The sequence below is a fragment of the Leifsonia poae genome, assembly GCF_020009625.1.
GTDB classification, from domain to species: Bacteria; Actinomycetota; Actinomycetes; order Actinomycetales; family Microbacteriaceae; genus Leifsonia; species Leifsonia poae_A.
Genome location: NZ_JAIHLP010000002.1, coordinates 2,350,257 through 2,461,558 on the forward strand (window position 1 = coordinate 2,350,257; position 111,302 = coordinate 2,461,558).

The following is a 111,302-nucleotide window of genomic DNA, read 5'->3' on the forward strand; positions in this document are numbered from 1 at the left end:
CACACTCAGCAGCGGGACGACGAGCGGCGACGAGGAGACCCGCATCGCGGCGGCGGCCGGCGTGACGAGCAGCGAGAGCACGAGCAGTGCGCCGACGATCTGCACCGAGACGGCGACGGCGAGGCCGAGCAGCACCATGAATGCGAGCGAGATGAATCGCACCGGTACGCCGCGGGAGGCCGCGACATCCGCATCCAGGCTGTCGAAGGCGAGCGGACGCCAGATGAGCAACAGGCCGATGAGCACCACTGCGCCGATCGCCATCAGCCAGCCGAGCTGGGGGTCGTCGACCGAGACGATCTGCCCGGTGAGCAGGCCGAACTTGTTGGCACTGCGGCCCGGGTAGAGGGCGAGGAACAGGATGCCGAGGCCGAGGCCGAACGGCATGAGCACAGCGATGATCGAGTTGCGGTCGCGGGCTTTCGCGCCGAGGAGGCCGATCAGGATGGCGGCGACGAGCGAGCCCGCCAGAGAACCGATCACCACATTCGCCCCGAAGAGCAGCGCCGCCGCCGCACCGGCGAACGAGAGCTCACTGATCCCGTGCACGGCGAACGCCATGTCGCGCTGCATCACGAAGACGCCGATGAGACCGCCGACGATGCCGAGCACGGCCCCGGCGAAGATCGAGTTCTTCACGAGGGCGAGCAGTTCGCCGTAGTTCGCGAAGTTGAACAGCTGCGACCACAGATCGGGGGAGTCGGCGAGGTGCGCGATCATGCGGCGGGCTCCTCGTGGGGGAGTCGGGAGTGGTCGTGGTGGTCGTGCGTCTCAGCATCAGGGATGCCCACCACCACGATGCGGCCACGACTGCGGATGACGTCGACCGGGGTTCCGTACAGATCGGTGAGGACCTCGCTGCGCAGCACCTCATCCGGGGTGCCTTCGCGGAACCGCCCTCCGGCCAGATACAGCACTTTGTCGACCATCCCGAGCACGGGGTTGACGTCGTGCGTGACGAACACCACGGCGCTGTCATGCTCGCGCCGTCGACGGTCGATGAGCTCGCTCACGCCGCGCTGGTGCTGCAGGTCGAGTGAGAGCAGCGGCTCGTCGCAGAGGAGCAGCGCCGGATCTCCGGCGAGGGCCTGGCCGACACGCAGGCGCTGCTGCTCGCCGCCGGAGAGGCTGCCCACAGGCACATCCGCGTAGCGGCGCGCGCCGACGGCGTCGATGAGGTCTTCCACCTGGGCACGGTCGGCGCGGGTGGGGATCGGCAACCCCCAGCGGTGGCCGTTGACGCCCAGCGCCACAAGGTCGCGCGCGCGCATCGGCGTGCCCGGTGCGATCAGCTTCTGCTGCGGGATGTACCCGATGCGTCGGTCGCCTCGGCGCACGGGATGCCCGTCGAACTCGATCGTTCCCGAGTCGAGCTGCTGTTGGCCGAGGATCGTCTTGAGCAGGCTCGTCTTGCCGGACCCGTTCGGGCCGAGCACCGCGACGAACTCGCCGGCGTGCACGTCGATACTGAGACCGCTCCACAGGGTTCGGGAGCCGAATCCGAGGTTCGCCTGGCGCAGGCTGAGCACCACCGGGCGTTCATCCGGTGCGGCGACCCGCTCCAGCGGTTCGGCGTCGTGCCCGTCGGCGGTCGGCGTCATTCGCCGAGTGCCGTGGCCACGGCGTTCAGGTTGTCCGTCATCCAGCTGAGGTAGTCCTTGCCGCTCGGGAGGGTCTCGGTGACCGGCACGATCGCGACACCGGCGCTCTTGGCGGCGGCGAGGACCTTCTCGGTCTCCGGGCCACTGGTCTGCTCATTGTAGGCGAGCAGTTTCACCGAGCCGCTGCTGTAAAGGTCGAGCGTCTGCTGCAGCACGGCGGGGGAGACGTCCGTGCCTTCCTCGATCGCTGCGCTGAACGGGTGCGGGGTCTTGTTGTCGAGACCGATCGCGTCGAGCAGGTAGAGCGGAACGGGTTCCGTGATGGAGGCGCCCTCGCCGGCGTACTTCAGTTTCAGTGCGGCCTCGCGGTTCTCGAGGCCGGTCAGCTTGGCGACGAAGGCGTCGCCGTTCTTCTGGAAGGTGGCCGCCTGGGATGCGTCGGCCTTCGACAGCGCCGCCACGAGTTTCTGCGTCAGCTTCTGCACGGTGGGGAAGTCGTACCAGACATGCTCGTTGAGCTCGCCGCCGACCGCCTTCTTGCCGGAGATGTCGACGGCGTTGAGAACGGTGGCCCTTTCGTTGCCCGACGATGAGAGCATGGTGCCCATGAAGTCGTCGTAGCCGCCGCCGTTCTCGATCACGATGTTCGCTTTCGAGATCTGCAGCTGGTTCTGGGCACTGGCCTCGAAGGAGTGCGGGTCTTGGGCCGGGTTGCTCATGATGGAGGTGACCTGCACGGCGTCGCCGGCGATGGTCTTGGCGATGTCGCCGTAGACGTTGGTGCTGGCGACGATGGAGAGTTCGCCGCTCGTGGCGCTGTCGGAGGCGCCGGCGGTACCGGAGCATCCGGTGAGGGCGAGCGCGGTGATGGCCGCCGCGGCGGGCATGGCCAGGAGGGAGACGATGGTTCGCGTCTTCATGCAGGGGACCTGTCTAAGTCGGGAGAGTCGTGCCCGTGCCGGACACGTTACGACTGTACGGCTTATTGATAATGATTGTCAAAACCACATCGCGGTCAGAACCAGACGCGCGCCTGGACAGCCAGCCAGGCCAAAGCCCGGTCCTCGGCGCTCGACATCGACAACCCCGTCAGCTCCTCGATCTTCTGGATGCGATTGCGCAATGTGTGCCGGTGCACGCCGAGCTGCGACGCCGCCGCCTCCCAGCTGCCGTTCTCAGAGAGGAACACCCGCAGCGACTCGAGCAATTGGCCGTCGGGATCGGCCGCCAGCGGACGCAACGGCTCCACCAAGGCCGCCACCGCGGGCGCCGGGATGGCCCGCAACAGTTCCTCCACACTCGTCATGCGGCCGAACTCCACGACCGGGCGATCGTCGGCGAGCGCGATCCCCACCGCCTGAGCGGCCTGCAGCCGACCGGTCGCGAGCGCGCCGAACGGGGCCGGAGCGCCGAGCCCGCAGCGCACCGGCACACGCTCCACGGTCGCCGCCGTCAGGATGCGCTCGCTCCAGGCGCCGACCGTCTCCGGGCCGAGCACCACCACGACCTCGGCGTCGACGGCGGCGGCCAGCGGCGGCAGCTCCAGCTCGTCGAGCCACTCGAGCGCCCTGCTCTCCAACATCACGGCGCGGGAGCGGGCGCGCACGACACCAACCACCAGCTGGGTGCCGGTGATCCCCCACCGGCCGGCGAGGGAGCGTGCGAGATCGGGGGAGCCGTGCAGCAGCACATCCACCGCATCCTGACGGGCCAGCTCTTCGAGACGACCGTCGCGCCGCGGAAAGAAGGTGAGGTCGAGCAGGGCGGCGGCCTGCGTGGCGAGATCGCGGGTGCGGCTCGTCACGCCACGCCGGGCCGAGACCACCAGCGTGGCCCGGGGATCCTCGGCCCGACCGACGGGGAACACCTGCAGATCGGGGTGCCGGATGCGCCGGGAGCGCTGGGTCGCAGCCGAGATCGCGTCGTCGATGTGGATGCGTCCCGCCCCGACGGCCGCGATCGGCTGCCCGTAGCGGTCCACCAGCACGGCCCAGCCGTTCAGCAGACCGGAGAGCGTCGTGACGATGGCCTCGGTCCCGCCGCGACGGGCCGCGAGAGTGAGGGAGATGATCCCGCCACTGACCAGGCGGGCCTCCGCGGCATCGCGATCGGGCGTCTCGGGCACCGAACCTCCTCACACATCCGGCGAACCGGCCTGCCGAATCGGCGTGCGTGGTCCGCCGGCCTCGACGAAACGTCGGGTTCCCGCCCCTCATCCCGACTCATAGCATTGCGTCAATCGTAACGACGCGGCCCGCTCGCGCCGATCAGCACCGAAGGATCCTCGTGAAAGCAATCGTGTTCGACAGTGTCGACCGCTCCATCCGCCTCGCCGATGTCGACCTCGCCGAGCCCGGACCGGGCGAAGTGCGCGTGCGCATCGCCGCCGCCGGCGTCTGCCACTCCGACCTGCACGTGCGCCGCGGCGAATGGGCCGCGCCCACGCCGCTTGTGATGGGCCACGAGGGTTCCGGTGTCGTGACCGCTGTCGGGCCAGGCGTCTCCACGCTCGCCGAAGGCGACCACGTCGTCCTCTCCTGGGTCGCGCCCTGCAACGAATGCCGGTACTGCCTGGCCGGGCACGAAGCCCGCTGCCAGGTGGCCGCGAACATCGTCGCCCCGAACGGCGTCCTGCAAGACGGCACCTCGCGTCTGTCGCTCGACGGCGAGCGCATCCACCACTATCTCGGAGTCTCGTCGTTCGCCGAAGAAGCCGTCGTCCCCGCCTCCGGCGCCATCAAGGTGCGCGACGATGCCCCGCTCGACGTGATCGCCCTCGTCGGCTGCGCGGTCGCCACCGGCGTCGGGGCGGTCACCAACACGGCCGCCGTCGAACCCGGTTCGCTCGTCGTCGTGATCGGCTGCGGCGGCGTCGGACTCTCCGTCGTGCAGGGCGCCCGGCTCGCCGGGGCGGAACGCATCGTCGCCGTGGATGTGCGCGCGGAGAAGACCGCGCTCGCCCGCCGCCTCGGCGCCACCGACGAGATCGACGCTTCACAGGTGGATGCGGTGGAAGCCCTGCGCGAACTGCTCCCCGACGGTGCCGACTACGCCTTCGATGCCATCGGCAACACCGCGACGACCGAACAGGCCATCCGGATGCTCGGGCTGGGTGGCGCCGCCGTGATCGTCGGGCTCCCCCCGACCGGCGCCCGCGCCTCGTTCGAGCCGCTCGTGCTGGCCGAAGCCGACCAGCGCATCCTCGGCTCCAACTACGGCAGCGTTCGCCCGTCGATCGACATTCCGGCCCTCGTCGACCGTTACATGGACGGAGAGCTGGAGCTCGACCTGCTGGTCAGCGCGCGCCGCCCGCTCGCCGAAGCCGAATCGGCCCTCGATGCCCTGCAGGCCGGCACTGCCCTGCGCACCCTGCTCCTTCCCTGACCCCGTGCCGGGACCCGTCCCGGCACGTGCACCGCACTGCACCCGCACCCGCACCCGCACCACCGCATCCCGAACCCCCGCACCCTGTGCCGCACGTCCGTGCTGCACCCCTCACCCCCAAGGGAGACTCCGTTGTCTGAGACCACCACCACAGCGCCCCCGGCCGACGCCGGCCTGCGCCGCGGCGCGATGGGCGGCGCCGAGCTCGTCGCGCAGGCGATCGCCAACATCGCCCCGTCCGCCGTCATCGCGTTCACCGCCGCCGCGATCTTCGTCACCGCCGGGAACGGCACCTGGGTGTCGTTCGCCCTGGCCACCGTCATCATCCTCGCGGTCGGCTACTGCATCTCCCAGTTCGCGAAACGCCGCGCCTCGGCCGGCTCCCTCTACAACTACGCGGCCGCCGGGCTCGGCCCGTTCGGCGCGTTCCTCACCGGTGTCACGCTCGTCATCGGCTGCTTCGGCATCGCCGCCGGCTCGCTCAGCGGCTCGGTGATCTACCTGGGCACCGTGCTCAACCAGCTGGGTGTCCCGATCAGCGGCGTGTGGGGGCAGATCCTGCTCGCGATCGTGCTCGGCGGCCTGGCCGCCCTGTTCACCATGCGCGGTGTGCGACTCTCGGCCCGGGTGTCGCTCGTTCTCGAGATCGTGTCGGTCACCATCATCACGGTGCTGCTCATCATCGCTCTGGTGCACGCGGGCCCGGCCGCATTCGACCCCGCCCAGTTCGCGCTCACCGGGGCCGCGCCGCAGGGCGTCGCCGTCGGCATGGTGCTCGCCATCCTCGGCTTCGTCGGCTTCTCCAGTGCGGATGCGCTCGGCCGGGAGGCCCGCAACCCGTTCAAGGCCATCCCGCGAGCCATCATGTGGAGCGCTCTCGGCGTCGGCGTCCTCTACGTGTTCGCCGCGTACACCCAGGTCGCGGTCCTCGGCGACAAGCTCGGCACCTCCGCCAGCCCGCTCGACGACATCGCCCACGTCGTCGGCATGCCCGGCTGGTTCAGCCCCGTGCTCAACCTGGGTGTCGCCGCGTCGTTCTTCGCGGTCGTCGTCGCCCCGCTCAACGTCATCGGCCGCATCGTCTACGTGATGGGCAAAGAGGGTGTCGCACCCCGGATGTTCGGCGCCACCCACGAGCGCAACCTCACCCCGCACCGCGCCCTGCTCACCTTCGCGCCCCTGGTCGTCGCCGTTCCGGTCGTGCTCTACCTGTTCGGTGTCGACGCGAACGACGTGCTGGTCTGGGTCGACACGTTCGGAACTTTCGGCTACATGGTCGCTTACGCCGCCGTGGCCATCGCCGCACCGATCTTCCTCCGCCGGCTCGGCGTGAAGAACTGGCTGCTCTGGCCGTGCACGGTACTCGCCGTCGGCGCGATGGCGTACGTGTTCTACGCGAACGTCTTCCCCGTCCCCGCGTTCCCGCTCAACATCATCCCGCTCCTCTTCCTCGCGATCGTCGCGATCGCGATCGCCCGCTATGTCTGGCTGAGGAAGAACCGCCCGGCCGTCATCGCCGCCATCGGCACCACCGAGACGGACGTGCTCGAAGGCATCGGCTAACCCCTTCCCCTCCCACACCATCAGCCGAACATTTGCGACAAATCGCGCGAATGTCGACATTCGGGCGAAGTGTCGGACCGTCGGCGGGAGGGAGAGCGGGCGGGGAGGGCGACTCGGGTCAGTCGAGCAGGAGGGCGGGCTCCTCGATGATGGAGGCGACGTCGGCGAGGAAGCGGGAGGCGACATCCCCGTCCACCACCCGGTGGTCGAAGGAGGCACCGAGCGTCGTGACGAACCGCGGCCGCACCTCTCCGTCGACAACCCACGGTTTCTGTTTGATCGTGCCGAGCGCGACGATGCCCACCTCGCCCGGGTTCAGGATGGGCGTGCCCGTGTCCATCCCGAACACCCCGATGTTGGTGATCGTGATGGTGCCGCCGGCCATATCGGCCGGGGGAGTCTTGCCGTCGCGCGCCGTGAGGGTGAGCTGTTCCAGCGCCCCGGCCAGGTCGAGCAGTGACATGTCCTGCGCTTCCTTCACATTCGGCACGATGAGGCCGCGCGGGGTGGCGGCGGCGATGCCCAGGTTCACGTAGTGGCGCACGATGATCTCCTCATCGGTCCACGACGAGTTCACCATCGGATTGCGCCGCACCGCCCAGATGATCGCCTTCGCCATGATGAGAAGCGGCGACACTTTCACTCCGGCGAAGTCGGGGGAGTTCTTGAGCCGTTTGACGAACTCCATGGTGCGAGTGGCATCCACATCGACGAACAGGCTCACGTGCGGGGCGCTGAACGCACTCGAGGTCATCGCGTTCGCGATCGCCTTGCGCACACCCTTGACCGGAATGCGGTCTTCACGGTCGTTCGGCCACTCCGGCGTCTGGATGTTGCGGAACACGCTCACCTGAGTGGCCTCGCGCAGCACATCGTCGCGGGTGATGTCGCCGATCGGCCCGGTGGCGGTCACCGCGGCGAGGTCGACGCCGAGGTCTTTCGCCAGCTTGCGGATGGGCGGCTTGGCGATCACGGGAACGCTCGGCACCCCGGGCACCTCGTGCCGCACCGCGAGGCCCGCCGTCGGGGCCGCGGCTGTCGCATCCGAAGCCGACGCCACCGATACCGTCGCGTTCGAAACCCCGGCCGGAACTGCCGACGCGACCGGAGCCGACGCCACCGGAGCCGACGCCACCGGGATCGAGCTGGTGCCGGGATGCGTCACCCGGCGGCGACGGCTCGCGCCGTGCGCGCTCGCACCGTAGCCCACCAGAGGTTTCTCGGCTGCGGGTGCCGTCTCCGATTCGTGTGAGACACTCGACGCCGCATCGGCGGCCGCCTCCTGCACCTCGCTCACCGGCTCGGGGGCGGGTTCGTCTCCGCCGGCGCTCGACACCAGGATGATCGGCGTACCCACCTCGACGGTCTGCCCCTCTTCCACGAGCAGCTCGCCGACGACCCCCTCGAACGGTGACGGCAGCTCGACGAGCGACTTGGCCGTCTCGATCTCCACGATCACCTGGTTCACCGCCACCGGGTCACCCGGGGCGACCTTCCACGAGACGATCTCGGCTTCGGTGAGACCCTCGCCGACGTCGGGGAGGAGGAACTTCGAATCGCTCATGCTGCAACTTCTTTCGGTCGGTTCGCCCGGCGCCGGTGGGTGCCGGCAGCGGCTCGCGTCACGCTGTCTGCGTGGCGAGCCGGCCCCGGGTCAATAGGCGAGGCTGCGATCCACGGCTTCGAGCACGCGGTCGGCGTCGGGGAGGTACATCCCCTCCACCTTCGAGGGCGGATAGGGGGTGTCGAATCCCGAGACCCGGATCACAGGGGCTTCGAGCGAGTAGAAGGCGCGTTCGGCGACCGTGGCTGCGATCTCGGATCCGACGCTCGCGTTGCCCGCCGCCTCCTGCACGACGACGAGACGGCCGGTCTTGCGCACGGAATCAATGATCGGTGCGTAGTCGAGCGGCGAGATCGAGCGCAGGTCGATGACCTCCAGGCTGATGCCCTCTTCGGCCGCCAGATCGGCCGCGTGCAGCAGGGTCGAGACCATCGCGCCGTGCGCCACCACTGTCACATCGGTGCCCGGACGCGCCACCCTCGCGGAGTGGAGCGGGGACGCGCTCCCGGTGAGGTCCACCTCGCCTTTGATGAAGTAGCGGCTCTTCGGCTCGAAGAACAGCACCGGGTCGTCGGAAGCGATGGCCTCCTGGATCATCCAGTAGGCGTCGTTGGGGTTGCTCGGGCTGACCACGCGCAGGCCGGGGGTGTGCGCGAAGTAGGCTTCCGGGCTCTCCGAGTGGTGCTCGATCGACCCGATGTGACCGCCGTACGGCACGCGGATGACGATCGGCATCGTCACCCGTCCCTCATGGCGGTTGCGCATCCGCGCCAGCTGGGTGGTGATCTGGTCGAACGCGGGGAAGATGAACCCGTCGAATTGGATCTCGCAGACCGGCCGGTAGCCGCGCATCGCGAGCCCGATCGCCGTGCCGAGGATGCCCGACTCGGCCAGGGGAGTGTCGAGCACCCGCTGCGGTCCGAATTCGGCGTGCAGACCCTCGGTCACCCGGTAGACCCCGCCGAGCGGGCCGATGTCCTCACCCATGAGCAGAACCTTCGGGTCGTTCGCGAGCGCGTCGTGCAGACCCTTGTTGATGGCCTTTCCGAACGGCAGGGAGACGATCGGCTCGAATGGAGCAACGACGGGGCGAGCGACCGCTGCGGTGACGGCCGGCGACGCATCCGCCGCGGCCGTCGAGGGCTCGTCGACATCGGGTTCGACGTCGACATCGACATCGGGCTCGACGTCGCTTTCGACCTCGCGTTCGACCTCGGCTTCAACGACCGTTTCGATATCGGCTTCTGCCGCGGCTTCGTCCTCGAACTCCGATTTCGGCACCCAGGATGCGGCGACGGATGCTTCGACATCCACCTCCACGATCACTGCGTCGTCGGCCGGTTCGGTCGAGTCACTCGGCTCGTCGACGAGCTCGGCCTCATGCACCTCGGCGGCCTCCGCCGCGTCCGACTCGTCGACGATGACAGGGAAGTTCTGGTTCAGGTCGCTCATGCGCGCTCCTCATCGAAGGATGCCTCATACCGCTGCGCCCACTCCTTCTGTTCGGCCACCAGTGGATGAGGTTCCGAATACACATGGTCGAAGATCACGTCCATGGGCGGCGCGGTGACCTCGAGGAGGCGTCGGCGCACATCGGCGGCCAGGTCGGCGGCCTCCTCGTCGACGGAGGCGAAGAACGATTCGCCCACCCCGACGTCGGCCAGATAGGTGCGGTAGCGGGCGATCGGGTCGCGGGCGATCCACGACTGCAGCTCTTCTTCGGTGCGGTACTTGGTGGGGTCGTCCGCCGTGGTGTGCGCGCCGACCCGATAGGTGAGCGCTTCGATCAGTGCGGGTCCGTAGCCGGCGCGGGCGTCATCCATCCATTTGGCGGTCACCGCGAAGCTGGCGAGAACGTCATTGCCGTCCACCCGCGTTCCCGGAATTCCGAACCCGCTCCCGCGCAGATAGAGCGGGGTGCGCGACTGGCGCTCGACCGGCACCGAGATGGCCCATTGGTTGTTCTGCAGGAAGAAGACCTGGGGTGTGCGATAGCTCGCCGCGAACACGAGCGCCTCGCTCACATCGCCCTGCGACGACGCGCCGTCACCGAAGTAGACGATGACCGCTTCATCTTTCTCGGGGTTGCCGGTTCCGGCTTTGCCGTCGAGCTGGATGCCCATGGCGTATCCCGTGGAGTGCAGGCTCTGCGAGCCGAGAACCAGGGAGTAGAGGTGGAAGTTGCCGTTCTCCGCCGGATCCCATCCGCCCAACGTCACACCGCGGAGCATCCGCAGGATGTTGACGGGGTCGAGCCCGCGGATCATGCCGACGACATGCTCCCGGTACGACGGGAACAGGTGGTCCTGCGCGCGGGTGGCGTGGGCGGAGCCCACCTGGGCCGCCTCCTGCCCGTGGCTCGGCACCCAGAGGGCCAGCTGCCCCTGCCGTTGCAGGTTCGCCGACTCGTGGTCGAATTTACGCACGACGACCATGTCCCGGTAGAACCGTCGGTAGTCGCTCTCGGTGAGCCGCTCCAGGTAGGGCACGTACTCCGCTGCGGCGTCGCTCGGCTGGAATCGGCCGTCGGCCGTCAGGAGCTGCACCGTATCGGCCGGGCTCTGATTCTCGTTCGTGGCAGGCACCGTACTAACCTAACCGCTTGGACGCGTGCCCATTTGGTAGGTTCCGCACAATATCGGCGCTGACCTCAAGGAGTTTCTCCACAGATTCCTGCTCGCCGATGCTGATGCGGATGCCCTCAGGAGGGAACGCGCGAACCGTCAGTCCGGCGTCGAAGAAGGCATCGTTCGCGGCCGCTGTCTGCTCGCCGGTCGCCAGCCAGAGGAAGTTGCCCTGGGCTTCGGGAATGTTCCACCCCTGCGACAGAAGTGCACTGCGGAGTTCGTCGCGACGCATGGCGATGCGCGCGACCCGCTCCATCAGCTCCTCCTCCGCTTCGATGGAGGCCAGCGCCGCCACCCTGGCCACGTCGATGACCGAGAGGGGGATGGCCGCCGATCGCGCCGCATCAAGCACGGCTTCGGGCCCGACGGCGAACCCCACTCGCAGGGCAGCGAGACCGTACGCCTTCGAGAACGTGCGCAGCACGACGAGGTTCGGGTGGCGCCCGAGCAGCGGGATGCCGTCCACCGACGTCTCGTCGGTCACGAACTCGTAGTAAGCCTCGTCGAGCAGCACCAGCAGGTCGGCCGGGACCCGTGCCATGAACGCATCGAACTCGGCCGCTGTGACGATCGGCCCGGTCGGGTTGTTGGGCGTGCAGACGATCACCACGCGGGTGCGCTCGGTGATCGCCGCCGCCATCGCGTCGAGGTCGTGGCCCCCGTCGGCACGGTTCGGCACCTGCACACTGGTGGCGCCGGCGACGGTGACAAGTCCGGGGTAGGCCTCGAACGACCGCCAGGAGTAGACGACCTCGTCGCCCACGCCGGCCGCCGCCGAGATGAGCTGCGCGAGCAGCGAGACGGAACCGTTGCCGAGGTGCACTTGTCCGACCGTCACACCGTGCCGCTCTGCCAGCCGCTCCCGCAGGTCGAGGCCGCCCGCGTTCGGGTAGCGGTTGAGGTCGGCGAGCGTGGCGGTCGCGGCCTCGACGACGCCGGGAAGCGGGGGGAAGGGGTTCTCGTTGCTCGACAGCTTGAAGCCGTCGGCGGGTGCGGCCCTGCCCTGCTTGTAGGCGGGAACGGCCACGATCTCCGGGCGCAGTTTCACGCCGGGGGCGTCTTCGGTACTCACAGACCCAACTTACCGGCGAGCGCATTCCGCGGGGGGAATTCTCTCCCCCGGCCAAACACCGACTCACCCTGCCATCATGGACACATGAGATTCCTCGTCAAGCTCATCATCAACGCCCTCGCATTGTGGTTCACCACGTTCATCGTCACGGGGGTCACCGTGAAACCGTTCGCCGAAGGCGAGTTCCCGACGATCCTCACCTATCTGCTGATCGCCCTGATCTTCGGCGTCGTCAACGCCATCGTCGGCACCGCGATCCGTATCGTCGCCTTCCCGCTCTACATCCTGACTCTCGGGCTCATCTCGTTCATCGTCAACGGGCTGCTCCTGCTGCTCGTCGCCTGGATCAGCAGCGGTATGGGCTTCGGGCTGTTCATCGACGGGTTCTGGACGGGCGTGCTCGGCGCCCTCGTGCTCGCCGTGATCGCCTGGCTGATGGGGCTCATCCTGCGCCCGCTGGTGCGCCGACCCTAGCCGCACCGCGTCCCGTGCGGGGCCACGGCCGATCTGCGGAAGAATAGAGGGGTCAACCCCATCTCCAAGGAGCCTCATGACCGCCCTGCCTCCCCAGCCGCTGAGCCCCCTCGACGGCCGCTACCGCTCGGCGGTGCTCGGCCTCGGTGACCACCTGTCTGAGGCAGGCCTCAATCGCGCCCGTGTGAAGGTGGAGGTGGAGTGGCTCCTCTACCTCACCAGCCACCGCATGTTCGGTTCGACACCGCTCACCGAACAGCAGGCACACTCCTTGCGCACGCTCGTGGCTGAGTTCGGACAGCCCGAGATCGACCGCCTGGCCGAGCTGGAGGCCACCACCAAGCACGACGTGAAAGCCGTCGAATATCTGGTGCGGGAGCGGCTGCACGCGCTCGGCCTCGACAGCATCGCCGAGCTCACCCACTTCGCGGCGACGAGCGAAGACATCAACAACCTGTCGTACGCGCTCACCGTGAGCGCCGCCATCCACGACGTGTGGCTCCCGAAGCTGCGCGGTGTCATCGCCGAACTGCGCACCCAGGCCTTCGAGTACCGGGATGACGCGATGCTCGCCCGCACACACGGCCAGCCCGCCACGCCCACCACCATGGGCAAAGAGCTCGCCGTCTTCGTCTACCGGCTGGAGCGCATCGCCAAGCAGATCTCGCACAGCGAGTTCCTCGGCAAGTTCAGCGGCGCCACCGGAACATTCGCCGCCCACCGGGTGGCGGATGCGGAGGCCGACTGGCCCCGGATCTCCCGCGAGTTCGTCACCAGCCTCGGTCTCGACTGGAACCCGCTCACCACGCAGATCGAGTCCCACGACTGGCAGGCCGAGCTGTACAGCCGCGTCTCGCACGTCAACCGCGTGCTCCACAACCTCGCCACCGACGTCTGGACGTACATCTCTCTCGGCTACTTCCGCCAGACGCCGGAGCCCGGGGCGACGGGCTCATCGACCATGCCGCACAAGGTGAACCCGATCCGGTTCGAGAACGCCGAGGCGAACCTCGAGCTCAGTTCGGCGGTGCTCGACTCGCTGGCCGCCACCCTGGTCACCAGCCGCCTGCAGCGCGACCTCACCGATTCGACGACGCAGCGAAACATCGGCGTCGGGCTGGGCCATTCCCTGCTCGCGCTCGACAACATCCAGCGCGGTCTCGGCCAGATCGCTCTCGACCGCGAGCTGCTCGCCGCCGATCTCGATGCCAACTGGGAGATCCTCGGTGAGGCCATCCAGACCGTCATCCGTGCCGAGGTCGTCGCCGGCCGTTCGCAGATCTCCGATCCCTACGCCCTGCTCAAGGCGCTCACGCGCGGCAAGCGTGTGGACCACGCCGCGCTCACCGAGTTCGTGAACGGCCTCGACATCGGCGCCGCCGCGAAACAGCGCCTGCTCGACCTGACCCCGCAGACCTACACCGGCCTCGCCTCAGACCTCCTTGGCTACCTCTGACCCGATCGTCTGGCGGCCGGTGCGGGATGCCGGAGCGTTAGTGCGAGGGGCGCTCGTCTTTTCGAGTCTCGGCATTCTGCTCTTCAAGGTCGTGCACCTCGGCCGCGTTCGGTTTGAAGGCGAGCGCGAACAGTGCCATCAGCACGAGCGCCACGATGAACGCGATACCGAAGCTGACGCCCGCGAGCAGGAGCTCGCGGGTGGCGATGAGGACGATCAGACCGACGAAGACGCCGAGAGCGGCAGAGATCCCGAGCAGTTCGGTGGGCAGGAAACGGTCTTTACGGCTCGGCTGGCTGGTGGAGGTCACTCGGGGGTCTTTCTTGTCTCGCTTTGTCACGATCCGCTCCCCGCCTGCTCAGCGGCACGGCCTCGGGCGGCCGTTCTGAGGGATGCGCCGCCGATCGCCTGGAAGACGCCGACGATCACGGCCCAGGCCCCGAACAGGCCGATGGCGAGCACCGCGTCGGAGGGGATGAGCAGGAACACCACGGCCAGGATGGCGGTGATCGCTCCGACCACGAGCCAGTCGCGGGCCGCGGCGTCCTTGGCCCGGTTGCGCAGGCCGCTGTAGAGCTCGAGGAAGCCGGTGAGGGCCGCCCAGACGCTGACGACGAAGAGGTAGAGACCGAGTCCGCTGGTGGACAGCGCAAGGGCGAGCGCACCGGCGAGGACACCGATCACGCCCTGGACGACGAAGACCGTGCGCGTGGGCGCATCCGTCACCGTGCGCAGGCTCAGCAGGCCGACAGCCAGGCCTTCCACCACCGCGTAGAGGCCGAAGGTCACCAGCCCGAACTGGCTGGTGTGGGTGTCGCGGGTGAAGGTGATGACGGCGGCGACGATGAGTGCGGCAATCGCCCGAACGACGGGGACGACCCAGTACCGATCGGACTTCTGGGGAACAGCGGGTGCCACCGGGCGACCTCTCTCATTCACGGAATCCGTTCCAGTTTAGCCGCGCCGTTGCTGCGCGTTTGCCGCGTGCACGCGCGGACGCTCAGTATGCTCACCGAAGGAACGAAGGAGAACGGATGCGGATCGGTTTCGGCGTCGTACGGGTGCTGATGGCCCTGCTCACCCTGGGGGCCATCATCGCCCAGTTCGCGACGAGCGTCGGGTTCATCTCGGGCAAGGGCGGTGACATCGGCTCCTACGTTGTGAACTTCTTCAGTTTCTTCACGATCGACGCGAACATCGGCTACGTCGTCGTGCTGCTTCTCGGCGCGTTCTTCGCCTTCTCGCGCACCGGCGACGATCCGAGCTGGTTCACCGCGCTGCGCGCCGTCGTCGTCACCTATATGGCGACGACCGGTGTCGTCTACAACCTGTTGCTCCGCAACATCCCGCTGCCGCAGGGGCAGACCGTCGAATGGTCGAACGAGGTGCTTCACGTCGTCGGCCCGATCTATCTGGTGCTCGACTGGTTCTTCGCCCCCGGCCGAGCCGCGCTGCGCAACCGCACGCTGTGGTGGATCGTCGGCTTCCCGATCGTCTGGGCCATCTACACGCTCATCCGCGGGCCGTTCGGCATCGACCCGATCACCCGAAGATCCCCGTGGTACCCGTACCCGTTCCTCAACCCGGAGACCTCGGCCAACGGATATCTTTCGGTCTCGTTCTACGTGATCCTCATCGCCGCCGTGATCCTCGGCGTCGGGTTCGGTGTGGTCTGGGTCTCGCGACGGTGGCCGGGCGGCCGGCGGCCGCCCGCCCCGAGCGAACTCCGGTAGTCGACGCGGGCGCGCCGCGGAGAGCCGTCAGGCCCGGCTCATTCTGGTCGAATCCGACTTCGACCAGAAGACGATGCCGGTCACCGCCGCGAGCCCGAGCAGGAACGCGCCCGTCGGGGTGATCGTGTCGGCGATGCGATGCTGACTGCACACAGCCGAGACGAGGCCGGCGATCAGCCCGCTGCCCGCCACGATCGCGTACGAGGTGGTGATGACGCGGGCGACACCGGTCACCAGCATCGCGCGCACCACAAGGCTAACGGAGGCGATCACCCACGTGGCCGCCACCAACACCAGAAGCGCGAAGCCGAGCTCGTCGCGCAGCAGGATGCCCGGCACAAGGTAGAGCGGAACGCTCGCCAGCACCAGGGCGCCGCCCAGACCGGCGAAGGCCGCCAGGCGCGACCGTTCCGAACGCATCCGCTGGATCGCGGAGGCCAGGACCGGCCAGGTGAAGGCCACCGTGAACGCCACGAGGGCGAGGACCACAGTGCCGACACCGGAGAGCAGGGCGAGAGGACTGACGTACATGTTTCCATCTCAACGCATCCGCCGCCCGCCCGCATCGTGCCGGAGAGCGAGCCGCATCATCCTCTGGAACGATCCTGCGCCGGGTCTCCGGGGGAGGGCCAGTCGAGCAGATAGGCCGACACGTACCGATCCGTGACGACGGTGTGCACCGTTCGGCCGAGCACGCGTCCGGCTGCGCGGGCCTCCGAGCGCCAGAGCCGCATATCCGGAACCTCGTCGAGAGGGGCGCTGATCTCACCGTGACGGCTCAACGCGGATCTCAGTCGCTCGCGGAGACCGGGTTCGTTCGGCGGGTGGCCACTCTGCGTCATACCCCGTCTTCGGAGCCGCCGTTCCGATCGGATGGGCGGGAGGGCCGAGCGCCGCCCGGGTCATGACGGCGCACTCAGCGGAATTCCGCGAGTGCTGCGCGGTAGCGCTGCGGATCGGCACGGGTTTCGGCCGTCACGAGGATGGCGTGCGTTCCGAGGCGTCGCGTGAAGGGGCCGCTGCAGGGAATCTCGACGATGATCGTCAGCCCTGCTCGCCAGGCCTCGATCAACTCTCCGAGCGCAGCATGCTCTGGTTGTTCCTCCGGTGTCGGCGGCGTGCGGTTCATGCGGAGCCCCAGCAGCGTGCTCCTCCACTGTTCCGCGTCTTCGGCCATCGCGTCGGAACCGAACCGCTCCCGCCACGACGGGCCGACGAGTTCGCGCAGAATCCGAGCACGCTCGTCCGAACCGATCGCGGAATTGTTCAGGCGATCGAAGACGTCCAAGCTCTGCGGCGTGCCGGCGTGAAGCAGGGCTGCCTCCCAGATCACCGGCCACTCCTGCTGCCACTCCACAATCGGTGCCGCCGAACGCTGCGGCGCACTCACGAGGGCCGGTCTGTCGGCGAGCGCGGGCGGCAGATCTCTCCCCTTGGGGCGCAGTCGCCACGCCTCGCGGATCCACAGCAGTTCCAGGAGGGCCTGCGAATCGTCCACCACGGTGATCACCATGTTCGGCGGCCAGGGGTTTCCGGGGAGCGGGATGGATGAACGCACGAAACCTCCATGGACTCGACAGGTCACATCCTGACCCCGGCCATCGGCGGGGCGCAAGAACCACCGGTGCGACCTCGCACACCCGACGCTCTCATACGCGTTTCCGCCGTGTCGCGATCAGGGCCGCGACCACGACGATCGCGAGAAGCGCACCGACGATCACTAGCGGCAGCCACCACGGCGTCAGTACGTCTAGGGCGACGGTGTCGTTGCACGACTGACCGCTTGGTGGTGCCGTAGCGCACGAGGCTAGGACGAGAACCGATGTCGAGGTCGGCATGCAGCCAGTCTCCCACCTGCCGCGCGCCCTCGCCGAGATCGCTGCGCCTCGGGCCGGCGATCCCACGGCACGTCGCCGAGTTGGCATTCTTCGTGGCAGGTGGACTATCGCTGTCCGCGGTCGACTGTGCAGGGACTCATCGAGTCTGATCAAGTTGGCCCCAGCCGTTCACTGCACTCTCACCCAGTTGATCGAGAGCTAACGAGTACCCGTATCAGCAACTTGATCAAAGAGGTAGGGTTCGGGGCGCGATTCGTCCGTGCGTGACAGGTGCGACTAACGGCCCACCTCTTGTACCTACAGCCCTGAAGTCACGAAGGTTCTGGCTGTTGCCAGCGTGTCGCGCACCAGACCGGATGCCAATGCCTCCTGGTGGCGAGACGCGGCACACTAGGGGCACGCGGCCGGCAACGATCCCCCTCGAACCGGTCGGCGGCGGCACCACCCCCAAGGTGCCGGACGATGTGGCCGGCGCTTCGGCTTCGCAACCAACGCCGGCCACATCAACGTCTCTCGGCCTTCCCCAATGTCGCCGCTGCGTGTTACGTTCAAAGCGCAAGTCTGGATTCTAGCGAGGGGCTGGAATCGACCTTGGGGGAGTTATGGCGAAGCCGCTGGGCGAGCTGACTGACGCTGATAAGGCGTCGGTTGTGTCCGTTGTTGCGCATCGTCAAGCTGGCGACAGCACCAGCGAGTCGTGGGATGTCTCGCTGTTCTCTTTGGCGTCTGATTCACCGGTTGCGACCGACGTTGTTGGTCTGCTTAACCCGGTTTCATCTGACCAGATCACCGAGCATGTGGTCTTCGTACTCGGCCGCGAAGGTCTGAAACTTGAGCAGCCGTGGCGCAGCCAGCGCGACGGCTATTTCATGTCGGGGGTTGTTTCGCTCGATTCCAATTGACACACCGTCCAACGAAGGAAAACGGAGTAGACAAGTCAATTCGGAAACGCATCATCGGGGCCGCAGTAACCGTGGGGGCCGTGGCTGCCCTCGCGCTAAGCCCCCTGGCCGCGAACGCGGCAGAACCAGCCGCGACGGCCACCATCACGGCATCGGATATGCAGTTCACCGCCCTCACGAGCGCCAACGCGGCACAGTTCGGCTACGAGATCCGCGTCGACGCGCAGGGCTACGAATACGGGGTGCCGATCGGCACCCCGGCCGGTAGCCACGAGCACGCCACCGGGCAGCTCCGCCAGTCCGGCGGCGTATCCACGTTCAACGAGGTCGTGGGCAACTGTGGGAAGTCGAATCTCTGGTTCCGCGGCCAGGGCCAGTACAGCACGTCGTACTACATCTACCCGAGCTGGGGTGCCCCGATCAGTCACGGATGGAGCGTGCAGATCGGATCAGCCTGGGATGCCGGCGCGTATGACCTGAGCGGCTGGAACGCGGGCAACCAGTCCTGGAACGCTTACCGCACCGTCACCCAGATCGCACCTCACGGCGGCGTCCTCAGCGCCAACGGCGGCGGCTACGTCGTCACCACCGGTGGTGTGTGCCAGTCCGGCGCCCTCCACGACTCCATCATCTACAACTAGAACCAACTCACCTGGGCCTCGTAGTCGATCGACTGCGAGGCTCGGGCCATGCCCGGCCTACACTCTCACCCATGGAGTGGTTGTTCGTCCTCGCGGATGGTCGGGAGATCCCGTACCGCGGCGCTGTCGTCGGGGCCTGGATCGATCCCACTCGGAGTCTCGAAACTGAACATAAAGATCACCAGGCGGCATCACGGTGAAAAGGATCGGTTCCGCAACATCCTTCCCATGAATACGGGCCCGGTCAATGACCGCCTGCAGCCGAGCGAACCCGGACGCCACCCCCACATTCTGACCCATCAAACCAGCCTGTAGCGCCATCGAGCGCGCAACAGCCACAGATTCAAGGAACGGCGAACCCACCAATTGTTGAAGCGAAGGCGCCATCGCCGCGCGAGACACCCCTCCCAGCATCGCCAGCGACGCGTTCGATGCCACGACTGCGCCAACTGCACCCGCCGAAGCGAACACAGACTCCGTCCAACGGTCGACGAGGAAGGGCGCGTGATTAGCGTAGGAAGCAGAGTTCACGAGCCGAGAAGACCGCGCCGCCCACTCCGCAACACCAGTCACGGAGGCGAACTCAGACGCCGCAATTGAGGCCGCCGCGACAGCAGGCATGGCCGCAAACGCGGCCACCGTTCGCGCTGCTTCAATGACCTGTCGTGACGACTGCGTCAGCATGCGAGCCGACTCCAGATCCATCGCGAAGCCCGCAGCTCCATCGCGCGGGTCACCGGTACGCCACGAGCTAGCGGCGCCGATCGCACTCTCATTCAACTGCTCAGCCATACCAACCAATCGCCGTCTCCCTCGTCAAACTGATATCCCGCCAGTCTCGAATTTGCGAAATTGATCAAGTACCTCTCAACTACGATGAGAATTGATCATGAACCGTGAGAACCTACAGTTTCCCTAGATGGGCGCCATGTCGGTGAAGCGGGAGAAGTGGCCTTGGAAGGCGACCGTGACGGTGCGGGTGGGGCCGTTGCGGTGCTTGGCGACGATGAGGTCGGCCTCGCCCGCTCGCGGGTTGTCTTTCTCGTAGGCGGACTCGCGGTGGAGCAGGATCACCATGTCGGCATCCTGCTCGATCGAGCCCGACTCGCGCAGATCGCTCAGGGCGGGGAGTTTGTCGGCGCGCTGCTCGGGGCCACGGTTCAGCTGAGAAAGGGCGATCACCGGAACCTGGAGTTCCTTGGCGAGAAGCTTGAGGGCACGCGAGAACTCGCTGACCTCCTGCTGGCGGCTCTCGACGCGCTTTCCGCTCGTCATGAGCTGGAGGTAGTCGATGACCACCATCTTGAGGCCGACGCGCTGCTTGAGTCGACGGCATTTGGCGCGGATCTCGACGAGTGTCATGTTGGGGCTGTCGTCGATGTAGAGCGGGGCATCGTTGATGCGGCCCCGGGTCGAGGCGATCGTGGTCCAGTCGCGGCTCTCCACCTTTCCCTTGCGCATGCTCTGCAGGGGCACGGATGCCTCGGCCGAGAGTAAACGCATCGCGATCTCGCTGCGACCCATTTCGAGGGAGAAGAAGATCGTGGGCATGTCGTGGTGGATGGAGGCGGCGCGCGCGAAGTCGAGGGCGAGCGTCGACTTTCCGAGGGCGGGTCGTGCCGCGACGATGATCATCTGGCCGGGGTGCAGACCGTTCGTGAGCTCGTCCAGTTCGGCGAAGCCAGTGGGAACACCGGTCATCGAACCGTCTTTGTGGCTGGCGGCCTCGATCTCGTCGATCGCCACAGTCACGGCATCGGTGAGCGGGACATAGTCTTCGGTCTCCTGCGACCCGGTGACGGAGTAGATCTCGGCCTGCGCATTGTTGACGAGGTCGAGCACCTCGCCTTCGGCTTTGTAGCCCATCTGAGTGATGCGGGTGCCGGCTTCGACGAGGCGACGCAGGAGCGCCTTCTCGGCGACGATGTTCGCGTAGTAGCCGGCGTTGGCCGCCGTGGGGACGAGGCTGGTGAGCGTGTGCAGGTATTCGGCGCCCCCGGCACGGGAGAGTTCGCCGACTTTTGTGAGTTCGTCGGTGACCGTGATCACATCGGTCGGTTCGCCGTGGGAGTAGAGCGAGAGGATCGAGTCGTAGATGATCTCGTGTTTGGGGATGTAGAAGTCGCCGCCGCGGACGACCTCGACGACGTCGGCCACCGCATCCTTGCTCAGGAGCATGCCGCCCAGGGCGCTCTGCTCGGCGAGAAGGTCGTGGGGGGGCGTTCGCTCGTGGCCCCGCGTTTCGCCCGGTTCGCGTTGGTCTGCGAGACCCAGGTGGGCGATCGACACGGTTTCTCCTCGATGGTGCTTCGGCGGTGCAGGTTGGTTCAGACGTTCGGTTGTCGCGTCGTGCGGTCTCTTCGGCGATACGGGCGCGGGGGAGTGCGCTCGTTCCAGTGAACCGCGCTCGCGCGACTCTGCGCGCAACGGCTCGCTGTCGAGTCCGATCCTTTCGCCGACCACCGACACGGGATGCCCGGGTCCGGCGCTTCACGCCGGGCTTTCATCGACGCCGTTCCACCCTAGGGAGCGCCGACACCGGCCACAACTCGCCCTGTGGATAACGTTGGGGACAAACTGCGCGAAACGCCGGGGCGCATGTGCACAACGTGTGGAGAGATATGTGGACAAGCAAAGAATATCTCTAGTGATAGATAACCTGACCAGGTCTTTTTCTTTACACACCCTGTGTGTAGAAACTTGTCTCAAGGTTGTGTCGAACGTTGCATCCCGGGAGAGTCGCCCTGTGTACAAAGCTGGGGGCAATTTCTTTTCCCGGGCCTGTTAAAAGGTGTAGCGGCGGGCCGGAGCCCGCCGCTACACTAACTGCTTATCCGCGCCTACTTGGCAGCGACCACCTGGAGGGTGATCGTGGCCGAGAGGTCGTCGCGCAGACGAATGGTCGCCTCGTGGTCGCCCACGATTTTGATGGCGTTCGGCAGTTCGATCTTGCGCTTGTCGAGCTCGCCGATGCCGGCGGCCTTGACGGCGGCCGCGACGTCGGAGGTCTTGACCGAGCCGAACAGGCGGCCTTCTTTGCCGGCCTTGACGGTCAGCTTGACCTTGGTGGCCTCGAGCTTCGCTTTGAGGTCCTGCGCTTCTTCGATCGTCGCGAGCTCACGGGCGACACGGGCCGCCTTGATCTGCTCGACCTGCTTCTCGCCTCCGCGGGACCACGCGACGGCGAAGCCCTGGGGGATGAGGTAGTTGCGCGCGTAGCCGTTCTTGACGTCGACGACGTCACCGGCCGAGCCGAGGCCGGTGACCTCGTGCGTCAGAATCAGTTTCGACATGTCCGTATCTCCTAACGGCCCGAGCCGGCGTAGGGGAGCAGAGCCATCTCGCGTGCGTTCTTGACGGCACGGGCGATGAGGCGCTGTTCCTGAACGGAGACACCGGTGATGCGGCGGGCGCGGATCTTTCCACGCTCCGAGATGAACTTCCGCAGGGTCGCGACGTCTTTGTAGTCGATGACGCCTACGCGGATCGACTTCGCCGGGGCGGCGTTCTTGCCGTCCTTGCCCTTGCGGATCGGCTTGCGGCGGTCGCCGCTCGACTTTCCAGCCATGATTTCCTTTGCTTTCTGCCCTCAGCGCCCGAAGGCGGCCGAGAACCGTGAATGTTGGTGACCCTTAGAAGGGAGTCTCGTCGTTGAAGTTGCCCGGCGTGTTCCAGACGTCCGCCCCCGAGGAGGAGGAAGCGTCGGACGGCGCAGAGGCAGCCCACGGCTCTTCGACGGCGCCGCCGGGTGCTCCACCCGGGCCGCGCGACGACTGGGCGCGAGTGATCGAAGCAGTGGCGTAGCGCAGCGACGGGCCGATCTCATCGATCTCGAGCTCCATGCTTGTGCGCTTCTCCCCTTCCTTCGTCTCGTAGGAACGCTGCTTGAGGCGACCCTGGGCGATGACCCGGGACCCCTTGGTCAGCGATCCGGCGACGTGCTCGGCGAATTCACGCCAGACGCTCGCGCGCAGGAAGAGAGCCTCACCGTCCTTCCACTCGTTCGCCTGACGGTCGAACGTGCGGGGGGTGGATGCGATGGTGAAGTTGGCAACCGCGAGCCCGTTCTGCGTGTAGCGCAGCTCGGGGTCGCTGGTGAGGTTGCCCACCACGGTGATGACGGTCTCGCCGGCCATCGGACTAGGCGCTTGCCTTGTCGGCGGCAGCGGCCTTGGCGGGAGCGGCAGCCTTGCGGGCGGCCTTCTCGTCGGCGAGCTTCGCAGCGGCGGCGACCTGTGCGATCGCCTCTTCGGCACGGAGGACCTTGGTGCGCATGACGGCTTCGCTGAGCTTCAGCTGGCGGTCGAGCTCCTTGGTGGTGTCACCGTCGGAGGTCAACTGCACGACGGCGTAGATGCCCTCGGACTTCTTGTTGATCTCGTAGGCGAGACGGCGGCGACCCCAGATGTCGACGTTCTCAACGGTTCCACCGGCGTCGCGAACGACGTTGAGGAACTTGTCAAGGCTGGGAGCAACGGTGCGCTCATCGATCTCTGGATCGAGGATGACCATCAACTCGTACTGATGCATGACTAACCCACCTCCTTTGGACTTGGCGGCTACAGACGGTCTGTAGCAGGAGGGTTCTACATCGGTTGTGCGGGCAGGAATCCGCCCGGGCAACCTACCTAGAGTAGCCGATGCCCCACTCGCACGCCACCCGGCGGCCGGAGGCCTCTGTGTCGCGACACTCATGCGCTCATCACCCACTCGCCGAAGGCATCGGGGGAGAAGGCTGCGCGCCGCACCGGTCGCACCCCGACCGACAGCAGGATCGATCGCAGTCTCGGCGGGTTCCAGGCATCTTCCCACGTCCATCTCGCGACCGCTTTTCCGCGCCCACGCAGACGATCCTCCCGCCGTCGTTCATTCCAGATCACATCGGCGGTCGGTCGCGCACCGTCTGGCAGAGCTCTCGCATAGCGGTCGACGCCGTCGAACTCGCCGTACGCCGTCTGCCATTCGAAGTGGGGATGCTCGGCCGCTCCGCGCTCGTCGTCGACTCGGGGATGCAGCAGCGGCGGCGGGAAGCCGAGTCGGTACGCCTGCACCCGGCTCAGTGATTCGCCGGAGGACGCCGCTGCGGGGTCGGCGAATCCGATGGCCGCCAGAGCGCGCGTTCGTCCCCGATCGTTCCGGCGTCGGCGAAGAAGGTCGATGAGCTCTTCGCGCTCCACGCCGCAGTAGACCCGCCCACCGTCGGCGGTGACGGTCGGCTTCAGCCCGTGGTCGAGCGCAGACACCGCGGCGACGAAGGGTGCCGACACCGCGAGATCGCAGAGCGTTCGGGCAAGCGTGGTGACGAACCAGGGCCCGACCGCTTCGAGGTCGTCATCGCCGATGTCGCTCCGCCGCCAGGAGACGGCACCGTTCTGTCGCGAACGCTCATGGCGCCCGGCGAGCGCTTCGACTGTCGGCGGCCAGGCTCCGAGCATCGGCAGCCCCCACACCGCGGCGGCCGAACCGCCGACGAACACCAGGTCGTCGGATCGCCCGCCCGCGACGGCGCGCATCCGCTGCAGATGTTGGGTGCGCCCGTCAGTGTGGGGGAGCGGTCTCGGAGCGACCTTCTTGAGTCGTGCCCGAAGCCCGGAGTTGGGGGTTGCCCCAGCGATCGTCGCGGCGAGTGGAAAGAGGTGTGCGGCTGAGTTCGTCATGCCACGATGCTCCCGAAACGGCAGGATGGCGCGTCGGTGGCGCAGGTCATCTGTGGAGAAGTGCCGACTCTTCGCCCGTGTGGAGGAAGATCGCCGTCGCAACCGACCGAGACGGTTACAGCTCCGCCTGCGTCACGAGTTCGTGCGCTGCTCCCACCAGGCGAGCAGTCGTCGCGTCGCCTCCTCCTCGCCGAGAGGGCCGTGGTCGAGCCGCAGCTCGAGAAGGAACTTCATCGCCTCGCCGACCTCTCGACTCGGTCGCAGGCCGAGGATGCGCATGACCTGCTCGCCGTCGAGGTCTGGACGCACCGCATCCAGCTCCTCTTTCTGCTGCAACTCGCGGATTCGCGCCTCGAGATCGTCGTACGCGAACCCGAGCCGATCCGCCTTCCGCCGATTCCTCGTGGTGACATCCGCACGAGTGAGCATGTGCAGGCGCTCCAGCTCGCCACCCGCGTCTCGCACATAGCGGCGAACCGCGGAGTCGGTCCAGCTGCTCTCGGTGTACCCGAAGAACCGCAGATGCAGCTCGATGAGGCGGGCGACCGACTCGATCGTCGCCTTGTCGAACCGCAGCGCGGTCAGCCGCTTCTTCGCGAGCTTCGCGCCGACCACGTCATGGTGGTGGAAGCTGACGACCCCGCCCGGCTCGAGCCGACGTGTGGCAGGCTTGCCGATGTCGTGCAGGATCGCGGCGAGCCGCAGCACCAGGTCGGGCTCCGCCCCCTGGTGCCGCTCCTTCTCGTAGCCGATCGCCTGGTCGAGCACGGTGAGGCTGTGCTGGTAGACGTCTTTGTGGTGGTGGTGTTCGTCCACCTCCAACCGCAGCGCAGGGATCTCAGGGATCACGAGCCGCGCGAGGCCGGTGGCGACGAGAAGCTCCATCCCCGGTCGCGGGTCGTCGGTCACAAGAAGCTTCGCCAGTTCGTCGCGCACGCGTTCCGCGCTCACGATCTCGATGCGGTCGGCAAGCTCCACCATCGCCCGTTCGGTGTCCTCGTCCACGGTGAATCCGAGTTGCGAGGTGAACCGGGCGGCCCGCAGCATGCGCAGCGGATCGTCGCCGAACGAGATCTCGGGGCTGCTCGGCGTGGTGAGCGTGCGGCTCAGCAGATGCTCGACACCACCGGAGGGGTCGACGAGCCGAACCTCGGGAACCCGCAGGGCCAGCGCATTGACCGTGAAATCGCGTCGCAGCAGATCGCCTTCGAGCGTGTCCCCGAACTCCACATCCGGTTTGCGGGTCTCCCCGTCGTAGCTATCGGTGCGGTAGGTGGTGATCTCCACGGTGTCGTCACCGAATCGGGCGCCGATCGTTCCGAACTGCCGCCCGATATCCCACACGGCGTCCGCGCGAGGGGCGACGAGCTTCAGAATGTCGTCGGGGCGGGCATTCGTCGTGAAGTCCAGGTCGTGCACAGGTCGGCCCAGGAGGGCATCCCGAACCGGTCCACCGACCAGCGAAAGCTCGTACCCCGCCGCGGCGAAAACGGCGGACACTCGGGCGACCGTCGGCGATGCCGCAAGGTCGCCGAGACGGGCGAGGGATTCCGCGACGCTCTGCATGGTGCCCCAGTTTACGGGCGTGCTCGCCACCGTCTCTCAGGGCCCTCCCCCTAGAATCGTCGTCATGGAGGCCGAACCGGGATGGCGCATCGACGCATGAGGGCACCCGGCCTCTCCCTCTTCAGGGGTGCCCGCGGTGCCGCTGCCCTGCTCGGGCTGAGCCTCGTTTTCGCCGGTCTTCCCGGCGCTGCGGCGAGTGCTTCGACCTTCCCCGCCGCGGGGTCGGGAGTATCGACCGAGGCGACCGTGGCCGACACTCCCGCTCTGACCGTCTCGCTCACGGCGGCCAACGCCGGCGTGCTCGCCCCCGGTCAGGAGCTCACCGTCTCCGTCACGGTGACCAATTCATCGAACGGTACGGTGTCGCCGGGCAACGTCGAGCTCTGGCTCGATCCGTCGCGGCAGAAGTCCCGTTCGGCTTTGACCTCGTGGCTGTCGTCCACCGATGCGGTCGCGAACACCGTCACGATCGGCCGCGCAGCCGTTCCCCTGCTCGAACCCGGAACGAGCACCGTCGTTCAGGTGCAGGTCCCGGCGGCGTCCGTTCCGTTCGCCACGAGCATCACTGAAGCGGTGTACGGCCTGGGTGCGAGCATCGACGCCGGAGACGCTGAAACCGTCTCTGCTCGGGGCAGTGTGGTGTGGAATCCTGGGTCGTCGGCCCCGCCCTCCACCGTCGGGGTCGTCATGCCGGTGATCAGCCCGTCGACATCGGGTGGTCTCCTCTCCGCCGACGATCTGACGACCTTCACCGGACCGAACGGCGTGCTGACCCGCGAGCTCGACGGTTTGGCGAAGCACAGCAGTGTGGCCATCGGCATCGACCCGATGATCATCGCGTCGGTTCGGGCTCTCGGCAACGCGGCGCCGGAGTCGGCGACCGCATGGCTCGATCGCCTGTCACACCTCCCCAACGACATCTTCCCTCTCGCATTCGGTGACGCTGACGTCGCCGGTCAGATCCAGAGCGGGCTTTCGGCACCGCTCGCCCCCACCTCTCTCGCCTACGCGCTCGATCCCAAGAACTTCTCGCCGACGCCGAGCCCGGTGGGCGAGCCGACGGCAACGCCGACTCCGACCGCGACTCCGGGCGCCACACCCAGCCCGACGCCGACGACGGGAACAGGACCTGTTCTGCCGACCCTGGCCGAGCTGGTCTCGTGGAAGTACACGCTCCACGGCATCGCCTGGCCCGGCGACGACACCGTGCGCACGGCCGATCTCGCCCCGCTCGTCGCGGCCGGTCTCACCACGACGATCGTCTCCAGCTCCAACACGTCGGCCAAGCGCCTGAGTGGCACCGCCAACGCAGCACTCCCCTTCAGCCGCGGCAAACTCGCCGTCGCAGATGCGGGTCTCTCCGACGCCATCCGGCAGGCCGCGTCCGCCCCGAGCGCCGTCGCGTGGAACACGGCGATGTCGAAGGTGAACGCTCAGCTCGAACTCACCGCTCAGGAGGGCGGCGACGCGAAACATCTCCTGGTGTCCTTCGACCGGTCCTGGCCCTCGAGCGGCACACAGCTGGGCAACACCCTCGACGCGCTGCTCGGCTCGCCCTGGTCGTCGGCAGCGACCCTGCCCGAGACGTTGGCGGGCGCATCCACAGCAGGGCTCACCCTCACGGACGCGGCGGAGACCGACTCGCGCATCGACACCATCAAGCGGTTGCTCGCGGAGGAGAAGTCCCTGGCCGACTTCTCGACCGTGCTCGATGATCCGACGACGCTGACCGGCAGCACCCGCGCCGAGATCCTGACACTGTTGGCGGTCTCCTGGCAGAACCCCCGCAACGACTGGGATGCGGCGGTCGCGGAGTTCTCAAAGACCACCACCGGCACACTCAGCTCCATCCGCATCGTTCCGACCGAGAACGTCAACCTGGTGAGCGCACAAGGCTCGATCCCGTTCACCGTCGTCAACGACCTCAAGAACGAGGCCGCCAATCTCGTGCTGACCGCCCTGCCCTCCAACAGCCGGCTCGAGATCGATGAAGACGCCACAAAACGTCTCCTCCCCGACTCGCGAGCCACGATGCTCGTGCCGGTGAAGGCCAAACTCGGCAACGGGCAGGTGGTCCTCACCCTGCACCTGTTCAGTCCGACCGGCGTCGAGATCGGCTATCCCAGCACCGTGACCGTGGATGTGCACGCCGATTGGGAGGGCATCGGCGCCCTGATCTTCGGCATCCTGCTCGTGTTGCTGTTCGGCTTCGGCATCGTGCGGAACATCCTCCGCCGCCGCGATCAGCGACGGAACGGAGGAACGGTGGAGTCGGACGACAAGACCGACGCCCCCGCTGAGGCCGACGCCCCCCGTGATACCGATACCGTCGTCGATACTGATGCCGATGCCTCTGCCTCTGCCTCTGCGGGTACCGGGGAGGACGACCCGCGTGGCTAGCGTCGGCCGTGCGAGCGCGATGCTCGCCTCGGGCACGCTCGTCTCGCGCATCCTCGGTTTCGTCAAAGCCTGGTTGCTCCTGCAGGCCATCGGCGCTGTGGCGTTCGCGTCGAACCCGTACGCCACGTCGACCATCGTGCCGAACAGCATCTATGCGCTCATCGCCCAGGGGATCCTCAACGCCATCCTCGTGCCGCAGATCGTGCGCGCCTCCACCAACGCCGATGGCGGCAAGGCCTACATCAACAAACTCGTCACTGTCGGGATCATGGTCTTCGCCGCGGTGGCTCTTGTGGCCACACTGCTGTCGCCGGTTCTGATGCAGCTCTTCGGCCTTCGTGGCAACGCGGCCGCCATCGCCACCGCGTTCGCCTACTGGTCGTTGCCGCAGATCTTCTTCCTCGGCCTCTACACGCTGCTGGGTGAGGTGCTCAACGCACGCAAGTCGTTCGGCCCCTTCACCTGGGCGCCCGTCGTCAACAACATCGTCGCGATCGCCATGCTGCTCGTCTTCATCGGACTCTTCGGTTCCGACCCCGAGAGCGTGCGCTCAGAGACGCAGTGGAACTCGGGGATGGTCGCACTACTCGCGGGCGGCGCGACACTCGGTGTGGCCGTGCAGGCATTCATCCTCTTCTTCTTCTGGCGGCGCGTCGGCCTCCACTTCCGCTTCGACTTCGGGTGGCGGGGAGTGAACCTGGGTCACGCCGGTCGAGCCGCCGCCTGGACCTTCGGAATGCTCATCGCCACCCAGGTCGCCGGCGTGATCGAGACGAACGTGGCGAACTCGAGCGGCACGGGGCATGCCGGTCCGGCCATCATGAACAGCGCGTGGCTCATCTTCATGCTCCCGCACGGGATCATCGCCGTCTCGATCGTCACCGCCTTCTACACCCGGATGGCGGAGCACGCCCATCGCGGCGATGTGAACGCATTCCGCTCCGACTTCTCCAGCGGCGCGCGCTCCATCCTGATGCTGATCGTCTTCTCGTCCGCCGCCCTCATCGTGGTGGCGCTGCCGGTGGCGAGCGTCTTCTCGAGGCCGTTCTACCAGGAGTACGGCCTGGTGCTGGTGGCCTACCTTGTCGGGCTGGTGCCGTTCTCGATCGTTTTCATGGCCCAGCGCGCGTTCTACTCCCTCGGCAACACGCGCACGCCGTTCTTCTTCACCCTCGCGCAGGTCGCCGTGATCGTCGTCGGCGTTCTGCTCTGCTTCCGCGTCGGCCCCGACTACCGCGCCGCCGCGGTCGCTCTCGTTGTCTCGATCGCCGGAACCGTCCAGGCGTTCATCGCTGTCGGCCTGCTGCGCCGCCGCATCGGGGGAGTGGATGGGCGGCGCATCCTGAGCGGTCTCTGGCGTTTCGCCCTCGCGGCGGTCATCGCCATGATCGCCGGTGCCGGCTTCCTCGCCCTGCTGGGGGGTGTCGCGCCGGGCGCGTTCCCGATCGCCTCGTTCGTCGGCGCGATCGTGTCGACCGCCGTCGTCGGCATCGTCATGGTGATCGTCTACTTCGGTGCGCTCATCGTCTTGCGTTCACGCGACCTCGAAGCCGGGATCGCACCGATTCTGAACCGTTTGACCCGCCGCTCCGAACACACAGCAGACGCGGAATAGCATCCGCTTAGGATGTGTTCTACACCTCAGCGATTCCACTCGGAAGCGCTACTGATAGTGCGAGGAGCCCGTTGTGCGGCAGATCATCATCATCGGTTCCGGCCCAGCCGGATACACGGCGGCGATTTACGCTGCCCGAGCCAACCTGCGACCGCTGCTGATCGCTTCGTCCGTCGAAGCGGGCGGCGAGCTCATGAACACGACCGAGGTCGAGAACTTCCCGGGCTTCCCCGACGGCATCACGGGTCCTGACCTGATGATGAAGATGCAGGCGCAGGCCGAGAAGTTCGGCACTGAGGTCGTTCTCGACGACGTCGTGTCGGTCGACCTCGCCGGTGACATCAAATCCGTCACCCTCGGCTCCGGCGCCGTGCACGAAGCTCTGTCCGTGATCTTCGCCACCGGATCCGCCTACCGCAAGCTCGGCCTCGAAGACGAAGAGCGGCTTTCCGGCCACGGCGTCTCCTGGTGCGCGACCTGCGACGGGTTCTTCTTCCGCGAGCGCACCATCGCGGTCGTCGGCGGCGGCGACTCCGCGATGGAGGAGGCGACCTTCCTCACCCGTTTCGCCGACAAGGTCTACGTGATCCACCGCAAAGATTCGCTCCGCGCCTCCAAGATCATGCAAGATCGCGCGTTCGCCAACGACAAGATCGAGTTCGTCTGGAACTCCGAAGTCGTCGGTATCAACGGCGCTGAGACCGTGCAGAGCGTCGCCCTTCGCGACACGGTGACGGGCGAACAGAGCGAACTCGAACTCCAGGGCCTGTTCATCGCGATCGGCAACGACCCGCGCGTGCACCTCGTGCACGGACAGCTCGACCTCACTCCGGAAGGCACCATCGCGGTGGCCGGCCGGAGTTCCAAGACGAAGGTCGCGGGCGTGTTCGCGGCCGGCGATGTGATCGACCCGCACTACCGCCAGGCGGTCACCGCCGCGGCATCGGGCACGGTCGCAGCGCTGGACGCCGAGCAGTACCTCGCGAGCCTCCCCAAAGACCTGTCGGCTGAAGCGGAAGCCGACGATCTCGAACTCACCCCCACCGCATAAGGAGAATCACACAATGTCTGCAGCACGTTCCGTCACAGACGCCACCTTCCAGGATGACGTCCTCAGCAGCGAGAAGACGATTCTCGTCGACTTCTGGGCAGAGTGGTGCGGCCCGTGTCGCGCCGTCGGACCCATCCTCGATCAGATCGCCGCTGAGCACGCGGACAAGATCGAGATCGTCAAGCTGAATGTCGACGAGAACCCGCAGACCGCGGCGAAGTACCAGATCACCTCCATCCCGGCGATGAAGGTGTACCAGGGCGGAGAGGTCGTCAAGACCGTCATCGGCGCCAAGCCGAAGCCTGCCCTCGAAGCCGACCTGGCCGCCTACCTCGCGTAGCCGACCAGTCCTTCCAGACCCGTCCGGCGATAAGCCGGGCGGGTCTTTTTCGTATCGGCGGCATCCCGAACCGTCCACCCACGATTTCGGGGGTGGTGCTCCACACAAATAGCATTGGCAAACGGCGTAAGAACGGAAGAAAAGTGACTGATCAGGGCAGCCCGCTTTCACGCGGAAACAATCTCGACCCGTGGTACCACCACTACGCGCAGCGTACGAGCGGCCTGGCCGCCAGCGAGGTCCGAGCCCTGTTCGCCGTGGCCAGCCGCCCCGAGGTCGTCTCCCTGGCCGGGGGGATGCCGTTCGTCTCCGCCCTTCCCGAAGATCTCGTCGTCGGCGCGATGAACCGTGTGATGCGCGAGCAGGGTCCTGTGGCGCTGCAGTACGGCTCCGGCCAGGGCGTTCCCGCCCTCCGTGAGCAGATCCTCGACGTGATGGCGTTGGAGGGCATCAGCGGCAGTGCCGACGACGTCGTCATCACCACCGGTTCGCAGCACGCGCTCGAGCTCTTCAGCAAGCTCTTCATCGATCCCGGGGATGTGGTGCTCGCCGAAGGTCCGAGCTACGTGACCGCCATGGTCATCTTCCGCTCCTATCAGGCCGAAGTCGATCACGTTCCGATGGACGAGCACGGCCTCATCCCCGAGGCGCTGCGCGAGCACATCGCCCGTTTGAAGGCCGCCGGGCGCACGGTGAAGTTCCTCTACACCGTGCCGACGTTCCACAACCCGGCCGGCGTGACGCTGACCTGGGAACGGCGTCTGGAGATCCTCGAGATCGCCCGCGCCAACGACATCCTCGTGCTCGAGGACAATCCGTACGGGCTGCTCTACTTCGGCGAGAAGCCCCCTGAGGCGATGCGCTCGGTCGAACGTGACGGCGTCGTGTATCTGGGCACCTTTTCGAAGACCCTCGCTCCGGGTTTCCGGGTGGGCTGGGCGCTGGCCCCGCACGCCATCCGCGAGAAGCTCATCCTGGCCAATGAGGCGGCCGTGCTGAGCCCCAGTTCGTTCAGCCAGCTGGTGGTGTCGGAGTACCTCCGCGATGCGGATTGGAAGGCGCAGATCGACACTTTCCGCGGCGTCTACCGGGAACGCAAGGAGACGATGATCTCTGCGTTGGAGGAGCATCTTCCCGAACTCAGCTGGACCAACCCCAACGGCGGCTTCTACGTCTGGTTGACGCTGCCGGACCACCTCGACTCGAAGGCGATGCTCCCGCGTGCCGTGACCGAGCTCGTCGCATACACTCCGGGAACGGCGTTCTACGCCGACGGCTCCGGCCGGCACAATATGCGCCTCTCGTTCTGCTATCCGACACCCGAGAGAATCCGGGTCGGAATCCGACGGCTCGCCACCGTGATCAACGGCGAACAGGATCTGCTCGATACTTTCGCTGGAACCGGCCCGCTGTCATCCATCCGCTCCGATCGCAACAGTGCCAACCCTCCGACCGACCTCCGCTAGCAGACATTCGAAAGAAAAGACCTGATCATGGCTGAATTCTCTGCCCTCGACATCGTGGTTCTCGCCGGCGGTATCTCGCACGAACGCGACATCTCGCTGCGCTCGGGCCGGCGCGTGGCCGATGGACTCAACTCGCTCGGACACAAGGTGACCTTCCGCGATCCGGATGCGTCCCTCCTCGGCTTCCTCGCCGAGAACCAGCCCGACGTGGTCTGGCCGGCGCTGCACGGCGCCAGCGGGGAAGACGGCGCTCTGCGCGCGTTGCTCGAACAGACGGGGATCCCTTTCGTGGGTTCCCGCACCGACGCGGCCAGGCTCGCCTGGTCGAAGCCCACCGCCAAGACGATCGTGGCGCGCGCCGGGGTAGCGACCCCCGCATCCGTGACCCTCCCGAAAGAGACGTTCCGCGAACTCGGGGCCAATAGTGTGCTGGCCACCGTCGTCGCCGGACTGCACATCCCGGTCGTGGTGAAACCGGCGCAGGGCGGCTCCGCTCAGGGTGTCACGATCGTCGAGAGCGCCGAGGAGCTGCCCCGCGCGATGGTAGACGCCTACACCTATTCCGATGTCGCGCTCATCGAGCGCAAGGTCGAGGGCGTCGAGGTCTCCGTGGCCGTGATCGATGCCGGCGAGGGCCCTCGGGCTCTGCCCGCCGTCGAGATCGAGCCTGTCGAGGGTGCATACACCTTCGACGCCCGCTACAACGCGGGGGAGACCCGGTTCTACGTTCCAGCCCGGCTCAGCGCCGACGTCGCGAAAAGCGTCGCGGATGCGGCGACCACCGCCCACACGGCGCTCGGGCTGCGTCACCTCTCACGCATCGACCTCATCGTGGACACTCAGGGCGTGCCATGGTTCCTTGAGGCGAATGTGCTGCCCGGCCTCACCGAGACCTCGATCATGCCGCAGGCGATCGACGCCGCCGGCCTTGTGGTCGGTGACGTCTACGCGGCACTCGCGTACGCGGCGATCGCGGAAGCTGAAGCGGGAGACGTTCAGCTGTAGCTGGGTTGGCCGATCGCATCCAGGATGCGATTGAGGTCCTGAATCGTGGCGAAATCGACCACGATCTGGCCTTTTCTCGCCCCGAGGGTGATCTTCACGCGGGTGTCGAGTCGATCACCGAGGCGTTCTGCAACCTCGTCGAGGTGCCCGCGATGCTTGCCGGGGGTCACCTTGGTGCGGGCGACCTTCGGGGTCTTGCCCGCAACGGCCTCGGCGGCACGCACCGACAGATCTTCGTTCACGATCTTGTCGGCCAGACGGGCCATGCCCTCTTCATCGCCGACCGAGAGGATCGCGCGAGCATGACCGGCGCTGAGCACACCTGCTGCCACCCGCGATTGCACGGCTGACGGCAGCTTCAGGAGGCGAATAGTGTTGGTGATCTGCGGGCGGGATCGGCCGATCCTGGTCGCCAGCTCCTCCTGGGTGATCCCGAAGTCGGCCAATAGCTGCTGGTACGCTGACGCCTCCTCCAGTGGGTTCAGCTGCGAGCGGTGCAGGTTCTCGAGAAGCGCATCCCGCAGCATGTCTTCGTCGGCGGTGTCTTTGATGACCGCGGGGATGGTCTCCAGCCCGACCTGTTTCGTGGCACGAAGCCGCCGCTCACCCATGATGAGCTCGTACTTGTCTTTCTGGCCCACGATCGGACGTACCACGATCGGCTGCAGCACACCCACCTCGCGGATGCTCGCAACGAGCTCCTCGAGCGCCTCCTGGTCGAACTCAGTGCGGGGCTGCACTGCGTTCGGAACGATGTCGGCGGGGGAGAGGTTCGCCAGTCTCGCGCCGGGAACCGCCACGAGCTGCTCAGCCTGCTCGGCAGAGTTCGGGAAGAAGACGTCGACCGGACGCGCGGACTGATCGGTGACCGGGATGAGGGCGCCGATTCCGCGGCCCAGGCCTGTGCGCTTCGCTGCCATTAGCGGGGTACTCCTCTTCGTGCGATCTCCGCAGCCGCCTCCAGGTAGGAGAGCGACCCGGGCGAGTTCGTGTCGTAGCTGATGACGCTCTGGCCGTAGCTCGGGGCTTCCGAGATGCGAACGGAACGCGGGATGATCGTGTTGAGAACTTCTTTGGGGAAGTGTTCACGCACGTCTTCGGCCACCTGGTGGGCGAGATTGGTGCGCGAGTCATACATCGTGAGCAGGATCGTAGAGACTCGAAGCTTGGGGTTGAGGTGTTTCTCGATCAGCTGGATGTTCTTGAGCAGCTGACTCAGACCTTCCAGCGCGTAGTACTCGCACTGGATCGGGATGAGCACCTCGGTCGCCGCGACGAAAGCGTTGATCGTGAGCAACCCCAGTGAGGGCGGGCAATCGATCAGGACATAGTCGAAGTCGTACTCTTCGAGGAAAGTCGCGAGCGAGCGCGAGAGCCGCTGCTCGCGTGCCACCATCGAAACGAGCTCGATCTCGGCGCCGGCGAGATCGATCGTCGCGGGCACGACGAAGAGTCCGTCGAACTCGGGACTCTTCTGAATCACCTCATCCAGTTCCTTGTCGTTCACGATGACGTCGTAGACGCTGGGCGTGCCCTCGCGATGCTCGACGCTGAGCGCGGTGGATGCATTTCCCTGCGGGTCCAGGTCGATCACCAAGACGCGAGCTCCGGACTTCGCCAGTGCGGCGGAGAGATTGACGACCGTCGTCGTCTTGCCCACGCCGCCCTTCTGATTCGAGATCGTGAAAATCCGGGTTCGCGACGGCAGGGGGAGTGTCTGCGAGGCGATCGCCTGCCGTCGCTGAGTCAGTTCCTGAATCTCCCTCGCAAGTGGCGTCGAACCATCGAAGCCAGACGTGGCCTGGTCGACCTGCGCATCCTGATCGGGATGTTTCACGTGAAACCTTGTCGCTCGAGATGGTGTGGGAGCACCGCGTTCATGAGTCGGAAGAGCCCGGCCGACGGCAGCGGGTCATCCATCAACTCTAGCCTGAATGAGTGAGGCGCTTTCGCGATGAACGCTCGTCCTCCGTGAAGATAGCGGACAGAAGTCGACGTTTCACGTGAAACATATCCGGCGCGAGGTGACATTCGGTGGCTGCAAATCGCTCGATCGAGCCCCATGATCGCGGACGCGAGCCGATTCGGCACCTTTTCGTTGAGTGTGAGGCGTCGTGTCCAGGCGTCGGGCATGCGCGGCCGGTGAACCGACGACCCCCCGAAGAACGGCCAACAATCGCAATGGCGGGCCCATCTCTTCTTCGCCGCAGTCGCTACCACCAGCAAACGTGGACCAGTCCGACTTCCACGCGAGTGTCTCGTGGCCACGCGAGTATCTCGTGGCCACTCGTCCCCTTCATAGCGGCCGCTGCACCTTACGGCGCCTGGTCTGCGAACAGCGTGCGTGGTCGGTCCAGCCTGTGTACTCAGTCCAACCGGAGGCACTCGACCGACTCGTCTCAGCTATCGGCCGTGTAGGAATCGGCACGGTCGTGAGCCTCTCGGCAGCTATGGGGGAGCGGAGCACCATAACCGTCCCCTCAAACTCGTCGGGCGGGCTGGCCTGGCTGCCGCTATTCACCCCGTCGATCGACTACCTGAGCAAACCGACGTCGCCCTGCTACCGTGCACTTCTCTGCGTGGCTCGCGCGCCGGTCATCCGGCAGTCGTCGGGTATCGACCAGACGCATGTTTCACGTGAAACACGTCGAATCCCCGCCGCTTACACCCGTCAGAGGCCCGTCAGACGAGCGTCACAGCGAATCCAAGCGAATAGAAGCGCGAAACACGAGCAAGACCCACGATCCGTCAAGAGGGTTTCGCTGCTCCGGCGCCACCAGAGCCATCCTCAGCGACCGTTCGCGTCAGCGAACGCCGGCCCGGATGACCCGAGTCACTTCATCGAGTACACCTTCACCCAGCGTGAGAACCTCCACGTCGTGAAGTCTGTACTTGCGGATCTCCTTCGCCGCTGTATCGACTTCCGCGGCCGCACCGGCCCCCTTCATCAACACGAGCTCACCACCATCCCGAAGCAGGGGAGCAGTCAGGGGAATCAGCTTGCGGAAGGCACTCACCGCACGCGCCGTCACCTGATCCAGTGGAGCATCCAATCGCGCGTCTTCGGCGCGCGCGCGCACAACCTCAACGTTCGTCAGGGCCAGTTCCTCGACCTGCTCAGACAACCATGCGATCCGACGCTCCATGGGTTCGATCAACACGAACTGAGCATCTGGACGCGCGATCGCCAAGACGATCCCCGGAAGGCCGGCCCCGCTCCCGACGTCGCCGACTCGACCGGCGCGAACCAATGGCGCCAGGATCGCGCAGTTCAGGATGTGACGAGACCAGAGGCGGGGCAATTCCAGCGGACCGATCAACCCACGCTCTTCACCCTGCGCGGCAAGGTTCGCCGTGAAGCGTCGGGCGACATCGATCCGATCGCCGAAAAGCTCGACCGCCGTCGATGGCTCACTCTCGAGGAACTCGGTCACTGCCCGGTCGTCTCCTGAAATCCTGAGCGATGTTTCACGTGAAACTAGGCTGCGGTGATCACCGTGTGACGGTCACGGCCCTCACCATGCGAGTTGGAAACGTAGCCGCGCTCTGACACGATGTCGTGAACAAGTTTGCGCTCATAGGACGACATCGGCGGGAGCGCAGCCTCAGCCGCCCCTTCCTCGAGTCGTGCGATCGCCCGCTCCACGAGAGTTCCGAGCTCCGCCTGACGGGCATCACGGGAACCACCGATGTCAAGGATGAGCCGGGAGAAAGCGCCCGTCTTGTTCTGAACGGCAAGACGCGTCAGCTCCTGCAGTGCGCTGACCGTGTCAGGTTTGGACAGCAGGCGAAGATTGGTGTCATCACCCGTATTGACCGAGATGTACGACCGACCATTGCGCGCATCGATGTCGATGTCGCCGTCGATATCCGTGATGTCGAGCAGCTCCTCGATGTAGTCGGCCGCGATGTCACCTTCGGTGTCGAGCTCCGCGGCCGTCGGCTCGGCGTACGACCGCTCCGAGGTGGGCGTCGATGCCGACTCCTCACCATCGACCTGGGGCGTCTCCACAGAGAGCGGAGTCACCTCCGACTCGTCGGGACCTGCGGTGAACTCGGGCTCGGTCTGCTGCACGTCGCTCATTCTGCTACTTTCCGGTCTGCTTCTTGGCGCGGTTCTTGCCCACCGGCTGAACACGCTGCGTTGTCTTCTTCGGTTCCTCTTCCAGAGACAGGACGACGGCACCGTCTTCCTGAATCAGCTTGCCCTTGCGGGCGAGGCGAGCCTCACGAGCCTTAGCCGCATCCGAGCCAGGGGTCGGCAGGTTGCGGATGACCAGGAACTGCTGACCCATGGTCCAGATGTTCGAGGTGAGCCAGTAGAACATGACACCAAGCGGGAAGGCGAAGCCCGAGAACAGGAAGACGAAGGGGAGTAGGTAGAGAAGGATGCGCTGCTGCTTGAACTGGGGGCTCGCCTTCGTCTCCGGCGACATGTTCTTCGACACGATCTGCAGCTGCGTCAGGAACTGCGAACCGGTCATCAGAACGACCATGCAGGCCGCGATGACCATGACGGCAACCTGCTGCGGGTGAGCATTCAGCGCACCCTGGAAGCTCTGGTGAAGCGGCGCGATGCCGAACAGTGAGGAGTTTCCGAACTGCTTGGCGAGCGTGGCATTCAGTGGCCCGACACCGGCATGACCGCCCTGCGCGCCGTTGAGCACCTGGAACAGGCTGAAGAACACCGGCATCTGCAGCAGAAGCGGCAGACACGAGCTCAGCGGGTTGGTCCCGGTCTTCTTATACAGATCCATCGTCTCGCGCGACATCGCCTCACGCGAGAACTGATCCTTCTTGCCCTTGTACTTCTCCTGGATCTTCTTGAGCTGCGGTGCGATCTCCAGCATTCGTCGCTGGTTCTTGATCTGTCGCACGAAGATCGGGATGAGCGCTGCACGCACCACGAGGGTCAGCCCCACGATGGAGAGCACCCACGTCAGCCCGGCAGCCGGATCCATTCCAATGTTCGTCAGCAGCCAGTGCCAGGCGACGAGGATCAGTTCCACGACCCACTTGATGGGCCACAGAATTGTCCCGAAGAAGGCTCCGATGTCCATGTGGTTGCTAGGCCTTTCCCTGGCTTGCGGCGACGACGAAACCGAACGGCGTCACGCGATAGCGATGTTTCTTCTTGAGAGGGACGTCATCGACCCCTCCGGCCGCCCACGGATGGCAGCGCGCGATGCGCCGAACCCCGAGCACCGAACCGATCAGCACCCCGTGCTCTTGAATCGCCTGCAGCGCGTAGGCGGAACACGAGGGGTAATACCGGCAGACGTCTCCGTACAACGGCGAGATCACAGCCCGATACCCGCGAAGCAGCAGTACGGCAGCGTTCCGTGGCGCAAGGAGCACAGCTGCGATCGCGGTGTTCATCGACGGAGGTTGCCTCTACTGGTGATTCGGCTGACGGCTCGGGAGATCTCTTCGTGCAGGGTAGCCCACTCCACTTGAGCAGACGCTGGTAGTGCCCGGATCACGACATCCATTCCCGGTTCCAATCGGGGGAGCATCTCGTATGCCGCGGCTTTCAGCCGGCGACGCACGAGATTTCGTCGAGGGGCCGTGCCGACCGACTTGCCCGCGATAAAACCGAATCGCACCACCTGGGAGTCAGGATTCGAGCGAACGTACGTCACGGTGTTCGCATCGGTGAAGCGAATCCCGCGTCGAACGGTCGCCCGGTAGTCCGCCCCCCGCGTGATGCGATTGGCTTTGGCGAGCACCGGCTCGGCCTCTCTGCGAAAGGGATCTAGGCCGAGAGCTTCGTGCGGCCCTTGCCGCGACGGGCGGCCAGGATCGCACGGCCGGCACGCGTGCGCATGCGCAGACGGAAGCCGTGGGTCTTCGCGCGCTTGCGGTTGTTCGGCTGGAACGTTCTCTTGCTCATAATCAATCTCCGTGTGGTCTCTTAACAGGCCGGTGCTGAATGATGGGCCAGCACGGGGAGGCCGTGAAAAGTTTTTGGGCAGCCTGAACGGCTGAAGTCAACTGGTTAAAGCTACGGCGTTGGCTGCACGAGGTCAAACCAAACGAGCCAAATCCATTGATTATGCACAGTATTGGCAGGATTCCCCGGAGCGACTCGCCGGTGTATTCCCGTTCCCGAATTTGATCCGCGTCCTGTGGACAAGTTACCGTGAGGACGAAAGTTATCCCCAGCCGTATCCAAAAAAGGCCGGAGATCGCTACGGTATTTGGACACACAACGGTGGATAACCCTGTGAATACCTTCCCGGCGGCGCACGCGCTTCCGACCCGACAGTTCGACACACGATGGCGTGGGTTCTGCGTCGGTTGACGGCATCTCAACGAAACGAATACGGGGAACGATGGCAGGCGGCGAACAGTCCATCTCTGCGGCATGGCAGAGTGTGCTCGACACATTGGAGACGGACGACCGCATCACGCCGCAGCTCCACGGCTTCCTGAGCCTGGTCGAGCCCAAGGGCATCATGTCCGGCACCTTCTATCTGGAGGTGCCCAACGAGTTCACGCGGGGCATGATCGAACAGCGCAGCCGCGTTCCGCTCCTCAATGCCATCGGAACGCTAGATGAAGCCCTCTCGGTGAGCACCTTCGCGATCGTCGTGAACCCCGACATCCAGCAAGAGACCATGTCCGGTCCCACCGAGCCTTCGGAAGCCGCGTATATCGAGTCGCCCATGGTCGCGCCGGTCACCGAGATCACGGCGCCGGCCCGCAATAGCGACACCCGGCTCAATCCCAAGTACAGTTTCGACAACTTCGTCATCGGGCAGTCCAACCGTTTCGCACACGCGGCCGCCGTCGCCGTCGCCGAGGCACCGGCCAAGGCATACAACCCACTGTTCATCTACGGCGATTCCGGTCTCGGCAAGACGCACTTGCTTCACGCGATCGGCCATTACGCCATGAGCCTCTACCCCGGCATCCGGGTCCGCTACGTCAGCTCGGAAGAGTTCACCAACGACTTCATCAACTCGATCGCGAACAACCGCGGTTCATCGTTCCAAGCGCGCTACCGCAACATCGACATCCTGCTCATCGACGACATCCAGTTCCTGCAGCGGGCGGTTGAGACGCAGGAGGCGTTCTTCCACACCTTCAACACCCTCCACGATCACAACAAGCAGGTCGTGATCACCAGTGATCTACCTCCGAAGCTCCTCACCGGCTTCGAAGATCGGATGCGTTCCCGCTTCGAGTGGGGCCTGATCACCGATGTGCAGGTTCCCGACCTCGAGACGCGCATCGCCATCCTCCGCAAGAAGGCGCAGAGCGAGAAGATCCAGGTTCCCGACGACATCCTGGAGTTCATGGCGTCGAAGGTGTCGAGCAACATCCGCGAGCTCGAGGGAACTCTGATCCGCGTGACCGCGTTCGCGAGCCTCAACCGCACGCCGGTCGACATGCCGCTCGTGCAGACAGTGCTGAAAGATCTGATCACCCTCGACGACGACAATGTGATCGCGCCGACCGACATCATTTCCAATACGGCCGACTACTTCAAGCTGACGGTCGACGACCTCTACGGTTCGAGCCGGTCCCAGGCCGTCGCCACTGCCCGCCAGATCGCGATGTATCTCTGCCGCGAACTCACCAACCTGTCTCTACCCAAGATCGGCCAGCTCTTCGGCAACCGCGACCACACCACGGTCATGTATGCCAACAAGAAGATCAGCGAGCTCATGAAGGAGCGACGCTCGATCTACAACCAGGTGACCGAGCTCACCAGCCGCATCAAGCAGAACCACCGCTACAGCAAGTAACCGTCACGGACGGTTATCCACAGATCCCTCCCCATGCTGGGGAGGGATCTTTTTCTCACATGTGGATAACTTGTGGACAACTTCCGGAAACAGGGGGCGTTAATGGGGACGAATCATGAATCGTTGTGAATTGCACCCCTAACCGAATCACCTCGATTACCCCCGGTTGACGTGGATTCCCCAACCCATCAACAAGTAACAAGCGTGTAGTTCCCAATCGAATCGCGGGTTCGACAGAGTTATCCACAGTTTCCACAGCGGTTAACACCATTAATCGTTAACTCTTCTTGACGAGGGAGGCCGACAACCTTCGCTGGCGCACCGAATCACAACTTTCCCCGCCAGGGGCACGCGCTAGGATTTGTCACGATCCATTTCCCGCCAATGACAGAGGTGACGCGAGTGAAGTTCCAAGCCAACCGGGACGTCTTCAGCGAAGCCGTCTCGTTCGCCGTCAAGCTCCTGCCCCAGCGGACGACCCTTCCGATCCTGAGCGGCATTCTCATCGAGACCACCGAAACGGGCCTGCAACTGTCGTCATTCGACTACGAAGTCTCGGCTCAGACCGAGATCGCAGCCGAAGTCGAAGAGCCTGGACGAGTCCTCGTCTCCGGACGGCTGCTCGCCGAAATCGCAGCCAAGCTCCCGAACGCCCCGGTGCAGTTCTCGACCGAGGATTCCAAGATCGTCGTTCGCGCCGGATCCGCGAACTTCACGCTGCTCTCCATGCCCGTCGAGGAATATCCGAGCATCCCGCAGGTGGGTGGGCAATCCGGGCTGGTGCCGGCCGAAGAATTCGCCGAAGCGGTCGCCCAGGTCGGCGTCGCCGCATCCCGTGACGATGTCACGCCGGTGATCACGGGCGTTCAGCTCGAAGTCGGCGACAACACGCTCGGACTCGTCGCCACAGACCGCTACCGCGTCGCCGTCCGCGAGATCGAGTGGGACAACGGTACGACTTCCGGAGAACCGGTGACCGCACTCGTGCCCGCGCGAACCCTCACCGAGATCGGAAAGACCCTCGGGCACAGCGGGACCATCGCCGTCTCCATCACCAACCGTGATGACCGCGAGCTCATCGCCTTCACCGCCGACAAGAAGACCGTCACGTCCCTGCTCATCAAGGGCAACTTTCCGCCTGTGCGCCGTCTCTTCCCCGAGACGGTCGACAACTACGCGGTCGTCAACACAGCCGACCTCATCGAGGCGACGCGTCGTGTCTCCCTCGTCCTGGAGCGCGAGGCCGCCCTCCGCTTCACCTTCTCCGCCGACGGGTTGACCCTTGAGGCCATCGGCTCGGAGCAGGCCCAAGCATCCGAGAGCATCGACGCTCTCCTCACTGGCCAGGAGACGGTGGTTTCGTTGAAACCGCAGTTCCTGCTCGATGGTCTCGGTGCGGTGCACTCGGAGTTCGTGCGCATTTCCTTCACCAAGACCGATAACCCCAACAAGCCGGGCCCTGTTCTCATCACGAGTCAGACCTCGAAAGAGCAGGCCGGCGCGGACAACTACAAGTACCTGCTGCAGCCCAACCTGTTGCTGCGATAGGTCTCGTCCGAGAGAACAAAGAAGGACAATCATGCACATCGGCCTCATCGGTCTCGGAAAAATGGGCAACAACATGCGTGCCCGTCTCGAGAAGAACGGCATCGAGGTGACCGGTTACGACACGAACGCCGACCTCTCGGATGTCAAAACCCTTGCCGACCTCGTTGCCGCGCTTCCCGCTCCGCGCACAGTGTGGGTAATGGTCCCGGCCGGGCAGATCACCGATTCCGTGATCTCCGACCTCGCCCCGCTCCTCGAAAAGGGCGACCTCGTCATCGATGGCGGCAACTCGCGTTTCACCGAAGACTTCAAGCACGCGGAACAGCTCGCGCCGAAAGGCATCGACTTCATGGATGCCGGTGTCTCCGGTGGTGTCTGGGGTCTCGACAACGGCTACGGCCTCATGGTCGGTGGCAGTAAAGAGCAGGTCGAGCGCGTGATGCCGGTCTTCGACGCACTGCGCCCGGAGGGCCCGCGAGACGAAGGTTTCGTCCACGTCGGAGAAGTCGGCGCGGGACACTACGCCAAGATGGTTCACAACGGCATCGAGTACGCCTTGATGCAGGCCTACGCCGAAGGCTATGAGTTGCTCGACACCCGCAAGGACATCATCCACGACGTCACCGGCACCTTCAAAGCCTGGCAGCGGGGAACCGTCGTCCGCTCGTGGCTGCTCGACCTGCTGGTCCGTGCGCTCGAGCAGGACCCGGAGTTCGAGCACATCGAAGGGTTCGTCCAGGACTCCGGCGAAGGGCGCTGGACCGTGGAAGAGGCGCTCGCCAACGCGGTGCCGGTTCCCACCATCAGTGCGTCGATCTTCGCGCGGTTCGTCTCCCGCCAGGAGGATTCCCCGGCCATGAAGGCGGTGGCCGCGCTGCGCAATCAGTTCGGCGGCCACGCCGTCAAAGCGGTGGACTAACTCTCTTTGCAGGTTACCCATCTTTCCCTGACCGACTTCCGCAACTATCGCAGTGCGGAGGTGCCGCTTGCGGCCGGCGCGAACCTCTTCGTCGGTCGCAACGGCCAGGGCAAGACGAATCTCGTCGAGTCGCTCGGCTACCTGAGCACTCTCGGATCGCATCGGGTGTCGAACGATCAGGCCATGATCAGAAAGGATGTTGAATCCGCAATCGTGCGGGCTCGCATCCACCATGAGGGTCGCGACCTCCTCGTCGAGGTGCAGCTGAACCGCGGTTCCGCCAACCGCGCCCAGGTGAACCGGTCGGCGATCAAGACGCGTGAGCTGCCGCGGTACTTCTCGAGTGTGCTGTTCGCTCCCGAGGATCTGGCGCTGGTGCGAGGTGAGCCGAGCATCCGTCGTCGTTTCGTGGATCAGCTTCTCGTGCAACGCAATCCGAGGTTCGCCGGTGTTCTCGCCGACTACGATCGTGTGCTCAAGCAGCGGAACACTCTGCTGAAATCGGCGCGCTCCTCCGGAGTGAAGGAAGGTCGGCTCGGCACGCTCGACATCTGGGATGAGCGGCTCATCGCCCTCGGCAGCGAGTTGCTGGATGCGCGGCTCGACCTCGTCGCCCGCCTCTCCGATCCACTCACCGCCGCCTACCGATCCGTGGCCGGCGACGATCACCACCCGAAGCTGCTGCCGCTGCTCACGATCCGGGGTGCGGAGGTCGACGATGCCGACGGCGATCAATCGGCCGATGCTGTAACCGCCTCTTCCGGTGTCACCACGGCCGAGGCGTTCCGGCAGGCGCTGGCGACGGTGCGGCGCAAAGAGTTGGAACGAGGCTTGACCCTGGTCGGTCCGCATCGTGACGACATCCTGTTCGAGCTCAACGACCTGCCGGCCAAAGGATATGCCAGCCATGGCGAGTCCTGGTCGTTCGCATTGGCGCTCAAGCTGGCGTCGGCAGAACTCCTGCGACGCGAGTCGACGACGGGCGACCCGGTGCTCATCCTCGACGATGTCTTCGCGGAACTGGATCAGGCCCGGCGCCGAATGCTTGCAACCGCCGTCGCCGGTTACGAACAGGTGCTGATCACGGCTGCCGTCTTGGACGACGTGCCCGCCGATCTGACCGCGCACACTGTTCGAATCGAAGCCGGAGAGGTCGTCGATCCTGTCGTCGTCGAAGCCGCCGTCATCGGGGGCGACGACGATGCCCGCTGACGATCTCCCCGAAACAAGCGAGGCCTCGGCCGTCTATCTGCGCTTTCGTGAACTCTTCGGCGGTGTTCCCGCGCGAGCGCGCACAGTGAAACGAAAGACGGAACGCGATCCGAGCGCCAGTCAACCGTTTGGAAAGGGCCGCGATCCTCGAGGGCTCGGCGATGTGGTCGATGCCCTGGCGACCCAGCTCGGCTGGACCTCCTCTCTCGCGCAATCCGATCTGCTTTCCGGTTGGCAAGAACTGGCCGGAGAAGAGACGGCGAAACACGCGATCCCGGAGGGCATCACCGACGGGGTTCTGACGGTTCGCTGCGAGTCGACCGCGTGGGCGACCCAATTGCGGATCATGCGATCAGACCTCCTCGCCCGCATCGCGGAAAGGTTCCCGCGGGCCGACATCCAATCCATCCGTTTTCAAGGGCCCGACGCCCCCTCGTGGAAAAGAGGCCCCAGGTCGATTCCAGGGCGCGGTCCGCGCGATACTTACGGTTGACTGCACAAAAGAGGTCATCCGAGGGAAAATAACGCGTCAGGCGAGCGATTTTGGCCGGGATGACACGCCGCTCTTGGTAGACTGGGGAGGTCACACTGAGTGCGGTCAGGAGCCTAATTTCATATGACGACGGAACCAACGAAGGCCGAAGCGGAACACGACTACGGCGCGAATGAGATCCAAGTTCTCGAAGGTCTCGAAGCCGTACGCAAACGACCCGGAATGTACATCGGTTCCACCGGTCCTCGCGGGCTCCACCACTTGGTCTACGAGATCGTCGACAACTCCGTCGACGAGGCTCTCGCTGGTTACGCCGACAACATCGAGGTCACGATCCTCGAAGACGGCGCCGTTCGCGTCGTCGACAATGGCCGTGGCATCCCGGTGGACATCCACCCGGTAGAGAAGAAGTCCACCGTCGAGGTGGTGCTGACCATCCTGCACGCCGGCGGCAAGTTCGGCGGCGGCGGCTACGCGGTCTCCGGTGGTCTGCACGGTGTCGGAAGCTCCGTCGTGAACGCGCTCTCGTCGCGTCTCGATGTCGAGGTGTACCGGCAGGGCAACGTCTACCGGCAGAGCTACCGGCACGGTGTTCCGCAGGCGCCGCTGGAGATGGGGGAGGAATCGGATGCGTCGGGAACGACCATCACGTTCTGGCCGAGCGCCGAGACCTTCGAGACCGTCGAGTTCGAGTACGAGACGCTCCGCACACGGTTCCAGCAGATGGCATTCCTCAACAAGGGTCTGCGCATCGCACTCACTGACGAGCGTCCGCACGACGACGAGGAACCGCGCACCGAGGTCTTCCTGTACGAGCAGGGTTTGATGGACTACGTCGAATACCTCAACTCCGCGAAAAAGGCTGAGGTCGTCAACGATGAGATCATCTCGTTCGAGTCGGAGGACACCGAGCGCAAGATCGCGCTCGAGGTCGCGATGCAATGGACGACGAGCTACAACGAGAGCGTCTTCACCTATGCGAACACGATCAACACGCACGAGGGTGGAACCCACGAAGAGGGTTTCCGTGCTGCCTTGACGACACTCGTCAACAAGTACGCCCGCGAGAAGGGCATCCTCAAAGAGAAGGATGACAACCTCTCGGGCGACGATGTGCGCGAAGGTCTCACCGCCGTCATCTCGGTGAAGCTCTCGGAACCGCAGTTCGAGGGTCAGACCAAGACCAAGCTGGGCAACACGGAGGCCAAGGCGTTCGTGCAGAAGGTCGTCGGCGATCAGCTGGGTGACTGGTTCGACCGCAACCCGAACCAGGCCAAAGAGATCATCCGCAAGGCCCTGCAAGCCGCGACCGCCCGGTTGGCGGCCCGCAAGGCGCGTGAGACCGCGCGTCGCAAGGGTCTGCTCGAGGGTGGCGGCATGCCCGGAAAGCTGAAGGACTGCCAGTCCAAAGACCCGTCGATCTCCGAGATCTTCATCGTGGAGGGCGACTCGGCCGGCGGGTCCGCCGTGCAGGGCCGCAACCCCGAGACCCAGGCGATCCTCCCTCTGCGCGGCAAGATCCTCAACGTGGAGAAGGCGCGGCTCGACCGTGCGCTCGCGAACAACGAAGTGCAGGCCATGATCACGGCGTTCGGCGCCGGCATCGGCGAAGACTTCAACCCCGAGAAAGCGCGCTACCACAAGATCGTGCTCATGGCGGATGCCGACGTCGACGGTCAGCACATCACGACGCTGCTTCTGACGCTGCTGTTCCGCTACATGCGCCCGCTCATCGAACTCGGCTACGTCTACCTGGCTCAGCCGCCGCTCTACCGTCTCAAGTGGTCGAACGCCGAGCACGAATACGTGTACTCGGATCGGGAGCGCGACACGTACCTCGCCGAAGGGCAGGCCGCAGGCAAGCGCATCCCCAAGGACAACGGTGTGCAGCGCTACAAGGGTCTCGGCGAGATGGACTACAAGGAGCTGTGGGAGACCACGATGAGCCCCGAAACCCGAACCCTGCTGCAGGTCACCCTCGACGATGCGGCCGCCGCGGACGAGATCTTCGCCACCCTGATGGGCGAAGACGTCGAATCGCGTCGTAATTTCATCCAGAAGAACGCGAAGGACGTGCGTTTCCTTGACATCTGACAACACCGGCGACATCACGCCAGACGAGAACACCGGCGATAACGCCAGCGAGAGCACCGGTGTGGCCGAAACGGAGGTCGTCATCGCGACCGACCACGGCATCCACGGCAAGATCGACCAGGTCGACCTGCAGTCGGAGATGCAGCGCTCCTACCTCGACTATGCGATGAGCGTCATCATCGGCCGCGCCCTGCCGGAGGTGCGCGACGGTCTCAAGCCCGTTCACCGCCGCGTGATCTACGCGATGTTCGACGGTGGCTACCGGCCCGACAAAGCGTTCTCGAAGTGCGCCCGTGTCGTCGGCGACGTGATGGGGCAGTTCCACCCGCACGGCGACTCGGCGATCTATGACGCCCTCGTGCGCCTCGTGCAGCCGTGGAGTCTGCGGTATCCGCTCGCTCTCGGCCAGGGAAACTTCGGCTCCCCGGGCAACGACGGTGCGGCCGCGCCCCGATACACCGAGACGAAGATGGCCCAGCTCGCGCTCGAGATGGTGCGCGACATCGACGAGGACACCGTCGACTTCCAGGACAACTACGACGGACGCACCCAGGAGCCCGCAGTGCTCCCGGCGCGGTTCCCCAACCTGCTGGTCAACGGCTCGGTCGGCATCGCGGTCGGAATGGCCACGAACATCCCGCCGCACAACCTCCGTGAGGTCGCCGAGGGTGCGCTCTGGCACCTGGCGAACCCCGATGCGCCACGCGAGGAACTGCTCGAGGCTCTGATCCAGCGCATCAAGGGACCAGACTTCCCGACCGGCGCCCAGATCCTCGGGATCAAGGGCATCCAGGACATGTACCGCACCGGGCGCGGATCGATCACCATGCGCTCCGTCGTGACGATCGAGGAGATCCAGGGTCGCGTGTGCCTCGTGGTCACGGAGCTGCCCTACCAGGTCAACCCCGACAACCTCGCGATCAAGATCGCCGAACTGGTCAAAGACGGCAAGATCTCCGGCATCGCCGACATCCGTGACGAGACGAGCGGCCGCACCGGCCAGCGGCTCGTGATCGTGCTCAAGCGTGACGCCGTGGCCAAAGTCGTTCTCAACAACCTGTACAAGCACACACAGTTGCAGGAGAACTTCGGCGCCAACATGCTCGCGATCGTGGACAAGGTTCCGCGGACGCTCGCGCTCGACGGATTCATCACGGCGTGGGTGGCGCACCAGATCGAGGTCATCGTCCGCCGCACGCAGTTCCGTCTGCGCAAGGCGGAGGAGCGCATCCACATCCTGCGCGGCTACCTCAAAGCGCTCGATGCGCTCGACGAGGTCATCGCGCTCATCCGTCGATCGCCGACGGCCGACGACGCCCGCACCGGCTTGATGGAGCTGCTCGAGGTCGACCAGATCCAGGCCGACGCCATCCTCGCGATGCAGCTGCGCAGACTCGCGGCGCTGGAACGCCAGAAGATCGTCGACGACCACGACGCCATCCAGCGCGAGATCGAGGACTTCAAGGCGATTCTGGCCGACCCGGTGCGTCAGCGCACCATCGTGAGCGATGAGCTGAGTGAGATCGTCTCGCGCTTCGGTGATGACCGTCGCACCGAGATCATGTTCGGCTTCGACGGCGACATGAGCATGGAAGACCTCATCCCCGAAGAGGAGATGGTGGTCACCGTGACCCGCGGCGGGTACGTCAAGCGCACCCGCAGCGACAACTACCGCAGTCAGCACCGCGGCGGTAAGGGTGTGAAGGGCGCGCAACTGCGCGGCGAAGACGTCGTCGACCACTTCTTCGTGACCACCACGCACCACTGGCTCCTCTTCTTCACGAACAAGGGCCGCGTCTACCGCGCAAAGGCCTACGAGCTGCAGGAGGCCGGCCGCGACGCCAAGGGGCAGCACGTGGCCAACCTGCTCGCGATGCAGCCGGATGAGGAGATCGCCGAGATCCTCGACATCCCCGACTACGCGGCGGCCAAGTACCTGGTGCTCGCCACGCGAGAGGGCTTGATCAAGAAGACGGCGCTCAGCGAATATGACACCAACCGCTCCGGTGGCATCATCGCCATCAAGCTCCGCGAAGAAGACGAGCTCGTCTCCGCACTGCTGGTGGAGGAAGACTCCGACCTGCTGCTCGTCTCCCGCAAGGGCATGTCCATCCGGTTCACCGCCTCCGACGAGGCGCTCCGCCCGATGGGGCGCTCGACCTCGGGTGTGATCGGGATGCATTTCCGCGGTGACGACCGTCTGCTCGATGCCTCCGTGGTCTCTGACGAAGGATATGTCTTCGTCGTCACCGAAGGCGGCTACGCCAAGCGCACCTCAGTCGATCAGTACCGCCTGCAGAACCGTGGGGGACTGGGCATCAAGGTGGCCAAATTGAGCGACGACCGCGGCGATCTGGTCGGCGCTCTGATCGTGGAAGACGACGACGAGGTCCTTGTGGTTCTTGCCAGCGGCAAGGTGGTACGCTCTGCCGTGGCCGAGGTACCCGCCAAGGGCCGCGACACCATGGGTGTCGTATTCGCACGTTTCGCCGAGTCCGACAAGATCATCGCTCTGGCCAAGAACACCGAACGTAACCTCGATTCTCAGGAAAGTGAAGAAGAATCCGAGGACGCCGGGAAGGAAGAAACCGTAGATGAGCAGTAGTGTCGCCGAAAAGCTCGCCAAGAAGTCGTCCCGCAGGCCCGCGTCTGCCAAGCAGGTTCGGCTGAAGCTCGTCTACATCGACTTCTGGTCGACCGTGAAGCTCTCGTTCCTCGCCGGAATCTGCCTCGCGATCATCGCCATCGTCGGCACGTTCCTCGTGTGGACGGTGCTCGACCGCACCGGGATCTTCGACCAGGTGAACAGCCTCTTCAAAGACATCTCCGGTGCCGGTGGCAGCGACCTCAAGTCGATTCTCGGCCTGGGTCAGGTCATGGGCTTCTCGCTCGTGGTCGGCGTGCTCGACATCATCGTGATCACGGCGCTCGGCGCGGTCTTCGCGCTGCTTTACAACCTGTCGGTGAAGATCACCGGCGGACTGCTCGTCGGTTTCACGAACAACTAAGCGGGATCTCCACTCGGATCGGCGGCGCTCGATTTCGTTTGGACGGGCAGATCAGGTAGTCTCAAATCTGCCCAATCGGGGATATAGCTCAGGCGGTTAGAGCGCTTCGCTGATAACGAAGAGGTCCGAGGTTCAAGTCCTCGTATCCCCACACTGTGTTTGTTTGAACGCATCCCCTCCGGGGCCTTAGCTCAGTTGGTAGAGCGCCTGCTTTGCAAGCAGGATGTCAGGAGTTCGAATCTCCTAGGCTCCACAGGAACACATCTGCTCGGCCGGGGCTACTTGAGCAGCCGCGAGAGAACCCGGTCGGCGAGCGGTTTGCCGCCCGTCTGACAGGTCGGACAGTACTGCAGCGTCGAGTCGGCGAAAATCACCTGACGTACGGTGTCACCGCAGACGGGGCACGGCTCGCCGGTTCGGCCGTGCACCTGCATCCCCAGCTTCTTCTCGCTCTTCAACTCGGAGGCCGCGAGACCGTCGGCCCGGGCGAGTGCGTCTCGCAGTGTGGACTGCATCGCTTCGAACAACCGGGCGATCTGCTCCGGAGGCATGGCCGCGGGTTTGAACGGTGACATTCGGGCGGCGTGAAGGATCTCGTCGGAGTAGGCATTACCGATCCCGGCGATCACCGATTGGCTGCGCAGCACCCCTTTGATCTGTGCCCGACCCTGCCCGCTCAGGATGCCAGCGAACACGTCGAGGGTGAAATCGTCGGCCAGCGGGTCCGGTCCGAGGCGGGCGATTCCGGGGAGCTCCTCCGGATGACGGACGACGGCCAGCGACAGGCTCTTCTTCGTGCCGGCCTCGGTGATGTCGATGCCTGAGCCGTCGTCGAGAACAAGCCGGGCGGCGAGTGGGCCCCGTGCGGGCCGGCCGGTGGGCGGTGGCGGTGCTCCGTCACGCCACCGGATCCAGCCGGCGCGGGCCAGATGGATGATGAGGTGCAGATCGCCCGCTGCGAGGTCGAGGAATTTTCCGTGCCGGGTCACGCCCTCGACGGTCATTCCCGAGAGAGCGCTCACCGGCGGGTCGACGGTTTTGAGCGCGGCGAATGAGAGGACGGCGAACCGATCGATCACGCGCCCCGAGAGACGGGTGTTCAGGTCCGCAGCCAACGCGGTGACCTCAGGCAGCTCCGGCACACCACCAGTCTGCCTGGCGGGCCCGACATCCGCAGTAGGGTGACGGCATGGACATCCGCGTCGCTGCCTACGGTGTAATCGTCGACGACGGCCGTATCCTCCTGGCCCACTGGAACGAGAACGGTCGATCGGGGTGGACGCTGCCCGGCGGCGGAATCGAACCGGGCGAAGATCCGGTGGATGCGGTGGTGCGCGAGATCGCCGAGGAGACCGGGTACACGGCGAAGGCCGGCCCGCTCCTGGGCATCGACTCGCACATCGTGCCTGCCGAACAGCGCTTCGTGGCGGATGCGGGGCCGTTGCACGCCCTGCGCATCCTCTACCGCTCGGAGGTCGTCTCCGGCTCCCTCAGGAACGAGGTGGGCGGCTCGACCGACGAGGCCGTGTGGTTCCGGCTCGAGGCGATCCCGTCGCGGCGGGTGGAGCTGGTGAACATCGGCCTGAGAATGGCAGGATTTCGGCCTTAGGCGATCCGCACGACCGACGGTTCGGCCGGGATGAGGATCCACATCGCGATGTAGGCGATGAACTGCGGGCCGGGCAGCAGGCAGGAGAGCAGGAAGAGCAGGCGAACGGTGGACGGCTTCCAACCGAACCGCTGAGCCACTCCTGCGCAGACGCCGCCGAGGATCCGGCCGGTGAGAGGTCGTTGCAGTGCATTCGTTGTCATATGTCAACGCTCCCACCGCGGGCACGGCGCCGCCATCGGGATATCCCCCCATTCGATTCAGGGGTTCCCCTCGGTGCACGACCCCGCAATGCAGGAAGGGGCGGCGCCAGATCGGCGCCGCCCCTTCCCATCGAAGACCGCTATTCGGCTGCCGGAGCCGTCGGCTCTTCGTCGGCGACCCAGAGCTCGTCGTCGGCGCGGAACGTCTGCCAGACCGCGTAGAGCACGCCGACGGCGGCGATGACGCCGAGACCGACCGCGATGACGGTGCCGATGCCGGGTCCGGACTTCTCGGTCGCGGCCTTCGCCTTCGTCGTGACGGTTCGACCAGCTTGCTTCACCTCGCCGAGGAAGGCGCGCGCGCGGGCGTCGCGGGCGTGGTCGACCACGCTCATGGCGGTTCCGATGGTGGCGCCGACGGCGGGGATCACATCGCTGACGATCCGGTCGCGCGCGGCGCCGGCGGCACGACCGGCGGTCTGAGCGGCGGGGCGCACGTAGTGCTCGTAGCCATCGCGCACGCGAGGCGCCAGCTCTTCGCGTGTGTAGTACGCGGCCTGCCTTCTGGCCTCGGAGGCGACTGCGTTGGCATTCGCCAGAACATCCTGTTGCTGACCCCAGAGTACTTCGGCACTATCGCGCAGGCGCTTGAGCTCCTTCTTACGCTTTCGTGTCAGGCTCATCTGGACCTCCATTGCGTCGTGTAGCGAACAGACTCCATCTTGCCACCGAATGGCCTGTGGATGACCCGAGAGGTGAGAACCCCTGTGCAAGAATTGATGCCATGTCAAAGCACACCGCCGTCGCCACTCTCCACACTAACTACGGGGACATCAAGGTCAACCTCTTCGGCAACCACGCGCCCAAGACGGTGAAGAACTTCGTCGGCCTGGCGAGCGGTGAGATCGAGTGGACGCACCCCGCCACCGGCGCCACGACCACGGACAAGCTGTATGACGGTGTCGTGTTCCACCGCATCATCCCGGGCTTCATGATCCAGGGCGGCGACCCGCTCGGAAACGGAACGGGCGGCCCCGGCTTCCAGTTCGACGACGAGATCAACCCGGAGCTCGACTTCACCGAGCCGTACATCCTCGCGATGGCGAACGCCGGAATCCAGATGGGTCACGGCACCAACGGTTCGCAGTTCTTCATCACGGTCGGTCCGACGACGTGGCTGCAGGGCAAGCACACCATCTTCGGCGCCGTCGAAGACGAGGCCTCGCGCAAGATCGTCGACAAGCTCGCCGACCTTCCGACCGACGCCCGCGACCGTCCCCTGGACGACGTGGTCATCGAGTCGGTCACGGTCGAGCAGGTCTGAGCCCGGTAGATCTCAGGACCGTCGATGTCTCAGCCCGTGGATGCCCGGGCAAGCTATTGCTATCGGCACCCCGACCGCGTCAGCTATGTGCTCTGCCAGCGGTGCGGGCGCACGATCTGCCCTGAGTGCCAGACGCCGGGTGCCGTCGGGGTGATCTGCCCCGACTGCATGGCGCAGCAGCGCGCGACCGCGCCGCGGACCAAGCCGGCCGTCCTCACCCGCATGACGGGTCGGGGTGCGCCGGTCGTCACATATGCGCTCATCGGCATCTGTGTCGTGGTGTTCATCCTGCAGAACCTGCCGGGGATCGGCAACACCGTCTCGAGCGCGCTGCAGTATGCGGGGGTCTACTCCGATCCGCGGCTCTTCCAGCCCTGGCGGATGCTCACCTCGGTGTTCGGGCACGTCAGCATCATCCACATCGCATTGAACATGTACACGCTGTGGATCTTCGGCACCCTGCTCGAGCCGTTGCTCGGGCGCGCGCGATATCTGGCACTGTTCCTCATCAGCGGCTTCGCGGGTTCGCTCGGTGTGCTCCTCCTGGCCGATCCGGGGCAGCCCGTGCTCGGCGCATCCGGGGCGATCTTCGGAATGTTCGGTGCATTCTTCATCATTCAGCGACGGATGGGCGGAAGTGCGACCCAGATCCTCGTTCTGATGGTGATCAACCTCGTCATCGGCTTCCTCCCCGGTTTGAACATCGCCTGGCAGGCGCATGTCGGCGGTCTGGTCGGCGGCCTTCTGGTCGGGCTGATCTATGTGGAGACCCGAAAGCTGTCGCGGCGGCAGTGGCAGGTTCCCTTGCTGGTGCTGCTCTGCGTGATCTTCGTTGCCTTGAGCCTGATTCGCTTCGTCTTCCCGGTCGCCTGAACCCCTCCCCAGATCGTGGATAAGTTATCCACAGCCTTATTAACAATGGGGATAATTACACGGCTGTAACTCTCCACAGGCTTATTAACACTGGGGAGAACGACACCTGTGTAGTTGTCCTCATTGTGGAGGACACCTGTGGATAACCTTCCAGCGGTACGAAAAAGCCCGGGACCGGCCGAACGGCGATCCCGGGCTGAGTAAGAAGAGCGGCGGTCAGCGCCACCGGGTGGTCATGAGGAAGCCGATGAAGGCGATGCCGAAGCCGACGAGGATGTTCCAGGCTCCGAGAGCGGGGATCGGATACAGGTTCTGGCTCACGTAGAACACGATGATCCACACCAAGCCGAGAAGCATGAAGCCGAACATCACCGGCTTGAACCAAACGGGGTTGGGCGAATCCTCGCCGGACTGCGCTTCGCTGCGCTCGGGCTTGGTCTTCGTCTTGGTGCGTGCCATAGCTCCATAGTGTAGCGGGCGGTGCTGAACGGTCTCGATGCTTCCCGTACCCCACCTTCTCGGGGGAGGCAGCGGCGTGCTCGGCCTGCAGAAACTCAGGATGATCCGGGTAGCATTGCCGATGTGACCGAGTCGAACGAGTTCGGGCTTCCGGCTGCGGTCGAAGTCGAGCTGCGGCGACCCCGCACGGGCAAGCGCGGGGGAAAGAAGAAGCGTCCACCCCGCCGCCCGACGTTCTTCGGTGTGCTGGGCGAACTGCTCATCACGGCAGGCGTCCTCGTTCTGCTCTTCCTCGGCTGGCAAGTCTGGTGGAACAGCCTGGTTCTCGCTGGGCAGCAGACGAGCGCGGCGAGCACGCAGAGCCAGAAATGGATCGAGCAGGCCAAGAAGAATCCGCCACCGGCCAATGTGGACCCGGTGAAACCCCCGGTGATGACCGAGCCGGCCGACTACCAGTCGTTCGCCGTCGTCTACATCCCGCGCCTCGGGCAGGACTGGAAGCGGACGATCCGCGAAACGGTGGACACCGAGAAGGTCCTCAACAGCTACGACGCCGGCGTGGGGCACTACAAAGGAACCCAGATGCCCGGCGCGGTCGGCAACTTCGCCGTCGCCGGGCACGACAGCGGCTGGGGCAACACCTTCATCGACCTCTCGAAACTCCACATCGGAGACCACATCTACGTGCAGACGGCCGATGGGTGGTACACCTACACCTTCCGCAACTTCGAATTCGTGCAACCGACCGCGGTCACCGTGATCAATCCGGTCCCGGGTCAGCCCGACGCCACGGCGACAGACCGGCTCATGACCATCACGACGTGCAACCCGCCCTTCCACGCCGGCGAACGACTCATCGCGTACAACGTCTTCACGAACTGGCAGGCCCCGGCGGATGTGCCGAGCGAGATCGCCGCACAAGTCAACGCGAACGGAGGCTGACCGATGTACGGAAGCTTGTGGCGCATTCTGCCCGGCCCGGTGTGGCTGCGCATCCTGATCCTCGTCGTGCTGGTGGCGGCGGTTCTCGTCGCCCTCGTCACCTGGGTGTTCCCGTGGGTGGATTCGCTCTTGGGGCCACAGGAAGGTACCGTGGGCCCGTGACCCGGGTACTCGTCATCGACAACTACGACAGCTTCGTCTACACGCTCAACGGCTATCTGCGAGAGCTCGGCGCGACCACGGATGTCGTGCGCAACGACGACATCCCCGAGTCCGAGCTCGCCGCGCGCCTCGCCGACTACGACGCCGTGCTGATCTCGCCCGGGCCCGGCAAGCCGGCCGACGCGGGCGTGTCCATCGCCGTCGTGAAACTCGCGCTCGAGACCGGCCAGCCGCTGCTCGGCGTTTGCCTGGGGCATCAGGCCATCGCGGAGGCATTCGGGGGAGTGGTGACAAACGCCGAAGAGCTGATGCACGGCAAGACATCGCAGGTGAGTCACGACGGGAGCCCCTTCTACGACGGCGTCGCGCAACCCTTCACCGCCACGCGCTACCACTCCCTCGCGGTCGTCGACGGCACCGTGCCCGACACGCTCGTGGTCACGGCCCGCACGGCCGGTGGCGTGATCATGGGACTGCGGCACCGCGAGGCTCCGATCTACGGCGTGCAGTTCCACCCGGAGTCCGTCCTCACCGAGGGCGGGTACCGGATGCTCGGCAACTGGCTAGAGGTCGCCGGCCTCGCCGGGGCGGCCGAGACGGCTCGCGGGCTCAACCCGCTCGTCAAACTCGTCTAGGACTCACGCCGAAGGCCGCCCCCACGACCGGATCAGCCGGTGCAGTAGGTGAGGTCGACGGTAGAGCCTTGCGGCACATCCCCGACCACGGATTGGGTGTGCACGAGCGGACTGCCCTGAGTGCTGGGACACGTCTTGTCGGGTTGGGGATTCGCGTTGAGGCCCAACTCGCTGAGGATGCCGGTGGCCGCGGGGATCGACTGCCCGGTGAGATCGGTCACGGTGACCTTGCCGCTCGACACCGTGAGTGCGATCGGGTCGCCCTCGTGGGCGAGGCCGGCGCCGGCCGGGTCGGTCTGAATGACGATGTTGGCGCCGATCGTGGCCGAGTTCTGGGTCGTGACCGGGCCCACGGTCAACCCGGCGGCGGTGATCGCCTGCTTGGCCGCATCCAGAGTCATGTTGTGCACATCGGGAACCGCGATCGTCTTCTTGCCGGTGGAGACGTAGACGGTGATCGTGTCACCGGTGGCGACGACCGTGCCCGCGCCAGGATCGGTGCGGATGACCTGTCCCTCGGCGTAGGTCGCGCTCGCCTCGGGGGTCTGAGTCCACTTGAGCTTCATGCCTTGAAGCAGATCGGTCGCCTTGTCGATCGTCTGACCCGAAAGGCTCGGCACCTCGCGGGAGGTCTCCGGCAGCGTGGTGCTCGGCGCGAGGCGCAGAACCCAGGCGAGAACGGCCACGACGACGACGGCCATCACGGCGATGCTCGCCCAGACCCAGATGACAGGTGGGCGGCGCTGCGTGCGGGTCATCGTCTGATCTTCGGCGAGCTGGCGGAACGCGGCCTCGGGGCCGGAAACGGCGGTCGGCGGCGGGCCGAAGAGCGACTCCGACAGCGGATCGGGCGTCTTGTGCAGCGGAACCTTGCCGGCGGCGGCGGTCTCCAGATCTGCACGGAAGTCGGCCACGGACTGGTAGCGCTCGAAGCGATCCTTCGTCATCGCCTGAGCGACCACGACATCCAGGGCCGGGGAGACCTTGGGATTGATGCTGCTCGGCGCGACCGCGGCCTCGCTCACGTGCTGATACGCCACGGCTACCGGGGTGTCGCCACGGAACGGCGGACGACCGGTGAGCATTTCGAAGAGCACGACGCCGGTCGAGTAGAGGTCGGTGCGCGCATCCACCGACTCGCCCTTCGCCTGCTCCGGCGAGAAGTAGCTCGCGGTGCCGAGGATGGCGGTGGTCTGGGCGACGGTGGCCGACGAGTCGCTGATCGCGCGGGCGATGCCGAAATCCATCACCTTGACCTGGCCGGCCTTGGTGATCATCACGTTGCCCGGCTTGATATCGCGGTGCACGACGCCGGCTCGGTGAGAGTATTCGAGGGCGGTGAGGATGCCCTCGGTGATGCGAACGGCCTCGCTGATCTCGAGCGGGCCCTTCTTGATCAGGTCTTTCAGCAGCACGCCGTCCACGTACTCCATCACGATGAACGGGAGTTGTGCCTCACGGCCGTTCGGCTCGCGGACTGTCTCTTCGCCGGCGTCGAAGACGCGCACGATCGTGGGATGCGCCATGCGGGCGGCCGCCTGGGCCTCTTGCCGGAAGCGCGTGCGGAAGGCCGGATCGGTGGCCAGCGATGGCTTCAGCAGCTTGATCGCGACCGTGCGGCCGAGCCGCGAATCGGTGCCGCGATGCACATCGGACATGCCGCCGCGACCGATGAGTTCGCCCACTTGATATCGGCCTGCGAGCAGGCGGCTATCTGGGCTCAAGACGAACTCCTTCTGGTGGGACTGCGGATAGTGTAGCCGGGGCTGACTGAATGTCTCCTTGTGGCCTCGGCGGGCAACGCTAGTTGCCGCCGGTGCCGCCGCCGCTGGACTGGTCTTCGACGACGTAGTCGACCGTGGGCGACTGCGCCGACTCGACAGACTCACCGCAGAAGATCGTGTACGAGAGCTTGTACGTTGCAGCCGTCGTCGGCGACCAGGTGGTCGTCGTCGCGTTGACCGGTGTCTGCTGTGCGCCGTTCACGTAGAGGCTGCGACCGACGAGCTTCTGACCGGCCGGGCAGGTGGCCGACCCGAAGGTGATCGTGACCGGGGTGGCCGGGTTGGTCAGAGGCAGCGGGGTGGTCGGGTTCGCAGCGACGGTGTCGGTCGGGGTGGGAACGGGCGCTACCGGTCCCCAAACCTTCACCGTGATCATCGATCCCTTCGGAACCGGTCCGGTGGGGTTCACGGAGTAGACCGTGTTGACCTGGGCGTTCGTCGTCGCGGCATTGCCGGGCTGCACATTGGCGCTCATGCCGAGATCCTGGAGCTTCTGCCGTGCGGCATCCGCGGTGAGACCGTCGAAGTCGGCCTCGTTGATCGGAACCGTGTTGCTCGTGGGAGTGGGAGCCGGTGAGGACGGCGTCGGACTGGGCGCGCTCGATGAGGCGGGCGGCGACGAAGACGCCGGCGCATTCTTGTTGGGCTGGGCGACGAGCGCGATGATCGTTCCGATCAGCACGAGCGCGAGCAGCGCGATGAGGGCGATGAGCGGCCAGGTCCAGGGGCTGCGCTTCTTCGTCGTTGTCGAGGCCTGGGCTTCTTCGTCTTCGGCGTCGCCGGTGGCGGCGGGGAGGATGGTCGTGGCCTGGGTGGCCCCGCTCGGCGACGACGGCAGGAGCACTGTGGCGGATCCGGTGAGACCCGCCCCGCCGAGAATCGCGGGCACCGAGGCGGCCGCAGCCTGCACATCCCCGCGACGCAACGCCTGAGCGGCGCGGGCGAGGTGCGCGGCCGAAGCCGGCCGGTCGGCCGGGTTCTTCGCGATGCAGGCGAAGACGAGGTTGCGCACCGGCTCGGCCACAGTGGCCGGCAGTTCAGGCGGAGCCTCGTTGATCTGCGCCATGGCGATCGCCACCTGCGACTCGCCGGTGAACGGCCGGCGGCCGGCCAGGCATTCGTACGCCACGATCCCGAGCGAGTAGATGTCGGTGGTCGGCGACGCGGGATGCCCCGACGCCTGTTCGGGCGAGAGGTACTGCACGGTGCCCATGACCTGACCGGTAGCGGTGAGCGGAACCTGGTCGGCGATGCGGGCGATGCCGAAGTCGGTGATCTTGACCCGGCCGTCGGGCGTGATGAGGAGGTTGCCCGGCTTGATGTCGCGGTGCACGAGCCCGGCGGCGTGGGCGGCGTGCAGTGCGGCGGCGGTCTGGGCGACGATGTCGAGCGTCTTGTCGGTGCTGAGGACATGCTCGCGTTCAAGGATGGTGGAGAGAGCCTCGCCGGGGACGAGCTCCATCACGAGGAAGGCGCTGCCCTCCTCCTCGCCGTAGTCGAAGACGTTGGCGATGCCCTCATGGTTGACGAGGGCGGCGTGCCGAGCCTCGGCACGGAAGCGCTCGAGGAACCCGGGGTCGCCCAGGTACTCGTCTTTCAAGATCTTGATCGCGACGGTGCGCCCGATCACGAGGTCGGTGGCCTGCCAGACCTCGCCCATGCCGCCGATCGCGATCCGCGACTGCAGCTCGTAACGTCCCCCGAAGGTGAGCCCTGCTGTGGGTCTCATTTATTCAGCACCGCCTCTAGTACTTTTTTCGCGATCGGAGCGGCGATGGAGTTACCCGTGCCGTTCTGACCTTGTCCACCGCCATTTTCAACAACTACCGCCACAGCGAACTGAGGATCGTTGGCCGGAGCGAAACCCGTGAACCACAGCGTGTAAGGATCGTTCGCGCCGTTCTGCGCGGTTCCCGTCTTTCCGCCGACCGTGACCCCGTCTATTCTTGCATTGCTCGCCACGCCGTGATCGACGCCGTCGACCATCATCTGCTTGATCGTGTCGGCGTTCTGCTGGCTCAGGGCCTGATCGAGTTCTTTGGGCTGGAAACTCTCCAGCGTCTGCAGGTCGGACGAGCGGATCGAGTCGACGAGGTTGGGGTACATCACCTTGCCGCCGTTGGCGATTCCGGCGGAGACCATGGCCATCTGCAGCGGGGTGGCGCGGTCGTCGTACTGTCCGAAGGCGCCCTGCGCACGCTGCGCGTCGTCGGTGTAAAGCGGGTAGACGCTCTTCTCGACCGGGATCGGGATGCTCAGCGACTTGTTGAAGCCGAACTTCTCTGCCTGCGCGTGGATCGTCTCCGGGTCCATCTGGATGCCGAGCTCGGCGAACGGGATGTTGCAGGAGAGGATCTGCGCCGTCGCGATGGAGACGGTCGCTCCCGGGCCGCAGGTGCTGAAGTTGTCGTTCTTCACGACGGTGCTCGAACCCGGCAGCTCCAGCGAGGAGAGGTTCGGCAGCTGGCTGTCTTTCGTGTACTTGCCGCTGCCGAACGCGGCCGCGCTCATCACGGGCTTGAACGTGGAGCCCGGTGGGTTCAGGTTGCCGCCGATCGTGCGGTTGATGAGCGGATCGCCGGAGGCGTCGAGAAGCTCCTGGTAGAGGGCGTTGACCTTCGTCGTGTCATGCGACGCGAGCGCATTGGGATCGAAGTCGGGTTTGGACACCATCGCCAGGATGCGCCCGGTCTTCGGTTCGAGCAGCACCACGGCACCCTGGTAGTCGCCGAGAGCGTCGTATGCCGCCTTCTGAGCCACCGGGTCGATCGTCGTCTCGACGGAGGCCCCCTGCGGATTCTTGCCGGTGAGTATCGCGTTGACGCGGTCGAAGAACTGGGAGTTCGATGACCCGCTGAGTTTGTCGTTGAGGGCGCCCTCCAAGCCGGTCGCTTCGCCGTTGATCGGGAAGAAGCCGGTGACCGAGGAGTAGAGCGGGCCGTTGCTGTAGACGCGCTGGAACTTGTAGACGTCGGTGGTGGGCACCGACTGGGCCACAGGCTGGCCGGCCACCAGGATGGCGCCGCGTTGCTGAGAGTAGCTGTCGTTGCGCGCCCTGCTGTTGCGCGCATCCGCCGTGAGGGAGTCGGCCTGGAAGACCTGCAGGATCGATGTGGAGACGAGCAGCGCCAGGAACATGGCGAGCACGATCGTGCTGACGCGTTTGATCTCGCGATTCACTCAGCTCACCACCAGTCGGGGTTGGTTTCGAACGGTGTCGGACAGGCGCAGCAGGAGCGCCACGATGACCCAGTTGGCCACCAGGGAGGACCCGCCTGCGGCGAGGAACGGGGTGGTGAGCCCGGTGAGCGGGATCACGCGGGTGACCCCGCCGATCACGATGAAGCACTGCAGTGCGACCGTGAATGAGAGCCCGACGGCGAGGAGCTTGCCGAAGTCGTCTTGGCCGGCGAAACCGATCCGCAGACCCCGGGCGACGAACAGCAGGTAGAGCGCGAAGATCGCGAATAGGCCAGCGAGGCCGAGCTCCTCGCCGATGCTCGCGATGATGTAGTCGCTCTGCGACACGGGGGTGATCCATGGCTGCCCCTGCCCGAGACCGGTGCCGATGAGTCCGCCGTGCGCCAGACCGAACAGGCCCTGAACCAGCTGGAAGCTGCCGCCCTGCTCGTCGTAGACGTGCTGGGCGAAAGGGTTGAGCCAATTCTGGAAGCGATCGTTGACGTACGGCAGCACCTGACTGGCCACCACGGCGCCACCGACGATGAGCAGCGAACCGAGGATCACCCAACTGACCCGAGCGGTGGCCACGTAGATCATCACAAGGAACAGTCCGAAGATGAGGAGGCCGGTGCCGAGGTCGCGCTGGAAGACGATGACGGCCATCGACATCAGCCAGATGATGAGGATGGGGCCCAGGTCGCGCACGCGCGGGAACCGCATCCCGAGGAACTTCTTGCCCACCATCGCGAGCGAGTCGCGGCGCTGCACGAGGTACCCGGCGAAGAAGATGGCCAGGCAGAGCTTGGCGATCTCACCCGGCTGGAAGCTGAACGGGCCGATGCCGATCCAGACGCGGGCACCGGAGATGGTCTTGCCGATGCCGGGCAGCATCGGCAGCAGCAGCAGGAGCAGGGCCGCCAGCCCGAAGATGTAGGTGTAGCGCTGCAGCACGCGGTGGTTGCGGATGACCATGATCACGACGATCGCGCAGATGATCGCGATGGCACTCCACACGATCTGGCGCACACCGGCGCTGTCCCAGCCGCTGTAGCCGAAATGGATGTCGATGCGGTAGATCTCGGCGATGCCGATACCGTTCAGCACCGTGGCGATGGGGAGCAGGAACGGGTCGGCCTGGGGGGCGACGAAGCGGAGGGCGACGTGCATCCCGATAACGAGCACCGAGAGCCCGGCCCCGAGGTAGAGCAGCGTGAGGTCGACATGTCCGATGGCCCCGAGCTGCACCAGCACCACGGCGATGGCGTTGATGGCGCAGGCCGCGACGAGGAGGACGAGCTCCAGGTTGCGCTGCTTGGCGGGCAGGCGCAGCCGTTTGACCGTGCCGGTGGCCGGTCGAGTCGAGTCGATCACCGCGTTCTCACTTCTTGCTGGCATCGCTCAGCTGTTCCACGATCGATCGCGCCGATTGCAGCGTGTCGGCGTTGATGGTCTGTTCCACGAGCTGTTTGTCGTACGACGGGAGGTTGTCGAGCCTCACGCTCGACTCCTCATACACATGGGAGAGGCTGATCGGCCCCAGGCTCTGCTGCACACCCTGGAACACGGCGACGTTCCCCGACGGCGAGGCGCCGACGAAGTAGCGCGACTGCGTCCACTCGTACCCGAAGAGGGCGGCGAGGGCGATCGCCACCACGAGAACGATCACCCCGATCAGCCAGGTGAGCTTGCGGCGGCGCACGCGGCGCTGGTCTTCTTCGATGAGCTCGTCGAGGTAGTCCTCCGACTGCGGCTCAAAGTGCGTGGGTCCGGTGGCGGGCCGGATGGGGTGCAGTCGCAGCGAGGGCAGTCGCGTCGTGCGCGACGTGGGTTTGGCCTCGCCGCCGAAAGCCAGCGGTGCCGAGGCCGAGCCGACGGTGATCGGGTCTTTCATGACCTCGCCGGGGGCGACATCCGCGACATCGAGCAGCACGATCGTGACGTTGTCGGGCGCACCGGCGTCGAGGCTGAGCCGGACCATCTTCTCGGCGACCTGGCGGGGGGCGTCGCGGGAGGCGAGTGCGGCCTGAAGCTCGTCGTGTTTGACGACGCCGCTCAGCCCGTCGGAGCAGATGAGCCAACGGTCGCCCGGCCGGGTGTCGAGGGTCCACGTGTCGATCTCGGGGGAGGCGTCGACGTCACCGAGCACGCGCATCAGCACCGAGCGGCGCGGGTGCACCATCGCCTCTTCTTCGGTGATGCGCCCGCTGTCGACCAGGCGCTGCACGAACGTGTGGTCGGTGGAGACCTGCTTCAATGCGCCGTCGCGGAACAGGTAGATGCGGGAGTCGCCGATGTGGGCGAGCGCGATCTGATCGCCGACGCGGATGAGGGCGCTCACGGTCGTCCCCATGCCGGTGAGTTCCGGATGCTCGAACACCGTCTCGGCGAGCAGTGAGTTGGCCGCGATCAGTGCCGACTGCAGGGCGAACTCCGCCTCCGAGGCGGAGGCGTACTCCTTGTCGGCCTCGCGGATGCGGGTGACGGCGATCGCCGACGCGACGTCACCGCCGGCGTGGCCGCCCATCCCGTCGGCGACGACGAACAGGTCGCGCCCGGCATAGCCGGAGTCCTGGTTGTTCGCGCGGATCTTGCCGATGTGTGAGACGGCCGCCGCCCGGTTCGGAGCTGCCACGGCTTACCGTCGCAACTCGAACGTGGTCGTGCCGATCTTGATCGGGGTGTCGAGCGGGATCTGGGTGGGGACGGTCACACGCCGCCCGTCGAGGAAGGTGCCGTTCGTGGAGTCGAGGTCTTGGACCATCCACTCGTCGTTCCAGAGCAGCAGGCGCGCGTGGTGCGTGGAGGTGTAGTCGTCGCGGATCACCAGACCGGACTCGCTGGAGCGCCCGATGGTGATGGGGTCGCGCCCGAGGGGGAGCTCCGTTCCCTGGCGGGGTCCGGAGGTGATGACGAGGCGGCTGGCGGTGAGCACTGTGGCGTTCGGCCGCCCGCCCGAAACGATTGCGGAGTTCGCTCCCGACGGGAGGTTCGACGCGGGCGCGTGCTGCATCGTCGGTGCCGTGGCACCGGAGGTGGGCGCGGCGGGGAACGGTAATGCCGCGGCCGTCTGTTCGGGAAGCTTGCGCACGCGCTGCCCGAACAGGTCGGTGCGCAGCGCATAGACGATGCCGAACACGAACAACCACAGCAGAAGCAGGAAACCGAAACGCAGCACGAGGAGGGTGAGCTCGCTGGGGTTCACGATTCGCTCCAGAACCCGCCGACATCGGTTCGTCGTGTGGTGTCGTCCACCGGTGCCGCGACCGGACGTGTCGCCTGGGGCAGCACACGGAACACGATGCGGGTGCGACCGATCGTGATCACCGACTCGGGTTCGAGGATCGCCTTGCGGACAGGCTGACCGTTGAGGTGGGAACCGTTGGTGGAGCCGAGGTCTTGCACTTGGGCGCGTTGACCGTCCCAGATGATCTGCACATGTCGGCGCGAGATACCGGTGTCGTCGACCGTGATGTCGGCCTCGCTCCCACGGCCGATCACCGTCACGGAGTGGGTGAGCGGGTAGTGCTTGCCGTTGATGTCGAGCACCGGCGTCCAGGCGACGGAGCCTTTCACGTTCTCGGAGTCGACCTGCAGCATCCCCTCGGTTATCGACGCCTCCTCGACGAGGTCGATCGAGAGGCCGCCGGCGAACTGGTAGCCCTGGCTGCTCGCGTGCTTCTGAACGAAGGCGATCAGTTCGTCGGTGAGCGCAGCACCCATGCCGTGCATCCGCTTGTAGTCGCTGGGCGACATGCGCAGCACGAACCTATTCGGCGCCAGGATGCGATCCCGCGAGACGACGGCCGCCTTGGTGTCGAGTTCCCGCCGGAGCGCGCTGGTGAGCTCGACCGGTTGCAGCCCCGACCGAAAGGTCTTGGCGAACGCGCCGTTGACGGCACGTTCGAGACCTCTCTCGAAGTTGTCCAGTATGCCCACAGGTCTCCCGCTCCGGCTCGTCGACTATCAGCATGTTAGTCGGATCGAATGAGAAGCCACCCTAGCGCTCCCCCCGAATGTGCGGAGATCATTCCCGAGATTGAGTAGTCGAGCGGCCTCAGCATCCGCCCTCGAATTCTCGTTGATACCCTCGCCGTGCTATTCTCTCTGAGTTCGCGCGAGTGGCGGAATTGGCAGACGCGCTGGCTTCAGGTGCCAGTGCTCGAAAGGGCGTGGGGGTTCAAGTCCCCCCTCGCGCACAACGGTGTAGTTCAGGATTTCCGGGAGACCGGATCATGAAATGCTCCAAGCGAACGATGAAAGGCCGGTCTGACGGAAACGTCGGGCCGGCCTTTCTGTGTTGATCGCGCCGGAGTGTTCTCAGCGGCTGATCTCGCGTGCCTCTGCGTCGCCGGGGGGATGACGCGTACCGTCGAACATGTGGACAACCAGAGTGACGTTCGTGAGTTCCTCACGTCGAGGCGCATCGAAACCGACAGGAGCATCCAGTGAACATCGAACCCGCATCCTCCACCAGCAAGAACCCGCCCGAGCAGTTCGCCGGAGATGTCTGGCTCGACCCCATCGCGCTCCCACACGATGGTGACCAGCGGATGGTCGTCGCGACCGTCCGTTTCGCGCCCGGCGCCCGCACCGCCTGGCACTCCCACGCCCGTGGTCAGTATCTCCGTGTCACCCAGGGTGTCGCCCGGTTCGGCAGTCGTGACGGAACGATCGTCGACGTCCACGCCGGACAGACCATTTACACCCCGCCCGGCGAGGAGCATTGGCACGCCGCGGCACCCGGATGCTTCATGGAGCACATCGCGATGCTCGAGAACGCCGACGACCCGGCCACAACCACCGTCTGGCTCGAACACATCACCGACGACGAGTTCAACGGCACAGGTCAGGCATGACCCGACCCCTCTCGATGGCGAGCCCCGGGAGCGAGCTCAGCGCTTGCGAATGACGGTGGTGGCCACGGCTCCGAGCAGGGACAGGGCCGCAGCGCCGATGAACAGCCAGGAGAAGCCGTTCGACAGTGCTGTGACGTGGGCGGTGTCCGCGGCGAGTTCGGCGGCGGTGCGGGTGGCGGCGAGTGTGCCGAGAACGGCGAGGCCGAGGGCGCCGCCGATCTGCTGGCTGGTGTTCACCATGCCGCTGGCGAGACCCGACTCTGACGCCGACGTTCCGTCGACGGCGAGCTGGGTCGCGGTGATGAACCCTGCACCGAGGGCTGCTCCGATGACGATGCTCGGGCCGAGAAGTCCGCCGACGAAGCCGGCATGTGGGCCGGCCGCGGCGAGCCAGACGAGTCCGCCGGCCAGGGCCACGAGCGCCGTGATGAGGGTGGGGCGCAATCCGACTGTGGCGACAATGGGCGGCACGACTCCGGCGACGACGACCAGGGCGCCGGCGAGGGGGAGCTGGCTGATTCCGGCGGTGAGGGCGTCGTAGTGGAGTACTTCCTGCAGGTAGACGGACAGTGCGAAGAAGAGCGCAGTAGTGGCGCCCCCGGCGAGGAGCATCACAATGTTGCCCGTGGCGGCCTCTCGGTTGAGAAAGAAGCGGAAGGGCACGAGGGGATGCTCGGCGCGGCGTTCGACGAGCACGAACGCTGTGAGCAGGGCGGCCGCCGCCACTGCGAGGGTGAGAGTCACCGGGTTGGACCAACCGAGCTGCCCGGCTGAGCTGAGGGCGGCGACGACGGCGGTGAGCCCGGTCGTGATGGTGGCGGCCCCCGCGACATCCATGCGCTGCCGCGCGCCGCGCGGGTCGCGGGTGACGAGGGTGGGGATGGTGGCCAGCACGACAAGGCCGACCGGGATGTTGACGAAGAACACAGCCTGCCAGCCGAACAGGGCGGTGAGGATGCCGCCGAGTAGCACGCCGGCGGCGCTGCCGATCCCGGCGACCGCCCCCCAGACGCCGAGGGCCTTCGCGCGGTCACTGGCCGTGGTGAAGAGCTGGGTCACCAGGGCGAGGGATGCGGGGGCCAGCAACGCGGCCGAGGCGCCCTGGACAGCCCGAGCGGCCAGGAGCATCCCGCCGGTCTCCGACAGTCCGGCCAGGGCGGAGGCCGCCACGAATCCGGCGACGCCGACCAGGAAGAGCCTGCGGTGTCCGTAGCGGTCAGCGAGACGTCCGCCGAGCAGCAGGAGTCCGCCGAAGGGGAGCACATACGCGGTGATCACCCAGGCCAGGGCAGTGGTGTCGAGGTGGAGGCGTCCGCCGAGAGAGGGGAGCGCGATGTTGACGATGGAGGCGTCCAGCACCACCAGGAACTGTGCCAGGGCGAGCACAGTGAGGGCCCACCAGCGGCGGGTGCTCCTCGTGGAGCCGGGGATGAGCGTTGTCACGGGCATTTCCTTTCGATGGTGAGTGACTGATCAGTCACTCCTGCGGGAGAGAAAAAAGGTGGCCGAAGCCGTCGTTTGTCGAGGGTCAGGGGTGCCGGATGCCGGCGGTGAGAATGCGAGCCCAGTCGGAGGCCTCCGCCTCGATTCCGGTTGTGACGATGAGGTGGCAGAGCTGTCCGATCGCCATGAAGCGCTGCACATCGTCGTCGGATGCGCCCGAGCGCGTTTTCGCGAACCGGGTGATGCGCGCGAGCCCGCGGCGCAGGCTCGCGCGGATCTCTGGAACATCGGCCGCCGATTGGGCGTGCACCTGCATCATGAGCAGCGAGCGGTCGGCAATGAGCTCGGCGTACGTGCCGCCCATCGCGTCGAGGATGCCGGCGGGCGTCGGCTCGGCACCGGCAGCCGCCCCCGCCTCAAGGGCCTGTTCGATCAGATCGAAGCAGCGTTCGAGGGCGGCGACGAAGAGCGTCTCCTTGCCGGGGAAGAGCTTGAAAACGTAAGCCGACGAGATGTTCGCATGGGTCGCGACGGCGGAGATCGGCGTGCCGAGGTAGCCCGATCGCCCGAACACTTCGATGGCGCTCGCGATCACGGTCTCCCGGCGCTCGTCGGCGGTCGAGAGTGTGGAGCGTGCAGTCGGCGACATGTGAGTGACTGTACACTCACTCTCTCTCGGGTGTCAAGCTCGACCGTCTCTCTCGACCGTCTCTCTCGACCGTCACGACCCGGCTCCCACCGCCGCGGCAACATCCTCGGCGACGAGGTCGGCATTCACTCCCGCGCCCGCGAGTGCGCCGGACGCCATCGACCCCGGAACGGTCGCGCCGGGGTTCACCACATTCCCAGCGGCCCAGACACCCGGGTGGGAGGTTCGACCGGTCGGGTCGTCGAGTGTCCATCCGGTGCCGAGGCGGTCGAGCAATTCGGAGGCGGGCAGCGGAGTCGTGCCGACGAAGATCGCGTCGAGCGCGACCACCTCTCCTTCGGCCGTCTCGATGCCGGCGAGAGTGCCGCCCTCGTCGACCACGCGTTCGAGCCGGCGGCGTTCGACGCGGATGCCACGCGCCGTGAGCGCGGCGAGATCCGCATCGGCCGGCTCGAGATCACCGCCTGTGAAGTACGTGACGTCGGCCGACAGCTGCCGCAGAAGCTGCGCCTGGTGCAGGCTGAACTCGGAGGTCGCCAGCACGCCGAGGCGTCGGTCGCGCACCTCCCAGCCGTCGCAGTACGGGCAGGTCACCACCCCGGTGCCCCAGTGCTCGGCCAACCCGGGCAACGCCGGAAGCCCGTCACGCATCCCGGATGCGACCACCAGTCGCCGCGCCCATTCGCGTTCGCCGGAGGCGGTGGTCACGAGGAGGCCGCCGCCTTGTCGTTCCACATCGACAGCGCGGGCCAGGCGGATGCTGCCGCCATACGCTTCGACTTCGCGACGTCCGTCTGCCAGGAGCCGCAGCGGTGAAGCGCCGTCGCGTCCGAGCACGCCGTGCATGTGCGGGGCGACACCATTGCGCGGCTCGCCGGTGTGGAGCACCAGCACGCGGCGGCGTGAGCGGACGAGCATGAGGGCTGCGCTGAGTCCGGCGCTTCCCCCTCCGACGATGAGGGCATCCCAGGCTGTTTCGTTCATGCTCTCAGCCTCGACGAAGGCCCGGAGAATTGGCAATTCGGTTTGCTATTCTGGCAACATGACTGGAGGGCGGGATACATCCGACGATGGCGAACTCGGTCGCGTGCTCGACCTCGTCGCACCCCGCCTGCGTGCCCTCCGCCGGCATCGCGAGTCGACGCTGGCGGAGATCGCGGAAGCCACCGGCATCTCGGTGAGCACTCTCTCCCGGCTGGAGTCGGGGCTGCGACGGCCGACGCTCGAGCTTCTGCTCCCGCTCGCGAAGGTGTACCGGGTGCCGCTCGATGAACTCGTCGGTGCGCCGGCGACGGGAGATCCGCGCATCCACCCGCGCCCGGTGCGCCGCGAGGGGCGCACCTACGTTCCGCTGACCCGCGGATCGGGAAGCCTCAACGCGTTCAAACAGTTGATGCCGGGGCGCAAGCCCGGCGTGAAGGAGCAGCGGCGGGTCCACGACGGCTACGAGTGGGTGTATGTGCTCAGCGGCAGTCTGCTGCTCGGACTCGGTGAGGAGGAGCATGTGCTCGTCGCCGGCGAAGCGGCGGAGTTCGATACGCGCACCCCGCATTCGCTTGGGAGCGCGACCGCAGAGCCGGTGGAAGTGATCAGCCTCTTCAGCCGTCAGGGCGAGTCGGTGCACCTGCGCGAACTCTGACCCGGCGCACTGCTTAGACTCGACGCGTGCAGGAAGACGTGCCCGTTCTCAGCGAGGGGCTGTTCGAAGTGTTCGGCGGAGGCAGCTGGGTGTTCCTCCCGGCGGCGCCCGTGCACGTCGTCGCCGCGGCGCTCAGAGCGGATGTGGTGAGCGACGGGCATCCCTGGGGCGAGAACCCGCATGTCGGGGAGGGAGCTTCGGTGCTTGTGCTCACGGCGCCGATCAACGGCTGGATGCTGCTGCAGGGTGCGAGCGAGACGGTCGGCGGGGCCGCCGCCACCCTCAGTGAGCGGCAGCCGGTCTTCCGCGCCACGATCGACGTTCGGCTGCCGACGATGTCGTGGGCCTACCTCGACGGGGGGATGCCGATGCGCACCGTATCGGTGGAGCTGGGCGACGAGGGCGATCTCGTCACGCGCACCGCCGGCGACCCGCTACCGTTCGAGAGCGAGCACCTGGTCTGCCCGACCTCCGAGTACGGCTACGACAGCTACTTCTATCCGGTCGCGATCCTCGGCCACCACGGCCTCGGACTCGGTTCGCTCGAGGAGGCGCTGCTCCGCCCGAGCGTCACCCTGCGGTTGCCGTGACCCGGTAGCGCAGGAAGACGGTCCCGTCGGCGAAACGGCGTTCGTCACGCAGACGCAACGGGACGACGAGATCGCGCGGTAGTGCGGGCGTGCCGCCACCGACAGCGACCGGTACCAGGAACAGCTGCACCTCATCCACCAGCCCTGCGCGGAAGGCCGCGGTGGCGATGGTCGGTCCACCGATGCTGACGTCGTGGTCGGCGGAGTCGAGGAGAGCGCGAATCGCGCCCGGGTCGAATGTCGTTTCGATGCGGGTGCGGGGTGTGGTGGCATCGCCGAGGGTGGAGGAGTAGACGACCTTGTCGGCGCGACGCCAGAGGTCGCCGAAGTCCGCGATGACCGGGACGTCACCGGGATCGGAACCCAGGGTCTGCCATACGCGCATCGTCTCGTACATTCGGCGCCCGTAGAGGTAGGTGCCGACCCCGCGCTGCTCATCGTTGACGAAGGCGTGGACTTCTTCGCTCGGCGCGGCCCAGTCGAAGCCTCCGTCGGCGTCGGCCGTGTAGCCATCGAGTGAGGAGATCGCAGAAAAGAGGAGTCTGGTCATTGGGGGCCTCCCGCCATGACTCTAGGCAGTGGGCGACGATTCCGCTAGCTCCGCTCCGGCCTGCCTCACTCACGAAGGAGCGCGCGCATCTGGCAGGCGTGACCCTACGCCTGCGGGAAGAGCGCGGCCAGTGCGTGGATCTCGTTGCTGAAGAACAGTGGCACGACTACGTCGAGCAGTAGTGCGATCCCCAGCGTGAGTGCTACGGCACCAGCCGCGACGATGACGAGTGCCGTGAACAGCCGAAGGTAGGCGTTCTCGGCGATCACAGCGAACGCCCCCCGCGCTCGCGTGACCTGCGGAACCGCTCCGGTCAAAGGAAGGTGGTGGTTCAGCGTCGTCATGGTGGTGCTCCCCTCGGTGGCCGACTGTTCTAGTCAAGACGTCGAGCGGGAGAAGGGCATCCACCCGCGGTCGGGGTGCCGTCATCCGTCGGTATGATTCCCGTGCAGCAGTTCGGTGGGGGGAAGGATCGGAATGTCGAAGTCGAGGGCGTCGCTGTGGATCGGGGTCGGCGCGTTCCTTACCGCGCTCTGTCTCGGCGTCGGGGTCACCGCATTGGTGCTGGTGCTTCAGGCGCAGGCGGCCACGGCGCCGGCAACGCAGGTCTCCGCCTACCTGGCCGACGTGAAGAATGGGGATGTCGAGGGCGCGATGAAACTCGACGGAACTCCGTCGCGCTCCGACGAGGTGCTGCTCACGAACAAGGCGTACGCGAACGTGGGCGACCGGATCACCGGCTACCGCATCCTCGGAACGCAGACGAGCGGCTCGACGGCAACGGTCGAGGCTGAGATCACGCAGAAGAGCGGAACGAGCAAGGCCGGATTCACCCTCGTGCGCGGGGCCGGATCGCCGCTCGGCCTCGCCGGCATCGAGAATTGGAAGCTCAAGCCGGTGACGCTGAACCAGGCGAGCGTCACACTCGGCGCCCCCGGCCGCCTCGACGCGACCGTCGCCGGTGTGCCCCTCGGCTGGAAGGGCGTCATGCGCGAGCTGCACGTCTTTCCGGGGCAGTATGAACTCGATGTCTCCACCACGAGCCCGTGGTTCACTCTCGACGGCACGACATTCCGTGTTCCCGGGTTCGGCGGCACCCAGAAGGTTCAGGTGGCCGCGGCCCTGACTCAGAAAGGCAAAGACGCCGCGATCGCTGCGGGGAACGCCTGGCTCGACGCGTGCGCCGCGAGCACAGTGCCCCAACCCTCCAACTGTTCGTTCGGACTGAAGAACGGTCCGGCTGCCGGCGAGACCTGGACGAACGGCTCGTGGACGGTGTTGACGAGGCCGACGCTCACGCTCGGCGAGTGGGACTTCGGATGCCGCACGGAGTACATGATGGATGGGAGCGCCGGTGGCTGCTGGCCGCTCGGATCGAGCACACCGGGAACGGTGACGTTCAGCGCGAACTACAGCATCGCTGCCACCGGCGAGAGTGGAAATCTGACAACGGACTCGCCCCTCGACGCGAAAGTCGAGGGATCCGTCGTCGGTTTCACCGACACGACGGCGATCTTCGACTCGGTCGGCTGGAAGTAGCGGCTCGGGATCCCGCCCGGGCTCACGGAAGCGGGTGGGACTCCCATTCGTGCGCGAGAGGGAGAGGGGCGCTGGGCAGGGGACCCCACGCATCCCAGTCGGCGTCGAACGGGAAGGAGTGTGCGTCGACCGCGTCGATCGCGCCCTGCCGCGCGGCCTCCACCTCGGCCAGCCGTTCGGCGTCGAACTTTCCGGTCTCGCCTGCCCACGCCAGCTCGTCCTCGTCTTTGAGGGTGTGGCTGCCATCGGGTTCGGCGATCACGTCGAGGATCCAGTCGGCGGTGTCGAACCCGATCGGCGTGCGAAGCCACGGCGACTCGAGGTTCACGTAGGAGTGCTGCGTCCATCCGTCGGCCGTGAACCAGCGCCAGGTCGACCAGGGCTGACCCGGGATGTGGACCCGCAGCACGCCGTCGCCCGTCCAAATGCGCTCGACGTAGCTACCATTCCACCCGTCGGGGACCATGTTGCGGCCGCGCGGGCCGCCGCGTTCGCCGAGCGCGATGCGTCCGACGGTTCCGGCCGGCTGCCAGAGCGCGATGCAGCGGTTCGAGTCTTCCAGCACGTAGTGCTCGTACGCACTGCTGATGCGGTCGTCGGAGATCCAGCGGAGGAGGGCGGTGCGGTGTTGCGGCATGCGCAGAAGCTTAGGGCAGACGCACTCTAGAGCGGATGTGCCGAGAGCCAGCGGAGCACCTGCTGCGCGTGCGTGTTCGGCGGGAAGATCGGGTAGAACGCGTGCTCGATCGTGCCCTCGCGGAGCACCAGAGTCAGACGGCTGTAGAGGCGCATCCCGCCGGCCTCGAAAGTGGGGAGGCTGAGGGCGTCGGCGAGTTCGTGCCGTTCGTCCGAGATCATGGGGAAAGGCAGCTGCAGGCGCTCGACGACCTCGTGCTGGTAGTCCACCTGCTGGCTCGAGAATCCGTAGACGGCGTCGACACCGGCCGCGCGCAGGTCGTCGTACTGGTCGCGGAAGTCGCAGGCCTCCGTCGAGCATCCACGGGCCCCCGGGATCGCGTCCCAGCCGTCGGGCAGGTCGACGCCCGGCCTGCCGGTGAGGGGGTAGAGGTAGACGATGGTGCGGCCCCGGCCGAGCCGGGCGAGGTCGATCCGGCCGCCATCGGAGGTGGGGAGTGCCAGTGGCGGGATCGGCAGTCCCGGCAGGTGATCGGCGGCTCCGTCGTCGTGCGGTCGGGGAAGGTTCGAGGGGAGCCTCGTGAAGTCGGCCGGTCGGGTCGGCTCGGGCGGCGCGGTCGGGAACCCACGGGAAGCGCTTTCGTCGAGGCGGCCGGCGAGCAGGTCGCGTCGGGCGGTGAGTTCGGCGATCGTGCGGTCGAGTTCGGCGATGCCGGCGCGGTAAGCGGCAAGGGAGGCCGGGCATTCGTCGCTGTGCTCGTGCCCGGTGTCGAGACATTCGATGAACGGGGTGGCCCGGCTCGGCGCGATTCCGGAGGCGGCGAGCTTCCGGATCTCGGCGACGGCACGCAGATGGTCGTCGCTGTACTCGCGGTACCCGTTCGGGAGCCGCTCGGGCACGACGAGCCCCAGGCTCTCGTAGTAGCGAACGGCCTTCACCGTCACGCCGGCGCGCTCGGCGAGTTCACTGATCTGCATGGCGACCTCCGCCCACAGCGTAAACCTTGACCCACGGGTCAAGCGCAAGGGCTCAGGAAGGGGAGCTATGATAGTTAGTGCACTAACGAATTGAGGAGAGAGTGATGGCCGGACGTTTCCTGAACTGGTACACGCGGGTCAACGTCTCCCTCATTCGGGTGGCCGGCCCCGCCCAATTGGGTGCCGGGCATCCCGAAGGCCCCGACATCCGTTCGGCAGCGGCGCCCTGCCCCATCTGCGGCCGTCCGATGACAGTGCACACGGTGGCGCGCTCCGATGGTCAACGCGACGCGACGCGACTGATCTGCCCCGCGTAACCCCCTCAGGAGGTTCGGGTCGCAGCGCCGATGATCGCGTGCAGACTCTCGCGCAGGCCCTCCAGCTCCGTGAGCGGCAGACCCAGCCGCTCGACGATGGTGTGAGGGATGCTCTCGGCCTGGCGCCGCAGAGCCCGGCCGGCGGTGGTGAGCGTCACCTCGAGGGATCGTTCGTCGCTGGTACTGCGTTTGCGTTCGACATACCCGGTGGTCTCCAGGCGTTTGAGCAGGGGGGAGAGGGTCGCCGGTTCGAGCTGGAGGGCTTCGCTCAGGTCTTTCACCGAGCGCGGGTCGCGTTCCCAGAGGGCGAGCATCACCAGGTACTGCGGATGCGTCAGCCCGAGCGGTTCGAGCACGGGCCGGTAAAGGGCGATCACGCTGCGTGCGGCGACCGCGAGGCCGAAGCAGACCTGATTCTCGAGGGCGAGCAGGTCATCCGACATGGTGTCAGTCTACCGAGCGACCGCAGTTCGGGCCGGAGACGGCACTCGACTTAATACAGCGACGACTGTACTATCGACCGCGTGATCGAACTCGACCTCCGACCCGAACGTTCGCTGGCCTCCCGCCTCGACGTGATGAACCGTCTGGGGCGCGCGATGGCGGATGCCACCCGCTCGCGCATCCTGATGACCCTGCTCGACGCGCCGACGTACCCCGCCGCGCTCGCCACGGATCTCGGGCTCACCCGGCAGAACGTGTCGAACCACCTGAGCTGCCTGCGCGACTGCGGCATCGTGGTCGGCCTGCCCGAAGGGCGGCAGACGCGGTACGAGATCGCCGACCCGCACCTCGCCCGAGCACTCACCGACCTGGTGGGCGTCGCTCTCATGGTCGACGAATCCGCCGACTGCCTCGACGTGGACTGCACGGTCGCGGGATGCTGCGGCGCGCGGTCGTGACCGCGCTGACAGGCGAGCGCCGGGCGGTGCTGCAGCGCCGCATCCGGCTGATCGTCGCCTTCACGATCGGGTACAACCTCATCGAGGCCGTCGTCGCACTGGCGGCGGGCGCCGGGGCCTCGTCGGCGGCACTGCTCGGATTCGGGCTCGACTCGGTGATCGAGGTGCTCTCGGCGGCGGCCGTGGCCTGGCAGTTCAGCCGCCGTGACCCGGAGCGGTACGAGAAACCCACCCTGCGTGTGATCGCGGTGGCCTTCTTCGCGCTCGCCGCCTATGTCTCGGTCAGTGCCGTGCTCGCACTGCTCGGTGGAATCGAGGTGGAGCACAGCCCTCTCGGCATCGCTATCACCGCCCTCAGTGTCGTGGTGATGCCTTTCCTCTCGCTGGCGGAGCGGCGGGCCGGCACCGAGCTCGGGTCGGCCACCGCGGTCGCCGACTCGAAGCAGACCCTGTTCTGCACCTACCTCTCCGCCTCGGTTCTCGGGGGCTCCTGCTGAACGCGCTTCTCGGCTGGGGGTGGGCCGACGCCGTCGCGGCCCTCGTGATCGCCGCCTTCGCCGTGCGTGAAGGGGTGGAGGCCTGGAAGGGCGACGCCTGCGCCACCTCGGTCGGCATGCTGAACGAGGAGGCGGGCTGACGGCGGGCGCCCGACGAGACCTTCCGGAAACTATTCGGAGCGCGAGAACTCTGAGGCTCGGGCCACCTGGTCGGCCGTGAGGGCGACGCCGGTGTACCGTTCGAATTGCCGCGCCGCTTGGAGGGCTATCACCTCAGCGCCCGTGATGAGCTGCTTCCCGCCGGCCCGGCCGGCCGCGATGAGCGGCGTCTCCGAGGGGAAGGCGACGACGTCGAAGACTGTGGAGGCCCGCTCGATGTGCTCAGGAGCGAAAGCGAGCTGCGATTCGGCGTCGCCGCGCATCCCCAACGGTGTCACGTTGACGACGATGTCGAAGCTCGGCTCAGGGTCGCGTTCGACCCACTCGTAGCCGTACCGGTCGGCCAGGGACGCACCCGCGCCGGGATTGCGGGCCACGATGGTGAGGTCGGCGAAGCCGGCGCCGCGGAAGGCGGCCACGACGGCCTTGGCCATCCCGCCCGAACCGCGAAGTAGCACGCTCTGCGAGGAGTCCACCCGCCGATCCCGAAGCAACTCGGCCACCGCTTCGTAGTCGGTGTTGGAGGCCGTGAGCACACCCGCGTCGTTGACCACCGTGTTCACCGATTCGATCGCGAGGGCCGACGGCTCCATCACGTCGACCAGCGGGATGATCGCCTCTTTGAACGGCATCGACACCGAGCATCCGCGGATGCCGAGGGCGCGGATCCCCCGCACCGCCCCTTCCAGGTCGGTCGTCGTGAACGCCTTATAGAGGAAGTTCAGACCGAGCTCGTCGTAGAGGAAGTTGTGGAACCGGGTTCCGATGTTGCTCGGCCGGGCCGCCAGTGACATGCACACCTGCATGTCCTTGTTCAGGATGGGCATGCGCCCATCTTCTCAGCACCGAACTCAGCGCATGAGCGCGCGCTCGAACTCCTTGGTGCGGTGCCCGACGGCGAACCAGGCGATGGTGCCCCCGACCGGCAGCGCCAGGATGCTGAGCAGCCAGACCAACTGGGTGGCCCACGCCATCTCGCGATCGCGGAACACCTGCACGAAGGCGATCACGAGCACCGTCAGATAGACGACCCCGGCCGCGACCCCGATCGCGACGAGAACAACCCCCAGCGTGTCCATGCGCTCAGCTTAAGCGGTACGCCCTGTCTGCCGCACCTCCGAACACATCGGCACGCTCGGAGGGGGAGAGCGAGGCGACGAGCTCGGCAGCGGTCGCCTGGGTTTGCGCATAGTTCCCGGCCGCGGTGGAGACCGGCCAGTCGCCGCCGAACAGCACGCGCCCCGCGCCGAACGCTTCCAGAACGTGGTTCACATACGGGCGGAGACGGTCCGGGCCGGCCGGTGCGTCGGGCCCGAGCGTGGTGAGACCGGAGAGCTTCACGGCCACGTTCGGATGGGTGGCCAGCCCGGTCAGCAGGCCCGCCCACGGCTCCGCGTCGGCGTCGCCGATCGGAGGTGTGCCGAGATGGTCGATGACGAGCCGCAGCTCGGGAAGCTCGCCGGCGATGGCCAGCGCGAGCTCGAGGTGGCGGGGGAGGATCCCCACGATGTCGAACACGAGCCCCCGTCGGGCGAGCTCGGCGAGGCTTGCGCGCACCGCATCCCGGGCCAGCCAGTCGGGGTCGGGCTCGTCGTGGATGAGGTGCCGTACCCCCACCAGTGCGGGATGAGCCGCCCACTGGTCGAGTTGCGTCGCGGTGCGCGCCGGGTCGAGCAGGTCGACCCAGGCGACCACGCCGGCCACCCGGTCGTTCTCCTCGGCCACAGCGAACATGGCTGCGGAATCCTCGATGGAATTCGCGGCCTGCACCAGGATCACCCGGTCGATGCCGGCGTTGTCCAACTGCGGCTCCACCTCGGCGAAGGTGAAGGTGCGGTGGAGGGCGCCCAGGTCGGCCGTGATCCAGGGATACTCGACCCTGTCGAGATCCCAGAGGTGCAGGTGGGCGTCGACCGTCAGTGCCACTTCGAGATTCTCCGTCGTGTTCGCATCGATTGCGGGGCCTAAAGCTTCTGCATATCCTATAGGCAATAGGCAGATTCGGCCACGGGTTCCGCGGCCGGTGATGAACCGAACCACGGTGAAAGAAGCACAGATGACCGTCGCTCCGACCGACACCCGCTCCCGTCTCGAGCGCGACAGCACGATCGTCAGCGCGGAGGCATGGCTGAGCGACCTGGAGGTGGAGACGGTTCGCACCGATGCGGTGCAGTCGTTCCTCAAGCAGGAGACGATCTTCGTGCGCATCCGCACCGCCGGCGGGGGAGAAGGTCTCGGCTACAGCTACACGATCGGCACCGGCGGGGCCGCGGTCATCGCGCTGCTGCGCTCCGGGCTCCTCGACGCACTGATCGGGTTGGATGCTGATCGGCCCGAGGCCGTGTGGCGGGCCCTGTTCTCGTCGACGCGGGCGACGACCGTCGGTGCGATCACCTCGCTCGCGTTGGCCGCCGTCGACACCGCGGTCTGGGATGCGCGGTGCACGGCCGCGGGTCTGCCCCTCTGGGTCGCCGCCGGTGGTGCGCGTCCGAGCATCCCCCTCTACGACACGGAGGGCGGGTGGCTGCACTTCGACACCGACGAGCTGGTGGCGCAGGCGGTCGAATCGCTGGCGCGCGGGCTCGGCGGGGTCAAGATCAAGGTCGGGAAGCCGCGCGGCCACGAAGACCTGGAACGGTTGACAGCCGTGCGCGAGGCGGTGGGCCCGGGAATGGACATCATGATCGACGCGAACCAGTCGATGACGGCGGCAGAAGCCATGCGGCGGGCGGCGCTGTTCGAGCCGCTCGACATCTTCTGGTTCGAAGAGCCCCTGCCGGCCGACGATGTGGCCGGCCACCGGCGACTCGCCGAATCGACGAGCTTGCCCATCGCCGTGGGTGAGAGCCTCTACTCGATCGGACAGTTCCGCGAATACCTGCAGGCCGGGGCGGCGTCGATCGTGCAGGTGGATGTCGCCCGCATCGGCGGTATCACCCCCTGGCTGAAGGTGGCGCACCTCGCCGAGTCGTTCAATGTGGCGGTGGCGCCACACTTCCTGATGGAACTGCATGTGTCGCTCACCTGCGCGGTTCCCAACGCGCTCTATCTGGAGCACATCCCGCAGCTCCGCGCCGTGACCGCCGCGGAGATGACCATCACGGACGGTCACGGCGTCGCCCCGACCGCGCCCGGCCTCGGCATCGAGTGGGATCTCGACGCCGTCGACCGGTTGAGGGTGCTGTGACCAGAATGAGAGACATGACCACGCTGAACGAACCCCGCCCCTACGGACGAGCGGGTCTCACCGTCGGCCCGGTCGGGTACGGCGTGGCCGCACTCGGCAACCTCTACCGGGCGCTGCCCGACGACACCTGGCGGGAATGCATCCCCGCGGCCTGGGCGGCGGGCATCCGCTCCTTCGACACGGCCCCGCACTACGGCCTCGGCCTTTCCGAGGAGCGCCTCGGCGTCGGGCTGCGCGAATACCCGCGCGACGCCTTCGTGCTCTCGACGAAGGTCGGCCGTCTGCTGGAGCCGAACCCCGATTACCGGCCGGGGCAGTCAGACATCGAGAACCTGTTCGATGTGCCGTCGAGCCGCCGCCGCCGCTTCGACTTCTCCCGCGACGGGGTTCTGCGTTCGGTGGAGGACAGTCTGATCCGTCTCGGGCTCGACCGCATCGACGTACTGTTCGTGCACGACCCCGATGAGCACGAACAGGATGCGCTCGACGGCGCCTTTCCTGCGCTGGAGGAGCTGCGGTCGCAGGGTGTGATCCGTTCCTACGGCGCCGGGATGAACCAGTCGGCCATGTTGACGCGGTTCGTGGAGCGCACCGACCTCGACATCGTGATGTGCGCCGGCCGTTACACCCTGCTCGATCAGGGGGCGGAAGGGGATCTCCTTCCGGCTGCCGAGGCGCGGGGGGTGTCGGTGGCGGTTGCGGCCGTGTTCAACTCCGGCATTCTCGCGACCGAGCGACCTCGGATGGAGGCGACCTTCGAATACGGGGAGGCGTCCGCTGCCCTCCGCGAGCGCGTCGAGCGGATCGCCGACATCGCCGACGGCTACGGTGCCACCGTGCCTCAGCTCGCCGTGCAGTTCCCACTGCGGCATCCGGCGGTCGCCACCATCGTGCTGGGGGCGGACTCGGCCGCCCAGATCCGGCGCAATGCGAGCCTGGCCGATGAGGCGGTTCCCGACGAACTCTGGGACGAGCTGGGCGAGGCGGGTCTGCTCGGAGGGGCGGGCGGCGGCGAGTCGTGACCCGGATCCTCTACCCTCTATCCTCTTCGTTGCCTCCCCGTGCACTTACTCTGTTTTCATGAGCATCGAACCCGAATCCGGCGAACACTTCCTCCCCGCCCGGCGGGCGCTGGCCGACGACGTCTACGACGCGGTGCTCGCCCTGCTGATGGATCAGGTGATCCAGCCGGGCAGCCGGGCAAGCATCGACGGGATCGCACGCCAGCTGAATGTGTCCCCAACCCCGGTGCGCGAGGCCCTTGCCCGCCTGGAGTCGGAGGGTCTCGTCGTCAAACGCGCTCTCAAGGGGTACACCGCGGCGCCTCTGCTCGACAGCGAAGGTCTGCGTCAGCTCTTCGAGATGCGTCGGCTGATGGAGCCGTTCGCCACTCGGAACGCGGTGGGGGAGCTCACCGAGGAGAACCTCGACGAGCTCGAACGGCTCTGCGAAGACATGCATCGCAGCGGTGAGGCGGCGCAGAGCGGCGAAGACCGGTTCAAGGACTACCGCGATTTCGCCGATCAGGATGCGGCCTTCCACCGCATCATCGCCGAGCACTCGGGCAATGCGCTGCTCTCGGATGCGATCGCGCGCCTCCGCTCGCATATGCACCAGTACCGCCTCTACTTCAAGCACGGCGTGGTCGATGACACGGCCGTCGAACACGAAGCGGTGCTCGAGGCGCTCCGTCGGGGGGATGCGGTGGCTGCCGAACAGGCGATGCTCGACCACATCAGCACCTCGTACACCCGCATCTCCTCGAGCCTCGACGCGCCCGACGCCCACTGAGAGGGCGCCCTCGGTGAGACATCCCGTTCGCGAAGAAACGGGATGTTCTGTCGTACCCGCTGGGAGGGATGGCGGCCACTGGCTATATCCAATAGGATATTGCTGAACGTTCATCCGGTAAGAAAGAGGGCAGCGAGTGAGCAGAGTCACAGGTTTCGAGACGCTCGACGTGAGATTCGAGACGTCGGCTCTGCTCGACGGGTCCGATGCGATGAACCCCGACCCCGACTATTCGACCGCCTATCTGCGCATCACCACCGACTCCGCCGACGGATTCGAGGGCCACGCCTTCGTGTTCACCATCGGCCGGGGCAATGATGTGCAGACCGCGGCGATCGACGCCGTCGCCCACCGGGTTCTCGGTCGCGACGTTGAAGAAATCCTCGCCGACCTGGGCGGCTTCTGGCGCGAGTTCGTCTACGACTCCCAGCTGCGCTGGCTCGGCCCGGAGAAGGGCGTCATGCACATGGCCATCGGCGCCGTGGTGAACGCCTTCTGGGATCTGAAGGCGAAACGAGCCGGGCTGCCGCTCTGGCAGCTGCTGTCGCGAATGTCGCCGGAAGAACTCGTCGACCTCGTCGACTTCCGCTACCTGAGCGATGCTCTCACCCGTGAGGAAGCGCTGACCATTCTGCGCGAGGCCGAGCCCGGTCGCGCCGAGCGCGAGCGGATACTGCTCGCCGACGGCTACCCGGCCTACACGACGACCCCGGGCTGGCTCGGCTACCCGACGACAAGCTCCGCCGTCTCGCGCGCGAGGCCGTCGAGGAGGGTTTCGGGCAGATCAAGCTGAAGGTGGGGGACAATCTCGACGACGACATCCGTCGCCTGAGCATCGCCCGCGACACGGTCGGCCCCGACATCCGCATCGCGATCGACGCCAACCAGCGCTGGGACCGCGACCAGGCCATCGACTGGATCAGCGCCCTCGAGCAATTCGATCTCGCCTGGGTCGAAGAGCCGACGAGCCCCGACGACGTTCTCGCCCATGCGGCGATCGCTCGCGCGGTGGTACCGGTGCCGATCGCAACGGGGGAGCACGGGATGAACCGGGTGCTGTTCAAGCAGCTGCTTCAGGCCGAGGCCGCCTCGATCGTGCAGATCGATTCCACCCGGGTGGCCGGGGTGAATGAGAATCTGGCGATTCTGCTGCTGGCGGCCAAGTTCGGCGTTCCGGTCTGTCCGCATGCCGGTGGCGTGGGTCTGTGCGAGGCGGTGCAGCACTTCTCAATGGTCGACTTCGTGGCCGTTTCGGGGAGTGCCGAGGGCCGGATGATCGAGTACACGAAACACCTGCACGAGCATTTCGTCGCCCCGGTGGAAGTGCACGGCGGCCGCTATCGCGCCCCGCTCACCCCTGGAACGGGCATGGAGATGCTGCCGGCTTCGCTGGCCGGCAACCTGTTCACGGAGCCTGCAACGCGCTGAGCGCCTGGTTCACGGGCGCGAAAGCCACCCGGTCGAGCACCAGCTCGATGCTCCGGATGCGGCCGTCGGTCACGGTGAGAAGTTCGACACAGCGGACAGCACCCGCTTCGGTGTCGGTCACGAAGTCATAGACGACGCAGGCCCGGTCGCCGTCGACGAAGATCTCGCGGATCTCGTTGCGGAGGAGGGCCGGCAGTAGTCGGCGCAGTGCGGCGATCCAGCCGGTCTTGTCCAGCGGTGCGCCCGCGAAGGCGGCGACGGCATCGTCACCGAGGAGGTCGTCGAGAGCGGCCAGGTCGTGCCGGCCGACGGCCTCGATGTAGGAGCGGGCGATGGTGTCGACGTCGATGGCGGTCATGGCGTCTCCTTTCGGTCGGGCTCAGCGTAGAACACAAACGAATCTTTGTACAAGCACTGATCTGTGATAAAAAGGGAGTCGTCCCGAACACAGGAGAACGATGACCGCTGACGCCGCCCTTGACCAGGCCCTGCGTGCCCTGGCCGACACGAATCGGCGGGCGATCCTGGCAGTCGTCCGCACGGCTCCGCGGCCGGTCGGCGAGATCGCCGGCGAACTCGGGCTCTCACAACAGGTGACCTCGCACCACCTCCGGGTGCTCCGATCGGCAGGCCTCGTCGCCGAGACCCGGGCCGGAACGCGGCACCTTTTCGCTGTCGACAGCGACGGATTCGCGGCGGCACGGGCCTACCTCGACGACTTCTGGCCCGCCAAGCTCAGTGCGCTCCGCGACGCGGTGGAGGCGGGGAAGAGGGGCACCGATGGCTGAGTTCCAGGCGTCGATCACGATCGACGCCACCCCGGAGCATGTGTTCGACTACCTCGTGACTTCTGAGGGGATGACGACCTGGATGGGCGAGCACGCCGTTCTCGATCCGCGCCCCGGCGGAGTGTTCCACGTCGATATCGCCGGGTCGCCGATCCGGGGTCGCTTCGTGGAGATCGTCCGGCCACTCTACGTCGTGGTCTCCTGGGGCGTGGCCGGGAGCGCAGAACTCCCTGTGGGGTCGTCTCAGGTGCGATTCGACCTCACGGCCACGCCGCAGGGAACCCGCGTGGATCTGATCCACAGCGGCCTACCCGAGGTTCGGCTCGCTGGGCATGAGCACGGCTGGCGTCACTTCCTGCCGCGTCTTCAGCTCGTGGCCGAGGGCGCGATCGCGCCCGTCGACACCTGGCGACCGCTTCCCTGACGGAGGCCTTGTCGATTGCACGTCCGTGCGCCGGCGTCACTGCTGCGGGCGAGCCCGCAGCGTGTGCATGCCCCCGTCGACGGCGAGGACCACCCCGTTCGTGCTGCCCGAAGTGGGGGAGGCGAGGTACGCGACGGCTTCGGCGACTTCCTGTGGCTGCACGAGCCGGCCGCTCGGCTGGCGGGCCTCGAGCGCGGCGCGCTCGGCCTCGGGATCGGTGGCACTGTCGAGCAGACGCCCCACCCAGGGCGTATCGGCCGTGCCGGGGGCGACGGCGTTCACGCGGATCCCGAGCGGCAGGCAATCGGTGGCGATGGCCAGGGTCATGGCCGAGATGGCGCCCTTCGACGCCGAATAGAGCACGCGTTGCGGCAACCCCGTCCAGGCGGCGATCGAACTCGTCAGCACGACGGCCGCCGCCTGCGACCGGCGCAGGTGCGGCATCGCGTGCCGGATCGTGCGGGCGGAACCGATCACGTTGACGTTGAGCACGCGCATCCACTCGGCATCGTCGTTCGCTTCCACATCGCCCTGCGCGCCGATGCCCGCATTGGCGATGAGAATGTCCAGTTGTCCGGCGTCCGCCACCACGGCTGCGATCGCGGCGCGGACGCTCTCGTCGTCGCCGATGTCGCACCGGATACCGGTGTGCGGCGCCGAGACCACCCCCGCGTCGAGGTCGAGGCAGTACACGCGCGCACCGCGGGCGTTCAGCTCGTCGGCGATCGCCTTGCCCAGTCCGGATGCGCCGCCGGTGACGGCGGCGACGAGTCCTGCGAAATTCTGCGTCATGCGAGGCTCCTCATTTCGTGGCGGCGCGCACTGTCGAGCGCTGCGCACCGAGTCCGTCGATGCCGAGTTCGACGACGTCTCCGGTGCCGAGATAGGGGAACCGACCGGAGAGGCCGACCCCTTCCGGCGTTCCCGTGTTGATCAGGTCGCCCGGCTCCAGCACGGTGAATTGGCTGAGGCGGTAGACGATTTCGGCGACACCGAAGATCAGGTCGCTCGTCGTCGAGTCTTGCCGCGGTTCGCCGTTGACGCGGGAGTGGATGCGAAGCCCCGACCCGTCGCCCACCACGGCGGCGGGCACGAGCCAGGGCCCGAGCGGATTGAATGTCTCGAAGCTCTTGCCTTTGCTCCATTGCCCGCCCGACCGCTCGATCTGGAACTCGCGCTCCGACACGTCGTTGGCGACGGCGAACCCGGCGATGGCCTCGAGCGCTTCCGCCGGCGACGAGAGATAGCGGGCTCGGCGGCCGATCACCGCCGCGAGCTCGACCTCCCAATCGGTCTTCTGCGATCCGGGCGGCAGCAGTATGTCGTCGAATGGACCGACCACCGTGTTCGGATGCTTGTAGAAGACCACGATGTCGCTCGGCGGTTCTGAGCCGGATTCGCGCGCGTGCGCCGCGTAGTTCATCCCGATGCAGATCACGGCCGTTGGGCGAGCGATCGGGGCCCCGACGCGCCGTCCGGTCGGGTCGAGGGCGGGCAGCTCGCCGGCAGCGCGGGCGGCCGCGGCCCGCTCGAGGCCGCCGGAGGCGAGGAACGCGCCGTCGATGTCGGCGGTCAGCGACCGCAGATCCCAGGTTCCGTCATCGTCGGCCAGGGCCGGGATCTCGGCGCCGGCGTCGCCGAGACGCATGAATCGCATCGAGGGTCCTTTCACTCGTCAAAGAAACCCTATTACTATTTCCTATAGCATTCCAGCCATCTAGGAGGAGGACCATGCGCATCGCCCTGCACTCCGTGCTTCGAGACGGTCACGAGGCCGGCTACGACGAGGCCCATTCCACGGTTCCGCTCGAGCTCGTCGACACCTTCGACCGGGTCGGCATCCACGAGTGGACGATCTGGCGCAGCGGGCGCGACCTGTTCCACCTCGTCGAATGCGACGACTTCGTGGCGGCGATGGATGCGCTCAGCGGCGACCCCGCCGACCAGCGCTGGCAGGCCTTCATCGGCCGGTTCGTGGATCACTTCGCGACGACCGGATCCGGCTCGTCGGGTCTGATGCTCGGCCAGGTCTGGAGCCTCGGCCGGCAGCGGGGCGCGACTCTTGCGCCGCCGACCACGTAGCAGCGACCTCTGGGAGCGCCGGAACGACCAAGGGCCGGCAGCGGATCTCTCCGCGCCAGCCCTCGTCTCCCCCGATCCCCGTTGTTCCCCCAGTCGAAGATCTTGTCTCCAAAGTACGGGGCCGGCCGAGCCCGGGCATCCGGGCAGGCACGGATCTTCGAGCACCGTGGGGGCCCGGAGGGGAGAAGCGCTCAGGAGGTGGACATCGCCGCCGCGAGCCGTGCGATGTAGTGGTCGATGTGGTCTGCCGCAGCCGGGGCGTCGCGCTCGCGGATGGCGGCGTTGACGTCGTCGACGAACCTCCGGAGGCGGTCGGAGTCCATCGTTCCCGCGACCGTCACCATGCGGGCCAGCCGATGCACGTGGGGGATCACATTCGCGAGGGCCCGCAGCCGGGCGGGGTTGCCTTCGAGACGAACGCACGCGGTGACCAGGTGCTCGAAGATCCTCACGAACGTGGGGAGGTCGTCTTCGGTGGCCTCCATGAGGCCGAAGGACTCGATCAGTGAGTCGACATCATCCCCATGCCAGAGGGGTAGCCCGCGACGTACGGCGCCCGACCAGAGGTCTCCTGCGACTTCGAGCGCGCCGCGCACGCCGGCGATGTCGAATGGTGCGACCCGGGTGTAGCGGTTGCGCTGCATCTCGACGAGTCCGTGCTCGGCGAGCCGATCGAGGGCGTGCCGGATCGGGGTGCGGGAGATGCCGAGCCAGTCGACCAGGTCTTGGTCACGGAGCCGTTCGGTGGGTGCGAGGGCGCCGTCGAGGATCGCGGTCTCGATACGCGCATACGCCTCGTCTGAGAGGGAGATGCGTGGGACGTGATCGGTGGAGGGCATGGGCATGAGGAGCCCTTTCGGTTCGGGTTGAGGGATGCCGACGCTAATGCTAGGCTAAACATATATCACACAGTATGTTTAAGATTCAGCTTCCGACCGTGAATCGGGTATCCGGTCAGAAGGCGGCCTCCACCGCCGCGACAGAGAACCATCGCGAAAGACGCAGGCATGATATTCGACGACGCACATCCGATCACCGCCCGCCCGCTCCGGTCGACCGCACTCTCCGTCGACAGGCGGCTGCTGCGAAACGACGTCTACGAGGTGCTGCTGGAGCGCATCCTCGTCGGTGCGCTCGCGCCCGGCGCCCGTCTCAAAGACGCGGAGCTCACCTCGTGGCTGAGAGTCTCGCGCACTCCGGTGCGCGAAGCGCTGAGCCGATTGGCGATGGTCGGCCTCGTGACGACGGCCCCCAATCGGTTCACTCTGGTGGCCCCGCTCGATCTCACCGAGGTCGGCGACGCGGTCACCATTCTGCGCCAGCTCGCCCCGGATGCCGTCGACGCAGTCCTGCGCGACGCGACGGCCGATGACGACCTCGACTTCGATCTTCTCGGAGCGCGGCTCGAGCGCGACCCGCGACCCGACCCGGTCGAGATGTTCCGCCGGGTCCTGTCGCTCGTGCTCGCCACCCTGCGCAACCGGATACTCGCCGAAACCCTCGAATCGGTGCAGCTGCGGGTGCTGCGCTACCTCAACCTGTGTCCCGGGGCGGCATCCGCGGTCCACATCGACGGGCTGACAGCGTTCACCCGCGCCCTGAGCGCGCACGATGCCCGCGCGCCGGGCCTGATGCTCGCCATGCTCGACGAGATCGCCGCCCGGGTGACCGACGACGCAGCTGCCAAACCCGACTCTGTCGTGATCGCCGGCTGAACCTCAGAGTTCCCGTCGGCGCAGCCTGGCGAGCACCGAGCGCGGAAACACGACGAGGAGCACGACCAGAACCAGCACGACGGCCACCCCGGCGATGAACGCGGCGGCCCGATTGACGGTCACGTCGAAGACGAAGAAGACGACCCCGGCGGTCAGCATGGCCACCAGGACGAGCGTCGCACGCAGTAGGCGATTCGCAATGGAGACGGTCTGCGTCTTGTCGTGGTGGCGGAAGAGCTCTCGATGCAGCGCCACCGGCGCGAGACCGAGAGCCGTGCAGGAGGCGGCCATCAGCACGAGCACCAGATAGAAGGCCACCTGGAACGAGTCGAGTTGCGTGAACCGCTGCTGAAAAACGATGGCCAGCAGAAAGCCGCTGATGATCTGCGTCCCGGTCTGGGTGACGCGCAGCTCCTGGAGGATCTCCGACCAGTTGCGGTCCGCGCGCTGCGTCGCGGTCTCGGTGCGGCCGTCGGCGGGATCGGCGTCGGCGAACGGTTCGCTCATGCGCCCAGCAGGAACTCGAGCAGCACGGGGGAGAGTGCGTTGTCGGCGACATTGTGGGTCTGGCCGGGAAGGACCCGGGTGCTGACCTGCGGGATGCTGCGGGCGGCCTCGGCGGCCGCATCCCGGGCCCACGGCGCGCTGTCGCCGCCGACGAGCAGCAGCACAGGGGCTTCGATGCGCGCCAGCGTCGCGGAGGGCGGGCCGTCGTCGGTGAGCGCGAGATCGTAGGGAAGGGTGTTCGCCAGCGCGACCAGGCCCGGCCACCAGGGCTGGCCGGCCATGGCATCCACGTCGGCGCCCGTTCCGGCGAGAAAGGCGCGTGCGGCCGCATCGCGGTCTGCGGCGGCGAGGGCCCTCAGCACGGTCTGCGTCATGCCGCCTGACTCCGCTCCGCGTGGACCCTCGGTGGAATAGGGGGGCTCGTATCCGACGACACGGGTGATCGCGGTCGTGCCGGCCGCCGCCGCCAGGGCGAGGGCGGCGCCGGAGGAGTGGCCGTAGAGCATCGCCCGCCCGCCGACGGCGTCGACCACCGCACGCACATCCGCCACTTCACGGGCGATCGCGCCGGGATGGTCGGAGGTGTCGGGAAGAGGGAACCCGCCCTCCCCGGGGTGGATGCGGAGGCGTCGGTGCTGTCGCCTCGGCCGCGTCGGTCGAAGGTGACGACCGTGAGACGGTCGGTGAGCAGTGGAACGAGGCCACCCGGCGAGTGTCGCGTGTTGAACGCGCCGCCGACCACGACGAGCACCGGGCCTCGCCCGGCGCTCTCGAAATTGATCGAACTGCCGTCGGCGCTGATCGTCTCGGCCATCACTGCCTCCCGGAGGGTCTGCGCTCCATGGTGCCCGCACTTGGCCGACGCCGCAATGCCGCGCGGTAGAACCGCACCATCTCGGCGGCGGCCGGCCTCACCCGGGTCGGCGCGGCGGAATTCGATCCGCTGGAGGCCAGGTGGCGGCGCCACGACTCTTCGGCGCAGCGATGGTCCCAACCGGCGGCGGCCGCCGCCTCCAATGTGCGGCACCACCCGATCAGCTCACGGTCGGTCGAGCGCGGTGCGCCGGTGACGACGCGGAACCAGACCTCCGGCCGTCTCGGATCGCCGAACACGAACCGTCGCACCACCGCGTAAGGCACGTCGGTCGGGTTCTGACGGAGCAGCCATTCGGCCGGTTGCGCGTCGGCGACGGGATGCCACGGGGCCACTGCTCTCCTCCGTTCGGGTTCGCAGCCCGGCCCGCTGCACTCACAGGCTACGAAGCGCCCCCGACACCGCGTGCGCTGGAAGGGATCGTGGCGAAGAGACGCCCGACGAGATCGGCCGCCGTGTGCTCGGTGAGGGTCCAGGGCTGGAAGATGACGCGGTAGATGATGGGGGCGACCACGTGGTCGACGATGTCGTCGGGGGTGACGCCCACCGCATCCGCCCGCGCCACGAACATCGTCGCCTCCGCGTGACGGTTGCGCAGGCAGTCGGAGGTGCGCTCGCCGGCATTGGCGGCGCCGCCGCGGAGCAGCGCGGCATTGACCGGCTTGCCGTAGTGCCGCACGATCTCGCTCGCCCAGGCGGTGAGGTCGCCCTGCAGGGTTCCGCTCTCGGGCAGGGGGCGCTCCGGGTCGAGCCGGTAGGTGGCGATGTCGTTGAGCAGGGTGGGGAGATCGCCCCAGCGGCGGTAGATGCTCGTCGGGTTGACGCCGGCGCGCTCGGCGATCATCGGAACGGTGACGCGTTCGCTGCCGCGCTCCTTGACGAGCTCTTCGACGGCGGTGCGCACATTGTGGATGACCGCGGCGCTGCGGCCGCCCGTCCTCTTCGATGAGGTGGTCGGTGTTTCCATGTCGCCCAGCTTAAAGCAAAAACTGTTGCTTTTGTAGGGTTGACGGGTCTAGCATCCCTAAAGCAACGATTTTTGCTTTAGGAGAACTGATGATCACGCTCGAAGAGACCGGCTCGCTCCCCGCCCTCCACTCGACCCGGCGCGGCCTGCGGCCGATGGCCGCCTTCGTCGGCTCTGCGTTGGCGTTCGTGGCGGTCGCGTTCTCGGTGGGAGCCCCCAGCCCGCTGTTCGTGCTCTACCAGCACGAGTGGGGGTTCGCCGACGCGATGCTCACCGTCGCCTTCGCGATCTACGCGGTCACACTCCTGGTGACGCTGCTGATCGCCGGCTCGTTGTCCGACCACATCGGCCGGCGCCCGGTGCTGATCGCCGCGCTCGCGCTCGAAGCCGCGGCGATGCTGCTCTTCCTGTTCGCGCAGGACATCGGCTGGATCGTCGTCGCGCGTGCCGTGCAGGGCGTGGGAACCGGAGCCGCGATGGCCACCTTCTCCGCCTCGCTCGTCGAGCTCGCGCCCGAACGGCACAAGAAGCTCGGCGCGGTCATCGGCAGCACAGCACCGATCGGCGGCATCGCGCTCGGCGCGATCGTCACCGGCGTCGTGGTGCAGTTCGCGGCACAGCCGACGGTGTGGATCTTCTCGGCACTCGTGCTCGTGTTCGCGGCCGGGCTGCTCGTCGTGGTGGGGTCGCACGAGACCGTCGAACGGCGTCCGGGTGCGGTGCGGTCGCTCATCCCGCGCCTGATGATCCCGCAGGCGGCACGGCGCGAGTTCGTCGGAGCGCTGCCGCTGCTCGCGGCGGCGTGGATGCTCTCCGGCCTGTTCATCGGACTCGCGCCCTCCATCGTGCGCGGCGTCTTCCACCTGGAGAGCGGTCTTGTGAACGGCGCGGTCGTCGGGCTCGCACCCGCGACAGGCGCAGCGGCCGGACTGTTGCTGAGCCGGTACCCGGCGCGACTGTCGACGATCGGCGGCACCGTCGCCATCCTGGTGGGCGTCGGGTTGACGGTGGTCTCGGTCACCGGAGATGCGCTCTGGCTCCTCTTTGCGGCGTCGGCGGTGGGCGGCGTCGGATTCGGGGCGGCCTTCTCGGCGGTGATGCGCATCCTGGCGCCGCTTGCCCCAGCCGAGCAGCGGGCCGAACTGTTCGCGGGTGTCTACCTCGTGAACTACCTGGCCTACGGATTGCCGGCACTCGTGGCGGGAGAGCTGATCGCCGTGGTCGGCCTCGTTCCGACGGTGGCCTGGTACGCCGGTGTGATCGGCGTCGTGGCGATTGTCGCGATCGTCGCTCAGCTCATGCTGACCAGGCCGCGCCCGCTCACGGCAGGTCGATGAGGGCCTTGCCGACGAGGCCGTTCTCGACGGCGTCGTGGGCCGCAGCCGTCTCGCTGAGCGGAAACCGCGTGATCGGAAGCCCGTGCGCCGCGCCCACCGGCAGGGCTCCGTCCGCGACGGCGGCCGTGACGGCACGTACCGCTGCGTCCTTCGCCTCGGCAGGGGTGGTGTAGGTGAGGACGAACTGGTACCGCAGGTTCTTCGTCATGCTGGGACGAACGGGGACGGCGAGGGCGGCGGGCGAGTCGGCGTAGATCGCGATGGTGGCGTCCGCGGCGGCCACCCGCACGTCGAGCTCGGCGTTGGCGCCCGGGTTCACCTCCACGATGATGTCGATGCCGCGCGGGGCGAGAGCGCCGATGGCCTCGGCCGCATCCGTGTCGCGATAGTCGACGACGTGGTGGGCGCCGGCGGCCTCGGCGAGACGGGCCTTCGCCGGGCTGCTGACGGTGGACACGACGGTGGCGCCCGCCCACACCGCGAGCTGGATTGCTGCATGCCCGACCGCGCCTGCGCCTCCCGCGACGAGCACGGTGCGACCGGAGAGGGAACCGGGGGTGAGCTCTCGAGGGCCGAGCTCGTGCGTGGTCAGCGTGCGATGCGCGGTGAGCGCCGGGATACCGAGGGAGGCGCCGAGGTCGAAGTCCGCGGTGTCGGGCAGGGCCACCACCTGGCGCACCGGCAGTACGACGAGCTCCTGCGCTGTTCCGTTCGGGCGCTGGTACGCCGCATCCCACACCCAGACGCGGTCACCGGGGGCGAAAGCCGTGACACCGGGGCCGATCTCGTCTACCACACCCGAGCCGTCCTGGTTCGGAACCTGAGGCCGGGGCAGCGCCGCTGCGCCGCCGCCGCGCCGCGACTTCCAATCGGTGGGGTTGACGCCCGAGACGTGGATGCGGACGCGCACCTCCCCGACGCCGGCGTGCGGCTCGTCTCTCTCCTCGAGCGCGAGAACAGAGGAGGGTCCCGTTGATGTGTATGCGACAGCCTTCATGTCTCCAGCCAACCACGCCCCGCCCCGCTCTGTTCCGTTCGAGAGGGTCGGATGTCCCTCGAGCCGGGCTCAGCCCGTGGCGCAGCCGCCGGTGCCGATCGGTGCGGCGCCGACCGAGTTGAGAACCGGCCGCAACTCGTCGAGGGTGAGCGCGTATCCGGTGTCGGGGTCGATGGTGGAGCGCGCGAACACCACACCGACGACCTTGCCCTGCGAGTCGAGGAGGGGGCCTCCGGAGTTGCCGGGCCGAACCGAACCGCGCAGCGCGTAGATGTCGCGGTCGACGGATCCGCTCTGGTAGATGTCGGTTCCTCGGGCGATCATGCGGTCGCGCACGCGTTCGGGGCTCACGGTGTACGGGCCGTTTCCGGGGTAGCCTGCGGCGTACGCCTGGTCTCCCGTCGAGAGGTCTTCGCCGATCTCGAGCGGGGGCGCGGTGAGCCCGGTCACGTCGAGCACGGCCAGATCCCGCTCCGGGTCGAAGGCGATGAGGGATGCGCGCATGGGCTGATCGGTCGACGGATCGCGCACGACGATGGCCGACGCGCCCGCCACGACGTGGGCGTTCGTGACGACGCGCCCCTGGGAGACCACCCAGCCGCTGCCCTCGGAGTCCACTCCGCACTCCGGCTTGGAGGCGAGGACGGTGACCACCGACCGTTTCGCCCGATCGACCGCGGCAGGGACCGACGGGTCGGGGGCCTGCACGGTCTTGATCGCCTCGCCACTCTCGAAGACCTTCGGCAGACCGGCGTCGGCGAGGGCGTCGTCGACCGCACCGACCACGGTCGACGAAGGGATGGGAGCGAGGGCGTCGAGGGCGGCGACCACCTTCGACGAACCGGCGGCCTGCACGACCGTAGCGAGGTTCGTGGCGAGCGCGAACCCGGCGACGAGCCACACCACGACCGCCCAGGTGAGCAGGCCGAGCGCGGCGCCGACCAGTGAGTCGAGCCAGCGCACCGGACCGTGGCGCACGAGCTTGCCGATGAGGGTGGCCAGGCCGGCGGCGATCGCATAGGCGACGGCGGCACAGGCCAGGATGACGATGGCGGCGACGATGGACCGCTGCGTGGCGCTTCCCCAACCGGCGGCGGCGAGCCAGCCGACCACCATCGGTGCCAGGCTCAGGCCGCCCCAGAGGCCGAGGCCGAGACCGACCAGCGAGCCGGCGGCCCGGATGGCGCCGTGCCCCCAGCCGACGGCGATCGCGATGACGGCGAGCACCACCAGCACGACATCGACCACGAGTTCCACGCCTGCCACCCTGCCTCACCAGCCTGGGCGCAGGCTCAACCGTTCATGAACGTCGGCTGCCCGCTTGCTCAGAGCCGGGCAAACACCGACGAGGCCGACGGGCCTCGCGTCAGACGCGTCCGTCTTCCTCGTCTCCGTCGTCGACGGATGCGGGATCGGGCAGCAGAGCGGGAGGCCGTTCCGGCTCGAACGCGACAGGGTGCTTGTTCTGGGCGTCTTTGTCCATGGGGCGACCGTACGCTCCGCGCACTCCGCTGCCAAGTCGCCGCCGGCGCGACCCTGTGAGTGTGGCCGGCCCGGCGCTCCGCGGGGAAACGCCGGGCCGGTGTCGACGTATCGAGATGCTGCTACCCGTCGGCGGGGTTCCGCTTGTCCGCTTCGTCGTCGTGCGGGTCTTCGGGGGTGGCGGTCGGCGGTTTGCGGCGGCCGGTGAGCACCACGACGAGCACGCCGGCGATCGCGAGCACGACGATGCCGATCGCGATGCCGATCACCGGGCCGAGGTTGCCGGAGTCGGCCGACGGCTGGGTGGGTGCCGCGCTGCCGGCGGTCTCCGTCGGCGGCGCGGCCGGCGCCGTGGCCGTGTCGGTGGCCACCGCGTCGCCGCCCTTCTTGCCGCAGACCGTTCCATCGCTGCCCGCCGCGGCGACCGTTCCGGCCGGAGGCTGGTAGGTGAACCCGAGCGAGTTCGACACAGTGTGACCGTCGGCCGACACGATCTGGTAGGTGATCGTGTATTTGCCGGCGGAGCCCAGCGAGACCGGAGCCGAGACCACGGTGTCGGCCGTGGTCGCGCATCCCGTCTCGAAATGCCGGGAGTCCGGCCCGGTCACCGTGACGAGCGAACTGGATCCGTCGCCTGACAGGTCGAGAACGCGGTCGTTGAAGGTGAGCGTCACCCGCTGAAGCGGCTCTGTGACGACGGAGTCGGCGGCCGGACTGCTGTTCACCAGGTAGTCGTGCGCCGAGGCGCCCACCGCTGGCAGCAGTGCGAGCGCCACGGCGCCGGTTGCCGCCAGCGACGCGGTCAGAACCCGGAGGCTTCTCATGCGTCCACCTTGGCACGGCTTCGACGGGTCGCCGCGAAGACGGCGACCACGAGCGCGATGGCGCCGAGGGCGAGGCCGCCGATGCCGAGACCGATGGCGACCGCATCCGCCGCCGGGTCGGCCGTGGGCGCCGCCGGTGCCGGCGACGTGGTCGCGACGACCGGGTTGGCCGACTCGCCGGCCGGAACCGGGTCGTTCACGTACAGGGTCGGCGCGGGGTGCTCCGGCTCTTTGCCTGAGGCCGGGGTCTTGTCGGCCCAGTTCACGACGGTGCCGTCCGAGTACGTCTGGTGCGCGGGCAGCAGCACCTGGCCGGTGTTCGGCACGGCCCCGGCCGAGATGGTGAACAGCTGGAACTGTCCGGGTGCGATCTGCACGCCGCTGTCGGCGGTCCAGGTGACGCGCACCGGGGCTTCGGTGATGGTTCCGTCGTCGGTCTTCACCGGCTTGGCCAGCTTCTCGGTGTCCACCGTCGTCGTCCAGCCGGCGAGTGGCTGGTAGGTGACCGAGGTGAACGGCGTGTCGGTCGGGAGGTCGACCACCAGCTTCACTGTTCCCGCCGTGGCCGACTCGGTCGGCACCTTGAAGCTGAGGGTGGCGTAGCTGCCGGCCGCCGCGGAGTCGGGGTCGATGCGCACGTGCGCGCTGGCGGCGAGCGGCGCGGCGAGGAGGAGCAGGGCGGTCGTTCCTGCCGCGATGGACGCGGCGATGGTGCTTTTCTTCATGAGAGTCCTGTCGAAAGAAGTGTCGTGGATGCTGATGATCCGAGGGGATGCGAGGGCGCGCGCGACGAGCGTGACCCACGGCATCCGTGGCACGACGTCAGAACGCGCTGGCGACCAGCGGGGGCCCGCGGTGACGCAGGCGGCCGAGCGGGATGCCGAAGTCGCGCAGCCGCGACGGCTCCGACTCGACGGCGCGGGCGGGCGGGAAAGCCAGGGTGACGGGCGCGAGCACGACCAGCTTCGAGAGCAGGGCGAACCCGGAGTCGATGGCGAAACGAGTCGAATCGAACAGGCCCCAGAACGCGCGCTCGCCGAAACGGAGCGCGATCACGGTGACGAGCACGGCCGAGGCGTGGCCGACCCACATCGCGGCATTGGTGGGCAGCGCACCCATGCCGGCGTGGGTCGCGTCGCCGACGGCCATCAGCAGGTGCGATCCCGGGTGCAGGTGCACCATCCCTCCGCCGTCGACGGCGCTGAACGTGGCCGAGCCGCCGCCGAGGCTGAACAGCAGGTGGAAGAGGAACTGGCTGAGCGTCACCGACACGGTCAGTCGCCAGAGTGACAGCCGACGACCCGTCAGGGCGATCGAGGCCAGGGTGGCGAAAGCCAGGCTCAGGACGATCGGGACGGCCCCCGGAGCGCCGCCGCCGCCGGCGACGTGGAACAGTGCCGCAACGAAGATGGCGACGCCGGACGCGAGAAGACCGCGCGCGACGCGGGCCCACCTCGATCCCATCTGGTCATCCCTCTCGTCACCGGTGGTTCGGACCAAGTCTACGGAACGGATGGCGACAGCGTGGGTCGTCGGTAGTCTACGAATGCCGCAACGATACGGTCGAGGGAGGAGAGCCCATGCCGAGAGGCGCGAATCTTCCCGTGATCGCCGCCTTCAACGAGACCGTGCTGCTCGACGCGATCCGGCGTTCCGAGGGTGGGCTGAGCCGGGTGGAGTTGGCGCGCAAGACCGGACTCTCGGCGCAGACGGTGACGAATGTGAGCCGTCGGCTGCTCGCCCAGGGGCTCATCCGCGAGGGCGGAAGCCGGCAGATCGATGGTCCGGGCAAGCCGCGCACCATGCTGCTGCTGGAGCCGACCGGCTCGTACGCGATCGGCGTGCACCTGGACCCGACGGTGATCACCTGTGTTCTGCTCGACCTGGAGAGCACGGTCGTGGAGCACACACGCAGGCATTCGCCGGTCTCCGGGGATGCTGCCGAGACGGTCGCGCTCGCCGTCGACGCCGTCACGGAACTGCTGGAGATCTCGGGTGTCGACCGCGGGCGGGTGAGCGGCATCGGTGTCGCAGCGCCGGGGCCGATCGACGCCGAGACCGGTGTCGTGGTGCGGCCGCCGCTGGTGCCGGGGTGGACGGACTTCCACCTGCGCGACGAGCTGACGGCGGCGACCGGACTGCCGACTCTGGTGGCCAAGGATGTGACGGCCGCTGCGGTCGCCGAACGCTGGCGCGACCCCGCGGGCGCGAGCGGCAACTTCGCGTTCGTCTACTACGGCACCGGTGTCGGTGTCGGCCTGGTGCTGGCGAACGATGTGTACACGGGTGCCTCGCAGAACGCAGGAGATGTCGGCCACTCGATCGTGGATCCGACCGGACCCCCGTGCTTCTGTGGGCGGCGCGGATGCTACGGGGAGTCCGTGCGTCCGCATCGATTGGTCCTCTCGGCCATCCGCGACGGTGTGATCGCGGCGCCCGACGGCGTGCTGGTCACCCCGGGCGCCGACGGACCCGAAGCTGTGCTCGATGTCGAGACCGTCGACGAACTGTTCACCGAGCTCGTGCGGGCAGCGGACGACGGCGATGCGGCGGCCGAGCGCATCCTCGACCGGTCGGTGCGGAACACGGCGATCTACGTCTCGAATCTCGCTGCCCTGCTCGACATCGACCGGGTCGTCTTCGGCGGCCCGACCTGGAGCCGGGTGGAGCAGCGGTATCTGCGGCTGCTCCCGCTCCGGTTGGCCGAAGCGGATATGGGGATCCTGACCCATCCGGTGTCGATCTCCTCGAGCGCGGTCGGTGACGATGTGGCCGCGGTCGGCGCGGCCTGTCTCGTGCTCGACTCGACATTCTCGCCGAGGGCGACCCTGCGCTGAGCCGGGGCGTTGGATAGTGTCGAGGGATGCCTGCACCCTCGGACTGGATCGAGCACCGTCGCGGCGACGGCGAGCTCGTCGGCTGGATGCGCCCGGAGGGCGACGGCTTCGTCGTCTTCGATCTGCTCGGGCGCCCGCTGACCGATGCGATCGACTGGCTCGCGGCCGAGGAAACGCTCGACGGGCTCGGAATCGGGTATCTCGCCGACCCGTTCGAACTGCTGCTCGATGACGGCCGGTGGCTTCGCGTGCGGCTGACCGAGGTGTCGCCCGATCACATCCGGGTGAAGCGGGAGGATTGGGGTGCGATCGATATTCCGTTGCTGGAATACACCGTCCCGTTCCCGCTGCCTGCGCGGCTTCGCCCGTTCGTGGCCGCCTAGGGTCGGCCGTTCTGTCGCGACCGCTTCGCGGCGCGTGAGCCCGCCGGGTTCATCACGTCTTCTGAACGAATGTTCTGACAACCATTGCGGAATAACTCAAACTGTTTTATAAATTACGGCAGGGTCCGGGACGAGGGCGTGAAAAAGCCCACCGGAATCGAAGCAAGGGAGCATCGATGAAACGCAGCAGAGTTCTGGCCGCCGTAGTGGCCGCATCCACTCTCGTCGCATTGGCGGGATGTTCGTCCTCCGGAGCGGGCGACGGCAAGACGATCAAGGTCGCCTATCAGGACTTCGGGTCCAACCTGATCGACAACCTCATGAAAGACGCGAAGAAGGACTTCGAAGCCGCGAACCCGGGGGAGAAGGTCACCCTGGTCCCGATCAAGGCGGCCGAGAACGACTACTACACCAAGCTCTCGCTCATGAACCGGAGCGCCTCGACGGCCCCGGACGTCATGTGGGAGGACACGTTCCTGATCCGCTCGGATGCCCAGGCCGGCTACCTGGAGCCGCTCGACTCCTACGCGAACAAATGGACGGACTGGTCGCAGTTCTTCGACAACGCCAAAGACGCCGGCAAGGGCGACAACGGCAAGATCTACGGGATCCCGATGGGGACAGACACCCGCGGGCTCTGGTACAACAAAGACATCTTCGCGAAGGCGGGACTGCCCACCGACTGGAAGCCGAAGACCTGGAACGACGTGCTCGACGCGGCGAAGACCATCAAAGACAAGGTTCCCGGCGTGACGCCGCTGAACATCTTCTCCGGCAAGGCCGCCGGTGAGGCGAGCTCCATGCAGGGCTTCGAGATGCTGCTCTACGGAGCGAGCCAGGACGGCCTGTACGACAGCTCGTCGCAGAAGTGGATCGTCGGATCCAAGGCGTTCACCGACTCACTGAACGTGCTCAAAGAGGTCTACCAGGGCGGCCTCGGGCCGGCGCAGGAGATCACCAGCGACACGAACTACCAGAACATCGTCGGCGCCCAGCTCATCCCCCAGGGCAAGCTGGCGATCAACCTCGACGGCTCCTGGCTCGGGAACACCTGGCAGAAGGACGGCGCGACGCCGTGGCCGGCGTGGAGCACGGTGATGGGGGTCGCACCGATGCCGACGCAGGACGGCCAGAAGCCGGGAAGCATCAGCATGTCGGGCGGCTGGACGCTCTCGATGGGGGCGAAGAGCAGCTCGAAGGATGAGGCGTGGAAGTTCATCGCCATGGTCAACGACAAGGAGCACGCGCTCAAGACGGACAAGACGCTGAGCTGGATCCCGGTGCGGAAAGATGTCGCGGCCGACCCCTCGTACGCCGAGGGCAACCCGACCGCCGCCTTCTTCTCCTCGCTGGTCGACGTCACCAAGTTCCGGCCCGCGACACCCGACTACTCGAAGATCTCCAACGGTATCCAGGTGGCGATGGAGTCGGTGATGACCGGCCAGCAGTCGCCGTCGGAGGCCGCGAAGACCTACGACGACACGGTCGTGGGCATCGTCGGAAAAGACAAGACGAAGTCGGAGTAACACCGTGACGTCGACTGTCGACGCCGTCGGAACCGACGCGCGCGGCCGAGGGGTGCCCACCCCTCGGCCGCCGCGCCCGGAACCCTCGGCCCGTTCGCGCAAGGTGCGGCGCTCCGTGGCCCGGGCTGCTCCACTGGTCCCGGCCATCGGCCTGCTGCTGGTGTTCCTGGTCGGACCGATCCTCTCGTCGTTCTACGGCTCGTTCACCAACTCGTCGCTCACCGGCGCCGCGGCGGCCCAGAGCCAGTGGATCGGCTTCAAGAACTACACCGACCTCTTCGCCAGCCCCGACTTCCCGGTTGCGGTCGTGCTCACCCTCGTGTTCGTGATCGGCTCCGCCGTGATCGGCCAGAACATCGTGGGCATGGTGCTGGCCCTGCTGATGCGCTCAGGCGGGCGGGTGATCGGAGCGATCGTCTCCACCTTCGTCGTCGGAGCCTGGGTGCTCCCGGAGATCGTGGCCGCGTTCGCCTCGTACGCGTTCTTCAGCTCGAAGGGAACCCTCAACGCGATCCTCGGCCTGTTCGGGATCACCGGGCCCGCCTGGCTCTTCGCCTTCCCGATGCTCGCGGTCATCCTCGCCAACACCTGGCGCGGCGCCGCCTTCTCGATGCTCGTCTACTCGGCGGCGCTGCAGGAGGTGCCGCCGGAGATCACCGAGGCGGCCGAGGTCGATGGCGCCAACGGGGTGAAACGGTTCTTCCTCATCACCTTGCCGATGATCCGCCGCAGCATCTCCACGAACATGATGCTCATCACGCTTCAGACCCTCTCGGTCTTCACGCTCATCTATGTGATGACCGGCGGCGGCCCGGGCAACAAGAGCATGACTCTGCCGGTGCTGGCCTACCAGGAGGCATTCAAGTTCTCCGAACTCGGCTACGGCACGGCCATCGCGACGATCCTGCTGCTCGTGGGCGCGGTCTTCGCCGTGGTCTACGTTCGCGCCCTCAGAACGGAGAAGGACTGATGCGACTGTCCTCACCCAATGGAACGGCCCTCAAATGGACCGCCAACATCCTGCTGCTCCTCATCGGCGTCGTCTTCGTGCTGCCGATCGTCTGGGTGGTGCTCGCCTCGTTCGACGGTTCCGCCACGCTGGCGGTCGGCTGGCCGAAGCAGTGGACGCTCGAGAACTTCCAGAAAGTGCTCACGCCCGATCTGGCGTTCGTTCCGCTCTGGAACAGTCTGCTGCTGTCGGCGGGCTGCGCGTTGCTCACGGTCGTCGTCGCGATCCTCGCGGCGTATCCGCTGTCGCGCTACCGCAATCGGTTCAACAAGCCATTCCTCTACGCGGTCCTATTCGGAACGTGCCTGCCGATCACGGCGATGATGGTGCCGGTCTACAGCCTGTTCGTGTCGCTCAATCTGATCGACTCGATCGGTGGGACCATCCTGTTCATGGCGGCCTCCTCCCTGCCGATGGCGATCTGGATGACCAAGAACTTCGTCGACGCGGTTCCGATCTCGCTCGAGGAGGCGGCCTGGGTCGATGGCGCGTCCAGCATGAAGACGCTGTGGACCGTGGTTGTCCCGCTGGTGCGGCCAGGCATCGCCGTGGTGTTCATCTTCGTATTCGTGCAGGCGTGGGGGAACTTCTTCGTTCCCTTCGTGCTGCTGCTCAGCCCGCAGAACCAGCCGGCCGCTGTGAGCATCTTCACCTTCTTCGGGCAGTACGGCGCCGTTGCCTACGGACAGCTCGCGGCGTATTCGCTCATCTATTCGGTGCCGGTGATCGCCCTGTACGTGCTCGTCTCGCGCGTGCTCGGCGGTTCGTCGGCCCTGGCCGGCGCGGTCAAAGGCTGACCGGCCGCATCCCTCTATCGACAAAAAGGCTACAAAAGGAGTCCCGTTGTATCAGGAGAACCAGCTCGTGGAGTTGCGCGTCGACCGTTTCGTGCGCGAGCGCCTCGACCCCGCGGTGGAGCGTGCGAGCGCCCCCGTGACGATCGAGGCGTGGGAGGTGCCGGATGAGCCGGTGCCGTTCGCCCAGGCCGTCACCAACGCGTTCGAGCCGTTCGCCGTGGGGCGGCCCTGGGGGCGGCCGTGGGGAACCGTCTGGTTCCGGGTGACGGGGACCGTTCCGGCCGAGTGGGATGCGGAGCCGGATGACGTGGAACTGTTGGTCGACCTGGGCTTCTCCTCGGGTCAGGTGGGGTTCCAGGCGGAGGGACTCGTCTACGCCACCGACGGCAGCATCCTGAAAGCGATCGAGCCGCGCAACGGCTACGTGCGGCTTCAGGCAGCGCCCGGCGACACCTTCGAGCTCTTCGTGGAGGCGGCGGCGAACCCGGATGTGGGAAGCGAGTTCGTCGACTTCGTCCCGACGAAGCTCGGCCGCAAGTCGACCGCGCCCGACCGGCTGCTGTACGCGCTGCGCCGCATCGAGGTCGTGCACCGGGATCGCGAGGTCTGGGAGCTCATCCAAGACGTCTGGACGGCCCGCGGTCTCGCCGCGGAGCTACCGGCGTCGTCGCCGCGTCGGGCCGCCCTCTTCGCCGCCCTCGATGCGGTAGTGGACACGGTCGACCCGTTCGACGTCGCCGCCACGGTCGGCGCCGGCCGGGCCGCGCTGGCACCGGCCCTGGCCTCCCCGGCCGCCGCGACGGCCCACCGCGTGTTCGCTGTCGGCCACGCGCACATCGACTCGGCCTGGCTGTGGCCGGTGCGCGAGACGATCCGCAAATGCGCGCGCACGTTCTCGAACGTGCTCGACCTGATGGACCAGGACCAGGACTTCGTGTTCGCCTGCTCGTCGGCGCAGCAGTTCGCCTGGATGAAGCGGTTCTACCCCGAGTTGTTCGAGCGCATCCGCCTGCGCGTCGCCGAGGGCCGGTTCGTGCCCGTCGGCGGCATGTGGGTTGAATCGGATACGAACATGCCGGGCGGCGAAGCATTGGCCCGCCAGTTCGTGGAGGGCAAACTGTTCTTCCTCGAGGAGTTCGGGTTCGAGCCCAAAGAGGTGTGGCTGCCCGACTCGTTCGGGTACACCGGCGCGTTGCCGCAGATCGCGCGCGCGGCGGGAGCCGACTACTTCCTCACGCAGAAGATCTCGTGGAACGAGGTGAACCGCTTCCCGCACCACAGTTTCGACTGGGAGGGCATCGACGGAACCCGCATCTTCACGCACTTCCCGCCGGTCGACACCTACAACTCGCAGCTCTCCGGCGCTGAGCTCGCTCACGCCGAACAGAACTTCGCCGACAAGGGTCGTGCCAACACCTCCCTGGTGCCGTTCGGGTTCGGCGACGGCGGTGGCGGCCCCACGCGTGAGATGGTGGCGGCGGCGCGCCGCACCGCATCCCTGGAGGGGTCCCCGATCGTGCGGGTGGCGACACCGGCGGAGTTCTTCGCCGTCGCGTCGGCGGAGTTCGACCCGGCGCCGGTCTGGGCGGGTGAGCTCTACCTGGAGTTCCACCGCGGAACGTACACCTCGCAGGCGCGTACCAAACAGGGGAACAGGCGCAGCGAGCATCTGCTGCACACCGCAGAGCTGTGGGCGACGACAGCGGCCGTGCGCACGGGGGCGGCGTACCCGGTCGCCGCATTGCGCGAGGCGTGGCAGACGGTGCTGCTGCAGCAGTTCCACGACATCCTGCCCGGATCGTCGATCGGCTGGGTGCACGACCAGGCCGAGGAGAACTATGCTCTGGTCGCCGCGTCGCTGGAGGAGGTCATCGCCTCCTCTCTGGGAGCATTGGCCGCCGCCGCGGTGGGGGCCGAGGGCGGCACGTCCGTCGAGTTCAACGCCTCGCCATTCGCGGTGCGCGGCGTCCCCGCCTACGGTGCTGGGGTTCCGGTCGGCGGCGGGGATGCGCGGATCGTCGCCGACGGCGGCGGGCACGTGCTGTCGAACTCGTTCGTTCGGGTGCGGATCGACGAAGCCGGGTTGATCACCTCGCTGCTCGACACGACGAATGGCCGCGAAGCGCTCCCGCCCGGAACGCGCGCGAACCTCCTGCAGCTGTTCCGCGACACCCCGACCCAGTGGGATGCGTGGGATGTCGATGTCGAATACCGACGGTCGGGGGAAGATCTCACGGCGCTCGACAGCCTCGACGTGGTCGCCGACACCCCCGAGCTCGTCTCTCTGCGGATCGTGCGTCGGTTCGGGGCGTCGACCGTGACGCAGACCCTGAGCCTGGCGGCGGGCTCGCCGGCTCTCGACATCGAGACCCTGGTCGACTGGCATGAACGGCAGCGGATGCTGAAACTCGCCGTTCCCGTCGACGTGCACACCGCGTCGGCCCGATCCGAGATCCAGTTCGGGCACATCGATCGCCCGACCCACACGAACACCAGCTGGGACACCGCGCGTTTCGAGACGCCGGCCCACCGCTGGGTGCACGTGGCCGATGCCACCTTCGGTGTGGGAGTGGCGAACGACTCGACGTACGGGCACGACATCACCCGCCACGCGCGCGACGGCGGGGGAACGTATTCGCTCGTTCGGCAGACGCTGCTGCGTGCGCCCCTGTTCCCCGACCCCGAGGCCGATCAGGGCGAGCACATCCTGCGCACGGCCATCGTCGTGGGGGGCGTCGACCGCGCCATCGAGGCCGGCTATCGGCTCAACCTGCCGTCGCGGCCGGCGGTCGGTGCACCCGTGCAGCCGTTGCTCGCGTCGTCGAACCCGGCCGTCGTCGTCGAGACCGTCAAGCTCGCCGAAGACGGCACGGGCGACATGGTGGTGCGCCTGTACGAAGCGAGCGGCGCCCGCTCCACGGCGACGATCGTGACGACGTTCGACCACCACGGCGTGCAGGAGACCGATCTGCTCGAACGCGAGAGTGCCCCGGATGCGGTGACCGACGCCTCCGAGACGACGGTCGTTCTCACCCTGCGGCCGTTCCAGCTCGTCACGCTGCGCTTCGCGCGCGGCTGACGCAACACCGTCCGCCCCGGGCCGCGCGAACCCCGGGCGGACGACCCTCCGTGCGAACGGAGGCAATTCTCAGGGCGATCTGACAACCTGGTAACGAACCTGTAACGTCGTTCGTGACACGAAACCGCGTCGACGAGAACCCCCTCTGAAGGACCCCTAGCTCTTTGCCCACGTCTCACGCCCCGCTGCGCTCCCGTCGCACTTACCTCCCCGCCGCGCCGGTGGAGGGTCTGGAGACGGAACCGGAGGGGCGGCAACGGACGGGTCGGGCGGCACTGCGGGAGCTCCGGGGGAGGCGTTCCGCCTCGCACGTCGCCGCGGTCGTGCCGCCGCGCGCACCACGCAGTGGCCGCCGCCGGTGGGGCTTCCGGGCCGTTCTCTTCTTCGTCGTGACCGGCCTGGTGGGAACCGCCGCGCTCCCGGCCTACGCCTCGTCTGACACGGGTTCGGCGAACGGCGACCAGCGGGTCGCCCTCGCCGTGCAGACGCTCACCGGCGGATCGGCCTCAGCGGCAGTTCCGGCCGCGACCCGCGACGACTACTCGGTCGTCGAGTCCAGTTCCTCGCTCGACTCGACCCTGAACACGGTCGTATCGCCCACCGTGCAGGCCTTGGCAACGAAACTCATGGCGGCGGTCGCCGCCGGCCGACTCGTCGGATCGACGCCGAACCACATCCCCGAGATCGCCAACCTCGCGGCCGGTCGCGCCGTTCCGGGTTGCGGTGTCGACTATCGCGTTCTGCAGGCGATCGACATCGCCCTGCAGAACTTCGGACAGGTCGGTGTCAGCGATATCAACCGACTGTGCACCGGCCAGATCGAGGGCGCCGGAGTGGACTCGGCCCACTACACCGACGGCGGCGGCCACGCCGTCGACTTCTACCTGCTCGATGGTCAGGCGCTCACCGGTGGCGATGCGCAATCCGTGAAGCTCATCCGCGCTCTCGACCCGCTCGTTCCGAGCGGTGCCGGCCTCGGTCAGGTCGGCTGCCGCGCCTCGATCAGCCTGCAGAACTTCGTGCCGTTCGACGACACCTGCAACCATCTGCACATCGACTTCCTCAACGCCAAAGGCGCCAGCCTCAAAGACTAGGACCCGAACTGGGGTGGGCTGCCGCGCCGAACCGGCCCCGCCGCCGAGCTATCCTGTGGATCGTGGTGGCGGGCGAGTGGACACGGCGAGCCCTGGTGGTCGAAGACCACGCATTGATGCGCTCGCTCCTCACCGCTGCCCTGCGAGGCCGGGGGTTCGTGGTCGACGATCACAGTGACGCCGCCGGAGCCCTCGCCGCACTCACCGGATTCGATCCGGATCTGCTCGTGACCGACATCGACCTGGGCGTGCGGCCCAACGGTGTCGAGCTCGCCTCGATCGTGCGCGCGCGGGCGCCGCACGTCGCCGTCGTCTTCCTCACCAATCTGCCGCGCGAGACGGTCGCCGCCCAGGATCGAGAACTCGCGGTGCTGGCGTCGTTCGTGAACAAGGGGGCTGCCGAGTCCATCGACGACATCGTCGACGCGATCGAGGCGGCGCTCGCCGACCGACCGCTGTCGAACGATCTCCCGCTCGGGGATGCACGCGCAGCCCTGCTCCGGCTCAGTGCGACACAGCTCGACACCGTTCGGCACCTGGCCGCCGGTGCGTCCAACGCCGAGATCGCGCGGCGACGCGGCGTCTCGGTGCGCGCGGTGGAGAAGAGCGTCGAGCGGATCTTCGCCGCGCTCGCCCTCACCGCCGATGAGGCGGTGACACCCCGGGTGGCGGCCGCCGGCCTGTACATCGCGACGTTCGGGCATCCGGATCCGCTCCGCGCGCTCGCCCGATCATGACCGTGCAACGCCTTCGTCGTCTGGTCGGCCGTCTCGGCGGGCCGGCCGCCGTCACCGTCTGGATGTGGCTGGTCACGATCCCGTTCGCCCTGACCGTCATGTCCGGCGCGCAGTACCTCGCCCCGGGCGAACCCATCTGGTCGGCCGGGCTGGTGGCCGCCGTGGCGCATCTGGCCGTGGGTGCCCTGCTGCTCGCGGTGAAGGGACTGCTCGCACTCGTTCCCGCTCGGGCACGGCTGGTGCGGGCCGCCCTCGCGATCTCGGCCTTTGCCGCGATCGGCGCGGTCCGACCGTTTCTCATCGTGGCGTCCGCGCGCCTGCTCGATGTGCGGGCCGAGCTGGGTGACATCGGCACGAGGGTCGCCCTCAACGTCGTGGTGTGCGTCACAGTGTTCTCGCTGGTCGCGGTCGCCGTCGACCTCATCCGGGATCACCGCGGCGTCTTCCGCCGACTCCGCGCGGTGCAACGGGCGGCGGTGGCGGATGCGGACGCGGGCCGCCGCCGCATCGACGAACTCCGCCGCACCGGTACCGCCGATCTGCTCGAAGCTATCGAGCAGGAGGTGGAGCCGGTCATGCTCGGCGGACTCGACGCGGCCACCGCCTCCCGGCTGCTCCGCTCCATCGCCAACGACATCGTGCGACCGCTCAGCCATGAACTGTTCGACGCGAACGAGACCCCGGCCGCGCTCGCGGGCGAGGCCTCTCCGCCACCCCGCAGACGGGACTGGCTCGCATCTGTCATCGGCGGCATCCGCCCGGCGCCACCGCTGCTCACGGCTATTTTGTTCGTTCTTCTCGCCACCCCGTACGCACTCGGCAACTTCGGTTTAGGGGTCTCGGCAGTGCAAGCGGTGCTGGCGACGCTGATCCTGTTCGGCGGCAACCGGACGGCGGCCGCCCTGGCAGCGCGCGCCGCCACGTCGGCGGGTCGGGTATCCGTGATCGTCGTCGGCGTCTGGCTCACCGGAATCGTGCTCGCCGCCGAGAGCACCCTATTGCTCAGGACGTTCGGCCTCACCGTGTACGGCGCCTGGCTTCAGGCGCTGCTCTTTCCGGTGATCGCGCTCGCGCTCGCGTTCGTCGACTCCCTGTCGGCACGCCTGCGCTCCGACCAGAAGGAGCTCGAGGAGTCCGTGCTCACGAGCGTCACAGCGGCCGCGCGCATCCGGAGCGACTACGACAGAGAGCGGAGCCGTCTTGCACACCTGCTGCATACGGCGGTGCAGGCCGACCTGATCGCGACCGCGCTCTCTCTGCACGCTGACGCGGGGCGCGACGCGACGGGGGCGGTGCGCGAGGCCGTGGACCGCATCCGCGAACAGCTTGCACGCGCGCCGCGCAACCGGCCGGATCCGCGTGCGCAGCTCGGCCGGTTGATCGAGACGTGGGCCTCGGCGATGCCGTTGCGAGCGCACGTCGAAGAGACGATCTGGCCGAGTCTCATCGACCCGGCCCGTTGCGACGCGGTGATCGATGCGGTCTCGGAAGGACTCGCGAACGCCGTCCGGCACGGGGACGGCACGGAGGTGGGGCTCGCCCTGCTGCCCACCGAGGTCGGCGGCGTGCAGGTGATCGTGGCCTCCGGCGGCGTGGTCGCCGGGGAACGGCGGGGGATCGGCCTGCGCGATCTCGCACGGAGTGCCGATGTGCGTCTCAGCCAGGTGGCGGGCGGCGTCGAGCTCGCCGTCTCCATCCCCTGACCGCGTGGATGTCGTAGCGGCCGTACCCGCCCGCTCCGGGCCCGCTCGTGCGAACTATCGTCGACTATTGCCCATCCCGCCCGCACGGGGTGGAACGTACGGCACCGGCGCCGCCTTCTGCGCGACCCGAACGCGCGGAAGGCGCCCGGCCCCGCTGTAGGCCGTCCTGGTACCGCGAGAGTCGGTGTGCAGGTGTCCGCTGTCGATTCAGAACGGGTTCACCGTCGATCTCGGCGGCCGAGTACGGCGCGGCGAAGAAGTGCACCCGCTCGCTCACCGATCCGGGGCTCATGTACAGATCGAACAGGTGGCGAAGCTCGCTACCGCGGGCGGCGGAGCTCACGCGCGGCGAGGATGTCGGCGGCCTGCTTGTCGGCGGCCTTCACGATCGCCTTCGACGACTTCAGCGGGAGTTGCAGTGTGGTCTCGGCGTCGATGCCGCTCAGCAGCTGCCGGGCGCGCTCGACCTCCGCATCCAGCTCGGCACCGAGCAGCAGGGCCACATTGGCGATCCAGATCCAGAGCAGGAACACGATGATGCCGGCCAAGGAGCCGTACGTCTTGTCGTAGCTGCCGATGTTCGCCACGTAGAGGGCGAAGAGTGCTGAGGCGATGCCGAGCACGACGATGGCGGCGACCGAGCCGGTCGTGAGCCAGCGGAAGCGACGCTGCCGCACGTTCGGTGTCGCGGCGTACAGCAGCGCCACCAGCAGCACGAGCGCGAACACGAGCACCGGCCATTTGGCGATCGACCAGGCGAGCTGCGCCGCGTCGCCGACGCCGAGGGCATCGCCGACGGCGGTCGCGATCGGTCCCGAGACGACGAGGAGCACGCTCACCACGGCGAGCAGCAGCAGCGAGGCGAGGGTGACGCCGAACTGGGTCGGTCGCAGGGTGAGAACGGTCCTCCCCTCGGCCACGCCGTAGACGCGGTTGAGGGCACGGCCGAATCCGCCCACGTAGCCCGACGCCGACCAGACGGCGCCGACGATGCCGATACCCAGGGCCCAACCGCTTGCGGGCGACGCCGACAGGGCTTCGAGGGGGCCCCTCACCGCGTCCAGTGCCCCGGGCGCCACCTGCTCGACGATGCCGAACAGGGCGTCGACACCGGCTTTGCTCTGTCCGACCAGGCCGAGGATGCCCGCCAGGGCGATCATCGCAGGGAAGAGCGACAGCACGCCGAAATAGGTGAGGCCGGCGGCGAGGTCGGTCGCGGCGTCAGCGGAGAAAGCTCGGAGCGTGCGCTTGAGGATGAACCTCCACGGCAGCCGCATCCACGGAACCGGGACAGCGGCCTCCCGTTCAGCGCCCACGCGACCGCCCCGACGCCGGGGCACGCCCGGCGTTGAAGCGGACGACAGCCGCCACGACCGCGCCGACCGCTGCGAGGAAGAGGCCGGCGAAGAGCACCGGATGCGAGCGGATCTGGACCCCCGGATTGAATGTCGCGAAGAGGTCGTCCAGGGTAACGGCGACCTCTTCCCGTGTCTGCTGGAGGTCGAGCTGCCGGCTGTGGATCCCCGCGTCCCTCGGCAGAGCCGCGCGCTCGGTCCGGCCGCCGGTCACGGTCGCTCCCCTTTCAGTGCGCTCAGGTCGTCCCTGAGCTCCTGCCTGAGGTCGTCGGGCACGGGCGGCAGACCCCGCATCAGGCTCGCCCGACCGACAACGGCGAGCGCGCCCGCCAGCAGAAGCAGGATGGCACCCACGATGAGGGCGGCGAGCCAGGCGGGCAGGATGAGCGTGAATGCGAGAACGGCCGTTGTCACGAGCGCGCACACGGCGAAGAACACGACGGCCACGGCGCCCACCAGTAGGCCGACGCCGATTCCGGCCGCCTTCGCTTTCGTGAGCATCTCCGCCCGGAACAGGGCGATCTCCCCGACGACGAGCCGGCGCAGCTGAGCCACGAGATCGCGGGTCAGCTCGGGCAGCGGGCGCAATCCCCGGGTCGTCCGGCGCCGCTCGCGCGGCAGGGGCGGCTTCTCGAAACTCATGCGGGCTCCTTTCCGGCCGTCGTCAGCGACCGTACCCCTGCATCCACGCCCGGCCAAGGGTGCGTGCCGCTCTGGACGCCGCGGGCCGCGGGCCGCACACTGGAGACATGAGCGAGAACGACAGCGGTCATGGTGGGGTGCTGGTCGCCGTCGTCGCCGGCCAGCCGGTGACCGTTCTCGAGCAGGCGGCGCGTCTCGCCGACGATCTCGACGTGCCGCTGGTGTGCGCGAACGTCGACCCCAACCGATACCTCGTCTCCAGCTATGTGGACGGAACCGTCGTCGCTCTGCCGTACGACCCCGACCTGCCCGAGACCGAGGACGAACCGTTCGACTCCGAGCTGGAGGCGCACATCCGTGCTGTGCTGGCTCCGCTCGGACTGCGGTTCTCGCTCGAACAGCTGGCCGGCGATCCGTCGTGGGCCTTGGCGCGTCTGGCCGAGGAGCTGGATGCACGCTACATCGTCGTCGGAACGCGCGAGGCCGGCGTGCGGGGGAGCCTCCGGGAGTTCTTCAATGGCTCGGTGGCGGTGCATCTGGCACATCGGCAACACCGACCGGTGATCGTGGTTCCGCTCGCACCGGTCGACGGGAGCGGCAGACTGCCGTGGGAGGATCCGCCGGTATAGTGGGCGAACGGTGATGGATCTCGCCGGGGCGCCGAGCCGCCCGAACCGCGCCGCAAGCTGATAGTTCCTACGCTTCTTCTCGAAGAGTGGATTCCCTTTTGCCTGTACACCTGCACTGGCGCTCGATCGTCCTGGTCTTCCTCGGCGGCGCCATCGGAACGACAGCCCGCTTTCTCGTGTCGGCGGCGCTCCCTCC

The 111,302-nt window shown here is 67.0% G+C and carries 118 protein-coding genes, 3 tRNA genes, 2 pseudogenes and 1 riboswitch (2 of these 124 cut by a window edge); of the genes and pseudogenes, 57 read left to right on the forward strand and 66 right to left on the reverse strand.

Annotated elements, in window-relative coordinates:
* The 4 genes from K5L49_RS11900 to K5L49_RS20475 form a co-directional block, all read right to left on the reverse strand.
* A protein-coding gene (locus K5L49_RS11900) for a metal ABC transporter permease (protein WP_223693002.1) crosses the window boundary here: on the reverse strand, positions 1-720 show its 5' portion. The gene continues 162 nt to the left of window position 1, outside the view; the window shows 720 of its 882 coding nt (coding positions 1-720); the start codon lies at positions 718-720; its stop codon lies off the left edge, out of view.
* Positions 717-1,601 carry a metal ABC transporter ATP-binding protein gene (locus K5L49_RS11905; RefSeq protein ID WP_223693003.1) on the reverse strand — a complete coding sequence of 295 codons (885 nt, stop codon included), beginning with the start codon at positions 1,599-1,601 and terminating at the stop codon, positions 717-719. Before K5L49_RS11905 ends, K5L49_RS11900 begins: the two co-directional genes overlap by 4 nt.
* Positions 1,598-2,521 carry a metal ABC transporter solute-binding protein, Zn/Mn family gene (locus tag K5L49_RS11910; protein WP_223693004.1) on the reverse strand — a complete coding sequence of 308 codons (924 nt, stop codon included), beginning with the start codon at positions 2,519-2,521 and terminating at the stop codon, positions 1,598-1,600. Before K5L49_RS11910 ends, K5L49_RS11905 begins: the two co-directional genes overlap by 4 nt.
* 95 nt (positions 2,522-2,616) lie before the next feature.
* Positions 2,617-3,726, reverse strand: coding sequence for a PucR family transcriptional regulator (locus K5L49_RS20475; RefSeq protein ID WP_223693005.1), 1,110 nt, complete (start codon positions 3,724-3,726; stop codon positions 2,617-2,619).
* A gap of 161 nt (positions 3,727-3,887) precedes the next feature.
* On the opposite strand from K5L49_RS20475, the gene K5L49_RS11920 reads away from it, so the two are divergent.
* Together K5L49_RS11920 and K5L49_RS11925 are read left to right on the forward strand one after the other, a co-directional pair.
* Entirely contained in the window at positions 3,888-4,985 is a 1,098-nt protein-coding gene (locus K5L49_RS11920; protein ID WP_223693006.1) for an alcohol dehydrogenase catalytic domain-containing protein, read from the forward strand.
* 132 nt (positions 4,986-5,117) lie between these two features.
* Positions 5,118-6,548 (forward strand): APC family permease, encoded by a 1,431-nt coding sequence (locus K5L49_RS11925; protein ID WP_223693007.1) that lies wholly within the window; start codon positions 5,118-5,120, stop codon positions 6,546-6,548.
* Positions 6,549-6,666: 118 nt separating this feature from the next.
* Here K5L49_RS11925 and K5L49_RS11930 read toward each other — a convergent pair whose 3' ends face one another.
* The 4 genes from K5L49_RS11930 to K5L49_RS11945 form a co-directional block, all read right to left on the reverse strand.
* The gene (locus K5L49_RS11930) at positions 6,667-8,112 is read right to left on the reverse strand and encodes a dihydrolipoamide acetyltransferase family protein (protein ID WP_223693008.1); all 1,446 of its coding nucleotides are present in this window, start codon (positions 8,110-8,112) and stop codon (positions 6,667-6,669) included.
* 90 nt (positions 8,113-8,202) lie between these two features.
* Positions 8,203-9,177, reverse strand: a complete 975-nt coding sequence (locus tag K5L49_RS11935) for an alpha-ketoacid dehydrogenase subunit beta (protein ID WP_223695294.1) — start codon at positions 9,175-9,177, stop codon at positions 8,203-8,205.
* Between the two features lie 383 nt (positions 9,178-9,560).
* Positions 9,561-10,697, reverse strand: a complete 1,137-nt coding sequence (locus K5L49_RS11940) for a thiamine pyrophosphate-dependent dehydrogenase E1 component subunit alpha (protein WP_223693009.1) — start codon at positions 10,695-10,697, stop codon at positions 9,561-9,563.
* 4 nt (positions 10,698-10,701) lie between these two features.
* Entirely contained in the window at positions 10,702-11,811 is a 1,110-nt protein-coding gene (locus tag K5L49_RS11945) for a histidinol-phosphate transaminase (protein ID WP_223693010.1), read from the reverse strand.
* An 84-nt stretch (positions 11,812-11,895) separates the two neighbouring features.
* On the opposite strand from K5L49_RS11945, the gene K5L49_RS11950 reads away from it, so the two are divergent.
* Together K5L49_RS11950 and purB are read left to right on the forward strand one after the other, a co-directional pair.
* Positions 11,896-12,285 (forward strand): phage holin family protein, encoded by a 390-nt coding sequence (locus K5L49_RS11950; RefSeq protein WP_223693011.1) that lies wholly within the window; start codon positions 11,896-11,898, stop codon positions 12,283-12,285.
* Positions 12,286-12,361: 76 nt separating this feature from the next.
* Positions 12,362-13,741, forward strand: coding sequence for an adenylosuccinate lyase (gene purB / locus K5L49_RS11955; protein WP_223693012.1), 1,380 nt, complete (start codon positions 12,362-12,364; stop codon positions 13,739-13,741).
* Positions 13,742-13,778: 37 nt separating this feature from the next.
* Here the strand turns inward: purB and K5L49_RS11960 are convergent, their stop codons facing one another.
* Both K5L49_RS11960 and K5L49_RS11965 read right to left on the reverse strand, forming a co-directional pair.
* Positions 13,779-14,081 (reverse strand): hypothetical protein, encoded by a 303-nt coding sequence (locus K5L49_RS11960; RefSeq protein WP_223693013.1) that lies wholly within the window; start codon positions 14,079-14,081, stop codon positions 13,779-13,781.
* Entirely contained in the window at positions 14,078-14,659 is a 582-nt protein-coding gene (locus K5L49_RS11965; protein WP_223693014.1) for a DUF308 domain-containing protein, read from the reverse strand. The genes K5L49_RS11960 and K5L49_RS11965 overlap by 4 nt, the downstream gene beginning before the upstream one ends.
* 116 nt (positions 14,660-14,775) lie before the next feature.
* Between K5L49_RS11965 and K5L49_RS11970 the strand changes: the two genes are divergently transcribed.
* On the forward strand, positions 14,776-15,474 hold the full coding sequence (locus K5L49_RS11970) for a Pr6Pr family membrane protein (RefSeq protein ID WP_223693015.1): 699 nt from the start codon (positions 14,776-14,778) through the stop codon (positions 15,472-15,474).
* Positions 15,475-15,501: 27 nt separating this feature from the next.
* Here the strand turns inward: K5L49_RS11970 and K5L49_RS11975 are convergent, their stop codons facing one another.
* The 3 genes from K5L49_RS11975 to K5L49_RS11985 form a co-directional block, all read right to left on the reverse strand.
* Positions 15,502-16,005, reverse strand: a complete 504-nt coding sequence (locus K5L49_RS11975) for a hypothetical protein (RefSeq protein WP_223693016.1) — start codon at positions 16,003-16,005, stop codon at positions 15,502-15,504.
* Between the two features lie 56 nt (positions 16,006-16,061).
* Positions 16,062-16,256, reverse strand: coding sequence for a hypothetical protein (locus K5L49_RS11980; protein ID WP_223693017.1), 195 nt, complete (start codon positions 16,254-16,256; stop codon positions 16,062-16,064).
* Between the two features lie 134 nt (positions 16,257-16,390).
* The gene (locus tag K5L49_RS11985) at positions 16,391-16,987 is read right to left on the reverse strand and encodes a hypothetical protein (RefSeq protein WP_223693019.1); all 597 of its coding nucleotides are present in this window, start codon (positions 16,985-16,987) and stop codon (positions 16,391-16,393) included.
* Positions 16,988-17,914: 927 nt separating this feature from the next.
* Between K5L49_RS11985 and K5L49_RS11990 the strand changes: the two genes are divergently transcribed.
* Positions 17,915-18,214 (forward strand): hypothetical protein, encoded by a 300-nt coding sequence (locus tag K5L49_RS11990; protein ID WP_223693021.1) that lies wholly within the window; start codon positions 17,915-17,917, stop codon positions 18,212-18,214.
* Positions 18,215-18,294: 80 nt separating this feature from the next.
* Entirely contained in the window at positions 18,295-18,855 is a 561-nt protein-coding gene (locus K5L49_RS11995) for a hypothetical protein (protein ID WP_223693023.1), read from the forward strand.
* A gap of 915 nt (positions 18,856-19,770) precedes the next feature.
* Here K5L49_RS11995 and dnaB read toward each other — a convergent pair.
* The 7 genes from dnaB to K5L49_RS12030 all read right to left on the reverse strand — a co-directional run bounded on the left by dnaB (position 19,771) and on the right by K5L49_RS12030 (position 26,078).
* Positions 19,771-21,144 carry a replicative DNA helicase gene (gene dnaB, locus K5L49_RS12000; protein ID WP_223693025.1) on the reverse strand — a complete coding sequence of 458 codons (1,374 nt, stop codon included), beginning with the start codon at positions 21,142-21,144 and terminating at the stop codon, positions 19,771-19,773.
* A 551-nt stretch (positions 21,145-21,695) separates the two neighbouring features.
* The gene (gene rplI, locus K5L49_RS12005) at positions 21,696-22,148 is read right to left on the reverse strand and encodes a 50S ribosomal protein L9 (protein WP_223693027.1); all 453 of its coding nucleotides are present in this window, start codon (positions 22,146-22,148) and stop codon (positions 21,696-21,698) included.
* An 11-nt stretch (positions 22,149-22,159) separates the two neighbouring features.
* Positions 22,160-22,423: a 30S ribosomal protein S18 gene (gene rpsR, locus K5L49_RS12010; RefSeq protein WP_055897232.1), complete on the reverse strand. Its 264-nt coding sequence runs from the start codon at positions 22,421-22,423 to the stop codon at positions 22,160-22,162.
* 64 nt (positions 22,424-22,487) lie between these two features.
* Positions 22,488-22,991: a single-stranded DNA-binding protein gene (locus tag K5L49_RS12015; RefSeq protein ID WP_223693028.1), complete on the reverse strand. Its 504-nt coding sequence runs from the start codon at positions 22,989-22,991 to the stop codon at positions 22,488-22,490.
* A gap of 4 nt (positions 22,992-22,995) precedes the next feature.
* On the reverse strand, positions 22,996-23,385 hold the full coding sequence (gene rpsF / locus K5L49_RS12020; protein WP_223693030.1) for a 30S ribosomal protein S6: 390 nt from the start codon (positions 23,383-23,385) through the stop codon (positions 22,996-22,998).
* Between the two features lie 161 nt (positions 23,386-23,546).
* Entirely contained in the window at positions 23,547-24,512 is a 966-nt protein-coding gene (locus tag K5L49_RS12025) for a hypothetical protein (RefSeq protein WP_223693032.1), read from the reverse strand.
* Positions 24,513-24,644: 132 nt separating this feature from the next.
* The gene (locus K5L49_RS12030) at positions 24,645-26,078 is read right to left on the reverse strand and encodes a CCA tRNA nucleotidyltransferase (RefSeq protein ID WP_223693033.1); all 1,434 of its coding nucleotides are present in this window, start codon (positions 26,076-26,078) and stop codon (positions 24,645-24,647) included.
* Between the two features lie 96 nt (positions 26,079-26,174).
* Here K5L49_RS12030 and K5L49_RS12035 point away from each other — a divergent pair, with 96 nt between their 5' ends.
* The 6 genes from K5L49_RS12035 (at position 26,175) to K5L49_RS12060 (ending at position 33,955) form a co-directional block, all read left to right on the forward strand.
* Positions 26,175-28,478: a DUF6049 family protein gene (locus tag K5L49_RS12035; protein WP_223693035.1), complete on the forward strand. Its 2,304-nt coding sequence runs from the start codon at positions 26,175-26,177 to the stop codon at positions 28,476-28,478.
* Positions 28,471-30,093: a murein biosynthesis integral membrane protein MurJ gene (murJ, locus tag K5L49_RS12040; protein WP_223693037.1), complete on the forward strand. Its 1,623-nt coding sequence runs from the start codon at positions 28,471-28,473 to the stop codon at positions 30,091-30,093. The genes K5L49_RS12035 and murJ overlap by 8 nt, the downstream gene beginning before the upstream one ends.
* 73 nt (positions 30,094-30,166) lie before the next feature.
* Complete coding sequence (gene trxB, locus K5L49_RS12045; RefSeq protein WP_223693039.1) at positions 30,167-31,144, forward strand: thioredoxin-disulfide reductase; 978 nt, start codon at positions 30,167-30,169, stop codon at positions 31,142-31,144.
* A gap of 13 nt (positions 31,145-31,157) precedes the next feature.
* On the forward strand, positions 31,158-31,484 hold the full coding sequence (gene trxA, locus K5L49_RS12050; RefSeq protein ID WP_223693041.1) for a thioredoxin: 327 nt from the start codon (positions 31,158-31,160) through the stop codon (positions 31,482-31,484).
* A gap of 143 nt (positions 31,485-31,627) precedes the next feature.
* Positions 31,628-32,950: an aminotransferase-like domain-containing protein gene (locus tag K5L49_RS12055; protein WP_223693043.1), complete on the forward strand. Its 1,323-nt coding sequence runs from the start codon at positions 31,628-31,630 to the stop codon at positions 32,948-32,950.
* A 27-nt stretch (positions 32,951-32,977) separates the two neighbouring features.
* On the forward strand, positions 32,978-33,955 hold the full coding sequence (locus K5L49_RS12060; RefSeq protein WP_223693045.1) for a D-alanine--D-alanine ligase family protein: 978 nt from the start codon (positions 32,978-32,980) through the stop codon (positions 33,953-33,955).
* Here K5L49_RS12060 and K5L49_RS12065 read toward each other — a convergent pair.
* The 8 genes from K5L49_RS12065 to rpmH all read right to left on the reverse strand — a co-directional run bounded on the left by K5L49_RS12065 (position 33,946) and on the right by rpmH (position 39,848).
* A complete protein-coding gene (locus tag K5L49_RS12065; RefSeq protein ID WP_223693047.1) occupies positions 33,946-34,875 on the reverse strand; it encodes a ParB/RepB/Spo0J family partition protein in 930 nt (309 codons plus the stop codon). The two genes, K5L49_RS12060 and K5L49_RS12065, sit on opposite strands and share 10 nt — an antisense overlap.
* Entirely contained in the window at positions 34,875-35,792 is a 918-nt protein-coding gene (locus K5L49_RS12070) for a ParA family protein (protein ID WP_308116541.1), read from the reverse strand. The genes K5L49_RS12065 and K5L49_RS12070 overlap by 1 nt, the downstream gene beginning before the upstream one ends.
* A gap of 967 nt (positions 35,793-36,759) precedes the next feature.
* On the reverse strand, positions 36,760-37,389 hold the full coding sequence (gene rsmG / locus K5L49_RS12075; protein WP_223693049.1) for a 16S rRNA (guanine(527)-N(7))-methyltransferase RsmG: 630 nt from the start codon (positions 37,387-37,389) through the stop codon (positions 36,760-36,762).
* Positions 37,390-37,433: 44 nt separating this feature from the next.
* Positions 37,434-38,039 (reverse strand): Jag family protein, encoded by a 606-nt coding sequence (locus K5L49_RS12080; RefSeq protein ID WP_223693050.1) that lies wholly within the window; start codon positions 38,037-38,039, stop codon positions 37,434-37,436.
* A gap of 4 nt (positions 38,040-38,043) precedes the next feature.
* Positions 38,044-39,015, reverse strand: coding sequence for a membrane protein insertase YidC (yidC, locus tag K5L49_RS12085; RefSeq protein WP_223693052.1), 972 nt, complete (start codon positions 39,013-39,015; stop codon positions 38,044-38,046).
* A gap of 7 nt (positions 39,016-39,022) precedes the next feature.
* Entirely contained in the window at positions 39,023-39,334 is a 312-nt protein-coding gene (yidD, locus tag K5L49_RS12090) for a membrane protein insertion efficiency factor YidD (protein WP_223693053.1), read from the reverse strand.
* The gene (rnpA, locus tag K5L49_RS12095; protein WP_223693055.1) at positions 39,331-39,684 is read right to left on the reverse strand and encodes a ribonuclease P protein component; all 354 of its coding nucleotides are present in this window, start codon (positions 39,682-39,684) and stop codon (positions 39,331-39,333) included. Before rnpA ends, yidD begins: the two co-directional genes overlap by 4 nt.
* Before the next feature lie 26 nt (positions 39,685-39,710).
* On the reverse strand, positions 39,711-39,848 hold the full coding sequence (rpmH, locus tag K5L49_RS12100; protein WP_223693057.1) for a 50S ribosomal protein L34: 138 nt from the start codon (positions 39,846-39,848) through the stop codon (positions 39,711-39,713).
* Positions 39,849-40,290: 442 nt separating this feature from the next.
* On the opposite strand from rpmH, the gene dnaA reads away from it, so the two are divergent.
* The 10 genes from dnaA (at position 40,291) to K5L49_RS12150 (ending at position 51,236) form a co-directional block, all read left to right on the forward strand.
* The gene (gene dnaA, locus K5L49_RS12105) at positions 40,291-41,709 is read left to right on the forward strand and encodes a chromosomal replication initiator protein DnaA (RefSeq protein WP_223693059.1); all 1,419 of its coding nucleotides are present in this window, start codon (positions 40,291-40,293) and stop codon (positions 41,707-41,709) included.
* 402 nt (positions 41,710-42,111) lie between these two features.
* Positions 42,112-43,257: a DNA polymerase III subunit beta gene (gene dnaN, locus K5L49_RS12110; RefSeq protein ID WP_223693061.1), complete on the forward strand. Its 1,146-nt coding sequence runs from the start codon at positions 42,112-42,114 to the stop codon at positions 43,255-43,257.
* Between the two features lie 31 nt (positions 43,258-43,288).
* Positions 43,289-44,176, forward strand: coding sequence for a phosphogluconate dehydrogenase (NAD(+)-dependent, decarboxylating) (gene gnd / locus K5L49_RS12115; RefSeq protein ID WP_223693062.1), 888 nt, complete (start codon positions 43,289-43,291; stop codon positions 44,174-44,176).
* 6 nt (positions 44,177-44,182) lie between these two features.
* Positions 44,183-45,388 (forward strand): DNA replication/repair protein RecF, encoded by a 1,206-nt coding sequence (gene recF, locus K5L49_RS12120; protein ID WP_223693064.1) that lies wholly within the window; start codon positions 44,183-44,185, stop codon positions 45,386-45,388.
* Complete coding sequence (locus tag K5L49_RS12125; protein ID WP_223693065.1) at positions 45,378-45,881, forward strand: DUF721 domain-containing protein; 504 nt, start codon at positions 45,378-45,380, stop codon at positions 45,879-45,881. The genes recF and K5L49_RS12125 overlap by 11 nt, the downstream gene beginning before the upstream one ends.
* 123 nt (positions 45,882-46,004) lie before the next feature.
* Complete coding sequence (gene gyrB / locus K5L49_RS12130) at positions 46,005-47,975, forward strand: DNA topoisomerase (ATP-hydrolyzing) subunit B (RefSeq protein ID WP_223693067.1); 1,971 nt, start codon at positions 46,005-46,007, stop codon at positions 47,973-47,975.
* 61 nt (positions 47,976-48,036) lie between these two features.
* Positions 48,037-50,580 (forward strand): DNA gyrase subunit A, encoded by a 2,544-nt coding sequence (gyrA, locus tag K5L49_RS12135; protein WP_223695296.1) that lies wholly within the window; start codon positions 48,037-48,039, stop codon positions 50,578-50,580.
* A complete protein-coding gene (locus K5L49_RS12140) occupies positions 50,570-50,983 on the forward strand; it encodes a DUF3566 domain-containing protein (RefSeq protein ID WP_223693069.1) in 414 nt (137 codons plus the stop codon). Before gyrA ends, K5L49_RS12140 begins: the two co-directional genes overlap by 11 nt.
* Positions 50,984-51,060: 77 nt before the next feature.
* Positions 51,061-51,134 (forward strand) — tRNA-Ile (locus tag K5L49_RS12145).
* A gap of 29 nt (positions 51,135-51,163) precedes the next feature.
* Positions 51,164-51,236, forward strand: a tRNA-Ala gene (locus K5L49_RS12150).
* 25 nt (positions 51,237-51,261) lie between these two features.
* Here K5L49_RS12150 and K5L49_RS12155 read toward each other — a convergent pair.
* Positions 51,262-52,125 carry an Fpg/Nei family DNA glycosylase gene (locus K5L49_RS12155; protein WP_223693071.1) on the reverse strand — a complete coding sequence of 288 codons (864 nt, stop codon included), beginning with the start codon at positions 52,123-52,125 and terminating at the stop codon, positions 51,262-51,264.
* A gap of 47 nt (positions 52,126-52,172) precedes the next feature.
* Here K5L49_RS12155 and K5L49_RS12160 point away from each other — a divergent pair, with 47 nt between their 5' ends.
* Positions 52,173-52,592, forward strand: a complete 420-nt coding sequence (locus K5L49_RS12160) for an NUDIX hydrolase (RefSeq protein ID WP_223693073.1) — start codon at positions 52,173-52,175, stop codon at positions 52,590-52,592.
* On the opposite strand, the gene K5L49_RS12165 is transcribed toward K5L49_RS12160, so the two are convergent.
* Together K5L49_RS12165 and K5L49_RS12170 are read right to left on the reverse strand one after the other, a co-directional pair.
* A complete protein-coding gene (locus K5L49_RS12165) occupies positions 52,589-52,795 on the reverse strand; it encodes a PspC domain-containing protein (protein ID WP_223693074.1) in 207 nt (68 codons plus the stop codon). The two genes, K5L49_RS12160 and K5L49_RS12165, sit on opposite strands and share 4 nt — an antisense overlap.
* A 140-nt stretch (positions 52,796-52,935) precedes the next feature.
* Positions 52,936-53,478 (reverse strand): hypothetical protein, encoded by a 543-nt coding sequence (locus K5L49_RS12170; RefSeq protein ID WP_223693076.1) that lies wholly within the window; start codon positions 53,476-53,478, stop codon positions 52,936-52,938.
* 101 nt (positions 53,479-53,579) lie between these two features.
* Between K5L49_RS12170 and K5L49_RS12175 the strand changes: the two genes are divergently transcribed.
* Positions 53,580-54,119: a peptidylprolyl isomerase gene (locus tag K5L49_RS12175; RefSeq protein WP_223693078.1), complete on the forward strand. Its 540-nt coding sequence runs from the start codon at positions 53,580-53,582 to the stop codon at positions 54,117-54,119.
* Positions 54,120-54,143: 24 nt separating this feature from the next.
* Entirely contained in the window at positions 54,144-54,992 is an 849-nt protein-coding gene (locus tag K5L49_RS12180) for a rhomboid family intramembrane serine protease (protein WP_223693079.1), read from the forward strand.
* 216 nt (positions 54,993-55,208) lie between these two features.
* On the opposite strand, the gene K5L49_RS12185 is transcribed toward K5L49_RS12180, so the two are convergent.
* Positions 55,209-55,451, reverse strand: coding sequence for a cell division protein CrgA (locus tag K5L49_RS12185; RefSeq protein ID WP_223693081.1), 243 nt, complete (start codon positions 55,449-55,451; stop codon positions 55,209-55,211).
* Between the two features lie 123 nt (positions 55,452-55,574).
* Between K5L49_RS12185 and K5L49_RS12190 the strand changes: the two genes are divergently transcribed.
* From K5L49_RS12190 to K5L49_RS12200, 3 genes are read left to right on the forward strand one after another with little or no spacing between them, the layout of a single operon-like run.
* On the forward strand, positions 55,575-56,393 hold the full coding sequence (locus tag K5L49_RS12190) for a class E sortase (protein ID WP_223693082.1): 819 nt from the start codon (positions 55,575-55,577) through the stop codon (positions 56,391-56,393).
* Positions 56,394-56,396: 3 nt separating this feature from the next.
* Positions 56,397-56,555, forward strand: coding sequence for a hypothetical protein (locus K5L49_RS12195; RefSeq protein WP_223693084.1), 159 nt, complete (start codon positions 56,397-56,399; stop codon positions 56,553-56,555).
* Positions 56,552-57,190 (forward strand): anthranilate synthase component II, encoded by a 639-nt coding sequence (locus K5L49_RS12200; RefSeq protein ID WP_223693086.1) that lies wholly within the window; start codon positions 56,552-56,554, stop codon positions 57,188-57,190. The genes K5L49_RS12195 and K5L49_RS12200 overlap by 4 nt, the downstream gene beginning before the upstream one ends.
* Positions 57,191-57,222: 32 nt before the next feature.
* On the opposite strand, the gene pknB is transcribed toward K5L49_RS12200, so the two are convergent.
* The 7 genes from pknB to K5L49_RS12235 all read right to left on the reverse strand — a co-directional run bounded on the left by pknB (position 57,223) and on the right by K5L49_RS12235 (position 66,093).
* On the reverse strand, positions 57,223-58,914 hold the full coding sequence (gene pknB, locus K5L49_RS12205) for a Stk1 family PASTA domain-containing Ser/Thr kinase (protein ID WP_223693088.1): 1,692 nt from the start codon (positions 58,912-58,914) through the stop codon (positions 57,223-57,225).
* A gap of 79 nt (positions 58,915-58,993) precedes the next feature.
* Positions 58,994-60,703, reverse strand: a complete 1,710-nt coding sequence (locus tag K5L49_RS12210) for a serine/threonine-protein kinase (protein WP_223693089.1) — start codon at positions 60,701-60,703, stop codon at positions 58,994-58,996.
* Entirely contained in the window at positions 60,700-62,154 is a 1,455-nt protein-coding gene (locus K5L49_RS12215; protein WP_223693090.1) for a peptidoglycan D,D-transpeptidase FtsI family protein, read from the reverse strand. Before K5L49_RS12215 ends, K5L49_RS12210 begins: the two co-directional genes overlap by 4 nt.
* Positions 62,155-63,552, reverse strand: a complete 1,398-nt coding sequence (locus K5L49_RS12220; RefSeq protein ID WP_223693092.1) for an FtsW/RodA/SpoVE family cell cycle protein — start codon at positions 63,550-63,552, stop codon at positions 62,155-62,157.
* Complete coding sequence (locus K5L49_RS12225) at positions 63,536-64,789, reverse strand: PP2C family protein-serine/threonine phosphatase (protein WP_223693093.1); 1,254 nt, start codon at positions 64,787-64,789, stop codon at positions 63,536-63,538. Before K5L49_RS12225 ends, K5L49_RS12220 begins: the two co-directional genes overlap by 17 nt.
* Positions 64,790-64,792: 3 nt before the next feature.
* Entirely contained in the window at positions 64,793-65,359 is a 567-nt protein-coding gene (locus tag K5L49_RS12230) for an FHA domain-containing protein FhaB/FipA (protein ID WP_223693095.1), read from the reverse strand.
* Entirely contained in the window at positions 65,356-66,093 is a 738-nt protein-coding gene (locus tag K5L49_RS12235; protein ID WP_223693096.1) for an FhaA domain-containing protein, read from the reverse strand. The genes K5L49_RS12230 and K5L49_RS12235 overlap by 4 nt, the downstream gene beginning before the upstream one ends.
* 176 nt (positions 66,094-66,269) lie before the next feature.
* Between K5L49_RS12235 and K5L49_RS12240 the strand changes: the two genes are divergently transcribed.
* Positions 66,270-66,353: transfer RNA gene (locus K5L49_RS12240), tRNA-Leu, on the forward strand.
* A 249-nt stretch (positions 66,354-66,602) separates the two neighbouring features.
* Entirely contained in the window at positions 66,603-67,013 is a 411-nt protein-coding gene (locus K5L49_RS12245; RefSeq protein WP_223693098.1) for a (R)-mandelonitrile lyase, read from the forward strand.
* A 36-nt stretch (positions 67,014-67,049) separates the two neighbouring features.
* Here the strand turns inward: K5L49_RS12245 and K5L49_RS12250 are convergent, their stop codons facing one another.
* The 3 genes from K5L49_RS12250 to K5L49_RS12260 form a co-directional block, all read right to left on the reverse strand.
* Positions 67,050-68,456, reverse strand: a complete 1,407-nt coding sequence (locus tag K5L49_RS12250) for an MFS transporter (RefSeq protein WP_223693100.1) — start codon at positions 68,454-68,456, stop codon at positions 67,050-67,052.
* Positions 68,457-68,541: 85 nt separating this feature from the next.
* On the reverse strand, positions 68,542-69,105 hold the full coding sequence (locus K5L49_RS12255; RefSeq protein ID WP_223693102.1) for a TetR/AcrR family transcriptional regulator: 564 nt from the start codon (positions 69,103-69,105) through the stop codon (positions 68,542-68,544).
* Between the two features lie 72 nt (positions 69,106-69,177).
* Entirely contained in the window at positions 69,178-70,089 is a 912-nt protein-coding gene (locus K5L49_RS12260) for an NAD(P)/FAD-dependent oxidoreductase (protein ID WP_223693104.1), read from the reverse strand.
* A gap of 58 nt (positions 70,090-70,147) precedes the next feature.
* Between K5L49_RS12260 and K5L49_RS12265 the strand changes: the two genes are divergently transcribed.
* Entirely contained in the window at positions 70,148-70,744 is a 597-nt protein-coding gene (locus tag K5L49_RS12265; protein WP_223693105.1) for a helix-turn-helix domain-containing protein, read from the forward strand.
* A 26-nt stretch (positions 70,745-70,770) separates the two neighbouring features.
* On the forward strand, positions 70,771-71,334 hold the full coding sequence (locus K5L49_RS12270) for a hypothetical protein (protein ID WP_223693107.1): 564 nt from the start codon (positions 70,771-70,773) through the stop codon (positions 71,332-71,334).
* On the opposite strand, the gene K5L49_RS12275 is transcribed toward K5L49_RS12270, so the two are convergent.
* Together K5L49_RS12275 and K5L49_RS12280 are read right to left on the reverse strand one after the other, a co-directional pair.
* Entirely contained in the window at positions 71,315-71,884 is a 570-nt protein-coding gene (locus K5L49_RS12275) for a dihydrofolate reductase family protein (RefSeq protein ID WP_223693109.1), read from the reverse strand. The two genes, K5L49_RS12270 and K5L49_RS12275, sit on opposite strands and share 20 nt — an antisense overlap.
* A 104-nt stretch (positions 71,885-71,988) precedes the next feature.
* Positions 71,989-72,228, reverse strand: coding sequence for a hypothetical protein (locus tag K5L49_RS12280; RefSeq protein WP_223693111.1), 240 nt, complete (start codon positions 72,226-72,228; stop codon positions 71,989-71,991).
* A gap of 133 nt (positions 72,229-72,361) precedes the next feature.
* Between K5L49_RS12280 and K5L49_RS12285 the strand changes: the two genes are divergently transcribed.
* Positions 72,362-73,423 (forward strand): hypothetical protein, encoded by a 1,062-nt coding sequence (locus K5L49_RS12285; RefSeq protein ID WP_223693113.1) that lies wholly within the window; start codon positions 72,362-72,364, stop codon positions 73,421-73,423.
* Between the two features lie 22 nt (positions 73,424-73,445).
* On the opposite strand, the gene K5L49_RS12290 is transcribed toward K5L49_RS12285, so the two are convergent.
* Positions 73,446-74,060, reverse strand: coding sequence for a DUF402 domain-containing protein (locus K5L49_RS12290; RefSeq protein WP_223693114.1), 615 nt, complete (start codon positions 74,058-74,060; stop codon positions 73,446-73,448).
* A 26-nt stretch (positions 74,061-74,086) separates the two neighbouring features.
* The gene (locus K5L49_RS12295; protein ID WP_223693116.1) at positions 74,087-75,037 is read right to left on the reverse strand and encodes a MerR family transcriptional regulator; all 951 of its coding nucleotides are present in this window, start codon (positions 75,035-75,037) and stop codon (positions 74,087-74,089) included.
* 104 nt (positions 75,038-75,141) lie between these two features.
* On the opposite strand from K5L49_RS12295, the gene K5L49_RS12300 reads away from it, so the two are divergent.
* On the forward strand, positions 75,142-75,354 hold the full coding sequence (locus K5L49_RS12300) for a hypothetical protein (RefSeq protein ID WP_223693119.1): 213 nt from the start codon (positions 75,142-75,144) through the stop codon (positions 75,352-75,354).
* 5 nt (positions 75,355-75,359) lie between these two features.
* Here K5L49_RS12300 and K5L49_RS12305 read toward each other — a convergent pair whose 3' ends face one another.
* Positions 75,360-75,797 carry a MarR family winged helix-turn-helix transcriptional regulator gene (locus tag K5L49_RS12305; RefSeq protein WP_223693120.1) on the reverse strand — a complete coding sequence of 146 codons (438 nt, stop codon included), beginning with the start codon at positions 75,795-75,797 and terminating at the stop codon, positions 75,360-75,362.
* 135 nt (positions 75,798-75,932) lie between these two features.
* Here K5L49_RS12305 and cmtR point away from each other — a divergent pair, with 135 nt between their 5' ends.
* Together cmtR and K5L49_RS12315 are read left to right on the forward strand one after the other, a co-directional pair.
* Positions 75,933-76,256, forward strand: coding sequence for a Cd(II)/Pb(II)-sensing metalloregulatory transcriptional regulator CmtR (gene cmtR, locus K5L49_RS12310; RefSeq protein ID WP_223695297.1), 324 nt, complete (start codon positions 75,933-75,935; stop codon positions 76,254-76,256).
* Positions 76,235-76,893: pseudogene (locus tag K5L49_RS12315) on the forward strand (cation transporter). Before cmtR ends, K5L49_RS12315 begins: the two are co-directional and overlap by 22 nt.
* A gap of 30 nt (positions 76,894-76,923) precedes the next feature.
* Here K5L49_RS12315 and K5L49_RS12320 read toward each other — a convergent pair.
* From K5L49_RS12320 to K5L49_RS12330, 3 genes are read right to left on the reverse strand one after another with little or no spacing between them, the layout of a single operon-like run.
* On the reverse strand, positions 76,924-77,739 hold the full coding sequence (locus tag K5L49_RS12320; protein ID WP_223693122.1) for a shikimate 5-dehydrogenase: 816 nt from the start codon (positions 77,737-77,739) through the stop codon (positions 76,924-76,926).
* 24 nt (positions 77,740-77,763) lie between these two features.
* Positions 77,764-77,991, reverse strand: coding sequence for a PLDc N-terminal domain-containing protein (locus K5L49_RS12325; RefSeq protein ID WP_223693124.1), 228 nt, complete (start codon positions 77,989-77,991; stop codon positions 77,764-77,766).
* Positions 77,992-77,995: 4 nt separating this feature from the next.
* Positions 77,996-78,838, reverse strand: coding sequence for an amidohydrolase family protein (locus tag K5L49_RS12330; protein ID WP_223693125.1), 843 nt, complete (start codon positions 78,836-78,838; stop codon positions 77,996-77,998).
* Between the two features lie 130 nt (positions 78,839-78,968).
* Here K5L49_RS12330 and K5L49_RS12335 point away from each other — a divergent pair, with 130 nt between their 5' ends.
* The 4 genes and pseudogenes from K5L49_RS12335 to K5L49_RS12350 all read left to right on the forward strand — a co-directional run bounded on the left by K5L49_RS12335 (position 78,969) and on the right by K5L49_RS12350 (position 83,318).
* Positions 78,969-80,099: a mandelate racemase/muconate lactonizing enzyme family protein gene (locus K5L49_RS12335; protein WP_223693127.1), complete on the forward strand. Its 1,131-nt coding sequence runs from the start codon at positions 78,969-78,971 to the stop codon at positions 80,097-80,099.
* Between the two features lie 14 nt (positions 80,100-80,113).
* The gene (locus K5L49_RS12340) at positions 80,114-81,121 is read left to right on the forward strand and encodes an aldo/keto reductase (protein ID WP_374107685.1); all 1,008 of its coding nucleotides are present in this window, start codon (positions 80,114-80,116) and stop codon (positions 81,119-81,121) included.
* 58 nt (positions 81,122-81,179) lie between these two features.
* Positions 81,180-81,890 (forward strand): GntR family transcriptional regulator, encoded by a 711-nt coding sequence (locus tag K5L49_RS12345; protein WP_223693128.1) that lies wholly within the window; start codon positions 81,180-81,182, stop codon positions 81,888-81,890.
* A 136-nt stretch (positions 81,891-82,026) separates the two neighbouring features.
* Positions 82,027-83,318 (forward strand): annotated as a pseudogene (locus tag K5L49_RS12350) (enolase C-terminal domain-like protein).
* On the opposite strand, the gene K5L49_RS12355 reads toward K5L49_RS12350, so the two are convergent.
* Positions 83,296-83,676: a nuclear transport factor 2 family protein gene (locus K5L49_RS12355; RefSeq protein WP_223693130.1), complete on the reverse strand. Its 381-nt coding sequence runs from the start codon at positions 83,674-83,676 to the stop codon at positions 83,296-83,298. The pseudogene K5L49_RS12350 and the gene K5L49_RS12355 overlap by 23 nt on opposite strands.
* 100 nt (positions 83,677-83,776) lie before the next feature.
* On the opposite strand from K5L49_RS12355, the gene K5L49_RS12360 reads away from it, so the two are divergent.
* The gene (locus K5L49_RS12360) at positions 83,777-84,106 is read left to right on the forward strand and encodes an ArsR/SmtB family transcription factor (RefSeq protein WP_223693132.1); all 330 of its coding nucleotides are present in this window, start codon (positions 83,777-83,779) and stop codon (positions 84,104-84,106) included.
* Entirely contained in the window at positions 84,099-84,530 is a 432-nt protein-coding gene (locus K5L49_RS12365) for an SRPBCC family protein (RefSeq protein ID WP_223693134.1), read from the forward strand. The genes K5L49_RS12360 and K5L49_RS12365 overlap by 8 nt, the downstream gene beginning before the upstream one ends.
* Before the next feature lie 36 nt (positions 84,531-84,566).
* Here K5L49_RS12365 and K5L49_RS12370 read toward each other — a convergent pair whose 3' ends face one another.
* Both K5L49_RS12370 and K5L49_RS12375 read right to left on the reverse strand, forming a co-directional pair.
* Positions 84,567-85,322, reverse strand: coding sequence for an SDR family NAD(P)-dependent oxidoreductase (locus K5L49_RS12370; protein ID WP_223693136.1), 756 nt, complete (start codon positions 85,320-85,322; stop codon positions 84,567-84,569).
* Between the two features lie 10 nt (positions 85,323-85,332).
* Complete coding sequence (locus K5L49_RS12375; RefSeq protein WP_223693138.1) at positions 85,333-86,187, reverse strand: fumarylacetoacetate hydrolase family protein; 855 nt, start codon at positions 86,185-86,187, stop codon at positions 85,333-85,335.
* A gap of 74 nt (positions 86,188-86,261) precedes the next feature.
* On the opposite strand from K5L49_RS12375, the gene K5L49_RS12380 reads away from it, so the two are divergent.
* Positions 86,262-86,612 carry an L-rhamnose mutarotase gene (locus K5L49_RS12380; RefSeq protein ID WP_223693140.1) on the forward strand — a complete coding sequence of 117 codons (351 nt, stop codon included), beginning with the start codon at positions 86,262-86,264 and terminating at the stop codon, positions 86,610-86,612.
* A 191-nt stretch (positions 86,613-86,803) separates the two neighbouring features.
* Here K5L49_RS12380 and K5L49_RS12385 read toward each other — a convergent pair whose 3' ends face one another.
* Positions 86,804-87,457, reverse strand: a complete 654-nt coding sequence (locus tag K5L49_RS12385) for a GntR family transcriptional regulator (RefSeq protein WP_223693142.1) — start codon at positions 87,455-87,457, stop codon at positions 86,804-86,806.
* 162 nt (positions 87,458-87,619) lie between these two features.
* Here K5L49_RS12385 and K5L49_RS12390 point away from each other — a divergent pair, with 162 nt between their 5' ends.
* The gene (locus K5L49_RS12390; RefSeq protein WP_223693143.1) at positions 87,620-88,327 is read left to right on the forward strand and encodes a GntR family transcriptional regulator; all 708 of its coding nucleotides are present in this window, start codon (positions 87,620-87,622) and stop codon (positions 88,325-88,327) included.
* Between the two features lie 3 nt (positions 88,328-88,330).
* Here the strand turns inward: K5L49_RS12390 and K5L49_RS12395 are convergent, their stop codons facing one another.
* Genes K5L49_RS12395 through K5L49_RS12410 form a run of 4 tightly spaced genes read right to left on the reverse strand, consistent with a single transcriptional unit; the run spans position 88,331 to position 90,675 of the window.
* Positions 88,331-88,834, reverse strand: a complete 504-nt coding sequence (locus K5L49_RS12395; RefSeq protein WP_223693145.1) for a DUF6328 family protein — start codon at positions 88,832-88,834, stop codon at positions 88,331-88,333.
* A complete protein-coding gene (locus K5L49_RS12400) occupies positions 88,831-89,688 on the reverse strand; it encodes an alpha/beta fold hydrolase (RefSeq protein ID WP_223693147.1) in 858 nt (285 codons plus the stop codon). The genes K5L49_RS12395 and K5L49_RS12400 overlap by 4 nt, the downstream gene beginning before the upstream one ends.
* Positions 89,648-90,043, reverse strand: coding sequence for a hypothetical protein (locus K5L49_RS12405; protein WP_223693149.1), 396 nt, complete (start codon positions 90,041-90,043; stop codon positions 89,648-89,650). The genes K5L49_RS12400 and K5L49_RS12405 overlap by 41 nt, the downstream gene beginning before the upstream one ends.
* Positions 90,044-90,090: 47 nt before the next feature.
* A complete protein-coding gene (locus tag K5L49_RS12410) occupies positions 90,091-90,675 on the reverse strand; it encodes a TetR/AcrR family transcriptional regulator (RefSeq protein ID WP_223693150.1) in 585 nt (194 codons plus the stop codon).
* A gap of 89 nt (positions 90,676-90,764) precedes the next feature.
* Between K5L49_RS12410 and K5L49_RS12415 the strand changes: the two genes are divergently transcribed.
* Positions 90,765-92,012, forward strand: coding sequence for an MFS transporter (locus K5L49_RS12415; protein WP_223693152.1), 1,248 nt, complete (start codon positions 90,765-90,767; stop codon positions 92,010-92,012).
* Here the strand turns inward: K5L49_RS12415 and K5L49_RS12420 are convergent.
* From K5L49_RS12420 to K5L49_RS12440, 5 genes are all read right to left on the reverse strand, one after another.
* A complete protein-coding gene (locus tag K5L49_RS12420) occupies positions 91,996-93,009 on the reverse strand; it encodes an NADPH:quinone reductase (protein ID WP_223693154.1) in 1,014 nt (337 codons plus the stop codon). The genes K5L49_RS12415 and K5L49_RS12420 overlap by 17 nt on opposite strands.
* Before the next feature lie 69 nt (positions 93,010-93,078).
* Positions 93,079-94,266, reverse strand: a complete 1,188-nt coding sequence (locus tag K5L49_RS12425) for a MarP family serine protease (RefSeq protein WP_223693155.1) — start codon at positions 94,264-94,266, stop codon at positions 93,079-93,081.
* A 347-nt stretch (positions 94,267-94,613) separates the two neighbouring features.
* The gene (locus K5L49_RS12430; RefSeq protein WP_223693158.1) at positions 94,614-95,315 is read right to left on the reverse strand and encodes a copper resistance CopC family protein; all 702 of its coding nucleotides are present in this window, start codon (positions 95,313-95,315) and stop codon (positions 94,614-94,616) included.
* Entirely contained in the window at positions 95,312-96,040 is a 729-nt protein-coding gene (locus K5L49_RS12435) for a YcnI family copper-binding membrane protein (protein ID WP_223693160.1), read from the reverse strand. The genes K5L49_RS12430 and K5L49_RS12435 overlap by 4 nt, the downstream gene beginning before the upstream one ends.
* Positions 96,041-96,137: 97 nt before the next feature.
* The gene (locus tag K5L49_RS12440) at positions 96,138-96,779 is read right to left on the reverse strand and encodes a hypothetical protein (protein WP_223693162.1); all 642 of its coding nucleotides are present in this window, start codon (positions 96,777-96,779) and stop codon (positions 96,138-96,140) included.
* Positions 96,780-96,895: 116 nt separating this feature from the next.
* On the opposite strand from K5L49_RS12440, the gene K5L49_RS12445 reads away from it, so the two are divergent.
* From K5L49_RS12445 to K5L49_RS12485, 9 genes are all read left to right on the forward strand, one after another.
* A complete protein-coding gene (locus K5L49_RS12445) occupies positions 96,896-98,152 on the forward strand; it encodes an ROK family transcriptional regulator (RefSeq protein ID WP_223693164.1) in 1,257 nt (418 codons plus the stop codon).
* A 26-nt stretch (positions 98,153-98,178) separates the two neighbouring features.
* Positions 98,179-98,535 carry a hypothetical protein gene (locus K5L49_RS12450; RefSeq protein ID WP_223693165.1) on the forward strand — a complete coding sequence of 119 codons (357 nt, stop codon included), beginning with the start codon at positions 98,179-98,181 and terminating at the stop codon, positions 98,533-98,535.
* 176 nt (positions 98,536-98,711) lie between these two features.
* Complete coding sequence (locus tag K5L49_RS12455; protein ID WP_223693167.1) at positions 98,712-100,061, forward strand: extracellular solute-binding protein; 1,350 nt, start codon at positions 98,712-98,714, stop codon at positions 100,059-100,061.
* Between the two features lie 4 nt (positions 100,062-100,065).
* Positions 100,066-101,031, forward strand: coding sequence for a carbohydrate ABC transporter permease (locus K5L49_RS12460; RefSeq protein ID WP_223693169.1), 966 nt, complete (start codon positions 100,066-100,068; stop codon positions 101,029-101,031).
* Positions 101,031-101,867 carry a carbohydrate ABC transporter permease gene (locus K5L49_RS12465; protein ID WP_223693171.1) on the forward strand — a complete coding sequence of 279 codons (837 nt, stop codon included), beginning with the start codon at positions 101,031-101,033 and terminating at the stop codon, positions 101,865-101,867. The genes K5L49_RS12460 and K5L49_RS12465 overlap by 1 nt, the downstream gene beginning before the upstream one ends.
* A 46-nt stretch (positions 101,868-101,913) precedes the next feature.
* Positions 101,914-104,946, forward strand: coding sequence for an alpha-mannosidase (locus tag K5L49_RS12470; protein ID WP_223693173.1), 3,033 nt, complete (start codon positions 101,914-101,916; stop codon positions 104,944-104,946).
* Between the two features lie 164 nt (positions 104,947-105,110).
* Positions 105,111-106,040, forward strand: a complete 930-nt coding sequence (locus tag K5L49_RS12475) for a hypothetical protein (protein WP_223693174.1) — start codon at positions 105,111-105,113, stop codon at positions 106,038-106,040.
* Between the two features lie 62 nt (positions 106,041-106,102).
* The gene (locus K5L49_RS12480) at positions 106,103-106,777 is read left to right on the forward strand and encodes a response regulator (RefSeq protein ID WP_223693177.1); all 675 of its coding nucleotides are present in this window, start codon (positions 106,103-106,105) and stop codon (positions 106,775-106,777) included.
* Entirely contained in the window at positions 106,774-108,480 is a 1,707-nt protein-coding gene (locus K5L49_RS12485; RefSeq protein ID WP_223693178.1) for a hypothetical protein, read from the forward strand. The genes K5L49_RS12480 and K5L49_RS12485 overlap by 4 nt, the downstream gene beginning before the upstream one ends.
* Positions 108,481-108,800: 320 nt before the next feature.
* Here the strand turns inward: K5L49_RS12485 and K5L49_RS12490 are convergent, their stop codons facing one another.
* From K5L49_RS12490 to K5L49_RS12500, 3 genes are read right to left on the reverse strand one after another with little or no spacing between them, the layout of a single operon-like run.
* The gene (locus tag K5L49_RS12490) at positions 108,801-109,796 is read right to left on the reverse strand and encodes a YihY/virulence factor BrkB family protein (RefSeq protein ID WP_223693180.1); all 996 of its coding nucleotides are present in this window, start codon (positions 109,794-109,796) and stop codon (positions 108,801-108,803) included.
* Positions 109,786-110,049 carry a hypothetical protein gene (locus K5L49_RS12495; RefSeq protein WP_223693182.1) on the reverse strand — a complete coding sequence of 88 codons (264 nt, stop codon included), beginning with the start codon at positions 110,047-110,049 and terminating at the stop codon, positions 109,786-109,788. Before K5L49_RS12495 ends, K5L49_RS12490 begins: the two co-directional genes overlap by 11 nt.
* On the reverse strand, positions 110,046-110,477 hold the full coding sequence (locus K5L49_RS12500) for a phage holin family protein (RefSeq protein WP_223693184.1): 432 nt from the start codon (positions 110,475-110,477) through the stop codon (positions 110,046-110,048). Before K5L49_RS12500 ends, K5L49_RS12495 begins: the two co-directional genes overlap by 4 nt.
* A 107-nt stretch (positions 110,478-110,584) precedes the next feature.
* Between K5L49_RS12500 and K5L49_RS12505 the strand changes: the two genes are divergently transcribed.
* Both K5L49_RS12505 and crcB read left to right on the forward strand, forming a co-directional pair.
* Entirely contained in the window at positions 110,585-111,106 is a 522-nt protein-coding gene (locus tag K5L49_RS12505; protein ID WP_223693186.1) for a universal stress protein, read from the forward strand.
* Positions 111,107-111,183, forward strand: a riboswitch (Fluoride riboswitch).
* 21 nt (positions 111,184-111,204) lie between these two features.
* Positions 111,205-111,302 carry the 5' end (the start) of a fluoride efflux transporter CrcB gene (crcB, locus tag K5L49_RS12510; RefSeq protein ID WP_223693188.1) on the forward strand. The gene runs 469 nt beyond the window's last position, so 98 of the gene's 567 nt are visible here — the first part of the coding sequence; its start codon is at positions 111,205-111,207; the stop codon falls past the right edge of the window.

Excerpts from the sequence above, each read along its gene's own strand:
- K5L49_RS11905 (WP_223693003.1), bottom strand. The coding sequence starts at position 1,601 with ATGACGCCGACCGCCGACGGGCACGACGCCGAACCGCTGGAGCGGGTC.
- K5L49_RS11910 (WP_223693004.1), bottom strand. The coding sequence starts at position 2,521 with ATGAAGACGCGAACCATCGTCTCCCTCCTGGCCATGCCCGCCGCGGCG.
- K5L49_RS11930 (WP_223693008.1), bottom strand. The coding sequence starts at position 8,112 with ATGAGCGATTCGAAGTTCCTCCTCCCCGACGTCGGCGAGGGTCTCACC.
- K5L49_RS11950 (WP_223693011.1), top strand. The coding sequence starts at position 11,896 with ATGAGATTCCTCGTCAAGCTCATCATCAACGCCCTCGCATTGTGGTTC.
- purB (WP_223693012.1), top strand. The coding sequence starts at position 12,362 with ATGACCGCCCTGCCTCCCCAGCCGCTGAGCCCCCTCGACGGCCGCTAC.
- K5L49_RS11970 (WP_223693015.1), top strand. The coding sequence starts at position 14,776 with ATGCGGATCGGTTTCGGCGTCGTACGGGTGCTGATGGCCCTGCTCACC.
- K5L49_RS11975 (WP_223693016.1), bottom strand. The coding sequence starts at position 16,005 with ATGTACGTCAGTCCTCTCGCCCTGCTCTCCGGTGTCGGCACTGTGGTC.
- K5L49_RS11985 (WP_223693019.1), bottom strand. The coding sequence starts at position 16,987 with ATGGTGATCACCGTGGTGGACGATTCGCAGGCCCTCCTGGAACTGCTG.
- K5L49_RS11990 (WP_223693021.1), top strand. The coding sequence starts at position 17,915 with ATGGCGAAGCCGCTGGGCGAGCTGACTGACGCTGATAAGGCGTCGGTT.
- rplI (WP_223693027.1), bottom strand. The coding sequence starts at position 22,148 with ATGTCGAAACTGATTCTGACGCACGAGGTCACCGGCCTCGGCTCGGCC.
- rpsR (WP_055897232.1), bottom strand. The coding sequence starts at position 22,423 with ATGGCTGGAAAGTCGAGCGGCGACCGCCGCAAGCCGATCCGCAAGGGC.
- K5L49_RS12015 (WP_223693028.1), bottom strand. The coding sequence starts at position 22,991 with ATGGCCGGCGAGACCGTCATCACCGTGGTGGGCAACCTCACCAGCGAC.
- rpsF (WP_223693030.1), bottom strand. The coding sequence starts at position 23,385 with ATGCATCAGTACGAGTTGATGGTCATCCTCGATCCAGAGATCGATGAG.
- K5L49_RS12025 (WP_223693032.1), bottom strand. The coding sequence starts at position 24,512 with ATGACGAACTCAGCCGCACACCTCTTTCCACTCGCCGCGACGATCGCT.
- K5L49_RS12030 (WP_223693033.1), bottom strand. The coding sequence starts at position 26,078 with ATGCAGAGCGTCGCGGAATCCCTCGCCCGTCTCGGCGACCTTGCGGCA.
- K5L49_RS12035 (WP_223693035.1), top strand. The coding sequence starts at position 26,175 with ATGAGGGCACCCGGCCTCTCCCTCTTCAGGGGTGCCCGCGGTGCCGCT.
- trxA (WP_223693041.1), top strand. The coding sequence starts at position 31,158 with ATGTCTGCAGCACGTTCCGTCACAGACGCCACCTTCCAGGATGACGTC.
- K5L49_RS12060 (WP_223693045.1), top strand. The coding sequence starts at position 32,978 with ATGGCTGAATTCTCTGCCCTCGACATCGTGGTTCTCGCCGGCGGTATC.
- K5L49_RS12065 (WP_223693047.1), bottom strand. The coding sequence starts at position 34,875 with ATGGCAGCGAAGCGCACAGGCCTGGGCCGCGGAATCGGCGCCCTCATC.
- K5L49_RS12080 (WP_223693050.1), bottom strand. The coding sequence starts at position 38,039 with ATGAGCGACGTGCAGCAGACCGAGCCCGAGTTCACCGCAGGTCCCGAC.
- yidC (WP_223693052.1), bottom strand. The coding sequence starts at position 39,015 with ATGGACATCGGAGCCTTCTTCGGGACAATTCTGTGGCCCATCAAGTGG.
- yidD (WP_223693053.1), bottom strand. The coding sequence starts at position 39,334 with ATGAACACCGCGATCGCAGCTGTGCTCCTTGCGCCACGGAACGCTGCC.
- rpmH (WP_223693057.1), bottom strand. The coding sequence starts at position 39,848 with ATGAGCAAGAGAACGTTCCAGCCGAACAACCGCAAGCGCGCGAAGACC.
- dnaA (WP_223693059.1), top strand. The coding sequence starts at position 40,291 with ATGGCAGGCGGCGAACAGTCCATCTCTGCGGCATGGCAGAGTGTGCTC.
- gnd (WP_223693062.1), top strand. The coding sequence starts at position 43,289 with ATGCACATCGGCCTCATCGGTCTCGGAAAAATGGGCAACAACATGCGT.
- K5L49_RS12125 (WP_223693065.1), top strand. The coding sequence starts at position 45,378 with ATGCCCGCTGACGATCTCCCCGAAACAAGCGAGGCCTCGGCCGTCTAT.
- gyrB (WP_223693067.1), top strand. The coding sequence starts at position 46,005 with ATGACGACGGAACCAACGAAGGCCGAAGCGGAACACGACTACGGCGCG.
- K5L49_RS12140 (WP_223693069.1), top strand. The coding sequence starts at position 50,570 with ATGAGCAGTAGTGTCGCCGAAAAGCTCGCCAAGAAGTCGTCCCGCAGG.
- K5L49_RS12160 (WP_223693073.1), top strand. The coding sequence starts at position 52,173 with ATGGACATCCGCGTCGCTGCCTACGGTGTAATCGTCGACGACGGCCGT.
- K5L49_RS12165 (WP_223693074.1), bottom strand. The coding sequence starts at position 52,795 with ATGACAACGAATGCACTGCAACGACCTCTCACCGGCCGGATCCTCGGC.
- K5L49_RS12170 (WP_223693076.1), bottom strand. The coding sequence starts at position 53,478 with ATGAGCCTGACACGAAAGCGTAAGAAGGAGCTCAAGCGCCTGCGCGAT.
- K5L49_RS12175 (WP_223693078.1), top strand. The coding sequence starts at position 53,580 with ATGTCAAAGCACACCGCCGTCGCCACTCTCCACACTAACTACGGGGAC.
- K5L49_RS12180 (WP_223693079.1), top strand. The coding sequence starts at position 54,144 with ATGTCTCAGCCCGTGGATGCCCGGGCAAGCTATTGCTATCGGCACCCC.
- K5L49_RS12185 (WP_223693081.1), bottom strand. The coding sequence starts at position 55,451 with ATGGCACGCACCAAGACGAAGACCAAGCCCGAGCGCAGCGAAGCGCAG.
- K5L49_RS12195 (WP_223693084.1), top strand. The coding sequence starts at position 56,397 with ATGTACGGAAGCTTGTGGCGCATTCTGCCCGGCCCGGTGTGGCTGCGC.
- K5L49_RS12210 (WP_223693089.1), bottom strand. The coding sequence starts at position 60,703 with ATGAGACCCACAGCAGGGCTCACCTTCGGGGGACGTTACGAGCTGCAG.
- K5L49_RS12220 (WP_223693092.1), bottom strand. The coding sequence starts at position 63,552 with ATGCCAGCAAGAAGTGAGAACGCGGTGATCGACTCGACTCGACCGGCC.
- K5L49_RS12255 (WP_223693102.1), bottom strand. The coding sequence starts at position 69,105 with ATGTCGCCGACTGCACGCTCCACACTCTCGACCGCCGACGAGCGCCGG.
- K5L49_RS12260 (WP_223693104.1), bottom strand. The coding sequence starts at position 70,089 with ATGAACGAAACAGCCTGGGATGCCCTCATCGTCGGAGGGGGAAGCGCC.
- K5L49_RS12265 (WP_223693105.1), top strand. The coding sequence starts at position 70,148 with ATGACTGGAGGGCGGGATACATCCGACGATGGCGAACTCGGTCGCGTG.
- K5L49_RS12275 (WP_223693109.1), bottom strand. The coding sequence starts at position 71,884 with ATGACCAGACTCCTCTTTTCTGCGATCTCCTCACTCGATGGCTACACG.
- K5L49_RS12280 (WP_223693111.1), bottom strand. The coding sequence starts at position 72,228 with ATGACGACGCTGAACCACCACCTTCCTTTGACCGGAGCGGTTCCGCAG.
- K5L49_RS12285 (WP_223693113.1), top strand. The coding sequence starts at position 72,362 with ATGTCGAAGTCGAGGGCGTCGCTGTGGATCGGGGTCGGCGCGTTCCTT.
- K5L49_RS12290 (WP_223693114.1), bottom strand. The coding sequence starts at position 74,060 with ATGCCGCAACACCGCACCGCCCTCCTCCGCTGGATCTCCGACGACCGC.
- K5L49_RS12295 (WP_223693116.1), bottom strand. The coding sequence starts at position 75,037 with ATGCAGATCAGTGAACTCGCCGAGCGCGCCGGCGTGACGGTGAAGGCC.
- K5L49_RS12300 (WP_223693119.1), top strand. The coding sequence starts at position 75,142 with ATGGCCGGACGTTTCCTGAACTGGTACACGCGGGTCAACGTCTCCCTC.
- K5L49_RS12305 (WP_223693120.1), bottom strand. The coding sequence starts at position 75,797 with ATGTCGGATGACCTGCTCGCCCTCGAGAATCAGGTCTGCTTCGGCCTC.
- cmtR (WP_223695297.1), top strand. The coding sequence starts at position 75,933 with ATGAACCGTCTGGGGCGCGCGATGGCGGATGCCACCCGCTCGCGCATC.
- K5L49_RS12320 (WP_223693122.1), bottom strand. The coding sequence starts at position 77,739 with ATGCCCATCCTGAACAAGGACATGCAGGTGTGCATGTCACTGGCGGCC.
- K5L49_RS12325 (WP_223693124.1), bottom strand. The coding sequence starts at position 77,991 with ATGGACACGCTGGGGGTTGTTCTCGTCGCGATCGGGGTCGCGGCCGGG.
- K5L49_RS12335 (WP_223693127.1), top strand. The coding sequence starts at position 78,969 with ATGACCGTCGCTCCGACCGACACCCGCTCCCGTCTCGAGCGCGACAGC.
- K5L49_RS12340 (WP_374107685.1), top strand. The coding sequence starts at position 80,114 with ATGACCACGCTGAACGAACCCCGCCCCTACGGACGAGCGGGTCTCACC.
- K5L49_RS12345 (WP_223693128.1), top strand. The coding sequence starts at position 81,180 with ATGAGCATCGAACCCGAATCCGGCGAACACTTCCTCCCCGCCCGGCGG.
- K5L49_RS12355 (WP_223693130.1), bottom strand. The coding sequence starts at position 83,676 with ATGACCGCCATCGACGTCGACACCATCGCCCGCTCCTACATCGAGGCC.
- K5L49_RS12360 (WP_223693132.1), top strand. The coding sequence starts at position 83,777 with ATGACCGCTGACGCCGCCCTTGACCAGGCCCTGCGTGCCCTGGCCGAC.
- K5L49_RS12365 (WP_223693134.1), top strand. The coding sequence starts at position 84,099 with ATGGCTGAGTTCCAGGCGTCGATCACGATCGACGCCACCCCGGAGCAT.
- K5L49_RS12370 (WP_223693136.1), bottom strand. The coding sequence starts at position 85,322 with ATGACGCAGAATTTCGCAGGACTCGTCGCCGCCGTCACCGGCGGCGCA.
- K5L49_RS12375 (WP_223693138.1), bottom strand. The coding sequence starts at position 86,187 with ATGCGATTCATGCGTCTCGGCGACGCCGGCGCCGAGATCCCGGCCCTG.
- K5L49_RS12380 (WP_223693140.1), top strand. The coding sequence starts at position 86,262 with ATGCGCATCGCCCTGCACTCCGTGCTTCGAGACGGTCACGAGGCCGGC.
- K5L49_RS12385 (WP_223693142.1), bottom strand. The coding sequence starts at position 87,457 with ATGCCCATGCCCTCCACCGATCACGTCCCACGCATCTCCCTCTCAGAC.
- K5L49_RS12390 (WP_223693143.1), top strand. The coding sequence starts at position 87,620 with ATGATATTCGACGACGCACATCCGATCACCGCCCGCCCGCTCCGGTCG.
- K5L49_RS12395 (WP_223693145.1), bottom strand. The coding sequence starts at position 88,834 with ATGAGCGAACCGTTCGCCGACGCCGATCCCGCCGACGGCCGCACCGAG.
- K5L49_RS12410 (WP_223693150.1), bottom strand. The coding sequence starts at position 90,675 with ATGGAAACACCGACCACCTCATCGAAGAGGACGGGCGGCCGCAGCGCC.
- K5L49_RS12415 (WP_223693152.1), top strand. The coding sequence starts at position 90,765 with ATGATCACGCTCGAAGAGACCGGCTCGCTCCCCGCCCTCCACTCGACC.
- K5L49_RS12420 (WP_223693154.1), bottom strand. The coding sequence starts at position 93,009 with ATGAAGGCTGTCGCATACACATCAACGGGACCCTCCTCTGTTCTCGCG.
- K5L49_RS12430 (WP_223693158.1), bottom strand. The coding sequence starts at position 95,315 with ATGAGAAGCCTCCGGGTTCTGACCGCGTCGCTGGCGGCAACCGGCGCC.
- K5L49_RS12435 (WP_223693160.1), bottom strand. The coding sequence starts at position 96,040 with ATGAAGAAAAGCACCATCGCCGCGTCCATCGCGGCAGGAACGACCGCC.
- K5L49_RS12440 (WP_223693162.1), bottom strand. The coding sequence starts at position 96,779 with ATGGGATCGAGGTGGGCCCGCGTCGCGCGCGGTCTTCTCGCGTCCGGC.
- K5L49_RS12445 (WP_223693164.1), top strand. The coding sequence starts at position 96,896 with ATGCCGAGAGGCGCGAATCTTCCCGTGATCGCCGCCTTCAACGAGACC.
- K5L49_RS12450 (WP_223693165.1), top strand. The coding sequence starts at position 98,179 with ATGCCTGCACCCTCGGACTGGATCGAGCACCGTCGCGGCGACGGCGAG.
- K5L49_RS12455 (WP_223693167.1), top strand. The coding sequence starts at position 98,712 with ATGAAACGCAGCAGAGTTCTGGCCGCCGTAGTGGCCGCATCCACTCTC.
- K5L49_RS12465 (WP_223693171.1), top strand. The coding sequence starts at position 101,031 with ATGCGACTGTCCTCACCCAATGGAACGGCCCTCAAATGGACCGCCAAC.
- K5L49_RS12485 (WP_223693178.1), top strand. The coding sequence starts at position 106,774 with ATGACCGTGCAACGCCTTCGTCGTCTGGTCGGCCGTCTCGGCGGGCCG.
- K5L49_RS12500 (WP_223693184.1), bottom strand. The coding sequence starts at position 110,477 with ATGAGTTTCGAGAAGCCGCCCCTGCCGCGCGAGCGGCGCCGGACGACC.
- K5L49_RS12505 (WP_223693186.1), top strand. The coding sequence starts at position 110,585 with ATGAGCGAGAACGACAGCGGTCATGGTGGGGTGCTGGTCGCCGTCGTC.